Origin of the sequence: Caballeronia sp. LZ033, assembly GCF_031451265.1 — a bacterium.
Lineage (GTDB): Bacteria > Pseudomonadota > Gammaproteobacteria > Burkholderiales > Burkholderiaceae > Caballeronia.
In genome coordinates, this window is record NZ_JARUXQ010000003.1 from 1124604 (window position 1) to 1238404 (window position 113801).

Annotated in this window: 107 protein-coding genes (2 of these 107 cut by a window edge); 31 read left to right on the top strand and 76 right to left on the bottom strand. The window is 65.0% G+C overall.

The features are described 5' to 3' along the window. Nucleotides 1–461 carry the 5' portion of a carboxymuconolactone decarboxylase family protein gene (locus QCE62_RS26345; protein ID WP_409017915.1) on the bottom strand. The gene continues 322 nt to the left of window position 1, outside the view, so 461 of the gene's 783 nt are visible here — the first part of the coding sequence; the start codon lies at nt 459–461; its stop codon lies off the left edge, out of view. A gap of 150 nt (nt 462–611) precedes the next feature. On the opposite strand from QCE62_RS26345, the gene QCE62_RS26350 reads away from it, so the two are divergent. The 5 genes from QCE62_RS26350 (at nt 612) to QCE62_RS26370 (ending at nt 7734) form a co-directional block, all read left to right on the top strand. Next, nucleotides 612–1523: a LysR family transcriptional regulator gene (locus QCE62_RS26350; protein WP_309924948.1), complete on the top strand. Its 912-nt coding sequence runs from the start codon at nt 612–614 to the stop codon at nt 1521–1523. Nucleotides 1524–1698: 175 nt separating this feature from the next. Next, nucleotides 1699–2709, top strand: coding sequence for an aldo/keto reductase (locus tag QCE62_RS26355; protein WP_309924949.1), 1011 nt, complete (start codon nt 1699–1701; stop codon nt 2707–2709). Between the two features lie 124 nt (nt 2710–2833). Further along, complete coding sequence (locus QCE62_RS26360; protein WP_309924951.1) at nt 2834–3598, top strand: glucose 1-dehydrogenase; 765 nt, start codon at nt 2834–2836, stop codon at nt 3596–3598. A 50-nt stretch (nt 3599–3648) separates the two neighbouring features. After that, nucleotides 3649–4638, top strand: coding sequence for an aldo/keto reductase (locus QCE62_RS26365; protein WP_309924953.1), 990 nt, complete (start codon nt 3649–3651; stop codon nt 4636–4638). A 666-nt stretch (nt 4639–5304) separates the two neighbouring features. Further along, nucleotides 5305–7734, top strand: coding sequence for a hypothetical protein (locus tag QCE62_RS26370; protein WP_309924954.1), 2430 nt, complete (start codon nt 5305–5307; stop codon nt 7732–7734). Between the two features lie 14 nt (nt 7735–7748). On the opposite strand, the gene QCE62_RS26375 is transcribed toward QCE62_RS26370, so the two are convergent. From QCE62_RS26375 to QCE62_RS26425, 11 genes are all read right to left on the bottom strand, one after another. Next, complete coding sequence (locus QCE62_RS26375; protein WP_309924955.1) at nt 7749–8021, bottom strand: DUF4148 domain-containing protein; 273 nt, start codon at nt 8019–8021, stop codon at nt 7749–7751. Nucleotides 8022–8194: 173 nt separating this feature from the next. Then, a complete protein-coding gene (locus tag QCE62_RS26380; protein ID WP_309924956.1) occupies nt 8195–9334 on the bottom strand; it encodes a porin in 1140 nt (379 codons plus the stop codon). A gap of 213 nt (nt 9335–9547) precedes the next feature. Further along, nucleotides 9548–10600 (bottom strand): phage tail sheath C-terminal domain-containing protein, encoded by a 1053-nt coding sequence (locus tag QCE62_RS26385; RefSeq protein ID WP_309924958.1) that lies wholly within the window; start codon nt 10598–10600, stop codon nt 9548–9550. Between the two features lie 195 nt (nt 10601–10795). Next, the gene (locus tag QCE62_RS26390; protein WP_309924960.1) at nt 10796–11563 is read right to left on the bottom strand and encodes a glutaredoxin domain-containing protein; all 768 of its coding nucleotides are present in this window, start codon (nt 11561–11563) and stop codon (nt 10796–10798) included. Between the two features lie 63 nt (nt 11564–11626). Then, nucleotides 11627–12718: a TauD/TfdA family dioxygenase gene (locus QCE62_RS26395; protein WP_309924961.1), complete on the bottom strand. Its 1092-nt coding sequence runs from the start codon at nt 12716–12718 to the stop codon at nt 11627–11629. A gap of 33 nt (nt 12719–12751) precedes the next feature. After that, complete coding sequence (locus QCE62_RS26400; RefSeq protein WP_309924963.1) at nt 12752–13747, bottom strand: DUF6282 family protein; 996 nt, start codon at nt 13745–13747, stop codon at nt 12752–12754. Nucleotides 13748–13780: 33 nt separating this feature from the next. Continuing rightward, nucleotides 13781–14677, bottom strand: a complete 897-nt coding sequence (locus QCE62_RS26405) for an isocitrate lyase/phosphoenolpyruvate mutase family protein (protein ID WP_309924964.1) — start codon at nt 14675–14677, stop codon at nt 13781–13783. Further along, nucleotides 14674–15513 carry an ABC transporter permease gene (locus QCE62_RS26410; protein ID WP_309924966.1) on the bottom strand — a complete coding sequence of 280 codons (840 nt, stop codon included), beginning with the start codon at nt 15511–15513 and terminating at the stop codon, nt 14674–14676. Before QCE62_RS26410 ends, QCE62_RS26405 begins: the two co-directional genes overlap by 4 nt. Continuing rightward, entirely contained in the window at nt 15510–16310 is an 801-nt protein-coding gene (locus QCE62_RS26415) for an ABC transporter ATP-binding protein (protein WP_309817681.1), read from the bottom strand. The genes QCE62_RS26410 and QCE62_RS26415 overlap by 4 nt, the downstream gene beginning before the upstream one ends. 48 nt (nt 16311–16358) lie before the next feature. Further along, a complete protein-coding gene (locus tag QCE62_RS26420; protein ID WP_309924967.1) occupies nt 16359–17111 on the bottom strand; it encodes an ABC transporter permease in 753 nt (250 codons plus the stop codon). Continuing rightward, a complete protein-coding gene (locus tag QCE62_RS26425) occupies nt 17108–18067 on the bottom strand; it encodes an ABC transporter substrate-binding protein (protein ID WP_309924968.1) in 960 nt (319 codons plus the stop codon). Before QCE62_RS26425 ends, QCE62_RS26420 begins: the two co-directional genes overlap by 4 nt. Nucleotides 18068–18174: 107 nt before the next feature. Here QCE62_RS26425 and QCE62_RS26430 point away from each other — a divergent pair, with 107 nt between their 5' ends. The 4 genes from QCE62_RS26430 to QCE62_RS26445 all read left to right on the top strand — a co-directional run bounded on the left by QCE62_RS26430 (nt 18175) and on the right by QCE62_RS26445 (nt 21383). Next, nucleotides 18175–18903 carry a GntR family transcriptional regulator gene (locus QCE62_RS26430; protein WP_309924969.1) on the top strand — a complete coding sequence of 243 codons (729 nt, stop codon included), beginning with the start codon at nt 18175–18177 and terminating at the stop codon, nt 18901–18903. A gap of 68 nt (nt 18904–18971) precedes the next feature. Continuing rightward, entirely contained in the window at nt 18972–20366 is a 1395-nt protein-coding gene (gene leuC / locus QCE62_RS26435; RefSeq protein ID WP_309924970.1) for a 3-isopropylmalate dehydratase large subunit, read from the top strand. Then, the gene (gene leuD, locus QCE62_RS26440; RefSeq protein WP_309924971.1) at nt 20363–20974 is read left to right on the top strand and encodes a 3-isopropylmalate dehydratase small subunit; all 612 of its coding nucleotides are present in this window, start codon (nt 20363–20365) and stop codon (nt 20972–20974) included. Before leuC ends, leuD begins: the two co-directional genes overlap by 4 nt. A 22-nt stretch (nt 20975–20996) precedes the next feature. After that, a complete protein-coding gene (locus tag QCE62_RS26445) occupies nt 20997–21383 on the top strand; it encodes an ester cyclase (protein WP_309924972.1) in 387 nt (128 codons plus the stop codon). A gap of 3 nt (nt 21384–21386) precedes the next feature. On the opposite strand, the gene QCE62_RS26450 is transcribed toward QCE62_RS26445, so the two are convergent. The 8 genes from QCE62_RS26450 to QCE62_RS26485 all read right to left on the bottom strand — a co-directional run bounded on the left by QCE62_RS26450 (nt 21387) and on the right by QCE62_RS26485 (nt 29724). Beyond that, nucleotides 21387–22157 (bottom strand): ABC transporter ATP-binding protein, encoded by a 771-nt coding sequence (locus tag QCE62_RS26450; protein ID WP_309924973.1) that lies wholly within the window; start codon nt 22155–22157, stop codon nt 21387–21389. 11 nt (nt 22158–22168) lie between these two features. Next, on the bottom strand, nt 22169–22957 hold the full coding sequence (locus QCE62_RS26455; protein WP_309924974.1) for an ABC transporter permease: 789 nt from the start codon (nt 22955–22957) through the stop codon (nt 22169–22171). 10 nt (nt 22958–22967) lie between these two features. Then, nucleotides 22968–23792, bottom strand: coding sequence for an ABC transporter permease (locus QCE62_RS26460; RefSeq protein ID WP_309924975.1), 825 nt, complete (start codon nt 23790–23792; stop codon nt 22968–22970). Nucleotides 23793–23814: 22 nt separating this feature from the next. Continuing rightward, entirely contained in the window at nt 23815–24840 is a 1026-nt protein-coding gene (locus tag QCE62_RS26465; RefSeq protein WP_404987472.1) for an ABC transporter substrate-binding protein, read from the bottom strand. Between the two features lie 88 nt (nt 24841–24928). Beyond that, a complete protein-coding gene (locus QCE62_RS26470; protein WP_309924977.1) occupies nt 24929–25867 on the bottom strand; it encodes a TauD/TfdA family dioxygenase in 939 nt (312 codons plus the stop codon). Between the two features lie 116 nt (nt 25868–25983). Next, nucleotides 25984–27075, bottom strand: coding sequence for a nitronate monooxygenase (locus tag QCE62_RS26475; RefSeq protein ID WP_309924978.1), 1092 nt, complete (start codon nt 27073–27075; stop codon nt 25984–25986). A gap of 25 nt (nt 27076–27100) precedes the next feature. Further along, nucleotides 27101–28015, bottom strand: coding sequence for a LysR family transcriptional regulator (locus QCE62_RS26480; protein WP_309925322.1), 915 nt, complete (start codon nt 28013–28015; stop codon nt 27101–27103). Between the two features lie 197 nt (nt 28016–28212). Further along, nucleotides 28213–29724, bottom strand: coding sequence for a CoA-acylating methylmalonate-semialdehyde dehydrogenase (locus QCE62_RS26485; RefSeq protein WP_309817720.1), 1512 nt, complete (start codon nt 29722–29724; stop codon nt 28213–28215). A 111-nt stretch (nt 29725–29835) separates the two neighbouring features. Here QCE62_RS26485 and QCE62_RS26490 point away from each other — a divergent pair, with 111 nt between their 5' ends. Then, the gene (locus QCE62_RS26490; RefSeq protein WP_309924979.1) at nt 29836–30777 is read left to right on the top strand and encodes a LysR family transcriptional regulator; all 942 of its coding nucleotides are present in this window, start codon (nt 29836–29838) and stop codon (nt 30775–30777) included. A 67-nt stretch (nt 30778–30844) separates the two neighbouring features. Here the strand turns inward: QCE62_RS26490 and QCE62_RS26495 are convergent, their stop codons facing one another. Beyond that, nucleotides 30845–31147: a DUF4148 domain-containing protein gene (locus QCE62_RS26495; RefSeq protein WP_309924980.1), complete on the bottom strand. Its 303-nt coding sequence runs from the start codon at nt 31145–31147 to the stop codon at nt 30845–30847. Nucleotides 31148–31405: 258 nt separating this feature from the next. Between QCE62_RS26495 and QCE62_RS26500 the strand changes: the two genes are divergently transcribed. After that, complete coding sequence (locus QCE62_RS26500) at nt 31406–32638, top strand: FAD-dependent oxidoreductase (RefSeq protein WP_309924981.1); 1233 nt, start codon at nt 31406–31408, stop codon at nt 32636–32638. Nucleotides 32639–32668: 30 nt separating this feature from the next. Here QCE62_RS26500 and QCE62_RS26505 read toward each other — a convergent pair whose 3' ends face one another. Both QCE62_RS26505 and QCE62_RS26510 read right to left on the bottom strand, forming a co-directional pair. Then, the gene (locus QCE62_RS26505; protein WP_404987443.1) at nt 32669–33571 is read right to left on the bottom strand and encodes a fructose bisphosphate aldolase; all 903 of its coding nucleotides are present in this window, start codon (nt 33569–33571) and stop codon (nt 32669–32671) included. A gap of 203 nt (nt 33572–33774) precedes the next feature. Further along, nucleotides 33775–34188 (bottom strand): hypothetical protein, encoded by a 414-nt coding sequence (locus tag QCE62_RS26510; protein ID WP_309924983.1) that lies wholly within the window; start codon nt 34186–34188, stop codon nt 33775–33777. 290 nt (nt 34189–34478) lie between these two features. Between QCE62_RS26510 and QCE62_RS26515 the strand changes: the two genes are divergently transcribed. Together QCE62_RS26515 and QCE62_RS26520 are read left to right on the top strand one after the other, a co-directional pair. Continuing rightward, nucleotides 34479–35672: a GAF domain-containing sensor histidine kinase gene (locus tag QCE62_RS26515; RefSeq protein WP_309924984.1), complete on the top strand. Its 1194-nt coding sequence runs from the start codon at nt 34479–34481 to the stop codon at nt 35670–35672. A 158-nt stretch (nt 35673–35830) separates the two neighbouring features. Beyond that, the gene (locus tag QCE62_RS26520) at nt 35831–36199 is read left to right on the top strand and encodes a response regulator (RefSeq protein ID WP_309924985.1); all 369 of its coding nucleotides are present in this window, start codon (nt 35831–35833) and stop codon (nt 36197–36199) included. 6 nt (nt 36200–36205) lie between these two features. Here the strand turns inward: QCE62_RS26520 and QCE62_RS26525 are convergent, their stop codons facing one another. Further along, nucleotides 36206–37294, bottom strand: coding sequence for a catalase family protein (locus QCE62_RS26525; RefSeq protein WP_309924986.1), 1089 nt, complete (start codon nt 37292–37294; stop codon nt 36206–36208). 81 nt (nt 37295–37375) lie between these two features. Then, on the bottom strand, nt 37376–38260 hold the full coding sequence (locus tag QCE62_RS26530; protein ID WP_309924987.1) for an alpha/beta hydrolase: 885 nt from the start codon (nt 38258–38260) through the stop codon (nt 37376–37378). Nucleotides 38261–38362: 102 nt separating this feature from the next. Here QCE62_RS26530 and QCE62_RS26535 point away from each other — a divergent pair, with 102 nt between their 5' ends. Continuing rightward, nucleotides 38363–39214, top strand: a complete 852-nt coding sequence (locus QCE62_RS26535; protein WP_309817753.1) for a LysR family transcriptional regulator — start codon at nt 38363–38365, stop codon at nt 39212–39214. Here QCE62_RS26535 and QCE62_RS26540 read toward each other — a convergent pair. The 3 genes from QCE62_RS26540 to QCE62_RS26550 form a co-directional block, all read right to left on the bottom strand. Next, nucleotides 39192–40253, bottom strand: a complete 1062-nt coding sequence (locus QCE62_RS26540) for a phytoene/squalene synthase family protein (protein ID WP_309924988.1) — start codon at nt 40251–40253, stop codon at nt 39192–39194. The two genes, QCE62_RS26535 and QCE62_RS26540, sit on opposite strands and share 23 nt — an antisense overlap. A gap of 72 nt (nt 40254–40325) precedes the next feature. Next, the gene (galU, locus tag QCE62_RS26545; RefSeq protein WP_309924989.1) at nt 40326–41252 is read right to left on the bottom strand and encodes a UTP--glucose-1-phosphate uridylyltransferase GalU; all 927 of its coding nucleotides are present in this window, start codon (nt 41250–41252) and stop codon (nt 40326–40328) included. Between the two features lie 77 nt (nt 41253–41329). Then, on the bottom strand, nt 41330–41482 hold the full coding sequence (locus QCE62_RS26550) for a hypothetical protein (RefSeq protein WP_309817768.1): 153 nt from the start codon (nt 41480–41482) through the stop codon (nt 41330–41332). A 152-nt stretch (nt 41483–41634) separates the two neighbouring features. Here QCE62_RS26550 and QCE62_RS26555 point away from each other — a divergent pair, with 152 nt between their 5' ends. Further along, nucleotides 41635–42774 (top strand): acyltransferase, encoded by a 1140-nt coding sequence (locus QCE62_RS26555; protein ID WP_309924990.1) that lies wholly within the window; start codon nt 41635–41637, stop codon nt 42772–42774. A 1-nt stretch (nt 42775) separates the two neighbouring features. On the opposite strand, the gene QCE62_RS26560 is transcribed toward QCE62_RS26555, so the two are convergent. From QCE62_RS26560 to QCE62_RS26570, 3 genes are read right to left on the bottom strand one after another with little or no spacing between them, the layout of a single operon-like run. Then, nucleotides 42776–45235 carry a glycosyltransferase family 4 protein gene (locus tag QCE62_RS26560; protein WP_309924991.1) on the bottom strand — a complete coding sequence of 820 codons (2460 nt, stop codon included), beginning with the start codon at nt 45233–45235 and terminating at the stop codon, nt 42776–42778. Then, nucleotides 45232–46719, bottom strand: a complete 1488-nt coding sequence (locus tag QCE62_RS26565) for an oligosaccharide flippase family protein (RefSeq protein ID WP_409017926.1) — start codon at nt 46717–46719, stop codon at nt 45232–45234. Before QCE62_RS26565 ends, QCE62_RS26560 begins: the two co-directional genes overlap by 4 nt. Before the next feature lie 30 nt (nt 46720–46749). Next, a complete protein-coding gene (locus tag QCE62_RS26570; protein WP_409017916.1) occupies nt 46750–48972 on the bottom strand; it encodes a hypothetical protein in 2223 nt (740 codons plus the stop codon). Nucleotides 48973–49222: 250 nt separating this feature from the next. On the opposite strand from QCE62_RS26570, the gene gmd reads away from it, so the two are divergent. Both gmd and QCE62_RS26580 read left to right on the top strand, forming a co-directional pair. After that, entirely contained in the window at nt 49223–50266 is a 1044-nt protein-coding gene (gene gmd, locus QCE62_RS26575; protein WP_309817780.1) for a GDP-mannose 4,6-dehydratase, read from the top strand. 6 nt (nt 50267–50272) lie between these two features. Then, the gene (locus QCE62_RS26580) at nt 50273–51190 is read left to right on the top strand and encodes a GDP-mannose 4,6-dehydratase (protein WP_309924993.1); all 918 of its coding nucleotides are present in this window, start codon (nt 50273–50275) and stop codon (nt 51188–51190) included. A gap of 51 nt (nt 51191–51241) precedes the next feature. Here the strand turns inward: QCE62_RS26580 and QCE62_RS26585 are convergent, their stop codons facing one another. From QCE62_RS26585 to QCE62_RS26630, 10 genes are read right to left on the bottom strand one after another with little or no spacing between them, the layout of a single operon-like run. Next, nucleotides 51242–52408, bottom strand: coding sequence for a glycosyltransferase family 4 protein (locus tag QCE62_RS26585; RefSeq protein ID WP_309924994.1), 1167 nt, complete (start codon nt 52406–52408; stop codon nt 51242–51244). 24 nt (nt 52409–52432) lie between these two features. Next, on the bottom strand, nt 52433–53617 hold the full coding sequence (locus QCE62_RS26590; RefSeq protein ID WP_309924995.1) for a glycosyltransferase family 4 protein: 1185 nt from the start codon (nt 53615–53617) through the stop codon (nt 52433–52435). Continuing rightward, nucleotides 53580–55106, bottom strand: a complete 1527-nt coding sequence (locus QCE62_RS26595; protein WP_309924996.1) for a glucose-6-phosphate isomerase — start codon at nt 55104–55106, stop codon at nt 53580–53582. Before QCE62_RS26595 ends, QCE62_RS26590 begins: the two co-directional genes overlap by 38 nt. Continuing rightward, nucleotides 55103–56236 (bottom strand): glycosyltransferase, encoded by a 1134-nt coding sequence (locus QCE62_RS26600; protein ID WP_309924997.1) that lies wholly within the window; start codon nt 56234–56236, stop codon nt 55103–55105. Before QCE62_RS26600 ends, QCE62_RS26595 begins: the two co-directional genes overlap by 4 nt. Then, nucleotides 56233–57204 carry a glycosyltransferase family 2 protein gene (locus tag QCE62_RS26605; protein WP_309925324.1) on the bottom strand — a complete coding sequence of 324 codons (972 nt, stop codon included), beginning with the start codon at nt 57202–57204 and terminating at the stop codon, nt 56233–56235. The genes QCE62_RS26600 and QCE62_RS26605 overlap by 4 nt, the downstream gene beginning before the upstream one ends. A gap of 25 nt (nt 57205–57229) precedes the next feature. Then, on the bottom strand, nt 57230–59443 hold the full coding sequence (locus QCE62_RS26610) for a polysaccharide biosynthesis tyrosine autokinase (protein WP_309925326.1): 2214 nt from the start codon (nt 59441–59443) through the stop codon (nt 57230–57232). Nucleotides 59444–59475: 32 nt separating this feature from the next. Further along, the gene (locus QCE62_RS26615) at nt 59476–60645 is read right to left on the bottom strand and encodes a polysaccharide biosynthesis/export family protein (RefSeq protein WP_309924998.1); all 1170 of its coding nucleotides are present in this window, start codon (nt 60643–60645) and stop codon (nt 59476–59478) included. Beyond that, entirely contained in the window at nt 60639–61082 is a 444-nt protein-coding gene (locus QCE62_RS26620) for a low molecular weight protein-tyrosine-phosphatase (protein ID WP_309817800.1), read from the bottom strand. The genes QCE62_RS26615 and QCE62_RS26620 overlap by 7 nt, the downstream gene beginning before the upstream one ends. A gap of 7 nt (nt 61083–61089) precedes the next feature. After that, entirely contained in the window at nt 61090–62487 is a 1398-nt protein-coding gene (locus QCE62_RS26625; RefSeq protein ID WP_309924999.1) for a UDP-glucose/GDP-mannose dehydrogenase family protein, read from the bottom strand. Between the two features lie 47 nt (nt 62488–62534). Further along, nucleotides 62535–63920, bottom strand: a complete 1386-nt coding sequence (locus QCE62_RS26630; protein WP_309925000.1) for an undecaprenyl-phosphate glucose phosphotransferase — start codon at nt 63918–63920, stop codon at nt 62535–62537. 353 nt (nt 63921–64273) lie between these two features. Here QCE62_RS26630 and QCE62_RS26635 point away from each other — a divergent pair, with 353 nt between their 5' ends. After that, nucleotides 64274–65785, top strand: a complete 1512-nt coding sequence (locus QCE62_RS26635; RefSeq protein ID WP_309925001.1) for a mannose-1-phosphate guanylyltransferase/mannose-6-phosphate isomerase — start codon at nt 64274–64276, stop codon at nt 65783–65785. Between the two features lie 43 nt (nt 65786–65828). Here QCE62_RS26635 and QCE62_RS26640 read toward each other — a convergent pair whose 3' ends face one another. Continuing rightward, a complete protein-coding gene (locus QCE62_RS26640; RefSeq protein WP_309925002.1) occupies nt 65829–66662 on the bottom strand; it encodes a transposase in 834 nt (277 codons plus the stop codon). A gap of 333 nt (nt 66663–66995) precedes the next feature. Next, nucleotides 66996–68126 carry an acyltransferase gene (locus tag QCE62_RS26645; protein WP_309925003.1) on the bottom strand — a complete coding sequence of 377 codons (1131 nt, stop codon included), beginning with the start codon at nt 68124–68126 and terminating at the stop codon, nt 66996–66998. Between the two features lie 253 nt (nt 68127–68379). On the opposite strand from QCE62_RS26645, the gene QCE62_RS26650 reads away from it, so the two are divergent. Further along, nucleotides 68380–69501 (top strand): acyltransferase, encoded by a 1122-nt coding sequence (locus QCE62_RS26650; protein WP_309925004.1) that lies wholly within the window; start codon nt 68380–68382, stop codon nt 69499–69501. A 73-nt stretch (nt 69502–69574) separates the two neighbouring features. Here the strand turns inward: QCE62_RS26650 and QCE62_RS26655 are convergent, their stop codons facing one another. Both QCE62_RS26655 and QCE62_RS26660 read right to left on the bottom strand, forming a co-directional pair. Beyond that, entirely contained in the window at nt 69575–70291 is a 717-nt protein-coding gene (locus QCE62_RS26655; protein ID WP_309925328.1) for a DUF899 family protein, read from the bottom strand. Between the two features lie 30 nt (nt 70292–70321). After that, nucleotides 70322–70981 (bottom strand): glutathione S-transferase family protein, encoded by a 660-nt coding sequence (locus QCE62_RS26660; protein WP_309925330.1) that lies wholly within the window; start codon nt 70979–70981, stop codon nt 70322–70324. A 618-nt stretch (nt 70982–71599) separates the two neighbouring features. Between QCE62_RS26660 and QCE62_RS26665 the strand changes: the two genes are divergently transcribed. Further along, nucleotides 71600–71752, top strand: a complete 153-nt coding sequence (locus tag QCE62_RS26665) for a hypothetical protein (RefSeq protein ID WP_309925005.1) — start codon at nt 71600–71602, stop codon at nt 71750–71752. A gap of 70 nt (nt 71753–71822) precedes the next feature. After that, on the top strand, nt 71823–72530 hold the full coding sequence (locus QCE62_RS26670; protein WP_309817824.1) for an MgtC/SapB family protein: 708 nt from the start codon (nt 71823–71825) through the stop codon (nt 72528–72530). A gap of 4 nt (nt 72531–72534) precedes the next feature. On the opposite strand, the gene QCE62_RS26675 is transcribed toward QCE62_RS26670, so the two are convergent. Further along, a complete protein-coding gene (locus QCE62_RS26675; protein ID WP_309925332.1) occupies nt 72535–73239 on the bottom strand; it encodes a glutathione S-transferase C-terminal domain-containing protein in 705 nt (234 codons plus the stop codon). Nucleotides 73240–73416: 177 nt separating this feature from the next. On the opposite strand from QCE62_RS26675, the gene nudC reads away from it, so the two are divergent. Together nudC and QCE62_RS26685 are read left to right on the top strand one after the other, a co-directional pair. Further along, the gene (gene nudC / locus QCE62_RS26680) at nt 73417–74340 is read left to right on the top strand and encodes an NAD(+) diphosphatase (RefSeq protein ID WP_309925006.1); all 924 of its coding nucleotides are present in this window, start codon (nt 73417–73419) and stop codon (nt 74338–74340) included. Between the two features lie 112 nt (nt 74341–74452). Further along, complete coding sequence (locus tag QCE62_RS26685) at nt 74453–75037, top strand: histidine phosphatase family protein (RefSeq protein WP_309925007.1); 585 nt, start codon at nt 74453–74455, stop codon at nt 75035–75037. On the opposite strand, the gene QCE62_RS26690 is transcribed toward QCE62_RS26685, so the two are convergent. The 8 genes from QCE62_RS26690 to QCE62_RS26725 form a co-directional block, all read right to left on the bottom strand. Further along, nucleotides 75034–75765, bottom strand: coding sequence for a ribonuclease activity regulator RraA (locus QCE62_RS26690; protein ID WP_309925009.1), 732 nt, complete (start codon nt 75763–75765; stop codon nt 75034–75036). The genes QCE62_RS26685 and QCE62_RS26690 overlap by 4 nt on opposite strands. Nucleotides 75766–75772: 7 nt before the next feature. Then, entirely contained in the window at nt 75773–77506 is a 1734-nt protein-coding gene (gene araD, locus QCE62_RS26695) for an L-arabinonate dehydratase (protein ID WP_309925010.1), read from the bottom strand. A 33-nt stretch (nt 77507–77539) separates the two neighbouring features. Continuing rightward, nucleotides 77540–78211: a MarC family protein gene (locus tag QCE62_RS26700; protein WP_309925011.1), complete on the bottom strand. Its 672-nt coding sequence runs from the start codon at nt 78209–78211 to the stop codon at nt 77540–77542. A gap of 110 nt (nt 78212–78321) precedes the next feature. Then, nucleotides 78322–78783 carry a hypothetical protein gene (locus tag QCE62_RS26705; RefSeq protein WP_309925013.1) on the bottom strand — a complete coding sequence of 154 codons (462 nt, stop codon included), beginning with the start codon at nt 78781–78783 and terminating at the stop codon, nt 78322–78324. Nucleotides 78784–78796: 13 nt separating this feature from the next. After that, entirely contained in the window at nt 78797–79138 is a 342-nt protein-coding gene (locus QCE62_RS26710; protein WP_309925014.1) for a hypothetical protein, read from the bottom strand. A 107-nt stretch (nt 79139–79245) separates the two neighbouring features. Next, a complete protein-coding gene (locus QCE62_RS26715; protein WP_309925015.1) occupies nt 79246–80004 on the bottom strand; it encodes a flagellar regulator YcgR PilZN domain-containing protein in 759 nt (252 codons plus the stop codon). A gap of 212 nt (nt 80005–80216) precedes the next feature. After that, nucleotides 80217–81197, bottom strand: a complete 981-nt coding sequence (locus QCE62_RS26720; RefSeq protein ID WP_309925016.1) for a hypothetical protein — start codon at nt 81195–81197, stop codon at nt 80217–80219. A 226-nt stretch (nt 81198–81423) separates the two neighbouring features. After that, on the bottom strand, nt 81424–82509 hold the full coding sequence (locus QCE62_RS26725; protein WP_309925017.1) for an alpha/beta fold hydrolase: 1086 nt from the start codon (nt 82507–82509) through the stop codon (nt 81424–81426). A 189-nt stretch (nt 82510–82698) separates the two neighbouring features. Between QCE62_RS26725 and QCE62_RS26730 the strand changes: the two genes are divergently transcribed. Continuing rightward, nucleotides 82699–83136, top strand: coding sequence for a DUF2000 domain-containing protein (locus QCE62_RS26730; RefSeq protein ID WP_309925019.1), 438 nt, complete (start codon nt 82699–82701; stop codon nt 83134–83136). 2 nt (nt 83137–83138) lie between these two features. On the opposite strand, the gene QCE62_RS26735 is transcribed toward QCE62_RS26730, so the two are convergent. Together QCE62_RS26735 and QCE62_RS26740 are read right to left on the bottom strand one after the other, a co-directional pair. Continuing rightward, a complete protein-coding gene (locus QCE62_RS26735; RefSeq protein WP_309925021.1) occupies nt 83139–83966 on the bottom strand; it encodes an AraC family transcriptional regulator in 828 nt (275 codons plus the stop codon). Between the two features lie 7 nt (nt 83967–83973). Further along, nucleotides 83974–84606: a TetR/AcrR family transcriptional regulator gene (locus tag QCE62_RS26740; RefSeq protein ID WP_309925022.1), complete on the bottom strand. Its 633-nt coding sequence runs from the start codon at nt 84604–84606 to the stop codon at nt 83974–83976. 175 nt (nt 84607–84781) lie between these two features. Here QCE62_RS26740 and QCE62_RS26745 point away from each other — a divergent pair, with 175 nt between their 5' ends. Beyond that, nucleotides 84782–85054, top strand: coding sequence for a hypothetical protein (locus QCE62_RS26745; RefSeq protein ID WP_309925023.1), 273 nt, complete (start codon nt 84782–84784; stop codon nt 85052–85054). A gap of 35 nt (nt 85055–85089) precedes the next feature. Here QCE62_RS26745 and QCE62_RS26750 read toward each other — a convergent pair whose 3' ends face one another. Genes QCE62_RS26750 through QCE62_RS26785 form a run of 8 tightly spaced genes read right to left on the bottom strand, consistent with a single transcriptional unit; the run spans nt 85090 to nt 91921 of the window. Then, nucleotides 85090–86379, bottom strand: a complete 1290-nt coding sequence (locus tag QCE62_RS26750; RefSeq protein ID WP_309925025.1) for an MSMEG_0569 family flavin-dependent oxidoreductase — start codon at nt 86377–86379, stop codon at nt 85090–85092. 23 nt (nt 86380–86402) lie between these two features. Further along, nucleotides 86403–86687: an MSMEG_0570 family nitrogen starvation response protein gene (locus QCE62_RS26755; RefSeq protein WP_309925026.1), complete on the bottom strand. Its 285-nt coding sequence runs from the start codon at nt 86685–86687 to the stop codon at nt 86403–86405. Next, nucleotides 86666–87865 (bottom strand): MSMEG_0565 family glycosyltransferase, encoded by a 1200-nt coding sequence (locus QCE62_RS26760; RefSeq protein WP_309925028.1) that lies wholly within the window; start codon nt 87863–87865, stop codon nt 86666–86668. The genes QCE62_RS26755 and QCE62_RS26760 overlap by 22 nt, the downstream gene beginning before the upstream one ends. Next, complete coding sequence (locus QCE62_RS26765; RefSeq protein WP_309925030.1) at nt 87853–88803, bottom strand: sll0787 family AIR synthase-like protein; 951 nt, start codon at nt 88801–88803, stop codon at nt 87853–87855. Before QCE62_RS26765 ends, QCE62_RS26760 begins: the two co-directional genes overlap by 13 nt. Further along, nucleotides 88800–89360, bottom strand: a complete 561-nt coding sequence (locus QCE62_RS26770) for an MSMEG_0567/Sll0786 family nitrogen starvation N-acetyltransferase (RefSeq protein ID WP_309925032.1) — start codon at nt 89358–89360, stop codon at nt 88800–88802. Before QCE62_RS26770 ends, QCE62_RS26765 begins: the two co-directional genes overlap by 4 nt. 2 nt (nt 89361–89362) lie before the next feature. Next, nucleotides 89363–90433, bottom strand: a complete 1071-nt coding sequence (locus QCE62_RS26775; protein ID WP_309925334.1) for an MSMEG_0568 family radical SAM protein — start codon at nt 90431–90433, stop codon at nt 89363–89365. Then, nucleotides 90426–91433, bottom strand: coding sequence for a Nit6803 family nitrilase (locus tag QCE62_RS26780; protein WP_309925034.1), 1008 nt, complete (start codon nt 91431–91433; stop codon nt 90426–90428). Before QCE62_RS26780 ends, QCE62_RS26775 begins: the two co-directional genes overlap by 8 nt. 5 nt (nt 91434–91438) lie before the next feature. After that, entirely contained in the window at nt 91439–91921 is a 483-nt protein-coding gene (locus QCE62_RS26785) for an MSMEG_0572/Sll0783 family nitrogen starvation response protein (RefSeq protein ID WP_309817869.1), read from the bottom strand. A gap of 388 nt (nt 91922–92309) precedes the next feature. On the opposite strand from QCE62_RS26785, the gene QCE62_RS26790 reads away from it, so the two are divergent. After that, nucleotides 92310–93701 (top strand): PLP-dependent aminotransferase family protein, encoded by a 1392-nt coding sequence (locus tag QCE62_RS26790; RefSeq protein ID WP_309925036.1) that lies wholly within the window; start codon nt 92310–92312, stop codon nt 93699–93701. A gap of 12 nt (nt 93702–93713) precedes the next feature. Here QCE62_RS26790 and QCE62_RS26795 read toward each other — a convergent pair whose 3' ends face one another. The 9 genes from QCE62_RS26795 to QCE62_RS26835 form a co-directional block, all read right to left on the bottom strand. After that, on the bottom strand, nt 93714–94136 hold the full coding sequence (locus QCE62_RS26795; RefSeq protein WP_309925038.1) for a hypothetical protein: 423 nt from the start codon (nt 94134–94136) through the stop codon (nt 93714–93716). Between the two features lie 93 nt (nt 94137–94229). Beyond that, nucleotides 94230–95033: a HipA family kinase gene (locus tag QCE62_RS26800; protein ID WP_309925040.1), complete on the bottom strand. Its 804-nt coding sequence runs from the start codon at nt 95031–95033 to the stop codon at nt 94230–94232. Between the two features lie 161 nt (nt 95034–95194). Then, nucleotides 95195–96064 (bottom strand): hypothetical protein, encoded by an 870-nt coding sequence (locus QCE62_RS26805; RefSeq protein WP_409017917.1) that lies wholly within the window; start codon nt 96062–96064, stop codon nt 95195–95197. 26 nt (nt 96065–96090) lie between these two features. Further along, nucleotides 96091–98520, bottom strand: a complete 2430-nt coding sequence (locus QCE62_RS26810) for an NfrA family protein (protein ID WP_309925041.1) — start codon at nt 98518–98520, stop codon at nt 96091–96093. Then, complete coding sequence (locus QCE62_RS26815; protein WP_309925042.1) at nt 98517–100697, bottom strand: glycosyl transferase family protein; 2181 nt, start codon at nt 100695–100697, stop codon at nt 98517–98519. The genes QCE62_RS26810 and QCE62_RS26815 overlap by 4 nt, the downstream gene beginning before the upstream one ends. Further along, entirely contained in the window at nt 100694–102946 is a 2253-nt protein-coding gene (locus tag QCE62_RS26820; protein ID WP_309925043.1) for a cellulose biosynthesis cyclic di-GMP-binding regulatory protein BcsB, read from the bottom strand. The genes QCE62_RS26815 and QCE62_RS26820 overlap by 4 nt, the downstream gene beginning before the upstream one ends. Before the next feature lie 677 nt (nt 102947–103623). After that, entirely contained in the window at nt 103624–103935 is a 312-nt protein-coding gene (locus QCE62_RS26825) for a hypothetical protein (protein ID WP_309925045.1), read from the bottom strand. Next, nucleotides 103922–105277, bottom strand: coding sequence for an acyclic terpene utilization AtuA family protein (locus QCE62_RS26830; RefSeq protein WP_309925047.1), 1356 nt, complete (start codon nt 105275–105277; stop codon nt 103922–103924). The genes QCE62_RS26825 and QCE62_RS26830 overlap by 14 nt, the downstream gene beginning before the upstream one ends. An 18-nt stretch (nt 105278–105295) precedes the next feature. Beyond that, nucleotides 105296–106600 (bottom strand): citrate:proton symporter, encoded by a 1305-nt coding sequence (locus QCE62_RS26835; RefSeq protein WP_309925050.1) that lies wholly within the window; start codon nt 106598–106600, stop codon nt 105296–105298. Between the two features lie 100 nt (nt 106601–106700). Between QCE62_RS26835 and QCE62_RS26840 the strand changes: the two genes are divergently transcribed. Beyond that, a complete protein-coding gene (locus tag QCE62_RS26840) occupies nt 106701–107591 on the top strand; it encodes a LysR family transcriptional regulator (RefSeq protein WP_309925052.1) in 891 nt (296 codons plus the stop codon). A 54-nt stretch (nt 107592–107645) separates the two neighbouring features. On the opposite strand, the gene QCE62_RS26845 is transcribed toward QCE62_RS26840, so the two are convergent. Next, nucleotides 107646–108704 (bottom strand): NAD(P)-dependent alcohol dehydrogenase, encoded by a 1059-nt coding sequence (locus tag QCE62_RS26845; protein ID WP_309925053.1) that lies wholly within the window; start codon nt 108702–108704, stop codon nt 107646–107648. A 408-nt stretch (nt 108705–109112) separates the two neighbouring features. Between QCE62_RS26845 and QCE62_RS26850 the strand changes: the two genes are divergently transcribed. Further along, nucleotides 109113–109409: a hypothetical protein gene (locus QCE62_RS26850; protein ID WP_309925055.1), complete on the top strand. Its 297-nt coding sequence runs from the start codon at nt 109113–109115 to the stop codon at nt 109407–109409. Here QCE62_RS26850 and QCE62_RS26855 read toward each other — a convergent pair. Then, nucleotides 109401–109718, bottom strand: a complete 318-nt coding sequence (locus QCE62_RS26855; RefSeq protein WP_309925057.1) for an HNH endonuclease signature motif containing protein — start codon at nt 109716–109718, stop codon at nt 109401–109403. The genes QCE62_RS26850 and QCE62_RS26855 overlap by 9 nt on opposite strands. A 159-nt stretch (nt 109719–109877) precedes the next feature. Between QCE62_RS26855 and QCE62_RS26860 the strand changes: the two genes are divergently transcribed. Next, nucleotides 109878–110180, top strand: coding sequence for a hypothetical protein (locus QCE62_RS26860; protein WP_309817900.1), 303 nt, complete (start codon nt 109878–109880; stop codon nt 110178–110180). A gap of 4 nt (nt 110181–110184) precedes the next feature. Here QCE62_RS26860 and QCE62_RS26865 read toward each other — a convergent pair whose 3' ends face one another. Further along, nucleotides 110185–111396, bottom strand: a complete 1212-nt coding sequence (locus QCE62_RS26865; RefSeq protein WP_309925058.1) for a nitronate monooxygenase family protein — start codon at nt 111394–111396, stop codon at nt 110185–110187. A 337-nt stretch (nt 111397–111733) separates the two neighbouring features. Here QCE62_RS26865 and cyoA point away from each other — a divergent pair, with 337 nt between their 5' ends. Both cyoA and cyoB read left to right on the top strand, forming a co-directional pair. Next, complete coding sequence (gene cyoA, locus QCE62_RS26870) at nt 111734–112621, top strand: ubiquinol oxidase subunit II (RefSeq protein WP_309925060.1); 888 nt, start codon at nt 111734–111736, stop codon at nt 112619–112621. 3 nt (nt 112622–112624) lie between these two features. After that, nucleotides 112625–113801, top strand: partial view of a cytochrome o ubiquinol oxidase subunit I gene (gene cyoB / locus QCE62_RS26875; protein WP_309925062.1) — the 5' portion only. Its footprint extends 830 nt past the window's final position; only the first 1177 of its 2007 coding nucleotides appear in the window; its start codon is at nt 112625–112627; its stop codon lies off the right edge, out of view.

The window sequence follows — 113801 nt, forward strand, 5'->3', positions numbered from 1 at the left end:
GCCTCTGCGGCTTTGTCGAGAGGAAGAAGCTCGACGGTCGAGCTTGGCAACTGTGCCGCAGTGATTCCCCGTCTCTCGAATACGGTACTCGTCACTCTCGCAGCAGCGGTGGCGTTGGCCCAACCGGAATAAAACGCGAGGTGAGTGATGATCTCCGAGATTTCACTGGGTTTGAGTCCGCTGTCGAGCGCGAGATCGAGATAGAACGGCAACTCGGTGCTCTGATTTCGGACAGTCAGCACGGAGAGCGTCACGACGCTTCGGTCTCGTGCAGACAGTTGCGGACGCTTCCACAGATCGCCCAGCAGCACTTCGTTCGTGTATTGCTCGAGCGCAGGCGACACTTTGCTCATCGCGGCGAAGGCGGGGGTGGAGGTCGAGGTATCCCGACTGGACATATCAGGTTTCCTTTCGGGTTGCGAGCAGGCAGCAGTGCCCAGCGCCAGGGACAGTATTGCCATCGCACATATCCTCATTGACTGGATCTCCGGTAGCCTGGCCCGCATTGAAGTCATTCGATCAGCGCATCGCGCTTTGGCAGAAATCTATCGCGACCCGCTGTCTGCGACTAGAGGCTAGAATCGGCAAACACCTATGAAGTGAGTTCATCAATGCGACGCGAAAGCTACAACGACCTGCTTGCACTTATCGCCGTCGCGCGCGAGCGCAGCTTCACGCGTGCCGCCGCGCAGCTCGGTGTATCCCAATCCGCCCTGAGTCATACCATCCGGGCGCTCGAAGCGCGGCTCGGTATGCGGCTACTGACCCGCACGACGCGCAGCGTGGCACCAACTGAGGCTGGCGAGCGGCTCATCCGGACCGTCGCACCGTGTTTCGAAGAGATCGATTCAGAACTGGCGGCCGTGTCGGAGTTCCGCGACAAACCTGCGGGCACGATTCGCATTACCGCAACCGACCACGCGACAGAGACGATCCTGTGGCCCAGGCTGGCACCGGTCCTGCATGACTATCCGGACCTCAAGGTGGAAATCATCACCGACTATGGGCTCTCGGATATCGTGGCAGACCGCTTCGACATCGGGGTTCGACACGGCGATCAGGTCGCCAGGGACATGATCGCCGTTCGCCTCGCGCCGGCCATGCGCATGGCGATTGTCGGCACGCCGCAATACCTGAAGACGCGCGCGTCGCCCAAAAAGCCCCAAGACCTCACCGCACACAACTGCATCAATCTTCGCTTACCGACTTTAGGTAGCTTCTACTCGTGGGAGTTGAAGAAAGGCCGTCGCGAGGTGCAGGTTCGCGTCGACGGCCAGCTCGCTTTCAACGGCACCTACCAGATGCTGGCTGCGGCGTTGTCGGGCTATGGCCTCGCCTATGTTCCCGCGGACCTTGCCCAGCCGCACGTTGAAGCGGGGCGCCTCGTCAAAGTGCTGGATGACTGGTGTCCCACGTTCCCGGGCCTGCATGCGTGCTATGCAACCCGCCACGAGTTCTCGCGCGCGATGACCGTCGTGATCGACGCGATCCGCTATCGCAAGGGTGATCCTGACCACGGGTAACGAAATTTATTCATGAATTCACTTCATGAGGTTTTGCCGTTTTACATGCTTTATCGCTAGAAACCCCTGCCCTATCATTTTCATACGGACGGCGCGAAGCGCGCCAGTGAGCACGTCCCTTCACGATGTGCACGCAACGCTAACCGCAGGCACTGCCTGTATGGAGATGATGAGCATGAACTACCGACACCTAGGGCGAAGCGCCCTGAAAGTTTCGCCCCTGTGTCTGGGCACGATGATGTTCGGCGGCGAAACGGATGAAGCAGGCTCGCGCCGGATCATCGACAAGGCATACGATCAGGGAATCAATTTTCTGGACACTGCTGACGTCTATCACGTGGGTCGATCCGAGGAAATTGTTGGGCGCGCAATCGCGGAGCGGCGCAACGACTGGGTCGTGGCGACCAAGTTCGGGTATCCGGCTTCGGCGAACGCTCGCCCGAACGAGCAGGGGCAGTCGCGCAAATGGATCTGCCAGACGGTCGACGCCAGCCTGAAGCGCCTGGGCACCGACTACATCGATGTTCTCTATTTTCATCGCTCCCTGGTCGAGGCCCCGCTCGAAGAAGGGGTTCGTGCCATCGGCGATCTGATCCGCCAGGGCAAGGTGCGTTACTTCGGTCTCTCCAACTTCCGTGCGTGGCGTGTCGCGGAAATCGTGCGCCTGGCCGATCAGATGGGCATCGATCGACCCGTGGCGATCGAGCCGGTCTACAACCTGGTCGACCGTACCGCCGAGCTAGAACTGATGCCTGCAGCCGGCCATTACGGCATCGGCGTCGTGCCCTACAGCCCGCTCGCGCGAGGCGTACTGACCGGCAAATACTCGCCCGATGGCGCCCCCCCGGCCGATTCGCGCGTTGCGCGTGGCGACAAACGCATCCAGCAGACCGAGTGGCGTCCTGAGTCGCTCGCCATCGCGCAAAACGTCGCGGCGCACGCCGCCGCGCGCGGCACCCATGCGATTGCGTTCGCGATCGCATGGGTGCTCCGGAACCAGCTGGTCAGCTCGGCAATCGCCGGGCCGCGCACGGAAGCGCACTGGGATAGCTACATGGACGCTTTGACGCTGCAACTGGGACCGGACGACGAGAAGTTTGTCGACAGTCTGGTTCCTCCCGGCCATGCATCGACACCAGGTTATACGGATCCCAACTATCCGGTTGAAGGCCGCCGCGTCGGTTGACCCGTCCGCGCGTGAATCGTCGCGAACGCGGCGAATGCCCAACACGTGCAGGTGCGAGTCAGGGTCGGCAGCGACTCACATCATTGTTGAAGCCCCGTATCCGTAGAGGTCGGAGGAAAACATCTTGAACATCACTTTTGAAAACAAGGTTGCACTCGTCACGGGTGCGGGCTCCGGGCTCGGTCTCGCGACCGCAAAGGCGTTCGCCTTGTCGGGAGCCGCGGTCGTGCTGGCAGACCGGAACCGCGACGCAGTGCAGTCTGCCGTCGATGCATTGAAGGAGCTAGGGGCAAGGGCCCTCGCCGTGCAGTGCGATGTATCCGACGACGTCCAGGTGGAAGCCATGGTCGCGCAGACCGTGTCGACGTTCGGTCGGCTCGATGTCGCTTATAACAACGCCGGGGTACAGAACATTCTCGCTGAAACGGCCGACTCTCCGCGCGACGATTACGACCGCGTGATGTCGATCAATCTGCGCGGCGTATGGAGCTCCATGAAGTTCGAGTTGCAGCAGATGCGAAAACAGGGGAATGGTGCAATCGTAAACTGCTCGTCGCTCGGCGGTCTTGTCGGCGGTGCGGAGCGAGGCGCCTACCACGCGGCGAAACATGGCGTGCTTGGGCTCACAAAGAGCGCGGCGCTCGAATATGCGGCGCAGGGTATCCGGGTCAATGCCATTTGCCCCGGGTTGATCTGGACTCCCATGGCGGACCAGATGGTCGCGGGTGGCCAGGGGGCGGCACTCGAAGCGATGACAGCCACCATTCCGATGGGCCGTCACGGACGTCCGGAGGAAATCGCCGATGCCGTTTTGTGGTTGTGTAGCGAAGCATCGAGCTATGTGACAGGTCAGTCCATTTCCATCGACGGCGGCTTCATCATGCGATAAGAAGTTCTGCGCTGAGAAACCCACGCCAGTTGGGTTGAAGGAGAGAAGAGATGGAAAAACGCAAGCTGGGCCAAGGCCTGGAAGTGTCGGCGCTGTCACTGGGCTGTATGGGCTATGGCGTCGCCAGAGACATCCCGGACCGCACTGAAATGATTGCGGTCATCCGGACAGCAATCGAACGCGGTGTCGACTTTTTCGATACCGCGGAGGTCTACGGGCCCTTCACCAACGAGGAGATGGTCGGAGAAGCAATTGCACCGCTAAGGGACAGGGTGAAGATTGCAACCAAGTTTGGCTGGGATGTCGATGTTGATACCGGCGTTCATCACGGTGGCGTCAACAGTAGGCCTGCACACATCCGGGCTGCAGTCGATGGCAGCCTGAAACGGCTCAATGTGGATTACATCGATCTTCTCTATCAGCACCGGGTGGACCCTGCAGTCCCGATGGAAGAGGTCGCGGGCACGGTCAAGGATCTTATCCGCCAGGGGAAGGTGCGATATTTCGGCTTGTCCGAAGCGGGCGTGACGTCGATCCGGCGTGCCCACGCGGAGCAGCCCGTTGCAGCACTTCAGAGCGAGTATTCGCTGTGGACCCGGGAGCCGGAAGCCGAGATTATTCCCGTGCTCGAAGAGCTTGGCATAGGCCTGGTACCGTTCAGTCCCTTGGGTAAGGGGTTTCTCACAGGAAAGATCACGGAGGCAACGCATCTTGGCAGTGACGACTTTCGCAGCAAGATTCCGCGATTTGTACCTGAGGCCCGAAAGGCCAACGCAGTTCTGATTGGATTGCTACGCAGTGTCTCGCAACGGCACGAGGCGACACCGGCACAGATCGCCCTTGCATGGCTCCTGGCGCAGAAGCCTTGGATCGTGCCACTATTCGGCACGCGCAAGGTCGAGCGCCTCGACGAGAATCTCGGCGCGTTCAAGATAAAGCTGAGTGCGGCGGATCTGGACGAAATTCAATCTGTCGCGTCTGAAATCGAGGTTCAGGGCGCCCGATATCCCGAGGCGATGATGAGGCTGTCAGGTCTATAGCGCGCTGTTACCTGTTGGGAGTGTCGCCGCTGTCGCCGAGAGATGTCTGGTGTCTTTTGCACGCCGGAAAACAGCCGTTCACCTGCGGCAGTCGAATGTCGGATTGTGGCCGACTCTCGTCCGACACGCATGTAAAGTTCATACCGACTCTCCCGTCCAACTACAAGGAGGCCGACGCCCGTTTCGGTTGCTGGCAGTGTTCATGCCCCAGCTTGCGAGCGATTACAGTTCTCCCTAGGCATTCGCATCTGATACGGCGTAATCCACTCTGCTGCCCGCAGACCGAGCTACATTGGTGCCAAGATGCGACCGGGCATGACTCGGTCGACAGGCCAGATTCTGTTTGCAGATCCCGATTTCCTCATACACACAGCCAGTACAGATGTATTTGCATCGGGACGCACCGCGTTTGCGGACCAAAACCCATTAAATCAATTAGTTAGCCAAATCTCACAGAACAGTTTTGTTTTGCAACGAACCAGAATCGCTCGTCTGCACGAAAAATCCGCACGACCGGCCGTCAGACCCTGCAAGACACGGATGCCGCGCCATTTAAACGTCACATTGTTGACGCAACACCGACGCACCATGCTCACTGCACACCTCGCTCGATACGGCGCCATCCCTTGTTCCGAGCCCCGGCGTCATTGACCTGTGGAGACGACCATGAATGGCAAGCCGGCCCAGCCCCCGTTGCAAGGCGCCCCGCGGACCTTTCCGCCGCGGCGCGATTTCTCGTCGCTCTCCGTACTCGATCTCCTGGAAGCCCGGGAAGCCCAGCACGTGCAGTTGTCGAATCTCGACAACGTCGTGGCCACGGCGATCGGCCGGTATCTCATTCATGAAGACGACTGGTACGCCGTCCATTCGCCGGAAGAGCCCCGCCCCGCCGATGTCGCGAAAGCATCGACGCCGCGCACGCTGGATAACGGCGTCGTGCGCGCGTGGTCGTGGCCTTGCGTGCTTGTCTTCGTGCGCGAGTGGGTCGAGTCCGAGCGCCTGGGCGGCAATGTCGTTCCTCGCGCGCTGTATCTGAGCGACGGACGCGTCGTCCCGACATGCGTCGTCCTCGCTCCCGCCGATGAAGAGGCCGGACCGCCCTCCCCCGGCCCGTCCCAGGTGAGCCCGATGGTCGGCGGCGGTTATGCCTGCCTGCGAACCGATCAAGGCATCGAACGCATGGGCACGTTCGGATGCATCGTGAACAAGGACGGATCGTTCTACGCCTTGACGAGCCGGCATGTCGCCGGCGAGCCGGGACAGCCCGTGAGCGCTTACGTCGGCGATTCCACCCGGGAAGTCGGCGACGCCGTGAACCTCGGCCTCAGCAAACTCGCCTTTTCCGAAGCCTTCCCGGAGTTCCCGGTCCTGAAGGGCATGCTCAATTTCGATGTCGGCCTGGTTCGCATCAGCGATGTCTCGAACTGGACCTCGCAGGTCTTCGGCATCGGCGAAGTGGGCGAGAGCTATCAGGCGACGGCGGCGTCATTGACGCTCGACCTGATCGGCGCGCCGTTGCGCGCGTTCGGCGGCACGTCCGGCGTGATGGAGGGCGAGATCAAGGCGCTGTTCTTCCAGCCGCGCGGAACGGGAAGCATCGAGTATTCGACGGATGTGCTGATTGGTGCCCGCAAGCAAACCGGAACGCGGACGCGCCCTCAGGAACCGCCCTTCACCCGGCCTGGAGACTCGGGAACGTTGTGGTTCTACGATCCGCCCGGGACACCTCGCGAAACTCATCCCGATCAGCTCGTGCATGAGCAGGCGCCGGAACGCGGCGCCCTCGCACGGCGGCTGCGCCCGGTCGCGGTCCAATGGGGCGGGCAACGCTTCCGGCTCCCCGACGGCAAGGCCAGCGCCTTCGCGCTGGGCAGCTTCCTGTCCACCGTCTTGCGCGTGCTGGACCTGGAGCTCGAGCACGAATGGAGCACCGGTCACGACGAATACTGGGGCAAGCTCGGTCACTTCGCCATCGGCTGGAAGGCCTGCGAACTGCTGCAAGGCAAGCTCTCGACACTCATGCTGGCGAACCAGGCGCGGATCGGCTTCGATGACGCGACATTGGGACAAGGCAAGGCATTCAAGATGGGCAGCAATGCCTTCGTGCCGCTCGCCGATGTCCCCGACTACGTCTGGGTGCATGCTCGTCCAAACGAGCCGATACAGCATTTCGCGGACATCGACATCGTCGATATCGACGGCGGCAAGAGCATGCTGGACCGTTGTCATCAGGACAAGCGCAATTGTTCCGCGACGCAGTGGAAGGCGTATTTCGACGGCTTCGCCAAGGCAGGCACGGGGCCGGAAGAAGGTGCGCTGCCCTTTCGCGTGTGGCAGATCTGGGAGGCGATGGTGGCCTATCTCGAAGACGGCGACGTGCTGCGCTTCGTCGCCGCCGCCGGGATACTGGCGCACTACGTGGGCGATGCGTCCCAGCCGCTTCACTGCTCGTGGCTGCATCACGGCACACCGCCGCTCGTCGAACATGATGGCCGGCAATATCCCGTCCCGCGCAGCTCTGCCGCATTCAAGACCTTCTCCGGCAGCGCTGCCGCGAAGATTCACAGCATCTACGAGGAAGGCATGCTCGAAGTGGACCCGGTGGCGATGCTGGAAGGGGTCAACAAGGCCATTGCCGGCAGCGAGGCCGATGCAGGCGTGGCGGCCACCGGTCATGACGCCGCAAGCGCAACACTGGATCTGATGTACGCGGTCCACCAGCGCCTGAGCCCGCAACGCATCATCGATGCCGATGACCCGGCGCTCAATGTGCCGCAGCGGCAAAAGCGCCTGTGGGCAAACGATACGATCCGGAAAGCCACGATCGCGTCGCTCGCCGACAGCGTCAAACTGCTCGCTTCACTGTGGGCGTCGGCGTGGGCGGCGGGTTCCGGCGATGCATTGGCGAAGAACAAGTTGATCGCGTTCTCCGAGTCCGAGCTCGCCGACATCTACCGGCACGACGAGAGCCTGATCCCCAGCCTCTCGCTGGATGAGATGGCGTCCAGCGGCAAGTTCGAACCCCCGGCGGCCACCGAACCCCATGGCGACGGCGCGCTTCCTGTGAAAACGCCGGCAAGAATGAAGCGCGCCTGATGCTGCTCGCTCGCTCAACGGGCGATGGCACCCGCCTGCGACACACCGTTCCAGTCGGCTCCATACCCGCCGACGGCAGCCTGATGCGCCGCCTTGTGGAATTCCGCGGCCTGCATCTCGCCTTCGGGGAAATAGGCCCAGGCAGTCGGGCTATAGCCGGCTTTCTCGGCCTGGACCAGGTCGGCGCGCACTTGCGCGCGGGTGAGCGGCTGTGAATTTGCCTGCGCGAAGGTGATGGCCGGAGCGGCAACGGCCAGCGCAATGACGGCCCTGATGAGCGATTTCATGGCAAACCCCTGTGTTGCGGCGCGCTGCGCCCACGGTGTACTCGACTCGTGGGAAAAGCTTAGCAGCGCGCCGGGACAGGGTAAATGCCGGAGCGGTCAACCGCATCGGGAAGTCAGCGCGGCGTCATTCGATCGAACGTTCATGGACAGCTTCGTGACAGCATCGCGAGGCTTCAGAAGGTATGCCGGATACCCGCGATGATCGAGATCTGGCCGCCGCCGGCCGGCGGACTGGCCGTGGGCGACAAGGTGGTCGCCGCGAGTGCGAGGGTGCCCGAGTTGTTGATGTGCTCGCCGGTCAGATAGACCAGGGTCCGCTTGGACAACAGGTACTCGCCGCGCAGCACTTCGACGAGCGCCTTGTTGGGCGACTGATCGTATCTGAGCTGGGCCACCATGCCGTCGATATGAAAGAACGGATTCACCGGCACGGTGCCCGACACCCAGAACAGATTGCTTCGGGGCGTCGCGATGCCGTCATCGAGGCGCCGTATCCAGCCGACGCCCAGCTTGGTGCCGTGGAACTTGACGTAGCCGCCCAGCGTGATGCGGGCATCGGCCTTGTCGGGCGAGGTGAGACCGCCCCATGTCGCCGCCGTGCCGCCGTAGTTACGCTCGTAGGAGGTGGCCACGCCCCACGTGTGCGCGTCGTACTTGAGCAGCGCCGACCATTCCCGGCACTGGTTCGACGGCGTGGTCTGCCCGGGACAATTCGTGGCGACCGAACTGTTGCCCGCCACGGCGTCGCGGCCGAAGCTGTAGTTCACGCCGCCTTCGAAGTCGCCGAGGAAGTAGCGATAGCTCACCGAGTTGTCGGCCCGCGCGTTGGCAATGCCGTTGTCCAGCGTCGTGATGCCTTGCGCACCCGTGCCGAACGGGTTGATGAACGACACGCCATAGAAACGCATCGTGTACTGGCGGCCGAAGGTGAGCCGCCCGTATTTCCCGTCGATGCCCACATACGATTGACGCCCGAACAGGCGGCCGCCCTGCCGCGAGGCGCCGTTGGTCGGCTGAAAACCGCCTTGCAGGTCGAAGATGGCGCGAATGCCGCCACCGAGATCCTCGACCCCGCGAATGCCGAAGTAGGAGGTCGCGGTGCCGTCGCCGGTGCGCCAGCTGTTGGTGGTGGCGTTCTTGCCTTTCGCCACGTTGTTGACGAACTCCACGCCCTGATCGATCAGGCCATAGATGGTGACGGAGCTTCCGCCCAAGGGCAGCGGTGCGCCCGAAGTCGGGACTTCGGCATTCGCCCATGTGGGAGCGATGCTCATGCATGCTGCGCAGGCCCACGCTGCGGTCGGGTAATTCATGATCGACGCTGTCTCCTTGACGGGATCCGTGCTTGACCTCGCCGGCGCGACAGCAATCGCCTTCAGGTATGGATCACGTTCTTTTCATGTGTGTTTGTAACGCACTGAAATTCTGCCAGCGGGAGACGACGTCGAGATTGAATAAAACTGCGTGTCGATTGAAGGAATGGTTAAGGCGTGGGTCCGTCCGGAAGGCGCCGCTTCATGAGGCGTTCAAGCGGCTTCCACGGTCTGCGTGAATTGCAGGACGATGAACTCGGCAGGCCGCGTCGCCGCCAGACCGATCTTGACGATCATCTTGCCTTGAGCGATGTCGTCGGCCGACATGGTGATGTCCTTGCCGATCTGCACGAAGTACGCTTCGTCGTCGGATTGGCCGGCCAGCGCGCCCTGCTTCCACAACTGATGCAGATAGCTGTTGATGGCGGATCGCACCTTCTCCCACGTCAACGGCGTGTTCGGTTCGAAGACCATTTCCTTCATGGCGTTGTCGACATCGCGTTCGACGCTGTTGAACAGACGGCGTACCGGGATGTAGCGCCAGTTGTCGCTGTCCTCCAACGTACGAGCGCCCCAGACTACCGGAGCGTTATCGTTGAACGAGCGGATCATGTTGATCGCGCGGCCGCTGGTGTACTGCGCCTGGAGGTCGTCCGTCACTGTGTAAAGCGGTGTATAGCCAGCAGGCAAGGGCATGTTGGCCGGCGCCTTCCAGACCCCTCGCTGGCGATCGTTCCTGCAGTAGAGGCCGGCCATGACGGCGCTGGGAGGGATGTCCGCTGTACTCCAGTTCGTCTTGAGGAAAGGATAGTAAACCGCCCCGCAAGGATTCGATGGATAGCCGTCGGTGGCATTGGCGCCCGTTATTTCGTCCTTGGGTCCATCCAGAATCTTGAAAAGCGAAACCGGCAGGTGGTCGAGGTGGAATCGCATGTCCTCCATCTTTTCGCCATTCGCAACCACCAGCGTAACGACCGACTCAAGCGCCTTGGCTGCGGTGACCAAATCATAGTAGTTCACCGCATAACAAGGCCCGCCGCCTGATTCGAAATAGGCCCTCAGACCCGCGAACTTTGCATTATTCAGGTCGACGTTGTCGGACTGGTACAAGGTCACGTCAAGCCAGTTATTGAAGCGAATTGGCGCCTTCGAGAAATAGGCGCTCATGCATATCAACGGCACCGCCGTCGAGAGCGTGTTGACCGTTGCAGCAAATGAAGCGTTTTCCTGCACGTAGACACCGGGGTAACTCGTCACGACGGTCATGGGATCGATCTCCGCCTAAAGTGGTGACATTCATTATGCGAAGATCCGCGGACAACTCCTAACCAGCAGCACAAAATCACGCTTTTGCGCAGAGTCTTGATTCTCCTTCCGATTCCGAATCTTTCTCAAGACAATGCCGGAAGATTTCAACCAAAGCAGTGATGCTCTGCATGCCACTACTCAGGCAGCACGCCCTCACCCCCACACTTCCTCCGGCAGCGGCAACCCTTCGAGATCCCCCGCGCTCAACGGCCCATCCGGCGTCACGCCCTGCGTCTCCAGCATCAGCATGATCTGCCGCGTGTGCTGCGTGGCGTGCCATGCCGTGCGTTCCAGCACTTCGTGGAAGGGTCGCGTGCCGTAGTAGGTCTGCACCGCGTAGTTCACCCCGGGGTCCGCTTCAGCGGCCCACCATGCATCGAAGCGGCGATGCACGTCGTCGCCCCAGCGGCGGATGTCGTCGGCCGTCCAGGTCTCGGGCGGTATCTCGTCGAAACTTTCGAAGCGCAGCAACATGCCCTGCGACGCTTCCATGCCCATCTCGGCGATGCGATACACGTGATAGCACAACTGCGCCGGCGTGCGACGCCGGTCGCGAAACGGTTCGTGCAAATGCTCAGGCGCGAACTGGACCACGTAACGCGACACGGCGCTCATCACCGTGTCGAGCCGTGGCACCAGCATGCGCGGCGGCAAGGGCTCCGCGAGCGTCGTGCGCAGGTCGAGAAACTTCACCACGTCCTTGAGCGACTGCGCGAACGTATAGCGCGCGCCGATAGACACCACCGGCACGCTGCGCACGCCCAGCGCGAACAACTCGGCCTGCGCCTCGGGATCGTTATGCACGTCGCGCGATTCGAACTCGACGCCCTGCTGGGTCAGGAACTCCTTCGTGCGCAGGCACGACGAGCAGCCCGGCTGCCAGAAGACCTTGATGCGCGCACTCGTCGCGATATCGTTCATGAGTCTCCTCCGTTGCGTTGCAATGCATCGCGCGAGATCAGGCCACTCAACCACGCACCCGCGCTAGTCGTAAATGCGCATCGCCATCTCGTGATGCGCGGCGATGCGCGCCTCGAACGCGCGCGTCGCCTCCGTGATGTTCACGCCGCGAAAACCGCCGCGCACCGCCTTGCTCGCCACGTCCTTGTAGGTCGGCAGGAGGCCCGGAGCGAGCGGCTGCGCATCCGGGATCGCCAGCCATAGACGATACAGCAGACGGCGCCGCCCCGGTTCCGGCCAGTCTTCGTAGCTGGTGCGCGAATGCAGTTGCGTATGGTTGTTGAGGAACTGCATGTCGCCGGGCTCGAGATGCATCGAGAAGCGCACGTCCTCGCGCGCGAGGATTTCGTCGAAGAGATCGAGCGCCTCGATTTGTGCCTGCGTCAGGCGCGGCAAGTCGGGAAAGCCGTCCTGCGCGCCCTTGATATGGTTGCGCACATGACGGCACGCAAAGTGCCCTTCCGTCACCGAGAACACCGGCGACTCGTACCACAGCCCTTCCTCCGGCGCCTGCTCGCCCTGCCGGCTGAAGATGAACGGCTCGTACAGCACCGCGACGAGATCGGGACGTTCCTGAAGCATCACGTTATGGGCATGCACCGAACTCGCGATCAGGCTCTCGCCGCCGCGCTTCGCCGCGTTCACGCACATGAGCCCGACGATGTCCGCATTGTCCGCATGGAAGTCGAGCTTCGAGTTCGTGTTGTAGCCGCGGCCCGTGGTGCTGCGGTAGGTGCCGCCGGCATCGGTGACGTCGGACATGAACTGGCTCTGCTTGCCCTGCGGACGCGGCACGCCCATGTGCAGGCCGAGCCCCCAGAACAGCAGGCGCAGATGCGCCGGCTCATGACGCCCCACCGGAAAGCCGCGCAACACCATCACGCCGAGTCCCTGCTGGGTCTCGTCATGCACGACAGCGAGCGCGGCGCGGCCGGCGGCGCCGAGCGGAAAGTCTTCCACGCCCAGATCGAACAGATCCTTGCCCGATGCCACCGCCGTGCGCATCGCCGTTTCGAAATCGGCGATGGCGTCGTCCGACAAATGATGAAACCACGCCTCGGTCTGCGCGAGGTCCGGTCCTTTCCAGCCCGCGCGGCTTGCAACCTGCTGAATCATGAAGCTCGTCTCCTTTTATCGGTCTACGTTCGCTCAAAGCTCGATCTGTGCCGCACGGTACGCGTCCTGTTCGGCGTCGAGCTTCGCGAGCCGGTCCGCGTCCATGCCGAGCATGCGCGCCGGATTCTCGCGCACCATCTTGCGCACCGCCGTCTCGGACATGCCCAGTGCGAGGAACGTGCCGATCAGCATGCGCATGGTCTCCGGACCCGGCGGCGACCATTCGAAGAAGTAGTCCGTCGTCAGGATGACCTTGTCCTCGCCGATATCGCCCACCACATCGGCGAAGTCCTTCGGCTTCATGCGCATCAGCGGCGGCAGGCAGCCGAGCGCGCAGAACTCGCACACCGCGCCGAGCGCGCACATGTCGCGGATTTCCTGGCGGTTCGCGCCCACCGAGTTGCTGTCCGGATGCGAGAAGATCACTTCGTTGATGCCGTAGTCCTTCGCTTCCAAAGCGAGCGCGATCGACTCCGTCGGCGAAACGTGTCCCGTGCAGATGGTCATGCCGTACTGGCGCGCGCAGTCGAGACACTCGCGGGTTTCCTGCAGCAGCTTGCCGTTGGAACCCGTCAGGCGGATGCCCTTGCCCGGCCGCAACGTGCCTTCCGCGCGGTCGAGGAAATGCCGCAGATGCCGGCTCATGCCGCCGCGCTCGATGTCATGCTCGGCGCTCCAGGTCGGCATGAACACGACCTTGGCGCCCTGCTTCGCCGCGCTTTCGATCGCCAGCGGATTGAGCCCGCCCACCGCGTAATTCAGCGTGATGCTCGGGAAGATCTCGATGCCCGGCACCAGGTTGCTCAGGTGATACGCGCGGCCCACGGTCGGGAACATGTGCGACTTCAGCACGATGCCGAGCATGCCGGCATTGCGTGCGATCGACATCTCGTCGATGTCTTCCAGACGCGTCTTCGCCTCGAAGCTGATCTCCGGGAAGCCGTGATGATGCAGGTCGATGGCGCCCTTCAGGATGCGGTCAGTGGCGGTGGCGCCGCCCGGCGGATACGGATAGTAGTTCGATGTCATGCGTGGGGTCTCCAGTATCGTTCGCTACGTGCGTTACGCGAGACGCTTCTTCACGTCCGCGAGAATGTGGGCCTCGAACTCGCGCATCGTCTCGATGCCGAGCGCGCTGTTGGTCTGCGCGAGGCTCGCCATGCGATCGACCCATGCGCGCGAGTCGCCGCTATGCTTGAGATCGGCGAGAAAGTCCTCGACGATGCGCACGGTCAGGCGCACCGTGCTGCTCGGGAACAGCGCGATGGCAAAGCCAAGCTCCTGCAGTTCCGCCGCGGAAAGCAGCGGCGTCAGCCCTGATTCCGACATGTTCGCGACCAGCGGCCCGCCCGCCAGTTCGCGTCCGATGATCTCGAGTTCCTCGAGCGACTGCGGTCCGTCGACGAACACGACATCCGCGCCCGCATCGCGGAACATGCGGCAGCGTTCGAGCGCTTCGTCCAGCCCGTGCGGACCGCGTGCATCGGTGCGCGCGATGATCACGGTGCCGGGATCGTTGCGTGCTTCGAGCGCGGCGCGCAGCTTGCGCAACGCCACCTCGCGCGACTCGACGATCTTCGCGTCCATGTGGCCGCAGCGCTTCGGCCAGGCCTGATCCTCGATCTGGATCGCGGCCACGCCCAGGCGCTCCATGCCCTGCACGGTGCGGATCATGTTGGTGACGTCGCCGTAGCCGGTGTCGCAATCGACGATCAGCGGCACGTCGGCGACGCGCGTCGTGGCGAGCACGGCGTTCTCGATCTCGCCGTACGCAACCAGCCCGATGTCCGGCACGCCGTAGCGCGACGCCGCCGTGGCATAGCCGCTGAGATACGCGGCTTCGAAACCCGCGCGCGCGATCATGCGGATTTCCAGCGGCGAGCCGCCGCCCGGCACCACGACGATGTCCTTCCGTTGCAGGCGTTCGCGCAACACGCTGGCATGCGATGCAGATTTCATGACTTGTTTTCAGGTTGGGGATAGCGCCGCGACGCGATCCGTTGCAGGAAATTGACGAGCTGATCGAGGGCCACGGCGAGCACCAGCACGAGCAGCACGCCGAAATAGACGTTGGGGGTATTGAAGAGCGTGCGGTTCTGCGTGATGACGAAGCCGATGCCCGAGGTCGCGGCCATCATCTCCGCGACCACCACGCCGATGGCCGTCATCGCGCTGCCGAGACGCATGCCCGACAGCACCGAAGGCACCGCGGCGGGCAGCATCACGTGCCGCACCAGCTGCATGCGGCGCGCGCCCATGCTGCGCGCCGCCACGAGCAGTTGCCGGTCCACCGTGCGCACGCCGGCGGCGGTGGCGAGCAGCATCGGAAAGAAGCCGTAGACCGCGCCGAACACGATCTTCGATTCCATGCCGATGCCGATCCACGCCGTCAGCAGCGGATAGAGGATCACGAGCGGCACCGCATACAACGACGACGCCAGCGGCAACAGCGTGTCGCGCAGCGCGGCCACGCTGCCGAGCAAGAGCCCGCACGCGCCGCCCACCACGAACACGATGGCCAGCGCGGCCGCCATCTCGGCCACCGTGGACGCGAGGTTCATTGCGAACATCGGCCCGTTGTCGAAACCGGCCACGAGGGTCGACGACAGTGGCGCGAGCATCACTTCGGGCACCCAGCCGAGACGCGGCGCCAGTTCCCAGAAGGCGAGCAGCAACACGATGCAGACGAGCCGCAGCGCCGCTGCACTCAACGCGGGACGGCGCGGCGCGCGTTCGGCTGCTGCTTCTGCGGCGGCGGGCGCGTGCTTCGTGCGGACCAGGGGCTGCGAGATCATGCGTGCTCCACGGTACGGATCAGTTCCCAGATCTCGTCGCGCAGTTCGCCGAAACGCGCGGTCGCCATCGTCTTGAAGGTGCGCGGACGCGGCAGGTCGATCTGGATGCGCTTGATGACGCGCCCCGGACGCGCCGCCATGACCACGACTTCATCGCACAGATAGACCGCTTCCGTGAGGCTGTGCGTGACGAATACCACGGTCTTGCGATGCTGCTCCCAGATGGACAGCAGTTCGTCGCCGAGCGAGAGACGCGTCTGTTCATCGAGGGCGGCGAACGGTTCGTCCATCAGCAGCACGCGCGGGTTCTGACAGAAGCCGCGCGCAATCGCCACGCGCTGCTTCATGCCCCCGGACAGTTCGTGCGGACGGCGGTCGAGGAAGTCCTTCAGCCCGACGCGCGCCAGCATCTCGCGCGCGAGCGGCCGGCGCGTCGCCACGTCGATGCCGCGCAGTTCCAGCGGAAACTCCACGTTCTCCAGCGCGGTCTTCCACGGCAGCAGGCTCGACTCCTGGAACACGACGCCGATTTCCTCCGGCTCCGGCTGCGTGATGCGCCGCTCGCCCACGCGGATGCAGCCCGCGCTCGGCGCGAGCAGGCCGGCCATCATCATCAGCAGCGAGGACTTGCCGCAGCCGCTGGGACCGACCAGGCCGATGAACTTGCCGTTGTCAATGCTGAACGATACGTCGTCGAGCGCGTGGACCGGCCCGCTCTTCGATTGATAGGTTTGCGACACGCCGTCGATGTGCAGCGCGGCGGTCTCGTTGCGAGAGAGTGCGTTCGGTGTGCTCATGCGAATTGTGTGTGGTCGTGGGGTTGTGCGGATTTCCTGAGCCGCGCGTCAGCCGCGCCAGGCGCCGACCCGATGCTCGTACCAGCGCAGTGCTTCGTTCACCATGATCGACACGAGGCTCGCGAGGACGATGCCCGCCAGCAGGCTGACGATGTCGAAGTTCATGCCCCAGTTGGCGATCAGGTAGCCCAGCCCGGCGCGCGACACGTACATCTCCGCGAACAGCACGCCGGTGATGTTGAAGATCATGCCGAGGCGCAGGCCTTCGAGAATCACCGGGAGCATCGCGGGCAGATACACATGGCGATAGATCTGCGCACGCGTCGCGCCGAACGAACGGGCCGTGCGCACGTAGTCCACCGGCACGCTCTGCGCCGCCGCGATGGCCGCGACCACCAGCACGAAGATCGCCTGGAACATGCCGAACGCCACCTTCTGCGAGAAGCCCATGCCGAGCGCGAGAATGAAGACCGGCAGGAACACCGACTTCGGCACGCTCGACATGAAGTAGAACAGCGGCCGGAAGGCCGCGCCCCAGTACGCGTTCTCGCCGAGGAACAGACCCAGCGCGATGCCCACCGGCGTGACCAGCACCACCGCCAGCATCACCTCGCCGAGCGTCACGCCGAGGTGATGCAGCGATTGCGCATCGCCGAGCAGATGGATCATGCGCGCGAAGACTTCGGCGGGCCCGGGAAGCAGCATCGGATCGACGAAGCGGCCCGCCACCGTCAAATGCCACGCGAGCACGAAGCCCGCGATGATCGCCGCCTGCGTGAGACGTCGTGCCCAGGGGCTCATGGCGTCACCGTCTTCACCGGCACGAAGCGCGTGGTGAACAGGTCCTTCGCGGGCGGCGTGTCGTTCATGCCGGCGAGCTTCGCGAGCTTGAGCGATTCCTCGACCCATTCGGCCTTGATCGAACCGTCAGGCGAGAGGCCCTTGATGGTGTTGTCGTATTCGAGCTTGGCGATTTCCGGCGGCAGGCCGGTCTGCTTCTGGATGAACGCAATCGTCCACTCGGGGTGCGCCTGCATGTAGACCACCGCGCTGTACAGCGCGATCAGCGTCTTCTTCACGCCGTCGGGATTCTTCGCGAGGATGTCGTCGGAGGCCATCCACACGTCGGGCACGTTGGCCGGCATGGCCTTGCCGAAATCGACCAGACTGCGGCCCGTGCCCGCCTGCAACACCTTGTAGCTGAGCGGCGGATACGCGACGATCGCATCCACGTTGCCCGACAGCAGGTTCGGCACCATGCCCGGACCGCCCACCGGAATGCGGTTCACCGGCGCGCCCGCTTCGTTGGCCGCCCACAGTCCGAAGAAGTCGGTCGTCGAGCCGGTGGCCGAGATGCCCACCTTCTTGCCCGCGAGATCCTTGACGGTCTTGAGCGGCGAATCCTTCTTGACGATCACGTCCCAGCCGCGCGGCGTCAGCGAATCCGCACCGACGATGGTCGCCTTCACGCCGCGCTTCTTCGCCAGCGCGAGGCCCGGCGGAAAGAAATTGACGATATCCACTTCGTTGGCGGCCAGCGCCTCCATGCAGGCCGCGCCGCCGGGAAAGCCGGTGAACTGCGTCTGCACGCCGACCTTGTCGAACAGCTTGAGCTCCTGGGCGGCCATCACGGGCAGCACCGGCCCGTAATTGCTCGTCCCGCCGATACGCACCACGTCCGCCGCATACGCGCCCGCCGCGCACATCCACCCCGATACCGCCAGCGCCACCGCGCCCAAGCGCATCAAACCCTTCATGTTGTCTCCGAATTTGTAGTGTTGTGGATCAAAGTGTCGAACACTTTTGTTTGAATTAAATGTTAAAACGTATGGCGCGTCAACGGAAACTGTTGGACAATCCGCTCATGGACTTCCCTCATATCCCCCTTCCCGCCGCTGCCGAAGCCGACATCGAAAGTGCCGGCCGCTCGGGCGAAACCGTCGAGCGCATCGCGGCCGAACTGAAAAGCCGCATCCTCGAAGGCCGGCTCGTGCCGGGCCAGCGGCTGATTTCACGCGACATCGTCGAGCAGCTCGGCATCAGCCGTGGTTCGCTGCGTGAAGCGTTCCGCCGGCTGGAAGCGGACGGTCTGATCGATGTCGTGCCGAATCGCGGCGCGGTGGTGCGCAGTCTGTCGGCGGCGGAAGTAGCGCACGTCTATCAGATTCGCGAGGCGCTGGAAGGCTATGCGGCCCGCGTGGCGGCGCAGAACATCGATGTCGGCGACAACCGCGCGCGCTTGGTCGCGGTGCTGGAGCAGGGCCGCGTGCACAACGACCGGCCGGACTTCCAGCGTTTCATCGTCGACAACCGGGCGTTCCATCAGGAAATCGTGCACATGTGCGGCAATCCGCAACTGGGCGAACTGATCGACAAATATCAGCTGCCGGTTTTCATGATCCAGTTGCGCCAGCAGATCGGCAGCGCGCAGATGATGAAGAACGCGCTCGCGGAACATGAGGACATCGCCGAGGGCATCCTCGCGGGCAATGCGGACATGGCCTATCAGGCCATGAAGCGCCATCTCTGGCATTCCGCCGACCTGATCCTGCAACTGCCCGCGCTCGCGGGCCTGGGTGCGCCGCTGAGCTGAGATCGCAGTCTGAAGGAGGAGGAGACAACCATGACATCCCACATAACAACTCATCAGGATGGCGAAGAATGAGCGCGCAAACGATGTTCGACAAGGTCTGGAATGCGCACGTCGTCGAGGAATTGAGCGACGGCACCACGGTCCTGCATATCGATCGCCATCTGCTGCATGAACTGACCGCCGTCGAAGCGATCCGCGTACTGGAGCGGCGCGGGCTCGGCGTGCGCGACGCGAAGCTGACCTTCGCGACGCCGGATCACGTGATATCGAGCGCGCCGGGACGCCGTGCCGGCGACCAGCCGTGGGCCACCGAAATGGTCGAGGCGTTCCGCGAGCAGACACAGCGTCTGAAGATCGAGCGCTTCGATCTGGACGACGCGCGCCAGGGCATCGTCCACGTCATTGCGCCGGAACAAGGCTTGACGTTGCCCGGCACCACGCTCGTCTGCGGCGACAGCCATACCTGCACGCATGGCGCATTTGGTGCGATGGGCTGGGGCATCGGCTTGTCGGAACAGGTGCAGGTGCTGGCGAGCCAGACCTTGCGCCAGCGCAAGCCCGCACGCATGCGCGTCACGCTGCGCGGCAGGCCCGCGCGGCGCGCGACGGCCAAGGACGTCATCCTGCATGTGATCGGCAAGCTGGGCGTGGCGGGCGCGGTGGGTCACGCGCTCGAATTCGCCGGCGACGCAGTGCGCGGCTTCGACATGGAAGCGCGCATGACGCTCTGCAATCTCGCGATTGAAATGGGCGCGCGTCTCGGCATGATCGCGCCCGACGACGTCACCTTCGACTATCTGCGCGGCCGTCCCTTCGCGCCGCAGGGCGATGCATTCGACACCGCCGTCGCCACCTGGCGTCAACTGGCAACCGACGCCGACGCGATCTTCGACAAGGACGTGGACGTCGATATCGAAGGCATCGATGCGCAGATCACCTGGGGCACGACGCCCGAGCAGGTGGTGTGCATCGACGGCTATGTGCCCGATCCCGCCGCCGAACCGAACCCGCAACGGCGCGCGCAATCGGAAGCCGCGCTTGGCTACATGAAGCTCAAGCCCTTGCAGCGCATGGAGGGCACGCGTATCGACCGGGTGTTCATCGGCTCGTGTGCGAACAGCCGCATCTCCGATCTGCGCGCCGCCGCGCAAGTGGTGCGCGGTGCGCGCGTGGCGAAGCACGTGAACGCGTGGGTCGTGCCGGGCTCGCTGCCGGTGCGCCAACAGGCCGAACGCGAAGGACTCGACCAGATTTTCCGCGACGCGGGCTTCGAATGGCGCGAGCCGGGCTGCTCGATGTGCGTCGGCGCCAACGGCGATCTCGGCGCCAGCGGCGAACGCTGCGTGTCCACGTCGAACCGCAACTTCATCGGACGGCAGGGACCGGGCGTGATGACCCATCTCGCCAACCCGGCCACCGCCGCCGCTTCGGCGCTTGCAGGCGAAATCCAGGGAGCCGCATGAAAGCCTTCGACGTGTGCACGGGACATGCCGCGGTGATCGACCGCGATGATGTCGATACGGACCTGATCGTGCGGATCGAGCGCATCTCGCAACTGAAGCGCGGCGAGTTCCAGCCTTGGGCGTTCGAGACGCTGCGCTATCGGCCGGACGGCACCGAGAACCCGGATTTCGTGCTGAACCAGCCGCCGTTTCGCGAGGCGCGCATTGTCGTGACCGGCAAGAATTTCGGCTGCGGCAGTTCGCGCGAAATGGCCGTGTGGGCGCTCGACGAGTTCGGCATACGCTGCGTGATCGCGTCGAGCTACGGCGACATCTTCTACAACAACTGCTTCCAGAACGGCGTGCTGCCCGTGCGGCTCGCGCCCGAAGAGATTGCCACGATCATGCCGGTCGCGGCGCGCGGCGAGTTGCTGACGGTGGATCTGCAAGCCTGTCAGGTGCGTGTTCCGGGGCTCGAACCGTTTTCGTTCAGCCTGCCCGAATCGCAGCGCGTCGCGTTGCTGAACGGCCAGGACGATGTCGATCAGGCCGTGGCGCGGGAAACGCGCGTCGCCGAGTTTCAACGCGCCGACCGCGCGCGGCGTCCATGGGTTTATGCTTCGGCGTGATCCTCACGCACACACCGACACCATGACACCGGACGAACTCTCGGCACTCTATCGCGCGTATATCGACTGTCTGAATGCACAGGACTGGGACCATCTCGGCAACTTCGTCGATCAAACCGCACAACACAACGGCCGTGCGTTCGGCCTGGCGGGTTATCGGCGGATGCTGGAGCAGGACTTCCGCGATATTCCCGACCTGCGCTTCAACATCGAGTTGCTGGTGGCGGAACCGCCGCGCATCGCCAGCCGTCTGCGCTTCGACTGTTCGCCGCGAGCGGACTTCATGGGCCTGAAGTTCGACGGCCGCCGCGTGACGTTCTGCGAGAACGTCTTCTATACGTTCCGCGACGGCAAGATTGCCGAGGTCTGGTCGGTGATCGACAAGGCCGCGATCGAAGCGCAGCTTTAGGCTCTAGACGCCATCCGTGAAGAACCGGCCGACGATCTCGTCGCGCAGCCTGCCGACGCCCTGATCGCCCGGCTTGCGCGGCCTCGGCAGCGTGACATCGATCACGTCGCCGATGCGTCCCGGCCGCGCCTCCATCACGACGATACGGTCCGACAGCAGCACGGCTTCTTCGACATCGTGCGTCACCAGAACCATCGTGATACGTTCACGCGCCCAGATGCGCTGCAATTCGGCTTGCAGACGCGAACGCGTGAGCGCGTCGAGCGCGCCGAAGGGTTCGTCGAGCAACAGCAAGCGCGGCCGGTTGACGAGCCCGCGCGCAATCGCCACACGCTGCGCCATGCCGCCCGACAACTGATGCGGATAGTGCCGCTCAAATCCTTCGAGTCCGACGAGCGCGACATGCTCCGCAACCGCACGCGCCTTCTCCACCCGTGTAAGGGGTGCATTGCGCAGCGCTACCGCCACGTTCTGCGCGACATTCAGCCAGGGAAACAGCCGATGATCCTGGAACACGATGCCGCGTGACAGATCCGTCGTGACGACGCGTTCTCCGTCAAACTCGATTTCGCCGTCATGCGCGGGATCGAGCCCGGCGATGAGGCGCAGCAGCGTCGACTTTCCGCAGCCGCTGGCGCCGACGATGCTCACGAACTCGCCGCTCGCAATCGACAGCTCGATGCGATCCAGCACCGGCGGCGCGGTGTCGTCGTTGAAGCGCTTGCTCACGTGCCGCAGCGTCAGGCCGCTTTCCTGTTCGATCAGGCTTGCCATGTTCATTCTCCTCAAACCGCACGCGCCGCGCCGAACCAGCGGCGCTGCACGCCGCGCGCAAGGGCGTTCAACGCCCATCCCGTGATCCCCACCACGATCACGCCGAACACGACGAGATCCATGCGGAACTGTTCGCTGCCGTCCACGAGCAGATTGCCGATGCCGCTGCCCGCCACGAGCAGATATTCCGCGCCGAGCGTCGCGAGCCACGAATAGATGAGCGCGAGATAGACGCCCGTGAAAATGGACGGCAAGGCGGCGGGCAGCACGACGAACGCCAGCGTCTGCAATCGGTTATAGCGATAGGCGCGCGCCACGTCGAGATACATTGGAGACACGGCGCGAATGCCGTCGCTGGTGTGCACGACGACCGGCACCAGCGCCGCCAGCGAGAGGAACACGACCTTCGCGACATCGCCGAGTCCGAACCATACGGAGATCAACGGAATCCACGCGAACAGCGAGACCTGCTTGAACGTGTTGAAGCTCGGCGCGATGGCGCGATTCGCCAGCTTCGACACACCGAGCAGCGCGCCGAGCACGAGTCCGAGCGTCGCGCCGATGGCGAAGCCCGTCAGTTCGCGCGCCAGCGAGGCCGAGAGCGCACGCATCAATGCCCCGCTGCGGGTTTGCTCGACGGCCGTCTGCCACACGCGCGCCGGCGAGACCAGGATGCCGTGATCGGCCTGGGCGTGACGCGCGAGCCACCACCACAGCGCGAGTCCCGCGACCGGCAGCACGGCGCCGCGCCATGAGCCCTTGACCGCACTCGGTTCCTGTTCCAGTTCCAGCGTGGACATGTTCTTCTCCTCAGTGGGCGCGGCCGCGCTGGAGCCTGCGCTCGAACGCAGTGAGCAGCCGGTCCGCCACATAGCCGATCGCGCCGACGATCAGCACCGAAGCCAGCACGAGATCGAGCTGAAACAGTTGCCGTCCATAGACGATCAGATAGCCGAGCCCTTCCGACGACGCGACGAGTTCCACCACCACCAGCGTCAGCCATGCCTTCGTGAACGCGAGCCGCACGCCGGTGCCGATCACCGGAATCGCGGCGGGCAGCGTGACGCGCGCAATCACTTGCCAGCGCGTATAGCGATACGCCGCGGCCACTTCTCGCAAGCCGCGCGGCGTGTTGCGAAAGCCTTGCAGCGTGGAGAGCGTGACCGGCACGAGCGCCGCGTGGCCGATCAACAGATACTTCAACGGCTCGCCGATGCCGACGACGATCATCAGGAACGGCAGCCAGCCGAGCACCGGCACCTGCACGATGGCGTTGAAGCTCGGCAGCACCCACGCTTCGAGCGTGCGCGACAGACCGAGCGCGCCGCCCAGCAGCACGCCGAGCACGACGCCGCCGCCGAAGCCGACTGCCGCGCGCGTCATGCTCGCGGACAGATGCATCCACAACTCGCCGCTCTTCACCAGCGCGGCCAGCGTGTCGAAGACGAGCGCGGGCGGCGGCAGCACTTGCGCCGAGATCCATCCGTAGTGCGACCCGAGCACCCACAGCAGCGCGCAACTCGCGGGCAGAAGCCAGGGCAACGCGGTCCAGCCGGCGGCACGCAGCGCGTCGATCGAAAGCGTCCGGTGCGCGCGCAGAGCGGGCAGCGCGACACGGGTCAGGGTACGGGCCATATTGACTGGTCTCCTCGAAGCATCAAGCGGTGGGTTTGCCTGCCGCATCGAAACGCGGCCAGTACCCTTCGAGCTTCAGCGACTTCAACGCCTGGTCGAGATACTTCGGCTCGAACCAGCCATTCACGCTCACGGGCTGACGGATCAGGTTGAGGCGCAGCGCATCGTCGGCGACGGACTGGTAGCGCGCGACCAGGAACGGATCGATCAGCGGCGACATGCGGTCCTTCAACGGCTGCTTCGCGTACTCCGCCTGCCATGATTCGGTCGGCACGCCGCTCTTCGCCCACAGCGTGAAGAGCGCATCGCGGTTGGCCTCGTCGGATGACCATTGCGCCGCCTGCACGACCGCCGTCACCACTTTCTGCACGATCTCGGGGTGCTTCTGCTCGTAGTCGTCGAGTACCAGCAAGTGCGCCTGCCGCGTGAGCTGCACGCCGTCATCGCGCGATGCGTAGACGATCTTCGCCAGCCCTTGGCGCTGCAGCTTGAACAGCGAGTAGTCGAGAAACACCGCATCGACGCCCTTCGACGCCAGCGCCGCCTGTGCGGCAGCCGTGTCGAGATTGATGACGCGCAGATCGCGTTCGCTCAGGCCGTTTTCCTTGAGGACGTTGTCGGCCACGAGTTGCAGATTGGTCCCGCGAAACAGGCCGACGCGCTTGCCTTTCAGGTCCTTCACGCTCTTGATGCCGGAATCCGGCGGCACGGCCAGATACACGCCCGTGCGCACGTTCGACGCCAGCAGCAGATGCGTCTTCAAGCCGTTCGCGCGGCCCAGCACTGAAGGCAGATCGCCTTGATAAGCGAAGTCGATCTGCTGGTTCGCGAGCGCCTCGTTGACGGCCGGCCCCGCGCCCTTGAAGAACAGCCATTGAACCTTGGCCTGCCCGGACAACGCATCTTCCACGCGATGCTGCAACTGCGCGGTCGCGGCCGGTGAACCGCCGAACGTGGGTGGATCGCCGCTGCCCTGTTGCGCCACGCCGATGCGGACCACGGCGGGATCGGCGGCTTGCGCAGAACCGTTGAACACGGCGAACAGCATCGCCGTGAAGGCGACAAACTTGAATCGTGAGGTCATCTTGCTCAGGCTGAAGAAGGGTTGACGCGGCGATGGCGCGAGGCGAAGCGCGTCAGGCGGCGCGCGTTTCCTGCTTGACGATGCGGCTGCGGCGTCCGTCGATGCCCACGGGCACGTCGCCATGAACCGTCGCGCGGCGCACGACGCGATGCGCGTCGCCATAGTCCGCCACCGCGTAATGTTGGGTCGCGCGGTTGTCCCAGATCGCGACATCGCCTTGCGTCCAGCGCCAGCGGACGGTGTTCTCCAGACGCGTGACGTGATCGTGAAAGAGTTCGGCCAGCCGGTCCGAATCGCGCTGCGACAAGCCGATGAAGCGCTGCACGAAGTGACCCAGCACAAGCGTGCGTTCGCCTGTCTCCGGATGCACGCGCACGACCGGATGCTCGGTCTCATAGAGCGTCGAGGTGAACTGCCTGCGATACGCGCGCTCGGAATCGGTGTCGGGCACGTTGCGTGTCGCGGCGTAGTCATAGGCGTTGGAATGCAGCGCCCATAATGCGTCGGCGAGCGCGCGCAGCGGTGGCGGCAGGTTGTCGTAGGCGGCCGCCGTGTTGGCCCAGACCGTGTCGCCGCCGGCGGGCGGAATCACCACGCCGCGCAGGATGGAGATCTTCGGATAGGCATCGACGAAGGTCACGTCGGTATGCCAGGAGTTCGCGCGCGTCCCGTGTTTCGAATCGAGCTCGAGCAAGCGGCTGCTGCCCGCGCGCGAAGGCACCGTCGGATGCGCCACCGTCTCGCCGAAGCGCGCGGCGAAGGCTTCCTGCGCGGCGTCGTCGAGATGCGACTGGCCGCGGAAGAACAGCACCTTGTATCGTAGCAGCGCCTGGTTGATGGCGCCGATGGCGGCATCGTCGAGGTCGGCGGACAGCGTCACGCCGCGCACTTCAGCACCGATGCGTCCGCCTATGGGACGCACCTGGAACGGTTCATTCGACGTGACGGGTTCGCGCGCGGCCTCGGCGGCGAGTGTGGGGCTCGTGGACATCGGGACACTCCGTTGGGTTGCGTTTGTCGGATGCAGCCGCGTTCAGCGCGACGGAATCATTGAAGCATCGACAGCACATTCGACCAACGAAGCGTTTCGACTAAGCTTTACAGCGATCAGCGCGATTCATATTGACGCAGGCCCGCGATGCTTTCCTGCAACTCCTCTTCAAGCCGCGCCATCAGTTCGGCTGCCGGCAGTTCGCGCACCAGCGCGGCCGCCTGTCCCGCCCATTGCGCGCCATAGCCGAACTCGCCCTGCGCCTTCGCGGCCGCATGCAGCGCCTTGCCGGCGTCGTAGGTGACCGGATAGTCGGGAATCGCGGGCGCCTGCGCGCTGCGGCCGAGTTCGGTGAAGCGGTTGACGAGGCTGCGCGCCTCGCGTCCCGAGATCGCGGTGGTGAAGGTCGTGCGGCGCGCCGCATCGCTCAGCAGGGCGCGCCGGTAGCCCGCATCGATCGACGTCTCCCTGCACGGCACGAAGGCCGTGCCGAGTTGCGCCGCCTGCGCGCCCAGCGCCAGCGCCGCCGCGATGCCCGCGCCGTCCATGATGCCGCCTGCGGCGATCACGGGAAGGTCGAAAGCGCGCACGAGGAGACGCGTGAGCGCCAGCACGCCGAGCTTGTCGTCTTCTCCGGCGGGATCGAAGAGGCCGCGATGCCCGCCTGCCTCGATCCCCTGCGCCACGATGGCGTCCACGCCCGCCTTCGCCACCTGTTCGGCTTCCCGCAAACTGGTTGCGGATGCAATCAGTTTGATGCCCGCGCCGCGCAAGGCGTCGATCGCACGCTGCGACGGCAGCCCGAAATGGAAACTCGCCACTGCCGGCTTCTCTTCGACGAAAACCTGGAGCATCGCTTCATCGACGACAAAGCTCGTGTAGATCTCGCTCAGCGTGGCGGGCGGCGTCGCGCCGTATTGCGCGAACACCGGCGCGAGCCAGTCGGTCCATGCCTTCTCCACCGCCACGTTGGCGGTGGACGGCGCGTGACAAAAGACATTGACGTTGAAGGGCCTGGCGGTCAGTGCACGGGTCTCGCGAATGACCTTGCGTGCGCCTTCCGCGTTCATCGCGCCGACGCCGAGCGAGCCCAGCCCGCCGGCTTCCGATACCGCCGCGGCCAGCGCGGGCGTACTGACGCCGGCCATCGGCGCCTGGATGATCGGCGTCCGGATGCCGAGTAGCGATGTCAATGGGTTCGTGCTCATGTTGATCGTCCCTTGAAGGTTGCATTCAGCGCGTGCCGAGCTTCTCGACGACGAAGTCGACGAACGCCCGCACGCGCGACGACAGATGCCTGCCGTGCGGATAAAGCAGGATGAATGGCCGGCTGCTTCCGCCGGCCTCGCGCAGCACTTCGACGAGCGTGCCCGCGCGCAGTTCCTCGGCCACCGCGAAGCGGTAGGTCTGGAACAATCCCGCGCCGTGCAGCGCGAGCGGAATGCCCGCGAGCGCGTCGCCGGACGTACCATAGACGGCTTCCACCACCATCTCCACGGCCTCGCCGTTCTGCATGAAGCGCCACGGCACGGACCGGCCGGTGCTCGGCATCTCGAACTGGATGCAGTCGTGATGACGCAGATCCTCGATGGTATGCGGCACACCCGCCCGCTTCAGATAAGCGGGCGAAGCGACGATCACGAGTTCCGCGTCCTCGAGCTTGCGCGCGATCAGGTTGGAGTCGCGCGGTGCGCGGCCACGGATCGCGAGATCGAAGCCTTCCTCGGCGAAGTCGATATTGCGGTTGCTCAGATGCGCTTCCACCGTGACATCGGGATAACGCGCGCGGAATTCCGCAAGGATGGGCAGCATGCGGAAGTGCCCGTAAGGCGTCGGCATGCTGATGCGCAACACGCCCTTGGGCGTGGTCTGCTGGCCGGTGGCTTCGCGCTCGGCTTCGGCCAGACGATTCAGCGCGTCGCGGCATTGCTCGAAGTAACGGCGGCCGGCATCGGTCAGGCGGATCTGGCGCGTCGTGCGCACGAACAGCCGCACGTCGAGGCGCTTTTCCAGCCGCGCGACGGCACGGCTCACGGCAGCAGGCGTGACGCTCGCAGCCGTCGCGGCCAGCGTGAAACTGCCGAGTTCAGCCGCGAGGCAGAACAGCTCGATGCTGCCAAGAAGAAGGTCGTCGAATTGCCGCTGCATGTCGGTGGACACTATGTCCCGGTTCACTGTGCTGCATCTTCGCCATGCGCGGCCCGCGAGTCAATCGACGCGCATGCATTTGACTTGTGACTGCGCGGAACAGATGCGCCGGTTCAAGCCGAAAAAAAGCCCGCTTGTCCGGTCAGGAGAAAGCGGGCGTTGCTTGCAAGCGTGCCATCGGAATGGCAGGCGATGCCTTACTTCGCGGTCGGCATCGCGAATTCGGCGCCCTTCTCGGTGCTTTCGGGCCAGCGCTGCATGATCGACTTCTGCTTCGTGTAGAAACGCACGCCTTCCTCGCCGTACGCGTGCATGTCGCCGAAGAGACTGCGCTTCCAGCCGCCGAAACCATGCCATGCCATCGGCACCGGAATCGGCACGTTGATGCCCACCATGCCCACCTCGATGCGGCGTCCGAACTCGCGCGCAATGTGACCATCGCGCGTGTAGCAGGCCACGCCATTGCCGAACTCGTGCTCGTTGACCAGATCCACGGCTTCGCTGAAGTCCTTCACGCGCACGCAGGCGAGCACCGGTCCGAAGATCTCTTCCTTGTAGATGCGCATTTCCGGCGTCACGTGGTCGAACAGCGTGCCGCCCGTGAAGAAGCCGTCCTCATGGCCGGGAACCTTGAAACCCCGGCCATCGACGACCAGCTTCGCGCCTTCGTCCACGCCCATCGCGATATAGCCTTCGATGCGCTCCAGCGCCTGACGCGTGACGATCGGGCCCATTTCGGCATCGTCTTCCATGCCGTTCTTGATCTTGAGCTGCTGCGCGCGCTCGGCGAGGCGCGGCACGATCTTGTCCGCGACATCGCCCACCAGCACCGCCACCGAAATGGCCATGCAGCGCTCGCCCGCCGAGCCGTAGCCCGCGCCGATCAACGCATCGACAGCCTGGTCGAGATCCGCATCCGGCATCACGACCATGTGATTCTTCGCGCCGCCGAGCGCCTGCACGCGCTTGCCGTGCTTCGCGCCCGTTTCGTAGATGTAGTTGGCGATCGGCGTCGAACCGACGAAGCTGATCGCCTTCACTTGCGGGTGCGTGAGCAGCGCATCGACGACGACCTTGTCCCCCTGCACGACGTTGAAGATGCCGTCCGGCAAGCCGGCTTGCTTGAGCAGCTCGGCCATGAACAGCGACGCCGACGGATCGCGCTCGCTTGGCTTCAGGATGAACGCATTGCCTGCCGCGATGGCGACCGGGAACATCCAGCACGGCACCATGCACGGGAAGTTGAACGGCGTAATGCCCGCGACGATGCCGAGCGGCTGGCGCGTGGTCCAGTTGTCGATGCCGGTGGACACCTGTTCGGTGTAGTCGCCCTTCAGCAGTTGCGGAATGCCGCAGGCGAATTCGATCACGTCGATACCGCGCGACACCTCGCCCTGCGCATCCGAGAACACCTTGCCGTGCTCGGCGGTGATGATGGCCGCGAGTTCGTCGCGATGCTTGTTCATCAGCTCCAGGAACTTGAGCATGACGCGCGCGCGGCGGATGGGCGGCATGTCGCGCCAGGCCGGGAACGCCTGCTTCGCGCTGGCGACCGCAGCGTCCACGTCGGCGGCTTCGCCGAGCACGAGCTTGCGCGGACGTTCGCCCGTTGCGGGGTTGAAGACCGGCTGCGTGCGCGTGGCCGAGCCGTTCGTCCGTTGACCGTGGATGTAATGGACCACGTCGGCGGTATCGTTGAACGCTTGCATCTCGTCTCCTTCACTGAATGTTTGGGCAATGGTCACAGTGTAGGAAGCATCGGGCTCCGCGCAAAGACGCTATGATTGAACTCATTGTTTATTCTGGCAAACAATGAGCAGATGGAAGAGCAAAAGATCGAGGCTCTCTGGACCCATTTGCACTGGCTCACGGTGCTCGCGGAACAGGGCAGCTACACGGCGGCGGCCGCCCGCCTGAATGTCTCGAAGGCGGCCATGAGCCAGCGCATCGCGGAACTGGAGCGCGCGGCGGGCGTGCCGCTCGTCACCCGCACCACGCGCAGCGTGCGCTTCACCGAGGCGGGCCGCCGGCTCGTCGACGACACGCGCGAGCAGTATCAGCACATCGCGTCGAGCTTTCTGAGCGTAAGGGAGATGGCGGGCGTCGCGCGCGGGCTGATCCGGATGACCGCGCCCATGGCGTTTTCACGCCAGCAACTCGTGCCGAAGATGTCGGGGTTCCTGCATGCGCATCCCGAAGTGCGCGTGCAGCTGGAAGCCGCCGACCGGCTCAGTTCCATCGCCACCGAGGGTTTCGATCTCGCGGTGCGTCATAGCGCGCAGGTCCCCGACACGCACGTGGCCTGGAAACTGTGCGATACCTATTCGGTGATCGTTGCCACCCGCGCCTATCTCAAGCGGCGCGGCACGCCGCAGACGCCGAACGATCTCGCCACGCACGACTGTCTCGTCTATCCGCGCGCGCAGTCTGCGAGTATCTGGTCGTTTCAGCGCAAGGGCGGCCGCAAGAGTTCGGCGGGGCCGCACACGCTGGCCGTCAGCGGACCGTTCGAAGCCAATAACAGCGAGGTGTTGCGCGACGCCGCGCTCGATGACCTGGGCATCGCGTTGCTGCCGGACTTCACTGCGCAGGCGGCGGTGCAGACGGGCAAGCTGGTGGTGCTGCTGCCGGAATGGCGTCCGGTCGGCGCGTTCGCGGATCAGCTTTTCGTGGTGCGGCCTTATTCGCCGCATGTGCCGCGGGCCGTCGCGTTGTTCATCGGGTATTTGCGCGAGACCTTTTCGGGCGGGTTTCCGCTTTGATTTACGAACGCCTGAATGCAAACGCGCCCGCATGGTTGCGGGCGCGTTGCTTGATGAGGCTGCTTGCTTAGTGATGCGCGAACGTCGACGTCACGTCGTTTTGAATCGCAGTGACACGTGCGCCCGATTGCGAGCCGCCGTCCGCCACACCGCCGTAGGCGCTTTGCGCTGCGACACGCGCTTCGGCTGCCTGGATGTCGGCGGGATACGTGGTGTCGTTGACGACGCCCGGGTTGTAGCCTGCCTTTTCCAGTTGAACGATCTGTGCGCGGACTTCAGCGCGCGTCACGGGTTGGTTCGATTGCGCGAAAGATGCGACCGGAGCGGCGAAAGCGAGAGCGACCGCTGCAATACCGATGAGCTTGTTCATGATTCATTCCTCCGTACCTTGAGTTTTTGGGTTGTCGCTCACGCTGCCTTTGCCTGACTTGCTGCTTCGTTTGCGACCGTTGAGGCAAGTTTAGGGATCCCTCCATCTAGGGTAAATACCTAATCTGCGAAATCACTTTTGGCAAAAAGCCGACTAATCCGGGCACATGCGAAGCCGGACGACGGCGCTCCATATCGGCTATAAAGAAAAACGAAGATGGCCTTTGGTGCGAACGATCGTTTAGACAGGAGAATCGCCTTGAAGCGCATCCTGGTAATCGGCGCGGGTTTCGCGGGTCTGTGGAGCGCGCTGTCCGCCGCGCGCAAGCTCGATGAAATGGGCCCCGTCGCCGGCGAGACCGAAGTGGCCATCGTCAATCCGGCGCCCTTCCACAGCGTGCGGGTGCGCAACTACGAGCAGCCGCTCGATCCCACGCTCGTCCCGCTCGATACCGTGCTCGGTCCGGCGGGCGTGCGCCTGATCCAGGCGAAGGTGACGGACATCGACAGCCCGAACCGGCGCGTAACCGTCGCGCATGACGGCGCGTCCGAGACGCTCGACTACGACCGGCTGATCCTGGCCGCGGGCAGCGTGCTGGTGCGCCCGCCGATTCCCGGTCTCGACCACCATTCCTTCGATGTCGATACCTACGCCGGCGCGTGCCGTCTGCAGGCGCATCTGCTGACGCTGCCCGCGCTGCCCGATACGCCCGGCCGCTACACGGCGGTGGTGATCGGCGCGGGTCTGACGGGCATCGAACTCGCGGCGGAACTGCCTGCGCGGCTGCGCGAGATCGTCACGGAAGGCGAACGCGGCCGCGTACGCGTGGTGCTCGCGGATCGTTCGACGCGAATCGCCCAGGCGATGGGCGGCGCGCAGCCGGTCATCGAAAACGCGTTGAACACGCTGGAAGTCGAGTTGCGGCCGGGTGTGTCGCTGGAATCAGTCGATGAACGGGGCGTCACGCTCACGCAAGCTGGCTCGCGCGAAACCATCGAGGCCGCGACGGTCATCTGGTGCGGCGGCATGCATGCGAATGCGCTGGCGGCGCAGCTACCGGTGACGCTCGATCCGCTCGGCCGCGTGCCCGTCGATACCTTCCTGCGCGCGGAAGGCGTGCCCGGCGTGTTCGCGGCGGGCGACTGCGCGCGCGTGCTGATCGACGGCACACGGCCTTCGGTCATGTCGTGCCAGCATGGCCGGCCGATGGGACGCTATGCCGGGCACAACGCCGTGTGCGATCTGTTCGGTATCGAGATGTTGCCGCTGTCGATCGACTGGTACACGACCATCTGCGATCTCGGGCCGTGGGGCGCGGTCTATACGGAGGGATGGGACAGGCAGCTCGTCTCGCAAGGCGAGGCGGCCAAGCAGACGAAGCGCACGATCAACGGCGAGCGCATTTATCCGCCGAGGAACGGCACGCGCGAGGCGCTGTTTCAGGCGGCGGCGCCCGTGGTGCAGACGCCGCCGCCGACGCATCGCAGCTGACTCGCTGCGATGCGGTGAAGCTGGGAAGCGTCAGACCTTCTGCACGGACGCGTCGTAGATCTCGTTGATCGACTCTTCGAGCGTCTTGTCGAACTCGCTGTCGCTCATCGACTTCTTCAGCTCGTTGATGAGCGCGCGCGAGAAACTCGCGATCATGCCGTGGTTCTCCGCGAGCTTCTTGCAGGCGTCGGTACGCGTATAGCCGCCCGACAGCGCCACCACACGCACGACACGCGGATGCTCGATCAGCGGACGATAGAAGTCCGCTTCGTCCGGGATGGTCAGCTTGATCATCACCTGGCTGGATTCAGGCAGTGCGTCGAGACCCTTGAGCAGTTCGTCGCGCAGGATCTTTTCCGCGCCCTTCTTGTCCGGGCTCTTGATCGAGACTTCGGGTTCGAGGATCGGCACGAGACCATGCTTGATGATTTGTGCGCCAACTTCGAACTGCTGTTTCGACACAGCGGCGATGCCCTTTGCGTCGGCCTGATGGATCACCGAGCGCATCTTCGTGCCGAACACACCCAGCTTCGCCGCGCGCGCGAGCAGTTCATCGAGACCGGGGATCGGCTTCATCACCTGCACGCCGTCCGCTTCCGCCTCCAGACCCTTGTCGACCTTCAGGAACGGCACGATGCCGCGGTCTTCCCACAGGAACGTCGGCACCGGCTTGCCGCCGGCTTCGCCGTCCATCGTGCGCTCGAACAGAATGGCGCCGATCACTTTCTGGCCCGTGAACGAAGGCGCCGTCATGATGCGCACCCGCATTTCGTGCATCAGCTTGAACATTTCGGCGTCGCCGTCATAGGCGTCTTCCGGAATGCCATATTGCTTGAGCGCGCCCGGCGTCGAACCGCCGCTCTGATCCAGAGCGGCGATGAAACCATTCTTCTCAGCCATTTGCGCGAGCATCTTTTCGTTAGCCACGAACATTTCCTCCTCGAAGTTCAAACACCGGGTTCGGCGCATTCGAATTCACGCCTTTACCCGGGCTTATGGTTCAACTTCCTCAAGTGTAATGGTTTTGACGGATGGAAAAGGCGCGCGAAGCCGCCTTTCGTGAGCAAAGCGGCCGCGAAAGGGCCGCTATCGTGCGTTAGCGCACTTGCTTCAGTGATTTTGTCGCGCGATGAGGCTCAGGAGGCGGCCGATTCGAGATCGCTTGCCACGACGGGCTTGACGCCTGTGCGCCAGAATCGCATGGCTCGACGCAGGACCGAAGGCGCGTGCGCGAAATCAGCTGCTTGCGGGAGTTCCGCATGATCGTTCGACGTGACGCTGAGCGTTTCGCTCGATGGCGCCGGTGCCGTCACTTCAGGCTCGGGAACCGGCGCGAGTCTTTCCCTGGCGTCGCCGCAACGCGCGTTGAGCTGGCGGCGTATCTCGGAGTCGTCGATCAAGGCCTGCGCACTCGACATGCCGCGCTCGAATTGCAGCGCATAAGCGATGTCGGTGAAGTTTTCATAGCGGCCGGTATCGGCCAGTTCGAACGCCAGTTCCGCGGTGCGGCGGCGCTTCCATGTTTCGAGATCGTCTTGGCCCGTGCTCACGAATGTCCTCTTATGAGCGATGAGGTGCCGACGATGTTAGCCCGCCGCCAAACGTTTTACCGTTGTCGCGTCACAACAAGCAGACGAAAGACGCTCAACAAATCGCACAAAAAACGCTTGCCTTGCGCATGGGATTCGCTTAGCCCGCGCACAACGTGCGCTTGATGACCGTGTTTCCGCTGCCGGCATGTTGTATTGCTTGCAATTGCGCCAGCCGGAGCGGCATCATCCGGGCACCTCATCAGTTCGCTGCTGTCTTGCGAGCCTTACCCACAGCAACCATCAAGCGAATGGAACACGAGTCGAGAGAATTGATCCTGCGGGATCTTGGCGCGGTGGCCCGCATCAATGCGGTGCCTTCGATGCTCGAGATGATCTGCAGTGAATCCGGCATGGGCTTCGCCGCCGTTGCGCGAGTCAGCGACCTGACCTGGACCGCTTGTGCGGTGAAGGACAACATCAGTTTCGGCTTGCAGCCCGGCGGCCAGCTCGACCTTCACACGACGCTGTGTCATGAGTCCCGTGAGGCTCGTGTCCCGATCATCGTCGACGATTTCGACACCGATACCCGCTATGGCGGGCATCACACGCCGACCCTCTACAAGCTGCGCAGCTATATCTCCGTGCCCATCGTGCTGCCGGACGGCGAGTACTTCGGCAATCTCTGTGCAATCGACAGCCGGCCCATGCACGTGACCGATCCGCGCGTGGTCCGCATGTTCGAAGTCTTCGCCAATCTCATCGCGTTGCAACTGGACAGCGACAAGCGGCAGTGGTCCACCGAGAATCTGCTTTCCAGCGAGCGCGAAAGTTCGAAGCTCCGCGAGCAATTCATCGCGGTGCTCGGTCATGACTTGCGCAGTCCGCTGGCGGCGATCAGCGCGAGCGCGGAATACCTGCAACTCAAGGCGGAGTCGCCCGACATGACCGCGGTGGCAAAGCGCCTGAGGTCGAGCGCTTCCCGCATGTCGAAGCTCATCGACGACATCATGGACTTCGCGCGCGGCCGGCTGGGCAACGGCATTCCCGCGCGTATCGAACGGGTGGAGAATCTCGGCCCGTACCTGCAGACGGTCGTCAACGAGATCACGCAGGCCAACGAAGACCGGAAGATCTTCGCGACACTGGCCATCGAGCGTCCCGTCGATTGCGATCCGGCGCGTCTGCAGCAACTCCTCGCGAATCTGCTCGCCAACGCCGTGACCCACGGCAGCTCCGATGCGCCCGTGCGCGTGTCGGCCATCACGGATGCGACCCATCTGGTCATCGAGGTAGCGAATCAAGGCGATTCCATCGCGGAGGAGTCGCTCGCGAAAGTGTTCGAACCGTATTGGCGCGCGGCGAACAAGACGCCCGGCGAAGGTCTGGGTCTCGGGCTGTATATCTGTCAGCAGGTCGTCAACGCACACAAGGGAACGATCGAGGCGTGTTCGTCGCAGGCGAACGGCACGTGTTTCACCGCACGCATCCCGCTGGTTGCATGATGACGGGATCAGGTCCGAACCATGCGCTCATGGACGATAGATTGTTTTTCCAGCCCGACAGTACGATGAGGACGCCACGCAGCATGAACGGCCAGGCAGCAAACCCACAATGCGTCATCTGGACGCGCCGGATAAAAGATGCGCTCGATGCCCCGCGCGTGCTCGTTGTCGACGACTTCACGGATACCGCGGACGCGATCAGCATGGTGCTGGCCATCGGCGGATTCGATTCGAATGCCGTCTACAGCGGACGCCGTGCGATCGACACCATCGGTCAATGGCGCCCGCAGATCGTGCTGCTGGACATCTGGATGCCGGATATGTCGGGACTGGAAGTCGCCGCGCAACTGCGGGCCAACGCGAGCACGTCGGATACCGTATTGATCGCGCACTCGGCGGCGTCATCGGCGTCCGACCTCGAACGCGCGAAGCACGCGGGCTTCGACGCTTTCTGCGCAAAACCAACGGACTCCGCGATCCTTGCGCCGCTGTTACGGCATTTCGTTCCGGACGCTTCGGCGAGTTAGCGAAAGCTACAAATCGACGCGTTCGCGCGGTTCCCGCATCGGACAGCCGTTACGCTCGCCGCGAAAGTCCGACGACACCTCGTACGACATCCGCCGCGCGCGCATCACGCCACCCAGCGGCCGATGCTCCGCCACGCCATGCCACGGACTGAAGGCCATGCCGTCGTCGATGCCGCGCTCGCGCTGCGGGTTCCAAGTGCTCTGCGGCGCCACGCGAATGCGCGCCACCGTCACATAGGGACTCTCGTCTTCCGGCCATTGCACCGAGGCATCCTCGATGGGCATCTTCTCGATGTCGGTCGCCAGTTGCACGCGCACTTCCCATTCGGCGCCGTTCGCCATGAAGAACTCGCTGACGGCTTCGCGCAGGCCATCGGGACGGTCCTTCAGATCGACGGGGGCGTCCGTCAGCGCCGTCAGTTCCGCCGATACGGGCGCGACGCTCAGCTTGCCAAAGTACCGGCCATGGAGAAGCGGCACGGCTGTATAGAAGGTCTCGCCCAGAATGTGCGTCTCGGGATGACCGCCCAGGCTCTTGATCATGCCGCTCTCGCCGCCCAGCTTTTCGATCAGCGCTTCCGTGCCGCGCAGCATCGCCGACAGCGCCTTCTTGCCGCCCGGCATCTTGTCGGTGGTTTTTGCGAGCAGCTTGAGATTCGAGAGGAACTTCTTCGGCGTCGCGGCCGTGAAGGCCGGGGCGTTGATCATCACCAGATCCTGCGTGCGATCGCCTTCGCTGCCCGGCAAGCGCTCGCCCTCGACGCCGATGATCTTCACGGCAAGTCCGCGCGGGGTGGAGACGTTGTCGTCGAGCACGTCGCCGGGATTCGTCGACAGACGCAGCACCACGGGAAAGCTCGCAGGCTGCGCGAAGATGCCTTGCGCGAGTTCAGGCGGCAGGCCGGCATTCACCTGCATTTCGCCGGTCAGCAGGCCGTGGCTTTTCGCATGCACGCTGCGGATCGCATGTCCCGAGTCGGCGTAGGTCTTCTCGGTGATGCTGCGCATCGTTTCCGCGAGTTCCCTCGTGGTCTCGGCTTCGTCGTCGGGGATCTGTTCGAACGCGGGATCAAACGGCAGCGCGGGATTGGGCATGGAAGCTCCGGTCTGTGGGTGTTTTGAACAACACCCAGCAACCCCTGTGCCGTCGCGCGTGGACCGGTCAGATTGCGCCGCTCACCACGCTTCGGCAAACGCCAGCACCGCGCGATTGAACGCGCCAGGGCTGGCGACATTCATCCCATGCGACGCCCGCGCGATCGTCTGGCGCTCGGCGAACGCGATCCACTCCGTCAGCTTCTCGACGTTGTTGCGGAACATGCGCGGGCTCTTCTCGCCGTCGATCAGCAGCGTGCGGCACTTGATGTCGCGCGCCAGGTCCCGCGTGTAGGCGGGCAGCGGATCGCGGAATTGCTTCGGCAGCGTCAGCGCGTTGTCGAGCGCCATGCGGCGGAAGCTCTCCGTGCTCTTCTTCCAGAAGCCAGGCATGCTCACCGAATCGACGAACATCTCCAGGCCACGGTCGAATTCGCCCTGTTCGATCAACTCGGCCACGCGCGCGCGCAGCGCATTCGTGGCGGGCGGCAGTGCGGCAGGTGCAGCAGGTGCCGAACGCGACTTCGTTTCCAGTTCGAGCGGACCGCCCGGATCGGCCAGCGTGAGCGTCTTCACGAGGCGCGGATACTCGCGCGCCAGATGAAACGCAATCGCGCCGCCGCGCGAATGCCCGACGAGATGAACGGGTGCCAGTTCCAGCGTCTCGATGAACGCCGCCATTTCCGCCACGTGCGCTTCCCAGCCGAACTCCCCCTGCACGAAGGCATCGACGGCCGGCCAGTAATGCGACAGGCTCGGCACGATCACGCGGAATTGCTTCGCGAGCGGCAGGACTTGCGCCTCCCAGTACCGGTAATCGCACAGCGATCCGTGGATGAGTACCATCGGCTCACCCTCTCCGCACGCGATATACGGCACGGAAATCCCGGACGCGTTCGTGGCGAACGACGGCTCAGGCAGGCCTTGCACGGCGGTGAGGACGGAAAGATCGGTACGGGCGTTCATGGATAGGCTCCTTGACTGCATCATGCGCCCCGCTCAGGTAAAAGAAAAACGCATAATCTTGATAGAATCGTTCAGATTTTCTGATACCGAGCCTGTCCGACCATGAAAGCACTCGACCTCGATGTCCTTGCGATGATCGTCGCCGTGGCCGATACCGGCAACATCAGCCGGGCGGCGGAACTCGTGCATCGTTCGCAATCGGCGGTGAGCATGCAGATCAAGACGCTGGAAACCGCGCTCGGCAAGCCGCTGTTCGTGCGCAAGCCGCGCAGCGTCGTGCCCACGCAGGACGGCGAGGTGCTGCTCACCTACGCGCGCCGCATGATCGCGCTGCGCGACGAGGCGTGGGCGGCCGTCGTGCGGCCAGACGTGACGGGGCGCGTGGTGATCGGCGTGCCGGACGATTACGCGTCGTCGCTTTTCCCGCCCATTCTGAAGAAATTTTCCGCCACCTATCCGAAGGTCGAGATCCAGGTGGTCGGCCTGCCGAGCGTCGCCCTTGCGCCGATGGTGAAGGACGGTTCGGTGGATCTCGTCTGCGCGACGCGGGTCAAGGGACTGTCCGGCGACTTCGTGCGTCACGAGCCGATGGTCTGGGCCGCCGCGCCCGGCGCCACGGATATCTGGAAGGAACGCCCGCTGCCCATCGCGGTGTTCCTGCCGGGCAGCGTCGCGCGGGAGAACGCGATCCGCAGCCTGGAGCACGCGCGCATCGGCTATCGCACGTCGTATGAGAGTCCGAGCCTGCTCGGTCTGCTGACGATGGCCGAAGCCGGCCTCGCCGTGACGCCGCTCGCGAAATGCGCGGTGCCCGCCCACTTCACGCTGCTCGGGCCGCCGCAAGGTTTGCCGGATATCGGCACGCTGGAAGTGGTGCTGGCGAGAAGCGCGGCGTCGAGACGACCGCCGTGCGACTTTCTCGCCGAACGCATCATGGCCGACTTGCGGCGCTGATGCGCGCTTCTATCGCTTGCATGCGCTTCGTGCTCCAGTTGCGCAGCGCCGCGTCCGATACCACCATTGGCAGCGAAGCCGCGATGATGCGATAGACATCGTTGCGGCGCACCTTCGAGATGCGCGCGGGATCGAGCCATGCGCGGTTCTCCGCGAGCAGCACCAGCGTATCGAGGCCGATCATGATCGGCCACAGGCAGGCCAGCCGCACACGCACGGCGCCCGGCGCAATGGCCAGCGTGTAATCGACGGCGTCCTGGTACAACGCCAGCGAAGTGCGCAACAGCTCGAACAGCACGGGCCGTGCGCGCACCGACGCCTGCGGGTCCAGCAGATCATGCGGCGCGAGGCCATGACGCGCGAGCATCGTTGCAGGCAGATAGCAGCGTCCGATGCGCAGGTCGCGCGCGCAATCGCGCAGCACGTTGGTCATCTGCAAGGCCTTGCCGAAGCGCACGCCGAGCGCCAGCATGGTGTCGAGCGGCGCCTGAAGCTTGCCCGGCTGATGCGCCGCCGTCATGCGCGTCCAGAATTCACCCACGCACCCCGCTACCAGATACGTATAGCGGTCCAGTTCGTCGAACTCCTTCAGCGCGGCGATCTGCCCGGACGTCTCGTCGGGAAACGTGCGCAGGTCGAATTCCATGCCGGTGCTGAGCGTCGTCACGATGTCGCGCACCGCCGCGCCGTCCCGCGCATCCAGTTGCGGCAGGATCGCCAGCGCCGCGCCGAGCGCTTCGAGCAACGCCCGCTCGTCCGGCTGCGCCTGCTGCCGCGCCACTTCGCCGGCAATCCCCGCGAGCGCGCCGTCATCGGCAGCGCCGTTCACCTGTGCGCGCAACGACAGCAAGAGTTCGAGGCGGCGTTGCGGCGAGATCAGCGAGGTATCGGCGATGGTGTCCGCCGCGCGCGCCAGCAGATACGCGAGCCCGATGGGATCGCGCATGCCGGCGGGCAGGATGCGCAGCGTCAGGTAGAACGAGCGCGACACACTCTTGAGTAGCGGACCGAGCAGGACGGTCCGGGATGAACGGTTCATGAGGCAATGGACGGAAAGACCCGCCGCATTGTATCCGTCCCGACCGGATCGTGAGTCGGTACGCCCCTCACCTCATGTCGACAAAGCCTCCGGCTCGCTGCTTTCCTCCCCGATCAACTCCGGCATCAACGCCCATACTTCCGCGCGCAGATACTGCTCGAAGTCCTTGCGCACTTCGGGATGCTGCAACGCGAACTGGATCGTCGCCTTGAGATAGCCGAGCTTGCTGCCGCAGTCGAAACGCGTGCCGAAATAGCGATACGCGAGCACCTGTTCCTCGCCGAGCAGCGCGCCGATGGCGTCGGTCAGCTGAATCTCGCCGCCCGCATTGGGCCGTGTCTCGCGCAGATGCCGGAAGATGCTCGGCATCAGCACATAGCGTCCGACCACGCCGAGATTCGACGGCGCGAGCGCCGGCTGCGGCTTCTCGACGATGCTCGACATCTTGATGACATCCTCTTCCCATTCGCGCCCTTCGATCACGCCATACGAAGCGCTGTCCTCGCGCGCGATGCGTTCCACGCCGATCACCGAGCTGTGATAGTGATCGAAGACGTCGACGAGCTGCTTCATCACCGGCTGCGGCGCGTGCAGCAGGTCATCGGCGAGCATCACGGCGAAGGGCTGCTGGCCGACGAGCCGTTCCGCGCACAACACCGCGTGACCGAGACCGAGCGCGGACGGCTGGCGCACATAGAAGCAATCGACGTTCGCCGGCTTGATGCTGCGCACGGCGTCGAGCAGGGCTTCCTTGTTGCGTGCCTCGAGTTCGGCTTCGAGTTCATAGGACTTGTCGAAGTGATCTTCGATGGCGCGCTTGCCGCGGCCGGTGACGAAAATCATCTCCGTGATCCCGGCGGCGACGGCCTCTTCCACCGCGTATTGAATCAGCGGCTTGTCGACCACCGGCAGCATTTCCTTGGGACTGGCCTTGGTCGCGGGCAAGAAGCGTGTGCCGAGACCCGCGACAGGAAATACGGCCTTGGTCACCTTGAGCATGAGTCTTTCCTCCAGATCGAAACCCGTGATTGAGATGTCCCCGGACCCGGTGGTCCGCTGCAGCGTTCGGGCGGCGCTTATTCCGCGTCGTCCATCTGAGGCGCCGGGACGCGATTCGAGCCGCGCTTGCGCAACGGGCTCAGGGGGTCGTTGCGCAGTGCGTCCCGATAGGCCGAGGCGGCCACCAGCACGAGCAGCACCGCCACGCCGGCAATCGCATGCATATCCATGATCCGCATCCATTCGACGTTAGACAGGCATCGACCGTAACAGAAAAAAATCGATAAAAAATGAGCGCCCGTGCCGCGAATTATTTCGTTATTCGTGCCATTTCTGCTGCCCTAAGATCGACGCATTCTTTTCTCGCGCGACCTTCCACTCCATGAGCGATTCTTCTCTCTTCACGCCCGCTGCCGCGCGTCATGAAGGCCTCCTGTCGGACAGCCAGGATGTCGCCATCGACGCATGGCGCGGCGCGGCGGCCTTGCTCGTTGCGTACTTTCATTGCCGGCAGGTAACGTGGATCGGCATGCAGCAATTTCATCGCAGCCTGCATGGCCTCGACGCGAATGCACTCATCAGCTATCTGACCTTCCCGATTGCCTGGGGCTCGGCGGGCGTGCCGGTGTTCTTCGTCATCAGCGGCTATTGCATCCATCGCGCGATGGCCCGCAAGCTGATCGCCGACCCGCTCGCTCCCTTCGATAGCGGCAACTTCCTGCTGCGTCGTTTCGTCCGCATCTATCCGGTGCTGATCGCCGCGCTGCTGCTGACGCTCGCGCTCGATTCGCTGAGCAGCACGTTCCTGCCTGTCAGCCACAAGATCAATCCCTTCGACCTGAGCGCGTTTCTCGTCAATCTGTTTTCGTTGCAGGGCATCGCGGGGAAGACCTTCGGGTCGAACGGCGCGCTCTGGACGCTTTCAGTGGAGGTGCAGTTCTATCTCGTGTATCCGATGCTGATCGCGCTGCGGCGGCGCATCGGCATGGGCGGCGTGATGGCGGGCGTCGGCGTCATCAACGTGCTGTCGGCGCTGGTTTTCGAGCCGCGCGGCATCGTCGTGTTCACGTCCTACTGGTTCGCGTGGATGCTCGGCGCATGGATCGCGGAAGCGAAAGCGCGGGGAATCGAAGCGCGGCCGCGCATGGGAATGCTGGCCGGCGTGCTCACACTGGCCGGATGCGGCGCATTCAGCCTCGCGCAATATGCGGCGTTCCAGTTGTGGGCATTCGCCTTCGCCGTCTACCTGCACGGCGCGCTGGATACGCCGATGCGCGCTTCGCCCGTGGTCCGCTTCCTGTCCTGGCTGGGCACGTTCAGCTTCTCGCTGTATGTCGTGCATCTGCCCATTTTCGTGCTGCTGGGATCGGTGCTGTTCAGGTCCGCGCTACAGACCGACATCTGGGCTTCGTTCGGCTTCACTGCCGTTGCGGTGTGCGTGGCGCTGGTCTTCCATGCCGCCGTGGAGAAGCCCGCGATGGCGTGGTCAGCGGCGCTGCGGCGCACGCGCCGCAGGCGCTGACTCAACCGCGTTTGCGCGAACGCTCCGCGACATCGACGAGAATCTTCTCCACGCTCTCGACATAGCGCTCGGTGCCGAAGCGGCTCGTCGCATTCTCATAACCTTGCTCGACAAGTCGCTCGCGCAACGGCTGATTCTTTCTCAGACGGTCGAGAATGCGCGCCAGCTCGGCGGCGTCGCCGGGTGAACAGAGAATGCCGTTCTCGCCGTCCTCGACGATATCCATCACGCCGCCTGCTCGCGTCGCCACGACGGGCCGCTTCGACAGCATCCCTTCGATGATCACGCGCCCGAACGGCTCCGCCATGATCGAGGTATGCGTGACCACGTCCACCGCTTTCATGCAGGCGGCGATATCGTCCTGGAAGCCGAGGAAATGCACGCGGTCCTGCAAGCCATGCTCGTCCACATAGGCGCGCAATTCGGTTTCATAGGCGTCTTCACCGAACAAGGCCGCGCCGACCAGCACCGCATGCATGTCCGGCGACTCCAGCAGCGCCTCCAGCAGCACATGCTGACCCTTCCAGCGCGCGAGCCGGCTGAAGCAGCCGACCAGGAACGCATCGCGCGGCAAGCCGAAACGCGCGCGCAGTTCGTGTTGCGCGACGGCTTCGATATCCGTGAACGGTTCGGCCGAGATGCCGTTGAACACGACATCGAGCCGTTCCTCGCGCAACCGCGTCAGTGCCGTGACGGCGGCGGCCGATGCGGTCGAATTGGCGATCACGTGTTCCAGCATCAGCTTGGTGCACCACTTGATGACCGCTAGTTGCGTGCGGCCGAAGTGTTCCTCGCTGACGATGTCGCGCAGATGCCAGACCACCGGTCTGCGCGAGATCAGTCCCGCAATCGCGCCGATGACCATCGCGCGCTGCGTGTTCACGTAGATCACGTCGGCGTTGCGCGAGCGTTCCAGCGTGCCGCGCAACAGCTTCAGCATGCCGCCCAGCATGTTCATCCCAGGCCGCGCCTTGCCGTCCTTGCGCATGCCGTCGAGCGACTTGCCGTCGAGCACGTCCACTTTCACGCCGACCGCTTCCAGCGCGATGCGGAACGGGCCATCGTCGAACAGGACGGTCTGCACGTCGCCGCGCATGTTCTTCACGACTTCGAGCATCGACAACTCCGCGCCGCCCAGCGCCCCGCTCTGGTCGACGGCGAGCACTTTCAAGCCCGCTTGCTGCATCTCGTCGATGGCAGGCGGCTCGGGCGCCTCCTCCACCGGCAGCGGCGGCAGCACGAACTGCGGCGCGATCCGCGAGATATGCGCATGCAATGCCTCGCGGAAGCGACTGTTCGAAAAACGCTCGGCGTTCGCGCGGCAATCGGCGGGATTGAAGGTGAGCGCGCCGCTGTCGAAGGCATCGATGGCGTCGATGATCGCCTGCGGCGTCTGGCTGTTGAAGAACAGTCCGGTGGGCCGTTCGTGCGAGGCATCGAGCACCGTTTCCAGCGCGCCGCCCTTGCCGTACGCGATCACCGGCGTGCCGCACGCCTGCGCTTCCACGACCGAAATCCCGAAGTCCTCTTCGGCTGCGAACACGAAGGCTTTCGCGCGGCGCATCCGGTCATGCAGCACGGCGAACGGCTGATAGCCCATGATCTTCACATTGGGCGTCGCCTTGGCGCGGATCTTCGCCATGTCCGGGCCTTCGCCGATCACGACCAGCTTGCGCCCCGGCATGCGCGCGAACGCTTCCACGATGAGATCGATTTTCTTGTACGGCACCATGCGCGAGGCGGTCAGATAGAAATCTTCCTTCTGCTCGCACACTTCGAACGAGGCCACATCCACGGGCGGAAAGATGACCTTGGACGTACGCCGATACACCTTGTGAATCCGCCGCGCAATGAAATCCGAATTGGCGATGAAGTGATTCACCGAATTCGACGTGCGGATATCCCAGTTGCGCATGTAGTGCAGGATCAACCGCGCGAACAGCGACTTCGCGCCCGCCGTCAGATTGGATTGCTTGAGGTATTGGTGTTGCAGGTCCCACGCATAGCGGATCGGCGAATGCACGTAGCTCACATGCACCTGGTCGGGTCCGGTCAGCACGCCTTTCGCCACGGCGTGGCTGCTGGAAATGACGAGGTCGTATCCGGAGAGGTCGAGCTGTTCGATCGCGAGCGGCATCAGCGGGAGATAGGCGCGATAGCGCGTCCGGGCGAACGGCAGCTTCTGGATGAACGACGTCGCCGCCTGCTTGCCGCGCAGGAAAGAGCGGTCTTCGAGAAAGTCCACGACGCTGAAGATGTCCGCTTCCGGAAAGCACGCGATGATCTGTTCCAGCACGCGTTCCGCTCCGGCATACGTGACGAGCCAGTCATGCACGATCGCCACGCGCGGCATGCCGGGCTGGCGTGTCACGGCGCGCGGTTGCGGCGCGGGACCGTCATCGCGCAGGAAGTGACGTGTCTTTGCGCGTCCGACAAACGCGTCTTCGAATTCAGTGCTCATGCGTCACGCCTCGCTTTCAGAGGTGAAGGGGTCCTGCCGATGAACTTGCCCGCCAGGGTCAGTGCCAGCGCACGCAACGAAGGACGTGTCGCCACGGACCATGCTGCGTTGACGAAGGTGAAGAGCGCCGCTGCCGTGACGGCCTGGAGGGGATGCGCCATTGCATCGATTGCGCTGCCGACGGCAAGCGCGGCGAGCAGAAACGCGAGATGCGCAAGCATGTCGAGCGCGATGGGCCGCGCGCGAATCCGCGACATCCAGAGCAGGACCGCATAGTCCGCGAGCGCGCGCACTGCGACCACGCTTGCTGCGCCCACCGGCCCGTAGCGTTCGATGCCGAACCAGAGCATGCCGACGAAAAACGGCAATTGCGCCAGTCCCGCACGCGCGGCCTTGGCGGGATCGACCTGTGACTGAATCAGGATGCGCGTCACGCCCGCCTGTCCGACGAGCCACACGGCGATCACGAGAATGCGGCCCACCGGCGCGCTCTCCACGGCGAGGTCCGCGCCGATCCACAGATGCAGGAACGGTTCGAGCACGAGCATCGCGAACAGCGCGAGCGGTGTGAACACGCCGTTCAGGAAGGTGAGCGACGTCGCGGCCATGCCGTTCGCGTCGCTTCGATCGATGGCCGAAAGACGCGGGAACAGCGTGCGCACCATCGCGTTGGGCAGCATGTTCAGGCGCGTGACGAGGTTTTGCGGCACCGTGTAATACGTGACGAAACGCGCGCCGAGATGCGCGCCGAGCAGCACGCGGTCGAGCGAATCGGTGAGCATCGTGGTGATCGACGACACGAGCATCCAGCCGCCGAAGCGGAACAGGCCGCCCGCGACCTGGCGCGTCGGCCATTCGATGCGGCGGATATCGAGCAGTCTGAAACTCGCGCGGGCGAGCAGCAGCGCCGCAAGCAGACGCGCGACGACCGCGGCCGCGATCACGGTCTGCAGGTTCGGCGCGATCCACCACGCCGCGCCCAGCGGCAAGAGCTGAAACAGGAAGGTGCCGAAAGTCTGGTTCGCGTTATAGACGCCGAAGCGTTCCATCGCGTTGATGGCGCCCGCAAAAACCCAGGAGACGTTCGCAAGCGGTATCGCGAGTGCAAGCCACGGCAACGCGCGATACACCTCCTGCTGCAACGCCGGCGCGGAGTGCGCGACATAGGCCGTATAGGCGAAGGCGCCGGTGTAGATCGCCACGCCGCCGAGTACGCCGGTCGCGAAGTTGAGCCATACAGCGCTCCAGAACACGCGCGTGCGCTGCGCGACATCGCCGGCCGCCTGCGCCTTCGCGATCTGATGTTGCGCGGCCATGCTCATGCCGAGATCGAGAATGCTGAAATAGCCGATCAGCGTCCATACGAGACTGATGACGCCATAACGCTCGACGCCCACGAGCCGGATATACGCGGGCACCGTCGCGAGCGACACGAAGGTCGGCAGGATCAACCCGATGAAGTTGATTCCCACGTTCCGCACCATGCTTCTTTCCATTCATCGTTCCTCGCGCGTTCAGCTTGACGGGGTCCAGCGGTACATCGTCACCTTGCCGCGCGCATCCTCTTCGACGAACACGAGGTATTCGCCGTTGCCGCGCCGGTGTGCGCTGATGCCGTTGGGCACGTCCACCCAGCCGGATGCCCGGCCCACTTCCGGCCCGGGCCGGATGACGCCTGCTTCCTTGCCGGAGTCCTTGTCGTACACGTGCACCTCGCCGACCGGTTCCACCGCGAACACGTATTGCCCCTCCACGGTCACGCCGATGACCGTCGCCAGCGGTTTCGCCTGCGTGTCCCACGGCAGGTCGATCGCATAGCGCAGGCGCGCGCCATTCGACCAGTTGTCGTAGCGCACCAGACGACGGCCCACTTCCTTCCAGTAACGGCGGTCGAAGGGCGCGTCGGCCGTGTAGCCGGTGATGTACATGGTGTCGGTCGCGGCGTCGTATACGGCACGGCGCAATTCGGTGAACGGCGCCGGCACCGGATAGGTCTGCATGCGCGCGTAGTCATAGATGGGATTGCCGTGCGCATCGAGGCCGCCGAAGCGGATGCGGTGAATGCCCTTCACCTCGCTGGCGCGCCAGATGTCGCCCTTCGTATCGACCCACCAGCCCCATCCGCCGGTAATGCGCGCGGTGCCCGGATTGCGCTGGAATTCGCCGGCCTCGAAGCGGCCATCGCCATCGAGATCGCGCCAGATCCATTCGCCGCCTTCCGGCCGGTTCGGCACGTTCTGCACCGGACGCGGCCGCCCCGCGATGAAGCCCGAAGGAATCGCCAGTTCGCCGTCGCGTTTCGCGTCGAAGCGATAGATCTTCAGGTGATCCGCGTACATGTCCGTCAGGTACAGGAAGGTGCTGCCTTCGAGCCGGCGCGCGATCGGCAGGCCGGGCCATTGATCGACGTGGAACACCGGATCGTCGGGATATTTGAAGCGGCCCGACAGGAAGCCCGCGTAGCGCCATTCCTGTCCCGGCGGCTTCGACAGGTCCAGCTCGAAGCGCTTGTTGCCCGTGTACACGCTGTCGGGCCGGGCGGGATCGATCCACGCGCCATCGACGAACAGCAGACCTTGCATCTGCCAGCGCAATGCACCGGCCGGGGAATAGCTTTCGAGCGTCGCGCCGAGACCCGCGCCGATGCTGCCGTCGCGCGCACCGATGCCGTTGCCCGACACATAGACGTTGCCCGACGCATCCACGCCCACGCCCGTCAGGCCGTTGAAGCGCTGCGGTCCCGGCTTGCCGGGCACGCCTGAAAAAATGCCGCCGCGTTCGCCCAGCGTGCCGGTTTCGCGATACGCGCCGCCCTGCTTCGAGAACAACAGCACTTGCTGACGCGGGCCGTTGTCGGCGACGAGCAGACGGCCTTGACGGTCGAGCGCGATATCGACGGCGATCGTCTCGTCGGCGAGGTGCGGTGCGTCGTCCAGCAATGCACCCGAAGCACTGAAATGCGCGATCCGCGGCTGCACGCCGAGACTCTCGACGATGCCCCACAGCGAGCCATCCTGCGCCAGCGCGATGCGTCCCGGCTGCGGCGCGCTCCATTGCGACTTCGGTTGCATGGAGCGCGCGTCGTAGCGCTCAATACGATCCCGCGCCGTATTGGCCACATACAAGAGCGCATCGTTCGCCGCCAGTCCGCCGATGTCGCCACGCGCGGCATCGTCCGTGGTGTCGGCGATCTTCAGGAAGCTGCGCGCGAGCGTCGCGGCCGGGTCCTTGCTGCTCACGAGCGCTTTGTCCGCATCGGGCCCGCCATCGAAGGGCATGGCGCGTTTCGGATCGTCGATGTCACGCCGCGACACGCCAATCCAGTGCCGGCCCGCAGGTGGCCACACACCCGACCTGACGAGCCGACCTTTTTCGTTACCTACGCCCACCGCGACGAACACGCTGTGCGCATTCACCGCCACCGCGTTGCCGCCGGATGCGCCCCAGCCATGCGTGCCGCCCGCATACGAGAGCATCTTGCCGTCGCGATACACGCTTGCTTCGGCACCGCTTTCGTCCCACGGCGAATTGGTGAACACGCGGCCGTCGGGCGCGACGGCAATCGCGGTGATATTGATCTGCGTCCAGGTGCCGTCGCCGAAGCCGGAGGTATTGCCGATCCACGACGTCCTGGCGTCGAGCACGCGCGGCGCCGCGGCCGCCGCATGCGATCCCGCCAATGCCGACGCGACGCAGAGGACCGTGCAGATCAGTTTCGACGACACAATGCGCGGCAATCTTCCCTCCCCTGAGCACGGTCTGGACGACCCGTTTGGACGACTGGAGGTTAGAGGCCAAATAAAGCTAAAAAAACGAAAATATTGTCTGCACGGTGAGGCCTTCTTTAATCGCTCCCGCGTCGTGCCACGTTCAAAAAAGATCTCGCGCATTAAAAAAAGCGCGCATGCCGGAAATGAAAATCCCGCGGATATTTTTTCGATTTCTTTTCCTTAGAATCGGCTCATGACATCTTCAGGAGCGGAACTCATGGCCTCGCAGCTCAAAGCGATCATCACCGGCGTGTCAGGACAGGACGGCGCGTATCTCGCCAAGCTTCTGCTCGACAAGGGATACGAAGTGGTCGGCACGTATCGCCGCACGAGTTCGGTGAACTTCTGGCGCATCGCCGAACTCGGTATCGACCGTCATCCGAAACTGAGCCTCGTCGAACACGACCTGACCGATCTCGGCTCCAACCTGCGGCTGCTCGAAACGGCCGAAGCCAGCGAGTTGTATAACCTCGCCGCGCAGAGCTTCGTCGGCGTGTCCTTCGATCAGCCGTCGACGACAGCGGGCGTCACCGGTCTCGGCGCGCTCAATCTGCTGGAAGCGATTCGCGTGATCGATCCGAAGATCCGCTATTACCAGGCCTCCACGTCGGAAATGTTCGGCAAGGTGCAGGCCATTCCCCAATGCGAGGAAACACCGTTCTATCCGCGCAGCCCGTACGGCGTCGCCAAGCTGTTTGCGCACTGGACCACCATCAATTACCGCGAGTCGTATGGCATCTTTGGTTGCAGCGGCATTCTGTTCAATCATGAGTCGCCGTTGCGCGGCCGTGAGTTCGTGACCCGCAAGATCACCGATACCGTCGCGAAGATCCGCCTCGGCAAGGAAGAACTGCTCGAACTCGGCAATCTCGATGCGAAGCGCGACTGGGGCTTCGCGGCCGAATATGTCGAGGGCATGTGGCGCATGTTGCAGGCCAGCGACCCCGATACCTATGTGCTCGCGACCAACCGCACCGAGACCGTGCGCGACTTCGTGCGCATGGCGTTCGGCGCGGCGGGCTATCAGCTGGAGTGGGCGGGCAAGGGCGAACGCGAGCGCGGCATCGATGTCGCCACCGGCCGCACGCTGGTGCGGGTGAATCCGAAGTTCTATCGCCCGGCTGAAGTGGATCTGCTGATCGGCAGCGCGGACAAGGCGCGGGAGAAGCTCGGCTGGCAGCCGAAGACCACGCTGGAGGAACTGTGCAGGATGATGACCGAGGCGGATCTGAAGCGCAACGAAACCCAGCCCGGCTTCTGACGCGCCATGGCAAGACGCGCACTCATCACCGGCCTCAACGGCTTCACCGGCCGGCACATGGCCGCCGTTCTGACGCAGTCGGGCCATGACGTCTGGGGCACGGTCACGTCCTCTCCTGAGGACGACGTGCCGAACGCTGTCGGCATATCCGTCGATCTGCTCGACATGGAGGCGCTCAAGTCCTTCGTCGCCGATGCCCGTCCGGATGTGGTCGTGCATCTGGCCGCCGCCGCCCATGTCACGGCCAATGCGCCGGGCAAGACGTATATGGTGAACATCGTCGGCACGCGCAATCTGCTTGCCGCGCTCAGCACGCTCGACAAGAAACCGCGCGCCGTGTTGCTCGCGAGCACCGCGAACGTGTACGGCAATGCGGCCGTCGAGACCATCGACGAAGAAGTGCCCATCCAGCCCGCCAACGACTACGCCGTCAGCAAGCTGGCGATGGAGCACGCGGCCCGGCTCTGGCTCGACCGCCTGCCGCTGGTCTTCGTCAGGCCGTTCAACTACACGGGCGTCGGGCAGAGCGAGGACTATGTGCTGCCGAAGATCGTCGGGCATCATGCGCGGCGGGAGGCGCGCATCTCGCTCGGCAATCTCCACGTGAGCCGCGATTTCTCGGATGTGCGGGATGTCGTCGCGACTTACGCGAAGCTGCTCGACGCCGCTCCGGCAGGCCAGACCTTCAACGTCTGCTCCGGCCGCAGCCATTCGCTCGGCGAGATGTTGCAGATGCTCGCGCGCATCGCGGGCTATGAGATCGACGTGTTCGTCGATCCGCGCTTCATGCGGCGCAATGAGATTGCGCGGCTGGTCGGTTCGAATCGCAGGCTGCGGCAGGTGATCGGCCAGGTGCCGCATACGCCCATTCATGAGACGCTCGAATGGATGTACGACTCGATGAGCGCACAAGTCGCGGCTTAGTGGGTGCTTCAGACTTCAGGCCGGCCTTTCCCAAGGCCGGCCTGAAGCACGTCAGTGCATCGGTCCTTCCGCAATCGCTTCCTCATAAACCGCTGCCACGCGCTTCGCGATCACCGAGCGGTCGAAGTGCTCCCACGCATAGCGCCGGCAAGCCGCTTCGTCCGGCAGGTCGAGCGTGCCGTCGAAGGCCGCGATCAGGCCGTCCGCAATCGCATCGACGCCCGTCGACGCCAGCACCAGATCCTCCGACAGCCCGCGCACCGCTTCCGGCAGACCGCCCACCGGCGTCACCAGCACCGGCGTTCCCGATGCCAGCGACTCCACCGTAATCAGCCCGAAGCCTTCGAGCGCGACCGTCGGCACGATACTGAGGTCCGCCGCGCGATACAGCGAAGCCAGCTGCTCGTCGGGAACGAAGCCGAGCAGGCGGACGTTGTCGTCGAGACCGGCGGCATCGATACGGGCCTGCAACTCTTCCGCAAGCCGCCCCTTGCCCGCGATCAACAGCAGCACATCGGGCACCTTCTGCTTGACGCGCGTGATGGCGTCGATCAGCGATTCGAGCCCCATGCGCCGCACCAGCCGCCGCACCGCAAGCACGATCGGCCGCCCCGCCGGCAACTGCAATTTCCGGCGCGCTTCCGAGCGGCTCAGCTTCTGGTCGAACTGCGCGACATCGACACAACCCGGCACCACGCGGATGCGTTCTTCCGGCACGCCGTAACGCGCGCTCAGGATCTGCCCGAACGCTTCCGAGAGCACGATCAGCCGCGACGAACGCGCATACACGCGCCGCTCCAGCATCAGCTTCGCGCGCTGACCGAGCGTGTCCGCGCCTTCGACATGACTCTCGTCGGCCCACGGCCCCTGGAAGTGCGAGACCTGCGCGATGCCGCGCGTCACATCGAGTCCGGGAAACGTGTACAGCGCGAAGTGCGACGAGACGACGTCGGGCCGCTCCATATCGAGGCTGGCGCGCAAGGCGCTGCGTGCGTTCATCAGGCGGCGCGGCAGCGACTGCGCGGCCGGACCGAAACCACGGATGGCGCCGCCCGAATCGACCGCCACGCGCGGCGAACCGGCAACCACACCGCGCACCTCGACGCCCGCCGCCGGCAGCGCGCCGACCAGCGTGTAGTACATGCGGTCGAGGCCGCCCGCGCGCTCCGGAAACCAGTGCATGCCGATTTGCAGGGACTTGATGGATGGGGTGCTCATGGCTGTTTCCTGTTCGGGTTGATGTCAGACGCGCGATTGCGCGGATGCCGCCTTCAGTGTCGTCACGTTGTCGCTGCGCTCATGCCGCGCGAAGCTGCGATAAAGATCGAGATAACGCCGCGCCATGCGCGCCCAGTTGAAGTCCGCCGCGAGCGTGCGTGCCGCCGCGCCCATGCGCACGCAGCGTTCGCGCGACGCCGCCAGTTCGCCGATGGCGCCCGCCAGCGCGACGGCGTCGTCGGGATCGGCGAGCACGATGCCGCAGTCCTCGCCGATGATCTCCGCGCCGCCCGCCGTGCGCGCCGTGATGACCGGCAGGCCGGCGGCGAGCGCTTCCAGCAGCGAAAGGCTCATCGCTTCATAGCGCGACGGGAACACGAAGGCATCGACGGAATGCATCAGCGTCGGCATGTTCTTGACGAGCCCGAGAAAATGCACGCGGTCCGCAATGCCGAGCGCGCGCGCCTGCTCCGGATAAGGACTGCCCGCCAGATACCCCGCGACGACGAGCTGCACATGCGGCGGCAGCGATACCAGTGCGTGCAGCACGGTTTGCAGGTTCTTGCGCGGCGTGCGCAGGTCGCCGACGAACAGCAGCAGGAACGCATCGTCCTTCAGGTTGAACGCCGCGCGTTCGGCAGAGGCCGCCGCGAAGGCTTGCGTATCCACGCCGTTGTAGACGACCTGCACGCGCTGGCTCTCGATGCCGCCCGCGCGGATCTCGTCCGCCACCTTCTCCGATACCGCCGCGATCACCCGCGAACGCCGGTACGCCCAGCCTTCGAGCCAGGCATTCAGGCGGCTGTAGATGACCTGATACGCCGACCACGCGCCGCCGCGCAGCCGGAACGGGTAATACGGGCTGCGGGTCCAGCCGCCATGCACGAAATGCGCGGTGTTGACCTCGGCGCGCGCCCAGGTGATGAAGCCGTTCACGTGCAGGACGTCGTAGGCATCGCGATGCGCGCGCAGCCACAGTGCGCTCTTGATCGCGAAGACCTGTTGCTTGACGAGGCGCGTCGGCCAGAAGCGGCCGGCGATCACCGGCACCCAGCGCAGCCGCGCGTGAGCGAGCAACTCGGGCGCGACGTGCGATGCCACGAGAATTACCTCGTGCCCCTCGGCCAGCGCCGCGCGCGCGATTTCGTAGTTGACGCGGCCCTGGCCGTCGTTATGCCGCACCACGTGGGTGACGATCGCGATTCTCATTGGCTAGCCTTTGATGTTGAAAGAAGAGAGATTCGCGGCGGCGCACGAGCTTCGCATGATGGCGCGCGGCGATGATCGCAAACAGGCTCGTGAACAACAGCGATCCGCCGGTGCTGACGAAGGTGTTGGCGAACAGCAGGATGCCGATCATCGAAAAGGCCAGGCTCAGCGCGGCCTGCGCGAACTTGTCGTCGCGCAGCGAGAACGACGCGCGCCACGCCCGCACCAGCAACAGCGCGACGCCCGCCATGTAGAGCAGGCCGCCCGGCCAGCCCAGCACGAAGGGCACGTTCATCACGCCGCTGTCGAAGCTGCCGTACTTGCCGAGATCGCCGTTCGCGCTCGCCAGTTTCGTCGAGGTGCCGGTGGCGCCGAAGCCCTCGCCCGTGACATCGGTGAAGGCGGTCACCATGAAGTTCGTGTAGAACTCGTTGCGCGCGGCATAGCTGCTGTCGTTGCTCAGGTTGGTCATGGTCTGGAGGCGTGTGCCGAGCTTGTCCGCCACCGGCCCGATGGTCAGCAGCGGCACCGACAGCCCGACGAGCACCACCGCGCCGAGCACGATGCGCAGCCGCACGCGGTTGCTCGCCTTGAGCAGTTGAAGCAGCATCGCGATGATCCAGCCGCCCCACGCCGAACGCACCATCGACAAGGCGAAGGAGACGAAGCCGAGCGCGCCCGCCAGCCAGCGCGCGCGCTGCGTGCCGGCCATCACCAAGGTCAGCCCCGCCATCACGACGAGCGCGAACGGGCCGGACGAGTTCATCGTGCTGAAGACGCGCACGCCGAGCGGCACCGGCTCGCCTTGCGAAGCCATTTGCGAGCCGATCATCCACAGGGCGTCCCAGGCCGGCATGATGAAGAACTGCACGATGCCATAGGCGCCCATCAGCAGCAGGCCGTAGACGAAGGTATCCAGCAGTACCTTGCGGTACTTCGGATACTCGTGTGCGTTCACCATGATGTGAAAGCCGATGAGCACCGGATACAGCCAGTTCGCAAGGTCGTAGGTCGCCGCCATCGGGCCGCTGGACGCCACGCCGATCAGGTAGGCATACGCGATGCCGAGCAGCATCAGCAGCATCGGCAGGCCGCGCCGCTGGGCCAGCACCCTGTACTGGCGCAACAGGGTGAGGCCGCAGATCATCGTGACGACGAGCGGTGCGATCTGGATCAGGCTCGTCGGCGTGAACGCGCCGCGGCTCCAGTCCGCGAGACGCCGCACTTCCGGGCTCAGGAACCAGACCCACCACATGAAGCCGATGTACCGCGCCGGGCTGCGGAAGTAGAGGTAGAGCGCCGCGCACGTCGCCAGCAGCGGAAAGGCCAGCGTGAGCACCGTCCCTTGGCGCGCCAGCACCAGCAGCGCGGTCAGCCCCCAGACGACCGCCTGCGCGGTCCATTCCGGCGGACCCTTGCGCGCCCGGCGCACGGTCTTGACCCGGCCGGCGAGGTCGCGTGACATGGGAGGCAGCGGCGCGGCGTTCATCTCGTCAGCTCGCGCGGCGCGAATACCGCCTGCCCGTTTGGCGCGGCATCGTTCGCGCCCTGCGCGTGTTCCAGCGCGGCGCGCGTCAGCCGCACATGCTGGAGCGCGAACTCGCGTGTCGTGTAGTCGCGGGCGATGAAATGGCGCATGGCGGCCTGCGCCCGCGCCAATGCGAGCGCGGGATTGACGCGCAGTTCATCGAGCGCGCGGCGCAGCGCCGGCGCATCGTGCGCGGGCACGTAGGACACGTGTCCGGTGCCGAAGTAATCGCGCAGACCGCCCACATCCGTGACGATCACCGGTTTGCCGAGCGCGACGGCTTCGAGCAGCACCGTGAGTCCCGAAGCATGCGTGTTCGCGCGCAAGGGCACGACGATCACATCGGCCCAGTCGTACAGTTCGCGCGCCGCGTTCAGCCCGATGGCCGGTGCGATGCACACGTTGTCCGCGTGCAGCGAGGCCGGCACGCGACGGCGCGTCGCGATGCGCACGTCGTAGCGTGCATCGTCGCGCAGCGCCGTGGCGAGCGTACGCCAGTCGCGGTCGCGGTCATTGCCGATCGCCCCGACGCGCAGCGGTGTATGCGGCGTCCATGCGCGCGGCTCGGCGAGCGCGAAGTCCTGCAGGTTCAGGCCGTAGAAGACCTGCTCCGCCTCGCGGCCGAAGTACTCGCGCACCAGCGCGGCATTCACGCTGGAATGCGTGGTGAGGATATCCGCGCGCGCAATCAGCTTGCGATAGATCCAGCGGCGCACCGCGCCATAGCCGGGCCATTTGTCGAGCAGCCAGATCGACTGCGCAAGCAGCAGCGGCCTGCCCTGCGCGCAGCCCTTGAGCAGCAGCAACAGCGCGGCGGACAGATACTCCTGCTCCGTGTGCGTCCATACGGCGTCGCAGGCGAGTATGGCCTCGCGATTGCGCCACGTATGAATCAAATCGAAGCCAAGCGCGGCCTTCAACGCGCGGCGCAGGAAGCGCATCGGCTTGCGTTCGTCGGCATCGCGCGAGTAGGTCAGCGTGAATTCCGCCGACTCCGCATGGTGATAGCCATACAGGCAGCCGATGTTGTCGCCCTGCCGATACCGCGCCGGATCGGCGCCATGGAAGAGATGCACATGCACGTTCGTCATAGTGTCCTCGCAGCGGGAAGCGCAGGCGTGTCCGACGTGCGCGCGCGGCGGGCCTCAGAGCGCGCCTCGCGGGCGCCGCTGCGCACCGCGCGCCAGCGCCGCCATGCATGGGCCACGCCGCCGCGCGTCGCGAGCAGCGCCTGCGTCAGGCCCGGATAGACCTTCGTGCCGATCAGCGCATACCACCACCACGCCAGTTCGCGATGACCCGGATCGAGCTGCTCGCTCAGGATCAGATGGAAGTTGTAGGCGGCATCGCTCAGTGCGCCGAAGGTCTGGGCGTCGCGCCGGTCGTCGTCGAAACGCTCGGCCGGAAAGTGATCCACCGCGACCAGCGGGTCATAGCGCACCGTCCAGCCCGCGCGCCGCACGTTCATGCTGAACGCCATGTCGTTGTGAACCTGGGCGCCCGCGCCACGCAATCGCGTATCGAAACGCAGCGCGCCCACCGCCGCGCGCCGGTAGCTCATGTTCGCGCCCTTCAGCATGCGTACGTCCCGCGCCGGTCCCACGCCGAGGTGATGGTTGCCCACGATCCGGCCCGTGCGGCGCACCACGCCCACTTCGTGGCGCGCGCCGTCCAGCACGCGGCCCTTCTCGTGGACCCAGTCGCGCCCGCCGAGCGCACCGAGGCGTTCATCCTCTTCGAACGCGCCGGCGATACGCGCAATCCAGTCGGGATGGGGCGCGGCGTCGTCGTCGGTGATCGCGACGATCTCGCCTTGCGCCGCCTCCAGCCCGCGATTGAGCGCCGCCACCTGACCGCCCGCGCCGGTCTCGATCACGCGCAACATGAAGCCTTGCGCGCCCTTCAGTTCGATCGCCAGACGCCGCGCCGTTGCTTCGTCCTCGGGACGCGCGATCACCAGCACTTCCTCTGGCAGGCGCGTCTGCGCCCGCAGCGCCGCCAGGCAGCGCTTCAGGTCCGCCGGCCTGCGATAGGTCGGCACCACCACCGAGACGCTCAAGCTCATGGTCATGGTCTGTTCTCCCTCAGTGGCCCGCATACTCTTCCACCGCTGCGTAATGGGCGCGCCCGTAGCCGCGCGCGCGTTGTGGCGTACCGTTCAGGATCGCGCCCTGCACGACGATGCCCGCCGTACGCAGGCGCCGCGTCGCTTCGCTGATTTCGCCTTCGTTGTGCGCACCGGAGCGCAGCACGAGGAAGTTCGTGCCCGCCATCTTGCCGACGATCAGCGCGTCCGTGACCGCGAGCACCGGCGGCGTGTCGATCAGCACGGCGTCGTATTTGCGGGCGAGCGCCTCGAGCGTGGGCTGGAGTCGCGGCGACATCAGCAGTTCCGACTGATTGCCCGGACGCTTGCCCGCCGCGATGAAATCGAGCGATGGAATCCGGGTCGTGCGGATTGCCTTCTCCAGGCCGATCGTTCCCGCCAGCAGTTCCGCGAGGCCCGGCTCGCGCCCGGCGCTCAACGCGCGTTCGAGCTTGCCGCGCCGCATGTCCGCGTCGATCAGCAGCACGCGCTTGCCGGTAGCCGCGAGCAGCACCGCGAGGTTGGCCGCGAGAAAGCTCTTGCCGACGCCCGACGCCGGCCCGGTCAGCATCACCACGCGATTGCGCGCTTCCATCAGCGAGAACTGGATCGACGTGCGCAGGCTGCGCATGATCTCGACGCAGACGTCGTTGGGACGCAGCATCGCGAGAATGGGCGCTTCGAGGTCGTCGTGACGGCGGCGCTTCACGTCGGTATCGAAACGGGTTTGCTCGGCGCTGTGCGGCACGAGCGCGAAGATCGGCAGCGAGGAGACGCGTTCGAGGCGCTCCGGATCGTCGATGCCCTTGAAGATCGCGCGGCGCGCGAACACGAAGCCCGTGCCGAGGATCAGCCCGAGAATCACCGCCGCCGACATGATGAGCACCTTCTTAGGCTTGACCGGATCGCCGGGTCGCAGCGCGGCATCGACGATATGCACGTTGCCGCCCGTACCGGCCCGCTGCACCGAAAGCTCCTGCACGCGGTTCAGCAGCAGCACGTAGATGTCTTCCGCCACCTTCGCGTCACGCTGCAACGCCACCGCCTTCACTTCCGATTGCGGCAGATCGCGGAAGCGCGACGCATAGCGCTCGCGTTGCGCTTCGAGTTGCGCGAGTTGCTCGCGCGCCGTCGTCAGCGCCGGATGCAGATTGCCGTAGCGCTGTTCGAGCGTCGTGATCTGCAGGCGCAGCGCGGAAATCTGCGCCTCATAGCCGATGCTGCCTTCGAGATAGACCTTGGCTTCGTCGCTTGCGTTGATGACGCCCGCCTGGCGCTGATACTCGGTCAGCGCAGCTTCCGCGTTGTGCAGGTCCGCCTTGAGCCGCGGCTCCTCGGTGCGCAGGAAGTCGAGCATCTTGCCGGCGTCGGCCTGCTTGGTCTCGATATGCTGGCGCAGATACGACTGCGCGAGCGCATTCGCGATCTCGGCGGCCTTGTCCGGATTCTGGTTTTCGAGCGAGATCTGGATCACGCCGGTCTGCTTGCCCTGCTCGGTCACCGTGATGCCCGACTGGAAGCTTGCAATCGCCGAGAGATCGTTGGCGCGTATCACCTTGAAACGCGTGCCGGGCCGGGCCACGAGCTGCTTCACGAGCAGCGTGACGCCCTGGCCGCTCGCCTCCGCGCCTGCCTGTCCCTGAAGCAGCGCGTGTCCCTGCGGGTCGGCCAGCGCATAGCGCCCGTCGCCGAGCGCGGTGAGCATCAGTTCCTTGCCTTCCCACTGCGGCTCGACCTCGATCGAATCCAGCTGGATGATCTCGCCGCCCCACGCATACGACGCCATGCCGAACCACGGCTTAGCCGGCACGCCGGGCGTCGCGAAGCGTGCCGCGAGACTGCCGAGCAGCGGCAGCGTCACCGGCGCAACCGAGAAGTTGAGCTTGCATTGCGCCACCACCGGCGCCACCACGCCGCGGCTCTTGATGATCTCGATTTCCGCGTCGGTGGGCAGCGCGCTCGATCCCGAGTTGATCGCCTGGCCGGTTTGCGTCTGCGTGAGCGCCTGCGACGTGTTGTCGTTGGTTTCGACGCGCACGTGAGCATCGGCGGAATACACCGGCCTCGCGAGATAGCAATACACGGCCGCGCACAGCACCACGAAGGCGAAGACGCCGATCAGCCAGCCGATGTCGTCGATCACGGCCTGGATCAGATTGCCGAGCACGACGTCTTCCTCGTCGGGCTTCTGCATGAAGGGATGCACTTGCATGTTCACGATTCGACTCCCTTGTTCGATGCCCGCTAGCGCGTCAGCTGCTTCAGATAGAAGAGCGTCTGCAAGGTCGGCAACACCTGGTTGATCAGGCGGTTGAACTGCACCGCGCCCGCCGTGCCCACGTAGACCACGTCCTGCGGACGCAGCTGGAATTGCGTCGAGAGCAGCAGCGAGTCCGGCTGCGACATGTCGAGCCGGAAGATGTCGGGCCGCGCCGGATTGCTGCGCGCGCCGCGCACCACATAGATCTGGCGCACGTTGGCGTCGGTGTCGAGTACGCCGCCGGCAAGCGTCAGCGCATCGGCGATCGACGCGCGGCCGCGCACCATGTTCACCGGCATCGGCGTCTTGACTTCGCCCATCACGAAGATGCGGCTGTCGTAGCGGTCCGGAATGTTGATGATGTCGCCCGACTGCAGCATCACGTTCTGCGAGATGTCGCCGCGATCCAGCACGCTGTTGGCGTCGAGCACATACAGCTTGCCGCCGCGCGTCAGCCGCACGCGCTGGAGATCCGCCTCGGACGTGGTGCCGCCCGAGCGCGTGATGGCGTCCACGAGCGTCAGCGGCACGTCGCTCACGGCGAGCGGGCCGGGCTGCTTCACTTCGCCCGTCATCGCGATCTTCTGGCTGCGATACGCCAGCACGCGCACGTCGAGTTGCGGGTTCTTGATGTACGGCGCCAGCGCGGCGGCCAGCTGGTCGCGGATCTCGCCGGTCGTCTTGCCCGCCACGCGCACGCGGCCGATGAACGGGAAGAAGATCATGCCGTCCGGCGACACGGTCTGGCCGTACGGGTCCGCCTGTCCCGGCAGCGCCTGCGTGTAGGGCTGCCGGAGCGCGCCCGCGACCGTCTGCGTGGTGTTGCCGCCGGTGGAGAGCGTGCTGCCCTGCGGCGTCGTCAGTTCCGGGTGATCCCACAGCGTCACGCCGAGAATGTCCTGCGGTTCGATGCGATACACGTACTGCGCTTCATCGGCGAAACGCGCGGGCGGCAGCGGCTGCGGGGCATCCGGCGCCGCCTGCTCCTGGGCGATCACGTCCGCCGTGATGAGATGCACCGGATAGGTCGCGGTGGGCGTCGGATCCTTGTCTTCGAGCCGCGAGGTATTGAGGAAATTGCCTGGCGCCGTGCTGCACGCCGACAACAACGCCGACATGAAAGACGTCAGCAAAAGAACACGGGGTATCAGCATATTTTGTCGAGCCATCCAAGCACCAGCCGTTCGATCAATCCAAAGCTCTCGCGATAGACCGCGTCATGCGCGCCGTACGGGTCGGCGACTTCAGCGTCTTCCCACTTGCCGAGCAGATGCACCTTGCCGCGCGTGGTTGGCGCGAGCTGCGTGACCGCGCGCATCTGGCTGCGCTCCGGGACGAGGATCAGGTCCGCGCCGCGCGCCATGCCGCGGTCGAAACGCCGGGCGCGATGCTGTGACGAATCGAGCCCCTGCTCCGCCAGCAGCCGCTGCATGGCCGGGTCGATGTCCTCGCCTTCGTGGGCGTAGAGTCCGGCCGAACGAAACTCCATCGGCCGGACGCCGCGCCTCGCCAGATGCGCGCGGAACAGCACCTCCGCAGTCGGACTGCGGCAGATGTTCGCGTGACAGACGATCAGGACGCTCCCGAACATCGGCGCGTTACGCCACGCCTGCTGGCACGGCAACGTGGCTCACGCGCGTGCCGCGTCCGATCGCGTGATACTCGATGCCCATCTCGCTCAGCGTCTCCGGCTCATAGAGATTGCGGCCGTCGAAGATGACCGGATGCCGCAGGCGACGCTTGATCGCATCGAAATCCGGGCTCTTGAACACCTTCCATTCGGTGACGATCACGAGCGCATCCGCGCCGTCGAGCGCGTCCTTGTGATTCGCCGCATAGGAGAGCCGCGCGCGCGCTTCGGGCAGGCCCTGAAGGTCGAGTGCGAAGACGCGGCGCGCTTCGTCGGCGGCCACCGGGTCGTACGCGACCACTTTCGCGCCGCGCGCCAGCAACGCCGCCGCGAGCACGCGGCTGGGGGCGTCGCGCATGTCGTCGGTATTCGGCTTGAACGCGAGGCCCCACAGCGCGAAGGTGCGGCCTGTGAGGTCGTCGCCGAAGCGCCGCACGATCTTGTGCGTGAGCGTGTCCTTCTGCGCCTCGTTGACGTCCGACACCGCTCTCAGGATGCTCATGTCATGGCCGAACAGCGACGCCGTCTGGATCAGCGAGCGCACGTCCTTCGGAAAGCACGAGCCGCCGTAGCCGCAGCCCGCATAGAGAAAGTCATAGCCGATGCGCGGGTCCGAGCCGATGCCGCGCCGCACCGCTTCGATATCCGCGCCGACGCGGTCCGCGAAATTCGCCAGCTCGTTCATGAAGGAAATGCGCGTCGCGAGCATGGCGTTGGCGGCGTACTTGGTGAACTCGGCGGACTGCACGTCCATATACAGCGTGCGCTCGTGATTGCGGTTGAACGGCGCATACAGGCGCTTCATGCGTTCGCGCGCGCGTTCGCCGGGCACGTCCTCGTCGCAGCCGATCACGATGCGGTCCGGCCGCGTGAAATCCTCGATCGCCGCGCCTTCCTTCAGGAACTCCGGATTCGATACCACCGAGAACATGTGGTCCACGCCGCGCGCGTCGAGCTCGTACTGGATCGCGGCCTTGACGCGCCGCGCGGTGCCGACGGGCACGGTCGACTTGTCGACGATGGTCTTGAAGCCGTTCATGTAGCGGCCAATGTCGCGCGCCGCCGCGAGCACGTATTGCAGGTCGGCGGAACCGTCTTCATCCGAAGGCGTGCCCACTGCGATGAACAGCATCTCGCCGTGCTCCACGGCCTGCTGCACGTTCGACGTGAACGCGAGACGGCCCGCCTCGCGATTGCGGTCGATCACGTCTTGCAGGCCCGGTTCGTGAATCGGCATGCCGCCGCCGTTGAGAATGGCGATCTTGCGCTGGTCGAGGTCGAGACACAGCACGTCGTTGCCGATGTCCGCGAGACACGCGCCCGTCACGAGCCCCACGTAGCCGCTGCCGATGATCGTCAGTTTCATGATCCAACTCCAGGTGTTGATGATTTGGCCGGTTGCATGGACCGGACTCAGTAGGCGTTCGCGCCCGCGAAGCCCTTCCACAGCGTCATCGCGACAATCTTCATGTCGAGACCGAAGGTCCAGTGCTGCATGTAGTAGAGATCGAGCTTCACGCGGCCCGACATCTTCTCGATGCGGTCCGTCTCGCCGCGAAAGCCGTTGACCTGCGCCCAGCCCGTGATGCCCGGCTTGATGCGGTAACGGTGCATGTAACCCTTGACGAGGTCCTTGTAGATGTCGTCGTGCTCCAGCGCGTGCGGGCGCGGACCCACCACCGACATCTCGCCCTTCAGGACGTTGATGAATTGCGGCAGCTCGTCGAGACTCGTGCGGCGCAGGAACGCGCCGATCTTCGTCACGCGCCGGTCGCCGCGTTGCGCCTGCGTGATCTGGCCGGCGGCTTCGTGATGAACCCGCATCGAGCGAAACTTGTAGATCCTGAATTCACGGCCATCGATGCCCTTGCGCCGCTGGCGGAAGAACACCGGTCCCGGCGAAGACAGCTTCACGCCGATGGCGATCGCCGCCAGCAGCGGCGCCAGCGCGACCAGCACGCAGGCGGCGAAAACGCGGTCGAACACGCGCTTGGGCAGGACCTTGACGTCGGTAATGGGCGAGGCGGCGAGGTTGATCGCGGGCACGCCCAGCAGATCGACCACCGCATGACCGAAGAACGACAGGCTGCGTACATCGGGGATGAAGCGCACGTTGACGAAGTCGTCGCGGAACTCGGTCACGATGCGGTGTATCGTCGGCTCCTGCGAGATGGGCAACGCGAGCCACAGTTCGCGGACGGCGCGCTCGCGCACGTGTTCCGCGAGCAGCCCGAAATCGCGTTCGATGCGCACGCCCAAGAGCGCGTCGCCTTCCATCGCGGCATGCGAGGCGGCCGGATCGAACACGCAGACGGGACTGAAGCCCGCATCCGGACGGCCGCGCATCTGCTCGATCAAGAACGTCGCATAAGGCGCCGAGCCGATGATCGCGACCGTCTTCTGGTTGAAGCCTTCGCGCCGCAGCAGCTTGAGCGTGGTATGCACGAGCGCCTTCGAGACGATCAGCAGGCCCACCGTGCAGGCGGCCCAGTACGCGAGCCAGCCGCGCGACAACGAGTCCGCGCGATGAATGCTGAAGGTGAGCAGCACGCCCGCGCTTTCCACCAGCAGCCACGCGAAGGTCGCGCGCAACAGCAGGTCGTAGACGGGCTTGCCGCGCCACGACTGATAGATCCCGAGCGCCGGAAACGTCATGATGGTCAGGACGCAGGAGAAGCCGAGCAGGGTGCGTTCGACGTCGCCGAGCCAGACGAACTCGCCCGCTGCGAGCGCGGCGGCAAGCAGCGCGCCCAGCACCGCCATGGCCAGATCGGCGACTCTCGATATCACACTCAGCATTGCATTCCCCTCGGAACGAAGCACACGTTTATCTGTTGTGAGCGTCATGCCAGTTCGCATGACGCAGTGCATGGGTGGTATGGAACTGGAATAAATATGGCGCTGCAACACCGAAAATATGCGGCTTCAATCGAGCGGATTTATTTGCGGATTTTTTATCGGCGAGCGCCTTTGTTCGTGCGGGTCCGGGTGGTATCGGGATGGGAGAGAAATAAATCGCACCTGAGTCGAGGGGCTTGTATGAAGCAGAAACCGCGCGGATTTTTTGATGCGTTTTTTCCTTTTATCACGCGGTTTTCTCCATGCTAAATATGACGGGTCCGCTTTTGCGATCACGCGCCAGGAGGCACACCATGAATGCACCAGACACCGCGCTTGCGAGCGCATCCACGATCGACGCCGGCACCGGCGTACGCCTCAGCATTCAGCCCGTGATTCTCGCGGGCGGTTCCGGCACCCGGCTATGGCCGATGTCGCGCGAACACTTTCCGAAGCAGCTCATCGGGCTGATCGGCGAGCAGTCGCTCTTGCAGGCCACCGTCAGCAGGCTCGACGGTCTCTCCGCCGCCGGACTGCGCGTGGCCGATGCGGTTGTCGTCTGCAACGAGGAACATCGCTTCACCACCGCCGAGCAGTTGCTTGGCCAGGGCCGCCGCGCGCGGCTCGTGCTGGAACCAGTGCCGCGCAATACCGCGCCCGCGCTCACCGTCGCCGCGATGCACGCGCTTCGTGGCGGCGAAGACGCCGTGCTCGTGGTGATGCCGGCGGATCACGTGGTCGCCGATCAGGACGCGTTTCATCGCGCGATCCGTGAAGGCGCGCGCTGTGCGGAAGCCGGCGCGATCGTCACGCTGAGCGTCGTGCCGACCCATGCCGAAACCGGCTACGGCTACATCAGGATGGGCGCCGCGTTGCCCGGCCACGGTGCGTGCAGCCTCGACCGCTTCGTGGAAAAGCCGCATCTCGAACTCGCGCAGCACTATCTGGCTTCGGGCGAATACGGCTGGAACGCGGGCATTTTCATCGTGCGCGCGTCGACCTGGATCTCGGCCATCGAGCACTATCAGCCGGCCATGTATGCGGCCTGCGTCGCGGCGTTCGAACACGGCGACGACGACGGCGAATGCCTGCGTCTCGAACGCACGGCGTTTGCGTCGTCGCCGTCGGATTCGATCGACTATGCCGTGATGGAACAGATTGCCGGCGAACGTGGCGACGACCACTTCACCGGCGCGGTCGTGCCGCTGGATGCAGGCTGGTCGGATGTGGGCTCGTGGGACGCGATCTGGAACATCCTGCCGAAGGACGATGCATCGAACGTGGCGCGCGGCCGCGTGATGTTCGAAGGCGCGACGTCCACCTACGCGCATTCGGAAGGGCGTCTGATCGCCTGCGTGGGCACGCGCGATCTGGTGGTCGTGGAAACGGCGGACGCCATTCTCGTCGCCGACAAGTCCTGCGCGCAGGACGTCAAGGCCATCGTGGGACGCATCAAGTCGGAACAGGGCCGCGAGGCCGCCGATCATCGCAAGGTGCACCGGCCGTGGGGACATTACGATTCGGTGGATCAGGGCGACCGGTTCCAGGTCAAGCGCATCGTCGTGAAGCCGGGCGCGCGCCTGTCATTGCAGATGCATCATCATCGCGCGGAGCACTGGATTGTCGTGCGCGGCACCGCGCTCGTCACGCGGGGCGGCGAGACCTTCATCCTCGCGGAGAACGAGTCCACCTATATTCCGATCGGCGTGCAGCACCGGCTGGAGAACCCGGGCAAGATGCCGCTCGAAATCATCGAGGTGCAGTCCGGAACGTATCTCGGCGAAGACGATATCGTGCGCTTCGAGGATACGTACGGGCGTCAGTGAAGTGACTTGCTGAAGACGCGCGGGGCGCGCCGGGCAAAGTGGGTCAATGCCCGCTTTCGGCCGCCACGCGCTCTTCGCCGACATAAGCTTCGCGCGCCGCCCGCGCCACGTCCGCGCGCGTGGCTTGCGCGGCAATCCAGCGCCGCGCCCACTCCAGCGCATAGCTTCTTGCCTCTTCCATCGACTTGAAGCGCGGCCCGATGAGCCCCGAACGCTCGACCCGGCGACCGTCCTTCACGATCTCCGCCCAGCCGCGATACATGCCGCCGGACACGTCGCGCGCGATCGGGTAGATGCTGTAGCCGCGCGGGTCGCCGACCGGCGCGCAGGCCGGCTCGAACGGCGCCGGCGTTTCATACGGCCGCGCGGGGCGCGGCGCACGCACGCGCGGCACGATGACCGGCGACGCACTGGCCTGGGCGACGTCGCGCGCTTCGGGCAGACGGCGCGGCACCGCCGCGCCCCGCCCGGGCGGCAGGACATCGCGCGACTGCCACGATTCAGGGTTCTGCCAGAACACGCCTCGCAGACGGTCGCAGTCGTAAGACGGCGGGACCGGGCGCGGCGCGGTCTCCGCCACGGGCTGACGCGGCACGTAGGCGAAGGAGCGCCCGGCATTGGCCAGCACCTTGACGATCTCGATCAGCGTGCCGTTCATCTGCCAGTCGACAAAGCGGCGCCGGCACGTGGGCACGGTCGGATAGTGGCTGGGCAGCTTCGACCAGGTTTCGCCTGTTGTGAGGATCCACAACACCGCATTGACGATGGTTCGCGGATGCGCCCGGGGCCGGCCGCGACGGTGCTCGCGCACCTCGCTCTCGCCGATCAGAGCCGAGACCATCGCCCATTCGTCATTGCTGAGTTCATTGAAAAACATTGCGTTGCTCCATGCAGTCGGACTTCGCTGCGGATATCGGACGTCGCGCTGATCAAATCAAAGGAAGGCCGGCGCACGTCCGGCTCCCTGCACACTCTGCCCAAGGATCTCGAGGTACTCGCAAACGTTTGCTCAAACAACAAAAACGGTGCATCCGGTGAATTGCCAATCTCTCATGGTGCATGAGTTGACTCAATTCGGCGCACGATGCCTGGTCTCGCTCGTGTATGAAGATATAGTGCAGGAAGCATACCATTACTAAGGTTTGCCCGAATATGACAAACCCCTAGGTTCCAGGCGAAGTTAATGATTTTTTGCGCCAAGCAATATTCTTTAGCGAATAAGCGATCCCGGACGGGACTCGGGCGGTCTGTTTTCTTGTGCCGGACGACGATTCTTGAGCCGCAGAACGGGCTCTTCGATGAAACGCCAGGACAATCCGGCAAGCATCAGCGTTAGCAGAAACGAAGCGGCGAAGCTTGCCGCATGCGCCCATGCCGGCATGCCGGACGGACCAAACATCGCGGCCACCCGGGCGTTGCGGGTGAGGTCCGGCATGAAGCCGTGATAAAGATAGAAGCCATAGCTGATCTTCCCCAACGCCGCCAGCGGCTTCCATTCGAGACATGCCAGCAGCATGGCGCTCCGGCTGCACGCGACGGCGCACACCAGGGCCGCGATGCATGCGCCATAGGTCACATAGAGCGCGGTGAAGCGCAGCGGGTCCGTCATGCGCTCCCACGCCGGCTCGACGCCGCACATCAGCGCAATGCCTCCGGCCAGCGCCAGCGCCACCGGCAGCGAGCCCAGGCAGCGCCCGAGCGTGCCGTTACGGCGCACCCATGCCCCGCCGATGCCGCCAAGCGCGAACAGCCAGAAGTTCGCGAGCGGATGCGTGTAGATCACGATGCCCGGCGTCTGCGTCGCCTTCATCCATAACAGCGTGGCGACGCCCGCGACGAAGATCGCCCCGCAGATCCGCGAGTGCCATTTCGCGCCGATGGCCAGCAGCAGCGGCGCGAAGAACAGATAGAACTGCTCTTCGACCGACAGGCTCCACAGATGCGAATAGCGTCCGGGCCAGTAGTGCAGAACATCGGCGATCCAGAAATTGGACAGATAAGCGAAATGAAACGGCATGCCGCCCGCCAGTTCGGGACCGGCAAGGCCGACCGTCATCAGGAGCGTCAGCGTGACGAGCAGCAGGTAGTAGACGGGGAAGATCCGCAGCGTGCGCCGGAAGAGGAAGCGCTTGAGTTCGGCGATGAACGAACTTGCGCCGGCATCGATGCGCCCCCGTTGCTTCGTCAGGATATCCGCGATCAAAAAGCCACTGAGCGCGAAAAAAATCCACACACCGAGGTGTCCAAGGCCGCTGTCTGCCGCCATGGCCTTGTGGTGGATGAAGACCAGCAGGACGGCAAGCGCGCGCAGGCCGTCGAAGCCGCGAATTCTTTCGTTCATGAGTGCGCCCGGTCGATGATGTCAGACGCGGCCGTCAAGGCCGCTTCGCGAGCGCCCTATGCTAATTCGTGCAAAACGGGAAAAAAATCCTTGGCGAATTTCTTTAGCTCGCAAGGCAAGCGTCTTAGCGCCCGCCTTGAAATATTTTTTAACGCCTTGAGTGATTTTCTTTGCAAAGTTTTTAACGGAGACTCGATCCCCTCAAGCCGGCACGCGCAGGACGCCCGCCATACACTCATTGAAAGGTTTTTTGATGAAAAATCATGTTCAGGAGCTGACCGGATTGCGCTGTGTCGCGGTAATGATGGTGGTCATGGGTCATGCGCAGCACATGATTCCGGGCGGCTATCGCGGCGCGCTCGCGCCTTTGCGCCTTTTCTCGGACGGGCGTCTCGGCGTGATGATTTTTTTCGTGCTCAGCGGCTATCTGATTACCGGCATCCTGAAGGCCGAATGGCAGGCCAGCGGCACCTTGCGCCTGGTGCCGTTCTATATGAAACGCGCGCTGCGCATCTGGCCGGCGTTCTATACCTACCTTGCCGTCATTGCGCTGCTGTCGTTCGCCGGGATCGTTGATGTCGATCCCAGCCAGTTCGCGGTCGCCGCGCTGCATGTCTGGAATTTCTCCGGCGTCGCCGGCATGAGTTCGATCAACGCGCTTCACCCCGACGGCGCCTGGTATCTCGGCCACTTCTGGACCCTCGCGCTCGAAGAGCAGTTCTACTGGTTCTGGCCGCCCTTGCTCCTTTTCATTCTCGGACGCGGCAGCCAGCGTGCGCTGATCGCCCTGCTCGTGCTCGTGCCGCTCGTCAGGATCGGCACGTACTTCGCGTGGCCGGCCCTGCGCGGGCAGTTGAGCATGATGCTGCACACCGGTATCGATCCGATCCTGATCGGCTGCTTCGTCGCCCTGAATCGCGACGCGCTGAAAGCGCGCGTCGCGGCGCTGCCGTGGGGCGCGCTGCTTCCGTCCGCCGCGGTCCTGCTGCTGCTCTTCGGCATGCCCTTGCTGCATGAGCGGCTCGGCGGGCTCTGGAGCGCAACCTACGGCGCAACGGTGGAAGCGGCGCTGGTCGGCTTCGTGATCGTCGTGCTGATATCGCGCAAGGCGTTCTGGTTCTCGCGCCTGCTGCGCAGCGCACCGTTCTTCTATATCGGCACGATCTCGTTCAGCCTGTATCTGTGGCAGCAATTGTTCAGCGACATCCACTCGCCGGTGGCGTACCGCTTTCCGCTGGGCATCGTCGGCGCGCTGGTTGCGGCGAGCCTCAGTCATGTGCTGATCGAAACACCCTTCCTGCGCCTCAAGGATCGCCTGACGATGCGCAAGCGCGTCGACGTGTATCCGTCCGCGCAGGCCGAGGGATCGAAATGAGTGCTGCGCTCCGACGCCGGCAGGACGTTTCGTGCACAGCCGCTGCCGGCGCCGCTCATGGTCACGATTGCGCTTATTCGCGCGGCCCGTAATCCAGCTTCGGATACCAGTCCTTGCCGCGTCCTTCGGGCGTCATGTCGAGCACGTTCCACAGCGGCATCAGATCCGGCGCGCCGCGCGGATCCTCACCGGGATCGACGGTAGCGAAATCCATCTCGCCGCTCCAGAACTGGCGAATCACGCCTTCGCGCCGGGTGAACACATGGAGCGCGGGTTCATCGCCGCCTTCCTTCGACACCGCGAAATAATCCCGGCTGAACGCGCCGTTCAGGTCCGAGAAGAGACGCAGGTCGCGCCAGCCGCGCTCCTGCGCGAACGCGGCGAGCCGCGCATACGGCGAACGCGCGATCACCGCGAGCGCGATCCGCTGGCCCATGTCGCGCGCCTCGCCCTCCCACGCGGACAGCAGCGACGTGCACATCGGACAGGGCCGTTCGCGTTGCGGCCCGAACATCCAGCTATAGGTGACGAGCGTGTCCTTGTCGCCGAACAGCGCGGCGAAATCCACGGCGCCTTGCGCGCCTTCGAAGCGATAGTCGCCCTTCACTTCGCCGCCCGGCGGCAATGCCCGGCGTAGCTGCGCGACACGCTCGATCTGCCGCCGCAGCTCGATCTCCTCAGCCAGCAGCGCGGTGCGCGCCCGCCGATACTCGGCGCTTTCGTTGGGAATCCGCATGGTGGCGCGCTGCGCGAGTTCAGCCGCGGGAACGAGTGTGCTTGCCGTGCTCATGTCGCTCATATCGATCTCCTTGTCAGTGAATCAGTCGCGATCCGGCGCGCCGAGCGGGAACAATCCCCGATACGGCCGCGCTTCCTCTACCGCGCGCGCAAACGAAGGCCGCGCCAGCAGCCGCTTGCGATACGCAATGACGTTCGCAAACGCAGCATCGATGCGATGCACCCAGTCTGCGTAGAACAGGAACGGCGCGGCGCCGCAATCGGCGAGAGTGAAAGCATCACCCGCCGCCCATTCGCGCGATGCCATCAGGCGGTCGAGATACGCATACGACGTGTCGAGCATCGCGCGGGCATCGGCGACGCCGCGCGCATCGTGCTCGTCCGCGGCCCGCATGGCGTCGAAGACGATCTTCTGCTGCGGCGTCGCCACGTAGTTGTCGAAGAAACGGTCCAGCCAGCGCACCTCCAGCGCGGCGCGTGGATCGGCGGGAAGCAGCCGCACCGGCCCAGGATGAAAGCATCCCAGATATTCGATGATCACCGTCGCTTCCATGACCGGCCGGCCGTCGTCGACGAGCAGCGGGAAGCGCTTCATCGGCCAGAATTCGACGAGCTCGCGCATGGACTGCGGACGCTCCGGCGTCAACGCGCAATAGTCGAAGGCCGTGCCGTTCTCGTACAGCGCGGTCAGTGCCTTCTGGCAATAAGAAGAGAAAGGATGGGCATACAGTTGCAGGGTCATCGGCTGTGTCTCCAGGCAGTTGGGCATGCTTACTCCTACGACGAGCATGCCGCGCCGCAATCGACATCGTTTTGGAATATTTTGTGATGCAGCGCAGCGCTGAAGCTTGCGTTTCGCCGCGTCCGCCATGCTGCTCAACGCACATAGCCATTCATGCGTGGCAGCGATCCGGGTTGACCGACGTCATGAGCCGCGACTAGAATCGCCCAACTTCAAAAAGCCCAAGGTGATCCTTTGGATACCTGCAGTAGTCGATCATCGATCTGTTTCGCCGCCTGACCGCAGGACGCCGCTCCCCGCTTTTCTTCAAGCTCAGCCGCCGTCTTGCCATCAGGCAGACGGTGCGCGTCGCAGTTTTTCTCCTCGTGCACCCATTCGTCAGCGCCACCGGGCGTGATATCGCGACTCGCGCATAGCGCGCGTCGCCGTATCGCTTCGCGTGCGCTTGCGTGCGCCGCTCCTGCGTCCGTCGCGGGACTGAGCGCGCGCGTAGTCATCCTTCACGGATTGCCGTGCCCCAATGCGGGCCGGCATCCGCGAGGCCGCTCGTCGCGAGCGTTTGCCCTGGCGATCCCTCGGACCGCCGCTACGCGCCAGCCATGGCGCCCGGAGAAAACCATGAACCTGCTGCTGCTTTCGGACCTGCCGCGCGTCGAGGAATCCCGTCCGCATTACGACGCCATGCTCAACCTCGAACCCCGGGAAACGCGCTACCGGAAGCTGGCGCGGTTCTTCCGGCGCCTTACATCGCGCCTGTTCCGGCGCGCCTAGTCACGCCACCGACACGCACGCGTGCGATGCTTGCCGGTTTGTTCCCGGAAAGCACCCGGCCTTCTGACCGATGCATCTCGATTTCACCCTGCGCCTGCTGGCCGCGTTCGCCTGTGGCGTCGCCATCGGACTCGAACGGCAGCTGCGCCAGCGCACCGCCGGCCTGCGCACGATCACGCTCGTCGCCAGCGGCGCCTGCCTGTTCGTCACGCTCGGCGTGCTGACGGGCAACGGCGTCGCGGGCGTCACGCAGATCGCCGCGTATGTGGTGTCGGGCGTCGGCTTTCTCGGCGGCGGCGTCATCATGCGCGAGAAAGGCTCGGTGCAGGGCATCAACACGGCGGCGACGCTATGGTGTTCGGCGGCCGTCGGCGTGTTGTGCGGGTCGGGGCACTACGGGCCAGCCATCGAAGGCACGGGCATCGTGCTCATCACCAACACCGTGCTGCGCGAAGTCAGCCGCATGATCAACGCGACGCCGGTCTCAAGCGCCGACCTCGTGCGTGAATATGTGCTGACGGTCATCGGACGGCAGGAAGACGAAATTCATATCCGCACCCAGCTGTCGAATGCCATGGACGCGCAGCCGCTCTCCTTCCTGAGCCTGACGAGCGAAGACATCGAAGACGCGCCGCCGCGCGTGCGCGTGACGGCGACCGTGCGCATGCATCCGAAGGATCAGGCCCGGCTCGAACGCATGGCGAGCCGCATGAGCATGGAGCGCGGCGTGTCGAGCATCAGCTGGTCGGGCAAGAGCGTGGAGACGGCGCCAGAATGATCGATTATGGCGAGCGGCTCTGTCCCATGCGTTCGCGCATCGCGTGACAGTGTTCGACGAGCCGCGCCTGCGCAACGACGAAACGCTTGAGCGGCGTATCGATGTCATAGAACAGGATGTTCGCGACAAAGCCGTACACGGCGGCGTCGATGCTGGCGGGCGTGGCGCCGAACATGAAGGGTCCGTCCGCCAGCAGGTTCGTCACCGCCTGCAAGTCGCCGATGCCACGCGCATACGCATCATCCGGCTCATAGCGGCCGATCCCCTGATACCGATAGCGCTCGAAATTGTATTGCCGCGCGTGCTCCAGCACGTCGGGATCGGCGTCCGGCAGCGCCGCCAGCAGCGCGGCGCGGAACAGCGGCCAGTAACGGTCGTCGCGCCAGCGCGAATAGGACATCACCCAGTAGAGATCGTCGAGCGTGCGGCGGACCAGCAGGTCGAGATCGTGTTGCAGGGGCGTCAGCGGGTCGTCGAGCGTCAGCGCGTAGCGGCGCTTCAGATGCGCGACGATGCTGTCGCTGTCGCCGATGGTTGCGTCGTCGTCAACGAGATACGGCAACTGGCCGCGCGGCGCAACGCTCGTATCGATCACATGACGATGCTCGAAGGGCAGGCCTGAAAGCTTCAGGAACGCGAACACCTTCAGTCCGAACGGGTTGTTGTCTTCCAGGCCGAACAGCCCGGGATACGAATAAAGCGTGATCATCGGCGTCTCCGCATACGGCTCGGGCAGGTGGACGGGCCGCCAGGCGACGCCCTGCACGGACGCGCCAAGTCCGCTACGATGCCTGACTGGCCTTGCCGCTTCCCGTCCCATGGACGCACGGCTCGCGGCATGCTCCGCTCCCCGCGCGCACTACGCACAACACGCTCGAAAAATACTATGCCCACGCCGCCTCATGCCATCGGTTTTACACTCGATCCGCTCGACCGCGTGTCGGAGAAGCGTGACGATGACGCCTTCGTCGCCACCCTGCGCGACGATCCCGCCACGCGCTTCCTGCTGTTCGTGAACAACGTGCCGCTCTTCAAGCGCGCGAACGGCCACGATCCCTTGTTCGATGCCCGCGAAGCCGCGCGGCTGGGCACGCCGCTGCAAAGCGTGTTTCTCGGCCGTGAAGCTGACCGGCGTTCGCTGTTCGCGCTGTCGTTCGAAGAAGGCGCGGCGGGTCTGGCGGGCGACGGCGTCGAAGCGGTCGAACTGCGTCCGGTCGCCATGCAGGGCCTCGTCCCGCCGCCAATGATCAGCGCCCTCGGCGAAGCGCGTTCGATGCTTGACTGGCATCGCCGCCACGGCTTCTGCGCCAACTGCGGCCAGCCGACCGATTCCGCCGGCGCCGGCTGGCGGCGCATCTGCGGCCATTGCCATGCGCAGCATTTTCCGCGCGTCGATCCTGTCGTCATCATGCTCGTGACGGACGGCGAACGCTGCCTGCTCGGGCGTCAGCCGCAGTTCCTGCCCGGCATGTATTCGGCGCTGGCGGGTTTTATCGAACCGGGCGAGACCTTCGAGCACGCGGTCTATCGCGAAGTGCTCGAAGAAGCGGGCATCCGCTGCACGGACGTGCGCTATTACGCGTCGCAGCCCTGGCCGTTTCCGTCGTCGCTGATGATCGGCTGCTTCGCGCGCGCGACTGAAACGGAGATCGTCGTCGATCAGAAGGAACTCGAGGACGCGCGCTGGTTCACGCGCGCCGAAGTGGCCGGCATGCTCGACGGCACGCATCCGCAAGGGCTTTCGGCGCCCAAGCCGTTCGCCATCGCGCATCACTTGCTGAAGGCTTTCGCCGCCGGCGAGCTGGACTGAGCGGCGGGCAGGTTCGCGGCGCGCGCCGGGCGTTCGGTGCAGAATGCGCGAGGCTGCGGCGCGCCTGTCAGAGGCGTGCGCGACGATATTAATCAGACACCGGGTGAACGACATGAACGTGAAAGACGGCGTCCAGATCTGGCTGATCAGGCATGGCGAAACAGAATGGAGCAAGTCGGGCCAGCACACCGGCACCACCGATATCGCGCTGACCGACGAAGGCCGCAAACAGGCGGCGGCGCTGGCGCCGGTCCTGGCGTCGCAGCCTTTCGATCTCGTGCTGACCAGTCCGATGAGCCGCGCCATCGAAACCTGCAAGCTTGCCGGGCTCGGCGAGCACGCGCAGGTCGAACCGGAGTTGCACGAGTGGAACTACGGCGTCTACGAAGGCCGCAAGACGCCGGATATCCGCCAGGAGATTCCGGACTGGTCGGTGTGGACCTCGCCCATTCCGCAAGGCGAGAATCTCGCCGATGTCGGCCGGCGCGCGCAGACGCTCATCGACAAGCTGCTCGGCACCGGCGCGCGCCACATCGCGCTGTTCTCGCATGCGCATTTCTCGCGCGTCTTCGGCGCGCAATGGGCGACCGGTTCGCCGTCACTGGGCGCACATCTGACCATGGACACCGCCGCAATGAGCGTGCTCGGCTTCGAGCGCGACGTGCGCGCCATCGTCAAGTGGAATCTGCTGCCCTAGCCGCGCTGTTCACGCCATTCGCGATACGCGGCGAGTGTCAGCTCGTCGGGCGGATAGGTGCCGCGTAGCACCGCGCCGTCCGCCACGCGCGCCGCGAGGAATTCTTCCAGACGTTCCTGCTCGGCCGCATCCCGCGCGACCTCCTCGGCCATGTGACGCGGCACGATCACGACGCCGTCCACATCGCCGACGACGATATCGCCCGGATACACCGCCACGCCGCCGCAGGCCACCGGCACGTTCATGTCCACGGCGTGATGCTTCGCGAGATTGAGCGGCGCGCTCGCGCCCGCGCAGAACAGCGGCAGGCCGATATCGCCGATCGTGCCGCTGTCGCGTACGCAGCCGTCCGACACCATGCCGGCGACGCCGCGCACCTTGAGACGCATCGTGAGGATCGATCCCGTCGACGCAACCGCGCGCTCGCCGCGGCAATCCTGCACCAGCACGCTGCCGGGCGGCGCGCTTTCGACCGCCTTGCGCTGCGGATGATCCGGGTCCTGGAACACGCCGACGTGATCCAGATCCTCGCGCGCCGGAATATTGCGCAGCGTGAACGCCGGGCCGACCATGTTCGGCGCGCCGATCGCGGGTTTCACCAGCGGCGCGACGCCTTGCAGGAAGACATTGCGCAGGCCGCGCTTGAAGAGCTGGGTCGTGAGCGTCGCAGTGCTGACATGGCGCAGCAGGTCGAGCGTTTCGTCTGAAATGGCGATGGTCTGGGTCATGGCGGGATCAGTGAATTTCGGGTTCGTCGGGGGTGGCGGGCTGGGATTCGAGGAAGTCGAAGTCGCAGCCCTTGTCGGCCTGGGTCACGTGCAGTTGATGCATCACGCCGAAACCGCGCTCGAACGGCCGCTTCGGCGGCTGCCACGCGGCCCGGCGCGCGGCCAGTTCGTCGTCGCTTACCGCGAGATGCAGGCGCCGCGCCGGCACGTCCAGTTCGATCACGTCGCCGTCGCGCACCAGCGCCAGCGGCCCGCCGACAAACGATTCCGGCGCCACATGCAGCACGCAGGCGCCATAGCTCGTGCCGCTCATGCGCGCATCGGAGATGCGGACCATGTCGCGCACGCCCTGCTTCAACAATTTTTGCGGGATCGGCAGCTGGCCCCACTCCGGCATGCCCGGCGCGCCCACCGGCCCCGCGTGCTGCAGCACGATCACCGAATCGGCGCCGATGTCGAGCGTTTCCTCGTCGATGCGCGCGGCCATGTCGGCGTAATCCGCGAACACCACCGCCGGGCCGCGATGCCTGAGCAGGCGCGCTTCCATCGCCGCCGGCTTGATGACCGCGCCATCCGGCGCGAGGTTGCCCGTCAGCACCGCAAGGCCGTCGCGCGGCACGAGCGGGTTGTCGCGGCGGCGGATCACGTCGTCGTTGAAGATCTCCGCATCCGCGATGTTCTCGCCCAGCGTGCGGCCATTCACCGTGCGCTGCGTGCCGTCGATCAGCGGGCCCAGCTCCGCCAGCAAGGCCCGCAAACCGCCCGCGTAGAAGAAGTCTTCCATCAGGTACGCGCCCGCCGGCCGGATGTTGCCGAGCACCGGCGTCACGCGCGCCAGTTCGTCGAAACGGGCGGTCGTGAGCGGCACGCCCGCGCGCCGCGCCATCGCCACCAGATGCACGATCGCATTGGTCGAGCCGGACAGCGCCAGCACCGTCGTCACTGCGTTGTCGAATGACTTCGGGGTGAGCAGGTCGGACGGCTTCAGGTCGCTCCACACCATCTCGACAATGCGCTGCCCCGTCAGCGACGCGTGCTGCGCATGGCGCGAATCCACCGCCGGTATCGACGCGAAACCCGGCAAGGTCAGGCCGAGCGCTTCGGCGGCGCTGGTCATCGTCGAGGCGGTGCCCATCGTCATGCAATGTCCCGGCGAGCGCGCAATGCCGCTCTCGACGCCCTTCCATTCGTCCTCGCTGATCTTGCCCGCACGCAGTTCGGCCCAGTACTTCCACGTGTCCGAGCCGCTGCCGAGCGTGCGGCCCTGCCAGTCACCACGCAGCATCGGGCCCGCTGGCAGAAAGATGGCCGGCAGGTTCATGCTGATCGCGCCCATCAGCAGGCCGGGCGTGGTCTTGTCGCAGCCGCCCATCAGCACGCAGCCGTCGAACGGATAGGAGCGCAGGACTTCCTCCGCTTCCATCGCCAGGAAGTTGCGGTACAGCATGGTGGTGGGCTTCTGGAACGGTTCGGCGAGCGTCATCACCGGCATTTCGACCGGAAAGCCGCCCGCCTGCCATATGCCGCGCTTCACTTCCTCCACGCGCTGCCGGAAGTGCGTATGGCACGAGTTGATCTCGCTCCACGTATTGAGCACGCCGATGACCGGCTTGCCCAGATAGTCCGACGGGTGATAACCCATCTGCGCGGTGCGCGAGCGATGGCCGAACGACCGCAGATCGTTCACGCCATACCAGCGATGGCTGCGCAGTTCCTCCGGCTTCTTGCGATGCGTGGTCAAGCGCTGTCTCCTTTTGTTGCGGCGAACCTGCGTCTAGTGAAGTTTGAGCGGCACGGAGGCGAGCAGTTCGGAGAGTCCGAGCCAGAGAATCTGCACGCCGATGCAGAAGATCACGAAGGCGAACAGCCGCACGGCCACCTGCGTGCCGACCGTGCCGAGCAGCCGTTCCAGATGCCCGGCGAAGCGCACGCACACGTAGATGCTCGCGCACAGGATCAGCAAGCCGATGCCAACGCCCGCCAGATGCACCGGTTGCAGGCCCTGGCGCGGCGAGCCGGTGCCCAGCGCAATCGCGACGGCGATCGCGCCCGGTCCAACGGTAATCGGCAAGGTCAGCGGATAGAACGCCTTGGCGCGCAGGGACGCGCCGCTGCGCGGCTTGGGTGCGGTGTCGGCGGGATCGTCGGGGTCGGCGTCGGGGGCCTGGAGCAGCGTCCAGCCCGCCATCGCGACGACCAGCCCGCCCGCCACGCGCAGCACCGGTATCGAGATGCCGAAGAACGACAGCACATAAGCGCCGATCGACAGCGAAGCCAGCAGGATCGCAAAGCTGTTGATGGAAATGCGCCGGGCGAGTTCGGCGCGGTCGGCGTCGCCGATGTGCGGCAGCATGCTCAGCACGACGAGCGCGGTCGCCGGCGGGTTGATGATCGGGAACAGCCCGGCGACGATCACGAGAACCGTCTTGGCGAATTCGTTGAGCATGGGCGTCGTGGTCCGCGTGTGTGTTCGTTGTGAATCACGCTCGTGCAAGCCGGGACATTGTGCACGTCGAACCACGCGCTGCGCCAGACAAACGTCCGCCGCCGGAATACTCAGTCGAGATTGAAGGCGGTGATTTTCACGTCGGACTGCTTGCACGCCTTGTCGCGGCAGACGCCGCTGAACCAGATCTCGCCATTGCCGATCATCGCGCCCTGGTCGCGCACGAAGAGCGCCGCGTACTTTTGCTGCGCGACGATGTCGACGAGTTTCGGCGTGAAGATGGACGCATAGTGCGCGATGAACTCGCGCCGGGTGCGCAGCGTCATTTCCGTGCCCGCGCGATGCACCGCGACCGGATACGACACCAGCGCCGCGACGGCTTTGCTGTCGTTGGCCGCGACCGCGCGCTGCAAGCGGTCGAAGAACGCCCGATACGGCTCGTGCGCGCCGAACAGCGCGTCCATGCGGGCATCGACATCGGTTTCGGTCTGTGCGTCTTGCGCGAAGGTGGCGACGGGAAGCGCCAGCGCCGCCGCGAGCCCGATTCCGGCGAGAAGCCTGGTCCAGTTCATCGTGTCTCCGTGGTCAAGCGAACGGCGCCATGAGGACCAGCGCGCATTCGGTGAAAAACGAGCCGAGCCCCACGCCGATCAGCACGCGCGCGATGATCGTCCAGATGCGATTGTTCACGTTGCCGGCACAGCGCCACGCGAGCACGCACCACAGGAGATACAGCGCGGAACAGGCCGCGAACAGGCCCAGCATGCCGGGCCAGAACCAGACTGTGAGCAGCAGGAAGGATTCGGGAGAGAGACCGCCGGCCCAGAGGTCGAGATAGACGAACCACCACGCGAGGTGAATGGGCACGCCCAGCAACCACCAGATTTTCCAGAAGCGCTCTTCTCCGCGCCAGGCTCGACGAAGCATGCGTCGCGTGAGAGTGTAGGAGGCACGCATTTTACCAATGGATGCGTGCGGCGCCCGAAGCGGGACCCGAATGGTCGGATCAATCAGTCGACCAGTCAACCAGTCAATCAGGCCGACAGGCTGCGGCGCCGGGCTTCCATGCGCGTGATGAGCCGCTGCAAGACGCTTTCCGCCGCGCCCGAAAGCCGCGTGAAGCGAAAGCCGACGACATAACGCACATCGCCGCGCGGCGTGTTCACACTGCGCGGCGAGACGAGCTCGATGTCGATCGACAGGATGGTGCCCGGTCCCAGATGCAGCACGACGTCCTGGAACACGGTGCCGACCCCGGTTTCCGCGAGACGCGGCGCGTCCATGCGCAACGCGATGCCGCCCAGCGACAGGTCGTGCACTTCGTAGCGGAACGCTTCGCCATCGGCGAACGCGCCTTTGGCGTAGTAGGGATCGAGAATCGGCGTCGGCACGCGGAAGTATTCGCGGCGCTGGAAGTGATAGAGCTTCTCGGGAAACGAGACCTCGAAGGCCTGACGCCCTTCGTAATCGGCGGCGCGCGCCGCCTGCGTCGTGAACTCCACCCGCACGCCTTCGGGCGCGGCCTTGAAATACAGTTGCTTTGCTTCGAGCAGCGCGCGGTTGTCGGATTCGACGCCGCCCCAGTCGAACACGATGCGCGCCTCACGCGCGTCCACTTCGAGCAATTGAGTGACGATCTGCCCGTGTCCGCTGGTGACGGTGAGCATGTCGCGGCGCAACACGAGATTGCGCAGGACCACGGATATTTCGGCGGGGATGTGTCGCGCGAAGCGTTCGTGATCTTCGGCGAATTTCTCGATGTCGGATGTATGCGGCAATGACTCGGCGAGCATGATGATCCAATCTAGTTATCGGTGTTGAGACAGCGGACTGCATGCTACTGTGAAACCCTCATACGGCATATGGTGCACTAAAAAAAACGCGGCCAGAAGGCCGGTAACAAGTAGATTTCCACGCCAATTCAGCGTTTTGCGGCTGGCCAAGTTAGTTTCTTACTATTTGCTTTCCATTAAAAATAGGCCGGGCACCGTGCCCGGCCTTGGCTTCACATCAGCTTGTCGACTTCGCTGGTCAGCGCGCGGCGCCGCAACGGCGCGAGCGCCGCGCCAAGCCGTTCACCATGCGCTTCGGTGATGACGCGCCCGAGGATTTCGCCGAAACGCGGTTCATCGACGCCCGATATGATGTACTGCCAGCGATACGCGTCGAGCAGACCCGCATGCACGCGCGCTTCTTCATCGGACGACAGCGCGCGATCCAGTTGCGCGATGAAGTATTCCGCGTCGGCGGCGGCCTGCGCCTGCAACATGCCGTCGATCGCGCCAACCAGATCGATCAGGTCGCCAATGGCGGCGTCGCGTTCCGCCGCGCCGATGCGCGCGTCCTCGCGCATCCATTCCAGTTCGTCGATGATCGCGTGCTGCGATTCCTCCTTCCAGTGGAACAGGAAGATGTCCTTGAAAAGCGGCGACAGGCTGCTGTCGCTCTCCATGCTCTGCCGGTAATGCACCTGCGTAACGATCTCGATGCAGCACGTCAGCGCCAGGATCGACCAGGTGGACTTGCCGAGCACGAAGCGCGCGACATCGTCGGCATCCGGGACGAAGCGATAGCCGGGCGGCAGCGCCTCGGCCGCGAGCGCCTCCACGCGGCGGAACAGTTCCTGATGCTTCAGTTCCTCGTCGGTGAAGCGGACGATTGCTTCGAGCGCCGTCTGATCCGACAGCGCATGCTCGCGGCCGACTTCCAGCATCTTCGCGCCGATGAAGCGCTCGATCATGCCGAACATGTTCGCGTAGGTACGGCCCTGCACCTGCGACATCAGCCGGCGTTCGGACGCGCTCAGGAACGGCAGCCGGTACACCTCGCTGAGGCCGTGCGGCATGAAGGTATGGGCGGGATCGAAATGACGGCCGCGCAGCACGTCCTGATCGATATCCCAGCGGATGCGGCGGGACACTTCGATGCACTTCGCATAGCGCTGTTGCGTAGCGGGGTGCATTGCTTGCGGGGACATTTCTTTCATGACGGCGTTCATGTATGCGGACTCCGGATGATTCAGCGTCGATCAGGACAGGCGCGCGGCCTGGGGGAATGAACAGATCGGCTGATGGAATCGTCAATCGTCGCGTCTCCGTTCTGTGGAGCATTCTCGGCAGATGGACGCGGTCGCACATGAGGCGCAAGTCCCGGACGACGACCGGGAAAGGCTGCACCAGAGGCGGAAACCCGGGACCGGTGTCCCGGAACGGTCAGGCGGAGGGTGCGTCGAAGCCCGCGCGGCGCGCCAGCACGATGGCCTGCGCACGATTCTCGACCTCGAGCTTTGCGAAGATGCTGGTGATGTGATTGCGCACGGTCTTCTCGCTCAGCGTCAGACGCGCGGCAATCTGCGCGTTGTCGCGTCCGCCCGCCAGCAGTTCGACGATATCGCGCTCGCGCGGCGTCAGCGTCGCGAATGCGGGATCAGCCGGTGGCGTTGACGGCAGGAACGCCCGCACTTCGTCGCGCCAGCGTCGCCAGGCGGCATCGGTTTCCAGCACGAGATGGTTCTCGCTCTCCAGCGGCACGAAGCGCGCGCCGGGAATCTGGCCGGCGAGCAGGCGGCTTTCGTCGAAGGGCACGCGCGCGTCGCCGCTCGCATGCAGCACGAGCGTCGGACACTGCACTTGCGGCAGCAGGTCCACCACGTCGATCTCGTTGAAGACGCGCATGATGCGCGCCGCATTGCGCGGCGTGGTCGTGAGCCGTTCGAGTTCGTTGAACCAGTGATGCTGTTCCGGCGTGCCGCCCGGGATGAATTGCGTCGTGAAGAACTGGCGAAACGCGGGATTCTGCTTGCCCCAGCCCAGTTCCGCGAGCTTCACGAGCATTTCGGCTTCCTCTTGCTGCGCCGGATCGCGGGTGCGCTTGAGGCGTCCGCGCGCGTAACCGCCGTGCAGCACCAGATGCGTGACGCGCTCCGGATGCGCCACCGCGTAGGCAATCGCGATGGACGCGCCCTGCGAGATGCCCAGCAGCGGAAAGCGTTCGAGGCCGCTCGCGTCGACCACCGTTTCCAGGTCGCGCAGCCACGCATTGAAGGAGATTTCGCCGACGTCGCGGTCCGACAGGCCGCAGCCGCGCTGGTCGTAGCGGATCAGCGTATGACGGCCGCACAGTTCGACCATCAGATGGCTCCAGACCGGACTCGCAAAATCCAGTTCCAGATGACTGAGCCAGTTCGCGGCCTTGACGATCGGCGGACCCGAACCGCACATCGCGTAGGCGATGTGCACGCCGTCGCTCGCAGTGCAAAGGCGGATGTGCTGGCGGGGCGTGGGCGGGCGCGTCACCATCGTTCGAAAGTGTAAGTAGGGACACCATACAAGCACGAACGCCGCGCCGGACGCGCGACTGTTCATGCTTGCGCGTAATGGAATGGAAAGTCAAGAACGTAAGGCAGCGGACGGCGTGCAACAGGATTCAAGACCTGGCCGCATGCGGCGGGTCATGATCCGGGCTTTATCGATGAAAGAGGACTGTTCGTGACGGAAGCCAATCATTCGGATCAGCCGGTGCGCCCGCAGCGTTGCGTGATCGTGGTCGACCAGGACCTGCCCGCGGGCAAGGCGGCCAATGCAGCGGCCGTGCTGGCGCTGACGGTCGGGCAGCGCCATCCGGCGCTGGTCGGCGAAGCGCTCGTCGATGCCTCGGGCTGCGCGCATCCCGGTCTTATTCCAATCGGCATTGCGGTGCTCGGGGCGGATCAGGACACGTTGTCGGCGATCCGCGACAAGGCGATCGCCGCCGCGTGCGACGTCGTCACCTTCCCGGTGCAGGGACAGCAAACCACCGACTACGGCGCGTTTCGCGATGCCGTCGCCGGTGTCGTCACCGAGGAGCTTCGCTATGTCGGACTCGCGTTGATCGGCGATCGCAAGCCGGTCAGCAAGGCGGTCGCGAATCTCGGCTTGCTCAAATAGCGTCAGGTGCGCGTGGCCGTCTTGTATGCGCCCGGCGTCACGCCGAGCATGCGGCGGAAGGTGCGCGTGAGATGCGCCTGATCCGCAAAACCGGTGGTGGCGGCGATATCCGAGAGCGCGCCGCCGTGACGGATCATCTGCATCGCGCGGCGCACGCGGGCCTGGCGCTGGTATTCGTGCGGCGTCATGCCGGTTTCGCGGCTGAACGCGCGGAACAGCCGGAACGGCGGCAGTCCCGACGCCGCCGCGATCTCCTCCAGATGCAGTTGCTCGCCGATACGCTCGTCCAGGAAACGGCGCGCCGCCGCCACCGCGCGCGGTTCGCGCGGCGTGGCGGCGATTCCCGCGCCTTCTTTCAGATGCCGTCCAACGAGCCGCGCCGCGAACGCCAGATAGCGTTCGTCGCGTTGCAGCGACGGCCCGTGCACCTCGGACGAGCGATGCACGTCGAAGAGCGCCGCGCACAGCGCCGGATCGCGGATGATCGGCCCGACGACGCCGCCTGGACGTCCCGCCGCGCGCGCGTCGCCGGTGAGCGCGCGGAGATGCGCGACATCCACGTACAGCGTGCGCTGCGTCCAGCCGGCGTCGTCGACTGGCCAGCCCGCGTGCGGTTCGTCGGCGTCGATGGCGTACAGGTCGCCGCGCCGCGCGACGAACTCCGTGCCGCGCATGCGGATGCGGATCGCGCCGCCCGTCAGCAGCGCGAAGCAGGCGGTGTCGTGCGCGTGGACGTCGTAGGAAAAGTCAGCAAAACGCCCGCGCAACAGCTCCGCGCCGAGTTCGGGCGCGCGCCAGATTTGCGTGTCGGCTTTGGGCGTCGGCTTCATGAGGGGTTCAGCGCTTCGTGCGCAGCGGCAGCGTTGCAATGAATTGATCGATCGCGGCGAACAGCGCCGGCTTGCGCACGCCGTCCTGCGCCTGAATCGACAAACCGGCGAACAGCGTCATGCACAGCGCGGCGAGCGCCGGGACATCGGTGCGGGCGTCGAGTTCGCCGGATTCGACCGCGTGCGCGAGCCGCGCCGCGACCGTGCTCGCGACCTTGCGCCGGAGCTTCTGCAATTCGGCGCGCAACTGCGCGTGTTCCGCGCCCACCGACATCGCGCCGAGAAAAATCATGCAGCCACGAGGATGCGATGTGCCGGTGAACAATTCGGTGCTGGTGCGGAACATGGCCCGCAGGCCGTCGCGTACGGATTCATGCGCCTGCAGATTCCGCAGCGCCGCGCCGCCCTCTGAGGCGACATAGAGTTCGACGGCCTCGCGATACAGATCTTCCTTGCTGCCGAACGCTGCGTAGAGACTGGGGGAATTGATGCCCATGGCGTCCACGAGATCGGCCATGGAACAGGTGTCATAGCCCTTCGACCAGAACACTTCCATCGCGCTTCTGAGCGCCGTTTCACGGTCGAAGCTGCGCGGACGGCCGCGCGTCTTGAGTTGCGTTTGATTAGCCAGTGACGACATGTCTCGCTCCGCCGTATCAACCGGACTGCGCCGCGCGTCATTCCTGCGCACAGCGCAATTCTGAATTATGTGTCGATCATAACAAAATAACTGGACGTCGTCTCGTCCGGATGGTCAAATATCTGTGTCGATCGTTACATAATCAGCCGGTTTGAATTCTCAGGAGTGTGTCGTCATGAAAAAGTCCTTGTCCACGCTTGCCGTCGCGTTGCTGGTTGCAAGCCCGTTCGTTGCTGCGCCCGCTTTTGCCGAGAACAACGGCACGCCCGCGCCTTATTCCGTCTTCGTCGATCAACCGACCGGCTATACCTTCGTCAAGCTGCCCGGCGGATGGAAGTTCGTCGGCGCGGTGTCGCAGGAAGAAGCGCAGCATGTGCCTTCGAACGTGTTGACGTCGGTGCTGCCGGCCGAGTCCGTCCGGTCGATCAATACCGCTTCCTCGAAGTAAACCGCGTCGGGTTTGACGCGTCTTTCACGCGTCCTTCACGCGGCCACAATCGAGACGCTCTCCGGCACGGACGCCCGCTCGGCACTGATCGCATCGACGACATGCTGAGCATCGCGCGCGACGCCCGAGAAGCGTCCCGATCCCCACGTATGCAGCCACGGCAAGCCAACGAAGTAAAGCCCCGGCACCGCCGTCACCCCGCGCGTGTGCGACGGATAACCGCGGCCGTTGAACACCGGCGCGTCCAGCCAGCCGAAATCCGGCGTAAAGCCGATGCACCAGACAATCGACGTGATGCCGCTTGCCTGAAGGTCGAGTTCCGCGCGCTCTTCATGCGGTTGCCAGAGCGGCACGTACGGCGCTGCAAGCGGCGCCGCGATGCCATGCTTCGCGATGAAGCCGTCGATGCTCGCGTTGATGCGGTTATAGGTATCGTCCGCTTCGTCGAGGTTCTTGCGCAGGTTGGTCGCGAAGCGCAGCGTGCCGTCGCGGAAATCCTCCAGCCGCCCGAACAGTTCCATGCCTTCGAGCGCGAAGCGGCGCAAGTCGATATCGCGACCGCCATCGCGGCCCGTGACGTAGTGATTGGTGTTGTCGCGCACGCCTTCGCGCAGCGGATGATCGGTCACGGGCATGTCGTAATAGCGCATGTCCGCGAGCCAGTCCACCACGTCGCGGCCGCGATGGAAGCGCGCACAGCGCGGCGCTTCTCCCACGGCGAGATGCACCTTGCGGCCCGACAGATGCAGATCCTCGGCGATCTGCGCTCCGGACTGCCCCGAGCCGACGACCAGCACCGCGCCCGGCGGCAAGGCATCCGCATGCCGGTATTCCGACGACTGCACCTGCGCGATGCCTGGCGGCAAGCGCTCGGCCATGCGTGGCACGATCGGCGTGTGATAGCCGCCGGACGCCACCACCAGTTGATCGGCGGCGAAGTCGCCGCGCGTGCTTTTCACGTGATAGCGTCCGCCTGCATCGCGCGTCACGCGCGTGACTGCCGCGCCTTCCAGCACCGGCGCATTGACCTTCGCGATGAAGCCGTCGAGATAGGCGATGATCTCGTCCTTCTTCATGAAGCCGTGCGGATCCGCGCCCTCATACGGATGTCCCGGCAGCGCGCACTGCCAGTTGGGGGTCACGAGGCAGAACGTGTCCCAGCGCTGCGTGCGCCAGGTATGGGTGACGCTGTGCTTTTCCAGCACGAGATGATCGATCTTCGCCTGTTGCAGGAAGTGGCTGACCGACAGCCCGGCCTGCCCGCCGCCGACGACGATCACACTGACATGCTTCGGCGCAGCGCCGCCGGATTCGATGCTGGACATGGTGCATCCCCTGAACGAACAAGTTAATCGAGCGCGAGTACGGTGACCTGTGCTTCGTGCGCATCGTGGAAACGTCGTGCATCTGCTTCGATGCGTGCAAGCTGATCAAGCGCGGCGGAGCATGCGAATCCGTATTTCTCGCGCACGCGTTCGGAGCCGATGTGCAAGGCTTCGCGGGAACGGGCGACGAAGTCATCGACGGCATAGCGCTCGCCCGCCGTGAAGAACTCGCCGACGACGGTCGAAGGCGAATAGCAGTTGGCTTCCACGCCATCGGGCCAGCGGATCAGAAAATGCATGACGGGCATGGAGTGGCTCCGTTTGAAGGTTGATCGGTTTCGAGCCACGCGCGATAGAGGTCGAGATGACGCGCGGCACTCGCTTGCCACGTGAAGCGCCGCAACAGCGCGGGCACGGCTTGCACGAAGTCGATGCCGCTACTGCCCTCGAGCGCGGCGGCAATCGATGACGCGTCGTGTGGATCGGCGAACGTGCAGGTGCGCTCGTCGAGATACCCGGTGAAGGGCGCGATGCGTGAGACCACGACTGGCCGTCCGCTCGCCAGCGCTTCGAGCACCACCAGACCGAAGCCTTCGCGAAGCGAGATCATCGACACGACATCAGCGAGACGGAACAGCGCGGGCATCTCAGCGTCCGGCAGCGCGCCCGTGACGATCACCGGCGTGCCGCGCGCGCCGACCTCGAGTTCCAGCGCCGCCGCTCGCGCAAAAAAGCGGCGCGTGTAGTCATCGTGGTCGAGCAGACTGGCGCCGCCCGCCAGCACCAGTTGCGCGCCGGGCCAACGTGCGCGCAGCAAGGCGAACGCTTCGAGCAGCATCGACGTGTTCTTGCGTTCCTCGATTCCGCCCACCGCCAGCACAACCGGTCCTCCGCTCATGCCAAAGCGGTCGCGCAACGTATGCGTGTCAGAGTCGGCACAAACGCCGTAGCGCGTTCCGTCGATGCCGTTCGACACCGTGTGCGCCGTCACGCCATAGGTCGAGCGCATGATTTGCGTCCATGCGTCGCTGACGCAGAACACGGCATCCGCGTCCTGCCACGCGCGGCGTTGCCAACGGTCGAGTTGCGGGTCGTCGAAGTGGTCGAGGTGGTGCACCGTGCGCACGAAGCCACGAATCGTTCGCTCGTCCTTCAGTTCCGCCAGCGCATTCCCGCCGATGCTGTCCTGCGCATGCAGCACGTCGAAGCCGTCCGGATTGAGGTCTTCAAGCGCGAGCTTCAACGCGCGAAAGCGTTGCGCGACCATGCCGGTCAGCCCCTTCGCCTCGCCTTCGATGCGCGCCAACACGATCCGGCACGGCGACGCGCGAAACATCGACTCGCCCGGCCGTGCGGGTGCGAAAACCGTGACTTCGTGCCCGGCGTCGTGCAGCGCGCGCGCCAGTTCGAGCGTATGCACGACGCCGCCGCGCGGATTCACCGAATGCGTCAGCAGTCCAATTCGCAGTGCGTTCAGCGCGCGCATATGAACGGCTCCTCGCGGAGGTTCCACAGCAAGGCCGCTTCGTCGCCGCGCGTCACGACCACTTCGCGCGATGGGTCCACCTCGCCGATCACCGCGCTTGCGATATCACGCGATGCAAAGCGCGCGCGCACGTCGCCTACATGCTCCTTATGTACTGAAAGCACAAAGCCGAAGCTCGGAAACGCCGTGAGCCAGCGCTCGAAATCCACCTCCGGAGGACGCGGCACCGCATCGAGATCGATACGCGCGCCGGCATTCGAGCATTCGAGCAGCATCAGCGCCGTGCCGAGCGCGCCCGCCATGCTGATGTCCTTCGCCGCAATGCACAGCCCGTCTTCGGCCAACAATGGCAGCAGTTCGAAATCGCCCCTCGCGCGGCCTTCCGGCGCGCCCACCGATGCATTCCAGAACGGATACGGTTCCTCGAAACGCCCGCGCAGATCGACAGCCATGACGAGCGCATCGCCGGGACGGGCGTCGAAGCTGGTCAAGAGCCTGCGCGCACGCCCGACGATCGCCACCGCCAACTGCGCGCCTTCGCTGCGCACGTTGCTGTGTCCGCCGACGATGGGCACGCCATATACGCGCGATGCCGCCGTCATGCCCGCGAGCACGTCGCCCGCGGCCTGCGCGCTGCCGCTCCACAGCGCATCGACGACGGCGAGCGGGCGGCCGCCCATCGCGTAGATGTCGCTGACGTTCACCATGACGCCGCTGTAGCCGGCGAACCATGGCATCGTCTGGACGAAGTCGCTTACCAGACCTTCGATCGCGAACAGCAGGACGCCGTCGCCGTCGGGAATGGCGGCGCAATCGTCGCCGATGGCCACATCGCGCGCGCCTGCCGGCAAGTGCGCGAGCACGCGCGAGATATCGCTCTTGTGCTGAAAGCCCCGGCTTTCTCTTAACCGCTCGACCAATCCCGCCAGAGGCTTCACGGCAGCCTCCGCGCGAGCGCGACAAAACCGCTCTGCGGCGTGACGCACGGCGGATAGGCATCGAGTTGCGCGCGCATCAGATGATGAGCGCGGCCGAACAGCGTTTCCTCCTGCTGCGTGTCCCAGTGCAGCCGCCGGAACAGCGGCACGTTCTGCTCCTGGACATGCGCGAGGAACGTCTCGCAGCCGAGCGCATGCGCGCTCGACACGGCCAGCCGGATGAGCGTCGAGCCGATCTTGCCGTGCGAGCGGAATGCCGCATGCACCGCGAGCCGCGAACCGAGCCACACGCCCGGCTCGCGCTCGTGAATGCGCACCGTGCCGACGACCTGATCCGGCATGCCCGCGACACAGCTCAGCGCGACCAGCAACTGCGCACGCGTGTCGATCTCGTCGCGATCGTCGCCGACGAACACGCCCTGCTCGATGCAGAACACCGCGCGCCGCAGCTTGTACGCTTCCTCCGCTTCCCAGGGCAGCGTCGCCCATTTGACGCGGAATTCGACCGGCGTGTAGTCGAGATCGAGTGCATCGCCTTCAATGGCTTCGACGAACATGGTCAGGCCTCGTACGATGACAGCGATGAACACGCGCCGCATTTGCCGCAGCCAGCCTTGATGTCGGCGGAACGCATGCCGGCTTCGCCAAGCATCGCGCCGATGGGCGCCAGCACCGCACGCATGAACTCGGGCGCGGGCGCGGGATGATCTTCGAGCGGTGTGCCGCTGATCGGCACGAAGGGCACGACGAACGGATACACGCCGAGCGCGATCAGCTCGCGCGCCATCCCGACGATGTCCTCCGCGCTGTCGCCCAGTCCCGCCAGGATGTAGGTGCTCACCTGGCCGCGGCCGAACACCGCGACCGCCGCTTCGAACGCTTCCATGTAGCGCGTCACCGGCACCGTCGCCTTGCCCGGCATGATGCGCTCGCGCACGGCCGGCGTGACGGCTTCCAGATGCATGCCGAGCGTATCGATGCCGCTCGCCTTCATGCGCTCGAACCAGCGGTCGTCGTCGGGCGGCTCGCATTGCGCCTGGATCGGCAGATTCACGGCGGCCTTGATCGCGAACGCGCTCTCGCACAGCACCCGCGCGCCGCGATCGGGCGTCGGCGGTGTGCCGGTCGTCAGCACCATGTGCCTGACGCCGTCCAGCAACACCGCCGCGCGCGCCACTTCGGCAAGCTGCTCCGGCGTCTTGTGCGCAATCGTGCGGCCCGCCGCCAGCGACTGGCCGATCGCGCAGAACTTGCACGACTTGCGGCGGCTCTCATAACGGATGCAGGTTTGCAGCACGGTGGTGGCGAGCACATCGGCGCTGTGCAGCGTCGCGATATGCGAGTACGGCACGCCGTCGAGCGTCTGCATCGCGTAGAAACGCGGCGCTTGCGGAAAGCTGATGCTGGCGATCGGAATGGCGTTGCGCGTCAGCGCGCTGATGCCGTGCGCATCCGGCTGACCCGCGACGAACGGCGAATCCCATGCGCTGCTCGTATGCACGGGAACCATGATGGTCACGCCGTCCACCGTCACGGCCTTGTGGTCCGATGGCCCCGCGCCGCCGCGCCGGCTCGACACGCCCGCGCGCGGATCGACCAGCCGCAGGCCGGCCGACTGCAGTTCAGTCATCAGTTGCCGGCTCGATGCCGGCAGTTTCTCGCGGGCGTTCATCGTCGTGGATGTCCTTGAAAGAAGTGACGGGCGATGCCGGGCGATCGTTGATCGCGAGGCTCAGCAACTCGGGCCGCGCATAGTGGCCGACCGAATCCATCATGCGTTTGCGCTTCGTGATGAGCGCCATGTCGAGATCGGCGATCACCATGCCTTCGCCCTCGCGCAGCGGCTCGGCGAGATGCTGGCCTTCCGGCGACACGATCGCCGTGTTGCAGCCGCCGCGCAGCGCGCGTTGCAGGTTGGGATCGGGCGTGATGGCTTCGATCTGCGCGTCGGTCAGCCAGCCGGTCGCGTTGACGACGAAGCAGCCCGATTCCAGCGCGTGGTGGCGGATCGTCACTTCGATCTGTTCCGCGAAGATCGGCCCCACCAGCGAGCCGGGGAACTGGCTGCAATGGATCTCTTCGTGCTGCGTCATCAGCGCGTAGCGCGCGAGCGGGTTGTAGTGTTCCCAGCACGCCAGCGCGCCGACGCGTCCCACGCCGGTGTTCACCACTTTCAGGCCCGCCGCGTCGCCCTGGCCCCAGATCATGCGTTCGTGGAAGGTCGGCGTGATCTTGCGGCGCCTGAGGCGCAGCGTGCCGTCGGTATCGAAGATGAGTTGGGTGTTGTACAGGCTGCCGTGGTCGCGTTCGTTCACGCCCAGCACGACGACCATGTTGCACAGCCGCGCGTGCTCGGACACGGCCTGCGTGACCGGGCCGGGCACCACCACGGCCTGCTCGTACAGCTTCATGTGATCCGCGCCCGATGCCACCGGCGCGCGCACGAACGAGAAGTACGGGTAGTACGGCACGAAGGTCTCGGGGAAGACGATCAGCTGCACGCCCTGCGCCGCAGCTTCGTCGATGGCCGTGCAGACGCGGTCGAGCGTGCCGTTCGGGCGCTCGAAGTCCGGTGTGATCTGCACGGCCGCCGCGCGCACGATACGCGGTGTCGAAAGGGCATCGGGCATGATCGTCACACGGTCCAGGTATGGATGATCAGCGCGTTCTCCTTGCGATGGAGCAGCTGGATGTCCAGCACGTCGAGCGGATTGATCGGGCGGATGCCTTCGATGAGCGACGCCTCGCCGTGTCCATACAGCGCCTGCAAAGCGAAGCGGCAGGCGTAGACCTTGCCGCCTTCGGCCATGAACTTCTGCAGTTGCTTGTTGAAGTTGAGATGACCGGGGAAGGCTTCATCGCCGAGCGTCGGAAAGCCGCGCTGCAGACCGAGCGTGACGCCGGGGCCGTACAGCAGCACGGAGGTATCGAAGCCCTTGCGTTGCAGACGCGTGGCCTGCAACAGGTTCACGAAGCCGATCGACCCTTCGAACGCGACCGTGTGAAACGTGACGAGCGCTTTCTCACCAGGCTCGGCCTTCACGTCCTCGAAGACTTTCTCTTCGTAGTCGACCAGATAATCGCCGTTCTTGTGAAGCGGTTGATTGACTGCGGGCATGGCTTTCTCCGATGAGTGTGAGGTTCGATGCCGGTGCGCTCGTCCATGCAGCGCGTCGACGGGTCTTCAAACGCAACGGGTATGCCAATGATTGGCCCGCGAAATGCAATCACTTTGCAATCAAGCAAAACAAACTTGCTCGACGGAACCGAAAAATTTTTGCCTGAGCCTTGCTGGAAGGGCTTTATCGACGCAAGTGGGAGAAGGTGCGTGGATGGCGTTCGCACGATTTCAGCGCAAACGGGCGTGAGCATGGTGCGTCGTACACCGAAGACGTGCATCGATGCGATCAATGCAATCAAGTCCAATCTGCCGATGCGATCTTTTTCCCTTCGATAGTTTTGACATGCCAGGATCGAGCGAACCTGTTGCGAGGATCATCGCGGACATGAATCAGCCGGCACATCACTGGATCAGGAAGCTCGAAGAAAGCAGGAAGCCCGCTTACCTGACGATTCCCGATCTGATCGAGGAAGATCTCGCGAGCGGCCGTCTGCGGCCACGCGACCGGCTGCCCGGCCTGCGCGATCTCGCCGGCCTGCTGAGTCTCAACTACACGACCGTCGCGCGCGCCTATGCGGAAGCACGCAAGCGCGGCCTGCTCGACGCCCGCGCGGGCAGCGGCACCTTCGTGCGCGGCAGGACGCAGACCTTGCCGCTGGCGGGTGGCGGGAGCGTCGAGATGTCGATGAACATGCCGCCGGAGCCGCCCGCGCTCGCCGCGCGGCTGCGGGCTTCGGCGGCGCGGCTGATGGAACGCGCCGATCCGTTCCAGCTGCTGCGCTATCAGGATTTCGGCGGCTTGCCGGTTGATCGGGCGGCGGGACGCGACTGGCTGCGGCCGCGCGTGCCCGCCTGCGACACCGATACGGTGCTCGTGTGCCCGGGCATCCACGGGGCGCTGGTCGCGCTGGTGTCGCAACTGGCGCGGCCGGGCGAGATGATCTGTCTGGACTCGCTCGCCTATCCGGGCATCAAGGCGATTGCCTCGCAATTGGGCGTGCGTCTGCAAGCGCTGCCGCGCGACGACGAAGGGCCGCTGCCGCATGCGTTCGAGGCGCTGTGCAGGACTGAGAAGCCGGGCGGCTTCTATTGCAATCCGACCTTGCAGAATCCGAGCACGCTGACGTTGACACGCAGGCGGCGTGAGGCCATCGCCGACGTGGCGCTGCGCTACAACGTGCCGATCATCGAGGACGAGCCTTACGGCATGTTGCCGCCCGATGCGCCGCCGACACTGGCCGAACTCGCGCCCGAACTGACCTATCACGTGACCGGCTTGTCGAAGACGCTGGGCGCGGGCTTGCGCGTGGCTTACCTGAGCGCGCCGACGCCGCGCCAGACGCAGCGGATTGCAGGCGCCTTGCGCGCGACCTCGGTGATGCCGAGTCCGTTCACCGTGCTGCTCGCGACGCACTGGGTCAATGACGGCACCGCCGCCGACGTGCTGAACGCGATCCGTGAGGAAGCGGCCGCACGGCAGGCGATTGCATTGGCGGAACTGCACGAATTCGCCTTCGATGCCAATCCGTACGGTTTCCATCTTTGGCTGCCGGTGCCATCGGTATGCGACTGGAGCGCGCCGGAACTGGCGCTGCAGTTACGCAATCAGGGCATCGGAGCGGTGGCGGGCGCGGCGTTTTCGACCGACGGTAATCCGCCAAATGCGTTGCGTTTGTGTCTTGGTGGCCCGCAGGATCGCGAGGATTGCAGGGAAGCGTTGCGACGCGTGGCGGATATGCTCGGTGATCCGCATCACTTGCATGTGCCGATGTTGTGATGCGGGACGGCGTTATTGGAGCGACGGCAGCGCCCACTCATAGATTTCCTGAGCCAATTCGGTTTCGGACGGCAGGCTGACGACGCGGAAGCCGTCGCGCTTCAGTTTCCACGCCTGTTCCTCGATGACGTCGAGAATGCTCTTGTACTCACGTGCTTCGAGTTGCTGCTTGTCAGGCAGCAGCAGGAAAAGCCCCGTGTCCTTCAAGTTTCGAATCCGCGAATACGTGGTCAGGTCGCGGCTGGATTTGAGCACGTTGAATTCGACGGTACTGGCGTTCTTGTGGACAGCCGACACGACGCTTCCGCACGCTGTGCCGGTTTTCAGGTTGAAGTCGAGGAAGTGCTGCACGCCCCGGTCGTCCACGAACTCACCCGAACCGCTCTCCGTGCCAAGCACGAACTTCTCGTAGTCGAGATGGGCAATTCGCTTCAACTCCTCGTTCACGAAAAGATGGCTTGACGGTTGCCGTGGCCAGACGAGCCAGATGCTCGGGGTTCCCGAGGTCGCGGAAGAGGGATGAAAGATTCATGCGATCACCCCCAGCTTCTGCGCAAGCCAGCCCGGATTGGCACGGTAGGTCAGATAACCCATGATGCCCTGCGCCAGTTCGGGCGCGGCGCCAGGCGAAAGCACGTTGATGAACGTGCTCAATGAAGCCTGCACCGATGACAGCGCGCGTTGGTGCGTGTCCGCGGAAACGGCCATGGCGCTATGGAACGCCTTCAGCTCTTCCGAGGAAAGATGCTGCTGCGCTTCGTCGAGCAGACTACGAGAGGTATAGGAGACGCCCATGGATAGCCAGAGTATGTCGTGAAGCAAAGTCTCGTGGTCGATTGCAACGTAACTGCCGTTCGAGCTCCGGATGAGATTGCCGAAGTTGCGGTCACGGTTGTCCGTCCAGACGTCGAAGGCCGCCATGGAGCGGACGTCCTGGCTCCGCAGACAGCCTTTGCGCGAAAGCCAGAAGGCCCACTTGTGCACCTGCTTGACGGACTTCCCCGCAACAATCTCACAGCACCACGCGGCGCACATGTTCAGCCCGTTGGTCCAGTTGGGTAACGCCATGTTCTTTCGCAGTTGCTCGACAGGAACGAGCACGACTGCGCCGAATCCCGGCACCGGCACCCCCACCGATGCCGTCAGCACCCATCCCACCGCCTCGCACAAGAGCGCTGGCGTATTGGGCTTGAGAAGTTTCACGAAACAACTGCGCAACTGTCCGGACGCGTCGCGGATAGTGGTGAAATGGATCGTGTGGTTGGCCCCGTCACAGGCGGGAATGCCGCGAAATTCACACCACGCGGAGGCGTCGAGAAGAGGAACTGGCATTGCGGACCAACTCAGACATCCTGAAGGCCAAGGACTGACGTTTAAGGCATGGCATGCGCCATCGGGCTTTTAGAGCGTTCAATCTAGCATGTCGAGTTCAGCCGTCATCAACCATCCGCAACAACTTGAAGAATTCAGACTTTTCGCGTCACAACCCGTTATCACCGCTTCCCGTACGCATCCAGCAACTGCTGCACGAGCGTGTTCGACACATAATGCGGACCGTCGAAGAGATAAATCCGATAGCCCCGATACGCATCGATCTGCGGCTTCAGCTCCGCCACCGTAGCCGCGCGAAAACCCCCTCCCACCTGTGGCCGAAACGCCTCCGCGATGATCCTGACCCGCCCGCGCCCCAGCTTCGCCGCCAGTTGATCCGCATACTCCCGCGCCACGCGCGGCTCGCGCGCGTACACGCCACAACCATCCTGCAGCAGCACGCCGACATCGCGCGGCAGCCATTCATCGAGCCACGCGGCCAGCGCCGTGCCGCCCACATTGGCGCGGTCGTAGACGCTGATCCACAACGGCCGGGGCAGCGCATCCAGCGTCGCGCGCAACGCACCCGCGTTCTGCCAGGTCGGATCGATCTCGACAGGAAAGTAGTAGCCCGTGACATGCACCGGCGGACGCGCATCCACGAGCTGCATCGATTCGTTGAACAGCTGTGCCGTGTTCGCGCGCGCGGCAGCTTCGTCGAAACGGCCTGCCAGCCCGATGATGACGTCGCGCGCCCACGGCTCCTGCCCGATGCGCTCCCAGTCCGGCAGCCGTGCCGCCATGCGCAACCCGGTTCCCGGCAGGAAGGAGAGACCGTCCACCGCCGTCCACTGCACGATGAGTTCGTGCGCACCCAGCTTGTCCCAGTCGCCGTGCGGGTCCGCATGGGCGTTGTCGGGTTGCCAGACCATGCCGTGCACCAGCCGTGGCGGCGCGGTATCGGCGCAAGCAACGGAGAAGGCGCAGCACGCGGCCGCCAGCACGGCGCAGCGCGCGGCCATCAGCGGATGAAAATGCAGAAACGGGAACATGGCGCGGCAAGCGGAAGACAGTGGCGTCAGTACGAGAATACCGCACCGAAGAACACGCCTTTCGCGCGGTCGTCGCCCGCGACCCGGAAGCGGTATTGCACCGATACATCGACGAACGAGCGCGGCGCGTCATACCTGCCGCCGCGGAACGCATAACGCGCCGACACGCCCGCGCCGACGCCCACCGGCACGCTGTGATCGATCGCCGAGTCGTAGTCCATGCCGACCACCGCATGCGGAAACACGGTCAGGCGCGGACTGAGCGCATCCACGCGATAGCTGCGGCCGAGACGCGCGTTGGCCGTCGCGTAGCTCGAATGATTCGCGATGTAATGCCCCGCTTCGCCGTAGACCGTGCCGGTCCACCAGCTCGGCACATCGAGCCGGCGGGCGTCGCCGAAACCGTTCGAGTAGGCGGCGCGCGCCAGCCAGTCCGAGCGCACGTCCGAGCCGAGCGGCACGATCTTCTCGATGGCGAAGGTCGCATTGGCCGACGCAAACGGCTTCACCCGCGCGCCAAACGCCGCCTGCAAGGTCGAGGTTCCCGACGGGCCGCCGCCCTTCACGCCGAAGTTCTCGTAGCTGCGCGCATAGACTTCGAACATGCGGTCGCCGAGACTGCCGAACGGACGCCAGTACGCTTCCACGCCCGCCTGCCAGTTGTTCGACACGCCCGGCACCGGCGAGAACGCCACGCCCTGCTGCGCGCCATTGCCACGATAGTTCACCGCCGCGCTGAAGCCCCAGTTGCGCGTGGCTTCGGCGTGCGCGGCGCGGGCATCGTTCAGCGCCTGCGCGGAGAGCGCTTCGTCGGCGGGACCGTCCGCGCTGCGGTCGATGGCATGCTCCAGATAGCGCGCGCCCTCGCCCGCACGATGCATCCCGAGCGCCGCGTAACCCGCATCGGCTTGCGCGGATGCAGGCAACGTCCCGTCGCGGTCCGCACGCGCGAAGTAATCCAGCGCGAGCGCATTAGCCCCGGCGCGTTGTGCGACGAACGCCGCCTGCACGTCGGTCAGCGCATCGAGCAGCTGTGCGTCGATAACGCCGCGCGCCGCTTCCGACGCCTCACGCGTACGACCCAACGCCACGAGGTCGTCGATCAGCGCGATACGCGGTTGCGGATCGTCCGGCACGGCGGCAATCGCCGTGCGCCATTCGTCCGCCGCAGCACCGCGCTCGCCGCGCTGCTCCGCCAGACGCGCCGCGCGGGTCGCGGCCAGCGCCGGATCGTGCGCGTAGACATCGCACGATGCGCCGAATTCATCGGCGCGGCATTCGAAGGTCGGACCCGCCAGCGGATCGACTTGCACGGCTTGCGTCACGCCGCGCCGCGCCAGCGACTGCGCACGATGGCGGCGCAAGGCGATGGCGGCATCGGTGTCGTCCGCGGCCTTCGAGCGTGGCGGAGGCAGCGCATCGAGCGCGCCTTGCGCATCGCCCTGGGCCAGTCGCACGTCTGCGACGATGGTCCGCGCCACGCGGGCGTCGCGTTCCTGCCGTTCATCATCCGATGCAACCGACGCCGACAGCACCCGCGCGAAGTCGCCATCCGCGCCGCGCGCCGCACGCGCACAGCCGCGCAGCGCCCACGCAAGCGCATCGTCGGGATTCCGCGCGACGGCATCGCCGGCTACCGCTTCCACGCCCGCCAGATCATCGCGCGCGAACATCGTCTCGATCAGCTGCATGCGGTAATCCGCGCGCCACGGGGCATAGTCCAGCGCCTGCTGCGCGCGCCGCTGCGCTTCATCGAGATCGCCCTTCTCGCGCGCCGCATACGCCGCCCGCGATTCGGCCGGCGCGAGCCGGTCGCCAATGAAACGCCGCCGCGCACGCAAACCGTCGCTGTCGCCGAAACGCGCCGTCGCATCGACGGCGGCGGTCCACGCGGCGGCATCGTCGCCACTCGCCGCAAGGGAATCGATCAGCAGATCGCGCAGGCGCTCCACGTGTGGCGCGAGCCGCACCGCCTCGCGGCCCGCGCTTGCCGCGACTGCGTAGTCCTTCCGTCCATAAGCCCGATACGCAGCGCGCGCCGCCTCGAGCGCTGGCGCCGGCAGATCGCCCGGCACGCCGCCGATGCCGCCCGACGCAATCAGGATCCCGATCTGCCGGCGCCGCGCCGTCACCGCAGGCGTCGGCCCGAACTGTGCGACTGCGTCATCCAGCACGCGCCGCGCCTCTTTCAGACGCCCGCGCGCCGCCAGCGCATTCGCCAGCAGCAGACGCAGTTCGGGCACGTCGGGCCGCTGGCGGATCGCTTCGCGCGCGCCGGCGACGGCAGCGGCGTAACGGTGTTCGTCGTAGGCCGCGAAAGCCTCGCGCGCCACGCGATACGACGCGCCGCTCAAGGGCAGCGGCAAGTTCGCATCGGCTCGGGAAGCGTTCGGCGCGCACAGCGTCGCGGCGGCCCAGGCCGCGACGCCCAAGCGGCGAGAAAGACGCGCCGTCACGACTTAGCGGTCCGCGTGCGATGGCGGCGGCGCTGCTCGCCAATTGCGACGGTCAACGCCTCGTGCGTGATCACCCCTTCCGCCACCAGATAATCGCCGATCCGCCCATGCCGCTCCGGCCGATACTGCTGCAACGCCGTCTCGAACGCGCCGCGCGTGACGAGCCCCATCTCGATCATGAGGTCGCCGAGCAGCGGTACGCCGTCCGCGACGGGTTCATCGCCGGGTTCGGACAAGCGCTCGTCATCCGCCGCGTCCGGATGAACCAGCCGCCCGACCGCGCGCATCATCCGCAGGCCCGCCGTGATCTCGCTTTCGCGCACCACCTGCAAGCTCACCGCGCGCCCCGCCGCCGCGCTCAGTTCGGCGAGCGCGGCATCGTCGAGCAGGCTCGCGCAGACGAACAGCGCGTGACCGTTCGTATCGAAGCCCTGCGGCAGCGCGCGCAACCGCACGAGTGCATCCGGCCGCGCCACCTGGGTGAGGTCCATGCGCAGCGGATCGAAGCGGCCGCGCGGCAAGTCCGCCTGGAACGCGATCGCCTCCGCGAGCGTCTCTTCGTCGAGCCAGCCGCGCGTGATGAGCACGCGCCCGATCGGCGCCTCGCGCGCATGTTCGGTGCGGCGCGCCTCTTCGAGCCGCTCGGGATCGATCGCCTGCCAGGAGACGAGCAGTTCGCCCAGTTCCTGACGCGTGTCGCGCAGGCCTTCGTTGCTCGGGAAATCGTGCATGGTCTTGTCCCATGCGAGCCTGCGCCCCGTCAACGCATGCACGATGAACAGCCGCCACGCGCGCGACACCGCCATGAAGTTGATGACATTGCCGATCACCATGCGCGGCACCGAAAGCACGCCGTGCTCCCAGCCGTACAGGCGCGTCGTGAAGATGATGCGTTGCGTGACGCGCAGCACGAGCGCAATCGAATTCGCGATCAGCAGCGCCTGAAGCCATCCCGAATCGATGAACGGCGACGGAAAGAAGCGCGTGGCAATGCGAAAGTACGACGCCGCGGCGAACAGCATGAACTGCCCCGCGAGCAGATAGGCAAGCATGCCGACGAAGGCCGTCACGACGCCCTTGCGGTCGCGCAGCAGCAGATAGCGGTTCGCCAGCGAGCCGCTCCAGCCCGTCAGCGCCCAGCCTTGCAGGCCGATGCCGAGCGTCCAGCGCGCGCGTTGCCGGTAGGCGGTGCGAAAGGTATCGGGGAAGAACTCGCGCACGCACAGCGGCATGGTCATGCGGATCTCGCGCTCGGGCCCGAGGCCGAACCAGCCCTTGCGACGCGTCGTGAATTCGACCGGAAACAGCGGAAAGATGGACTGCATGCCGAGATTGAGAATGCGCGCGCCGATGTCGTAGTCCTCGGTCAGGCTCTCGGTATTGAACGGCTGCTGTTCCGTCTGCTCAACCAGCGCGCGCATGGCGCGACGCGAGAAGCACGTGCCCACGCCCGCCGAAGGCACCGCGCCCGCCAGACTCTCGCGCACCACGAGATCCTTCCCATGCCATTCGGCGAACTCGTCCATGTAGGTGCCCGCGACGAGTTCGAACCAGTGGCGTTCCAGCGACGCCACCGGCAACTGGATCATGTCCTTGCGCGGCAGAAGGTAATTGAAGAACTTCAGCTCGACGGGATGCAGCACGTCTTCGCTGTCATGCATGACGATGCCCGCGAACTCGATGCCCGCCTCGAACTCGTAATGCATGATGGCCTGCACGAGCCAGTTGAGGCAGTCGGCCTTGCAGGTCGGGCCGTCGTGCGGCACTTCCACGCGGTGCAGATGCTTGTAGCGATGCCGCATGCGCTCCACTTCGGCAATCGTCGCGGCATCGTTCTGATAAGTGCCGACGAACACCGTGTACGCGCGGTAATCCAGCACCCGCACGAGGTCCTCGATCATCGCGGCGATCACGTCCTGCTCGTGCCACGCGGGCACCATGATCGCGATGGGCTGTTCATCGCGCGCATAGAGCTGCTCGACCGTGAGCGGCGCGTAACGCCGCTCCACCGTCACGCGCCGCCAGAGCTTGCGCGTCCAGTACCAGACGTCGATGAAGAGATCATCCACGCTCGACAGCAGGATGATGGCCGCAACCGTCGCGGCCATGTACTCCAGTCCCTGGTAGTAATCGGCGAGCAGGATGCCGCCGTACCACCTGAGCGTCTCCAGCATCACGCGCGGTCCTCGTCCTGCGCGCGGCGCTGTTCGGCCTGATGTCTGCGCCGCGCCCGTCCCGCCAGCACGATCAGCGCGAGCAGCAGCACCACCAGCACGCCCGGAATGCCCCAGCGCGCCCAGTGATGCGTGACCCAGTCGGTGCTGCTTGCGGGTTCGTCGGAGAGTTCGTCGGGGTTGACGGTGTTGAACTGCTTGAGCACGCCGCTGCCGTCCACCACGGCGATATTGCCGCGCGAAAGCTGGAGCTTGTCGGTGAGCACGGGCGCCGCGCCTGCCGAGCGATAGACGATGCCGCTCTGCCCGCCCGCGCTCGCCACGCTCACCACCCCGACGCGCGAGAGACCCGACATGTCGAGCAGCGTGTCGCCGGAAGGCGAACTCAGCGACAGACGCTGCGCCGAATACAACGCGGGGTTCTTCTCGCCGTCGAAGCTCACGTCCGCGGCGAGGAACGGGCCGTCCGGCTGTGTGGCGGCCTGCGTGGACGCCACCGCGAATTTCGCGGTGGCCGGCGCGATGCCCGCCGCGCCGGTCAGCACGGCCAGGCGCGGCACGCTGGCGAGCGCGTCGTCGAGATAGGCGCGCGGCACATACACCGTCGCCGACGACGCATAGCGCGCCGCCATCCCCGCGAAGCTGTCCTCGGGCGTGGCCTTCGCGAGCCGCAGATGGCTGGTCGGCAGGACCGCGACCGGATACGCCTGACGCGCCTGGCATCCGGCATCCGGCTGACGGCGGAACGACACGCGCAACTCGTTGGTGCGCGCAAGCGCGTAGCGCGGGATCGACGCCACCAGCCGCTGGCGCGCGCCATCGACATTGATGAGACGCGCGCCGATCATCACGTCGTTGAAGTAGACCGTGGCGGTCGCGCCGCCGTTGGAGAGCGTCGGCGACGCCGCCAGATCCAGCACCACCTGCGCCGGCAGGCGTCCGTTGCCCGAGGCCGCGGCGAGGTCGAAGCGCGCGACCCACGAAGCGTCGGTCTGCACGTCGATGCTGCGCGGATCGCCGCCGAGATCGGCCAGCGGAATGTCGTCGCCGCGCGCCTGCTGCTCCACGTCGATGCGATGCACGATCACCCGGTCGGATACGTCGATGGGCCGCCAGCCATGCGCCAGCGCGCCGATGCCGCGCGTGTCGCCCACCACGATCAGCGCCCGTCCGCCCACGTGCGCGATGCGCACCTCGCCCGGCGCGAGCGGCGCCGTCAGTTGCGAAGCCGTGCGCTTGCGCCAGGTATCGAACGCGGCGAGCGCGTCGGCGGATGTGCCGGTCACTTGCAGCCGCAACGCATCGAGCGCCGCGCCGAGCGTGCGCCGCAGGGGTTCATCGGCGACCACCACGTCGGGACCGAACGCCGTGCGCGGACCCAGCGCCACCAGCGCGCCCAGTTCCGCCTGGTTCGCGAGCACATGCTTGCCGCCGCCGGCCAGCGCGGCGAATGCGGGGATCGCGCGCAGCGGCGCGGGAACGTCGAGCTCGCCCAGATCCACCGTATCGCCCGGCGCTGGCAGCGCCTGCATCACGGGCCGCTTGCCGTCGCGCTGCAAGAGCGCGTCGGTGCGCCATGCGGCATCGTAGGCGCTGCTCGACAGCTTGCGCCCCGACACCGCCAGCACCGGCGCATACGGCAACGCGCTCCATGCGGTGCGCAGGTCCTGCACGTCGGCCGGATCGAAGCGGAAGGTGAGACGCGTGCCCGGGTCCACGCGCAAGACATTGCCGATGGCCGTCTGGTCCGTGCAGTCGTTCTGATTGATCACCGACGCAAAGCCCAGTCCGAGCCGCACGAAACCGGCGTTGCGCGGCGCGCCGTCCACGCCCAGATTCAGCGACACGCCGCCTGCGTCCTGCGTGAAGGCGCGCGCCAGCACCGGCGAGCCGTCGAGCGAGAGCAGCATGGTCACGCGGCCGCCGTCGCCGCGCACATAGCCGCCGTCGAACTGTAGCGCGGCGTCCTTGAGCGGCACGCCCGCGGGCACGGGCAGGAAGAATTCGCGGCGCGTATCGGGCGCATTGAGCGCGACGCTTTCCAGCAAGCCGAGTTGCCTGAGCGTGACGGTGCGCGTTTCCTGCACATCGGCGGCGAGGTGAGAGAAAGCGTCCGCGAGGCTCGGGTCCGCTGGCGTCGCGGCGGACGCCAGGCGCGGCACGACGCTCGCAAACAAAACGCACGCGGCGATCAAGGTCCTGAAGGTACGTAAGGCGCCTCGTTGATGCCGCTTGAAGTTGTCGTAGATCAATTACTTGACTCGCATTTGACGCGATGCGGCGCAGTGGCGAAGTCAATGCGTCACCGGCGCCCGGTAGATACCGGTTGCCGCCGAGCGTGAATTGACATCGCGAACGCCGCGATAGCGTGAGACCCGAATTCTGGCGGGAATGACTCAGTGCTGGATGTTGCTCGACAGAAGCGTCGTGAAAAGCCGCGACGCGCTTCGATCAATACGTGAGGGAACGGCGCCCCCGTTGTTCCGGGAAGGCCAGCCGCAGTCGCGCGCACGGACAATCCGCAACGGCCCTGCGTGTCAACGAGATGGACGCCCGGATGGATTTCGGGCGATGACGGCTGGCCGCGCATGCCACGGAACGAATTGCCGACTGCTCGTTCCGCGCCCTCGTGCGCGACTTTGCCTCGACAGCATCGGGCGCTGACCCGAAGCCGGAAAACTGCGTTGTTGGCTTCGTTCTCATTGTCCAGACGACGACACAATCTTTTGACAAAACGGATTGTATTCAGACGTTTAAGGACAGCCAGACAACAAAAATGTAAAAAAGTCTAACGACAGCATCAGGGCGAGTATTGGCTATTTTTTGTCTATCTTCAGACAGAGCTTTTTACCTGTTTTGGCCGGGAAAGTTAGTTAGTCCCACGATCTGAAGATGCAATTCGCATGCGTATTCACTATTCATCCGCCCCTCACGCGGGCGCATCGATTTCAATGTCGAGTAACGCGGCGCTCACCGACTTGCCATGTGCATCGAGCGCGAGGGAACGCGTGACGCCGCCGCCGAGCGCGTGACTCAGCACGAAGTTGAACGCATGCAAATTCGGCATTTCATGGCGCACGACGGCGCCTTTCACGACGTCCGCGAGATGCGCCTTGACACGTTCCGGCGTGACTTGCTCGCGTACATGCGCGTAGTGTTGCGGGTCGTAGCAGATCACCGAGACATTGAGCGTGTTGCCCTTGTCGCCGGTTCGGCCGTGGGCCAGTTCACGCAGTTTCATCGTTTGTCTCCACGAATTCGAAAGCCGGGTTCACCTGTTCGCACGGCAACAGCACCGACTGCACGGCGATGACTTCACGCGTCGCCTTCGTCACGCCGCCGCCGCCTGCCGGACCGTTGGTATAGAGCGTCTCGACCTCGTTGCCGATGCGCGCCGCTTCGCGCGCGTTCGCCGCGCGTCCCGCCACGCGCACGCGGACTTCGTACGGTTCCGCGTGACCGGCGGCCAGCGTCTCGCCATACAGCGCGTTCACGCCGATCAGGTCGAAGCGCAGTTCGGACGTCTCGACGCCCGTGAGCGCGAGCCGTTCCCGCACGATATCGAGCGCCAGTCGCGCACGTGCCAGCGCGCCCGGTCCGCCATAGGAAATCTGTCCTTCGCCGATGAAGCCGTCCACATACGCCACCGATACCTTGAGCGTCCCGGTGCGTTCATGACCGCGCCCGCCCGTCACGCGCACACGGTCCGGCGCTTCCTGCGCGACGCGGACCTGGGTGAAATCGGCGACGACGTCCGGCTGGAGGTAACGCGCGGGATCGTGGATTTCGTAGAGCAGTTGTTCCTTGCAGGTCGCTTCCGTCACGCTGCCGCCCGCGTGCGGCACCTTGGTCACGACCACCGATCCGTCCGCGCTCACTTCGCCAATCGGAAAGCCCAGACGGGCAAGCCCGTTCACGTCCTTGCAACCGGGATCGGCGAAATAGCCGCCTGTCACCTGGCCCGCGCATTCGAGCAGATGACCCACGACCGTCGCCTGGCCGAGCGTATTCCAGTCGTCCATGCGCCAGCCGAATGCGTGGATCAGCGGCGCGGCGAACAGCGACGGGTCGGCCACTCGCCCGGTCAGAACGATGTCCGCGCCCGCAGCCAGGGCATCGACGATCGGCGCCGCGCCGAGATACGCGTTCGCCGAGACGATACGTTCGGCATAGCCGCCGACCTCGTCGTCCGATTCCTCGAAACGCAGCGGCGCGCTCAGCACGACGTCGAGCACGTCGTCGCCGGTCACGGCCGCGACCTTCAGCGACAAGCCCAGTTCGCGCGCGATCTCCGCTGTCCGACGTGCCGCCGCGCGCGGATGGGCTGCGCCCATGTTCGAGATGATGCGCACGCCGTTCTTCGCCGCGATGGGCAGCACGGCGCGCATGCGCGCTTCGAGCAAGGGGTCGTAGCCGGACGCCGGATCGTGGCGGCGCGACTGTTGCGCCAGCGCGATGGTGCGCTCGGCGAGACACTCGAACACGAGATAGTCGAGCGCGCCGTGCTCCGCGAGTTCGACGGCCGGTTCGATGCGGTCGCCCGAATAGCCCGCCCCTGCGCCAATTCTGATGATGTCCTTCATGACTTCGTCCAGTCCGGATTAAAGCGGAAACACGCCCAGCAGCACGCACGCAAGCGTCATGACGAGCGACGCGCCGAACAGCAGCGGGAAGGTGAATTTCTGATGGTCCGCGAGATCGATGCCGCACAGGCCGACAACGAGAAAGGTCGCGGGCGTGAGCGGACTCACGGGAAAGCCGGTCGTCATCTGTCCGAGCAGCGCCGCCTGGCCGACGTGCACCGGCGCGACGCCCAGTTGCGACGCCACTTCGGCAATCACCGGCAGCACGCCGAAATAGAACGAATCGGGATCGAACAGCATGGAGAGCGGCATCGACAGCACGCCGAGCACGACGGGAATGTGCCCCGCCATCGCAGGCGGCACGAAGCCGACGGCCGCCTGCGCCATCGCCTTGAGCATGCCGCTGCCCTGCATGACGCCGGTGAACACGCCCGCCGCGAGCAGGATGCCGGCCATCATCAGCGCGGCGCGAGCGTGCGCGTCGATGCGTTTGCGCTGCATCTCGACGTTCGGGTAGTTCACCATCAGCGCGATGCACAGGCCCACCATGAACATGATCGCGGGCGGGATCTTCTCGCCCATCACGACCATCGTGCCGAGCACGATGACCGTCAGCACGATGTTGAACCAGAAATTCTTCGGCCGGCGCAGCGCCTGTTCCTCGGGCGTCAGTTCGCGCTTCGGCAGCGGCACGGCACCGCTCGCGCCCGAGTAGCCGAGGCGCTTTTCCTCGCGTCGTCCGAGCCACCACGCCATGCCGAACACGAACACGAGACCCACGGCCTGCACCGGAATCAGCGGATTGAACAGCGCCGAGATGGGCAGGTGCAGCGAGGCTGACGCGCGGATCATCGGCCCGGTCCAGGGCAGGAAGTTGATGCCCGCCGCCATGGAGACCGCCGCCGCCAGCACGCGCTTGTCCATCTTGAGGCGTTCGTAGAGCGGCAGCATCGCCGGGATCGTGACGAGGAAGCAGACCGCGCCGGAGCCGTCCAGATGGATCAAGAGCGCGAGCAGCGTCGTGCCCATGACGATGCGCGTCGGCTTCGTGCCGACCGCGCGCAGGATGCGGTCGATGATCGGATCGAGCGTGCCGGCGTCGGTAATCGTGCCGAAATACAGGATCGCGAACACGAACATGCCGACGACCGGCGCGAGACTCTTCAGGCCATCGATGACGAACTTGCTGGTCTGCAGGCCGAAGCCGCCGAGCAGCGACGCGGCAATCGGCACGATGATCAGCGCGACGAGCGGCGACATGCGTTTTGAGAGGATCGCCCCGAGCAGGACGACGATGGTGGCCAGGCCGAGCAACGGCAGCATGAACATGTCTCCGAATCTTGTTTTTTGATGCCGTTCAGCGTAAGTTCGCTGCAGCGATAACACAATTGAAATGATTTGATCGCAGCCATCACATCTCATAATGGATCTGAATCTTCGCGACATCCGGGCGCTGGTCGCGGTGGCGGACACCGGCAGTTTCACGCGCGCGGCGCAGCGGCTCAATCTGTCGCAACCGGCGCTGACCGTGCAGATTCGCCGGCTGGAAGAGGCGGTCGGCGCGCGGCTGTTCGATCGCAATAGCCGCAACGTCGCGCTGACGCCCACCGGGCGCGAACTGCTGCCGCTGCTGCGCAAGTCGCTGAACGACATGGAGAACGTGCTGCGCGACGCCCGCGCGCTCGGCGAAGGCGGCAGCGGCACCATTCGCCTGGCGTGCCTGCCCACGTTCGCGGCAAGCATGCTGCCGGAGCTGATCATCGGCATGAAGCGCGAGGTGCCGCGCGTCGCCTTTCAGATCCGCGATGTCGTGGCGAGCGCCGTCAACGCGCTCGTGCGCAGCGAGGAAGCGGATATCGGGCTGACAGGCGGCGAGGTCGCGGACCCGTTGCTGGAGGTGCTGCACGCGGGCGTCGACCGGCTCGTGGCGGTGTGTCCGCGCGGCCATGCGCTGGCGCGGAAGCGGCGCATCGGTCCGGAAGATCTCGCCCGCGAGCCGCTCGTGCTCACCGCGCCGGGCACCAGCGTGCGCGCGGTCGTCGATGCCGCGCTCGGCGCCACGGGCGAAACGCTGGAGATTGCCTGCGAGCCGACTTACATGATGACCGCCGTCGCGATGGTGCGCGGCGGCCTCGGCGTGACGATCCTGCCCGAGACGGCGCGCGAGGTGCGCGCGGAGCCGGGGCTCGTCGTGAAAGCCATCGATCACCCGGCCTTCGTGCGGCCGGTCGCGCTCATCCGGAAGAAAGGCCGGACCTTGCCGGCGGTGACGGAGCGCTTCGTCGAAAGACTGCGCGCGGCCATCGCGCAGTGATTCATGCTCGTGCAGGCGCGGCAGCCTCCGCCGCGCCTGCCATGGCAACGCTGCTTAGCTCGGCATTGTCGACATGTCGATCACGAAGCGATACTTCACGTCGCTCTTCAGCATGCGCTCGTACGCGTGATTGATTTCGTCCATGCGGATCATCTCGATGTCGGAGGTGATGCCGTGCTTGCCGCAGAAGTCGAGCATCTCCTGCGTCTCCGCGATGCCGCCGATCAGCGACCCGGCCAGCGCGCGCCGCTTGAAGATCATGTTGAACACCGCCGGCGACGGATGCGGATGCTCCGGCACGCCCACCAGCGTCATGGTGCCGTTGCGCTTGAGCAGCACCATGAACGGATCCAGGTCGTGCGACGCGGCCACCGTGTTCAGGATGAAGTCGAAGCTGTTGGCGTGCGCGGCCATCTGGTCCGGGTCCTTCGAGATCACGACTTCATGCGCGCCCAGGCGCTTCGCGTCCTCGATCTTGCCCGGCGACGTCGTGAACAGCACCACGTGCGCGCCCATCGCGGCGGCGATCTTGACGCCCATGTGTCCAAGGCCGCCCAGTCCGACGATGCCGACCTTCTGCCCTTTCTGCACGTTCCAGTGACGCAGCGGCGAGTAAGTCGTGATGCCTGCGCACAGCAACGGTGCGACAGCCGCGAGTTCGAGATTTTCCGGCACGCTCAGCACGTAGGCTTCATCGACGACCATGCTCGTCGAATAGCCGCCGAAGGTCACGCCGCCGGACTGGCGGTCGGGCGAGTTGTAGGTCTGGATGAAGCTGTCCGGACCGTCGCAGAACTGTTCGAGGCCTTCCTTGCAGGCGTCGCAGACGCGGCAGGAATCGACCATGCAGCCGACGCCCGCGAGTTGCCCCACCTTGAACTTCGACACGTCCGCACCGACCTCGACCACCCGGCCGACGATCTCATGCCCCGGCACGATCGGATAGTTCGACGCGCCCCATTCGTTCCTGGCCATGTGCAGGTCCGAGTGGCAGACGCCGCAGAACAGGATGTCGATACGAACGTCGTTCGCCCCGACCTCGCGCCGCTTGATTTCGAGCGGACCGAGCGGTTTGTCGGCTGCGGCGGCGGCATAGGAATACGCTTTGTACATGGTCTGGTTCCCTCCGGTATTTGCATCTTTTGCGAACGAACGAGCATCTTTCCACGACGGAAAAACGTGACCGCTGCAAGGTGACAGGGTGATGTTATGTGCGACAGCGAACGTTCGCCATGACGCTGCGTGCTTCTGGCGAACGCCGTGCGGATCGCGCCGATGTTTCGGCGGCCATCCGCAACGCCAGTACTGTATGCCTATAGGGGAATTTCTGCCGGGACGGTTGGACATTCGCGGCGCCGCTGGAGAATCCGGCAATCGCGCCCCCGGGTCCGATCCCTGCTAAGGCGGGACTGGCCGTTTTCGCACGTTGTGGTTCAGAGTGGTCAGCAACGCGAAAGAAGGCGCGCCGGGCAATGACAAAGCAACGCGACAAAGCAACGCACAGAGAGAGACCAAGAGACCATGAAAGCGAAGGCCATCACGGCGAGCATCGACATGCCGGGCGGCGCGGTGAGCGCCGAATTCCACATCGATACCGGGCGGCTCAGGATTTTCGAGCGCGGCCTTTTGCGTGTCGAACTGTTTCAGCCGCACTCGTGGTTCGCGGTGGCGTCGGTGGCGGGCAACAGCCGCTGGGGCACGCGTCCTTGCGAAGCGGATCTGAAGCTGGTCGTCGAGAGCTTCATCCTGCAACGCTTCGGCATGGCGGCTTACCGGCGCGAGACGCCGTGCGTGCGCGAGGTGCCGGTGTCAGCGTGAACGTGAACGCCGCGTGCGCTGATAGAAGCTGTCCGGCTTGGTCTTCACCCACTCGACAAACCCGCGCACCGCTTCGTGCGCGAGCAGCGCCTCGACGGTCGAATAACGCTGCGCCAGTTCCTTCTCCGTGAAGAGCGCATGCAATTGTCGATGACAGATGCGATGCAGGACGGCGGTCTGCCTGCCGCCTTGCGACTTCGGCACGAGATGATGCAGGTCGCGTTCGGCGGGCGGCACCAAGCGCCCGCACAGCGCGCAGACTTCTTCCTCTGGCGGGCGATACCACGGTTCAGGCAAGCGTCTGGCCATGACGTGACACCCAGCGATCGGTTTGCATGGATCGAGTCTACGCTTCGATGCCTGTTCCTGCGTCCGGCCGTTTTAATTTGCGCGCGCCCGTGGCACCATGAAGACGCTGTGCATTGTTCACTGTTCACCGTCCACGCAGTGCCTGAGCCGGGAGAAGCCATGGAAGTGACCATCAGCGAATTGACGGGCATGCTCGCAGAACTCGAACGCGAAGATCCGGTCGACTACGGCGATCTTCCCTTTGCAGAACCCGAACTGCGCAGCCTCGTGATGACCGCGCTCGTGGACAAGCATCGGAAGCTCCAGTCCAGCGGACTCAATCCCGGCGACGTCAATCTCACCTACATGCTCACCACCGCGCTGCTCGTGCTGGAAAACCTCGTGCTGCATACGCGGTTGTTGCTGCTTCAGGGACAGCGCATCGACGTGAATGCGCTGTTGCGCAAGTATTCGGGCGGCTGACGGCTCAGCAGCCTGCGGGCGTGGCCTGGGTCGCGCCGTGGGTCGCGCCCGTCAGCAGCACCTCGATCAGATCGCGCACGCTGCGAATCGCCGCGCCGAACGGCAGCCGTTCCCTGCCGCGAAAGAACAGCCCGTTGCCCACGTCGCCGCGCAGCGCCGCAGCCAGACGCGTATCGATGCAGAAGTGCCCGAATTTCTCGATGCCGTCGCGCAGGCCGCACGCGCTCAGGCAGTCGAGCGCCGTCGGACAGGCTTGCGGGCGCGTGCCGATCTTCGCCCGGATGCGCTCTTCGTTGCGCAGATAGCGCATGAGCCACGGCGTCTTCACGGCCCGCGCGGGCAGCCCGGTGACGCTGACGAATTCGACGATATCCTCCGGCCGCGCCTCCGCCAGCACGCGCTTGAAGGCCGGATGCGCATCGCCTTCCTCGGTGACCGCGAACGGCGTGCCGAGCTGCACCCCGTTCGCGCCCGCGCCGAGCCATTGACGCACGGCTTCGTGTCCGTCGATACCGCCCGCGACGATCACCGGCACGTCCGCACGCGCCAGCCCGAGCGCGGCGAACGATGCATCCAGTTCCGCCAGCACGCGCTCGAAGCCGAAGCGTTCGTCGTGCATGTCGTCGAGCGCCGCCACGCCCAGATGTCCGCCCGCGTGCGCCGGATGCTCGATCACGACGGCATCGGGCAGCCTGCCCTTCTTCATCCACTTCCGAAGCACGAGCGTAACGCCACGGCTATCGGAAAGAATGGGGATCAGCGCGATGTCATGACCTTGCGTGAGATCGGGCAAGTCGAGCGGCAGACCCGCGCCCATCACGATGGCGTCCGCGCCGTGCTCGCAGGCAGTACGCACATAGTCGGCATGGGCGCTGACGGCCTTCATCACGTTCACCGCGAGCATGCCGCGCCCTTCCGACACGACGCGCGCCGCCTCGATCTCGCGTCCCAGCGCGATCAGGTTGGCGCGTTCCAGCGTGGCGCGCGACGGGTCCGCGCGGCACATCGCGAGCAGGTCTTCATGGTGATGACGCAAGTCGATGCTCGCGATCGTGCCCATTGCGCCCTCGCGCGCCACGCTGCCCGCGAGCCGATGCGCCGAGATGCCGACGCCCATGCCGCCCTGCACGATCGGCAGCAGCCTGCGGCCGCGTATCACGAGCGGGGCGAACGAATGAACATGAGAGGTCGAGGCGGAGTCGGGATGCAGGTTCATGACGAGGCAATGGCGGCAAGATGCTGCGGATCGTAGCCGCGCGGTCTTCGTCACGACAAGCCCGCGCCGGACACATCTCTTGACGTTCATCAGAGGCACGGCGCCTCGGCCAAATATTTTTATTACACCTGCGCGCATCGCGACGCGTTGTAGACTCGCCGCTGTTTCGCGAAACGCCTTGAAGATCCGCGACACCCTGTCGCATCCCATTGATCTGAAACAAAATTTCAACCATTCGCGTCATCACGGGCGACCGTCGGTGGCATGATCCTGACGCGGCGCAATGCCGTTCAACGGCGTTCCTCCAACGCCTCGATCATCGAAACAAGCGAATGCAATGAATGACACTACTCAACGTTCCGCTGTACCCGCGCTGACGGCGTTGATGCTCGCCGCCGGCCTCTCGGGATGCAAGCTGGAAGTCCTCGATTCCAAAGGCGCAATCGGCGTGGCCGAGTCCTCGCTGATCGCCACCGCGACCTACGCGATGCTGCTCGTCGTGATCCCGGTGATCCTGCTCACGCTGTTCGTCGCCTGGCGTTATCGCGCGTCGAACACGAAGGCCACGTATGCGCCGAAGTGGGCGCACTCCACGGCCATCGAAGTGGTCGTGTGGGCCATTCCCGCGCTCATCATCCTGTATCTCGGCATCCTCACGTGGAAGACCACGCACGAGCTCGACCCGTACAAGCCGTTGAACTCGCAGGTCAAGCCGATCAACGTCGAAGTGGTCGCGCTCGACTGGAAATGGCTCTTCATCTATCCGGACCTGGGCGTGGCCTCGGTGAACCAGCTGGCGTTTCCGGTGGGCACGCCGGTGAACTTCCGCATCACGTCGGATTCGGTGATGAACTCGTTCTTCATCCCGCAACTGGGCAGCCAGATCTACGCGATGGCCGGCATGCAGACGCGCCTGCATTTGCAAGCCGACCACGCCGGCGACTACGCAGGCATCTCGGCCAACTACAGCGGCGCGGGCTTCTCCGACATGAAGTTCCGCGCACTCGCCCTGTCTCCCGCCGACTTCGACGCGTGGCTGAACAAGGTCAAAACCGCGCCCGAGACGCTCAGCATGGATGTCTATGCAGGCGTCGCGCGTCCGAGCGAGAAGGTGGCGGTGCGTTACTTCTCCACCGTCGATCCGCGGCTCTTCAACAACATCGTCGCCAAGTACAACGACGGCCGTTTCGACGTGAACGGCAACTACTGCGTAACCAAGGGGTAAGCCATGTTCGGCAAATTAACGCTCGAGGCGGTTCCGTACCACGAGCCCATCATCATGGGGGCGACCGTCTTCATGGCGATCGCGGCGCTCGGCACGGCCGGCCTCATCACCCGGCTCGGCAAGTGGGGCTGGCTGTGGCGCGAGTATCTGACTTCGGTCGATCACAAGCGCATCGGCGTCATGTATCTGGTCGTGGCCGGGCTGATGCTCGTGCGCGGCTTCGCGGACGCCGTCATGATGCGCATCCAGCAGGCCATCGCGCTCGATTCGCCGGGCTACCTGCCACCGCATCATTACGACCAGATCTTCACCGCGCACGGCACCATCATGATCTTCTTCATGGCCATGGCGCTGCTGGTCGCGTTCTTCAACCTGATCGTGCCCTTGCAGATCGGCGCGCGCGACGTGGCCTTTCCGTTCATCAACTCGCTGTCGTTCTGGATGACGGCCGTGGCGGCCATCCTGATCAACCTGTCGCTGTTCGTCGGCGAGTTCTCGGCCACTGGCTGGCTCGCCTATCCGCCCTTGTCGGAGACGCAGTTCAGTCCGGGCGTCGGCGTGGATTACTACATCTGGGCGTTGCAGCTGTCGGGCGTCGGCACGCTGCTGACCGGCGTGAACTTCTTCGTGACCATCGTGAAGATGCGCGCGCCCGGCCTGACGTGGATGAAGCTGCCCGTCTTCACGTGGACCGCGTTCTGCGCGAACGTGCTGATCATGGCGACGTTCCCGATCCTGACCGTCGCGCTCGCGCTGCTCGGCCTCGACCGCTATGCAGGCATGCACTTCTTCACGAACGACGGCGGCGGCAACCCGATGGTCTACCTGAACCTGATCTGGGCCTGGGGGCATCCGGAGGTCTACATCCTGGTTCTGCCGGCGTTCGGGATCTATTCGGAAGTGGTCGCGACGTTCTCGAAGAAGCCCTTGTTCGGCTATCGCATGATGGTGTACGCCACCTGCTGCATCATGGTGCTGTCGTTCCTCGTGTGGCTGCATCACTTCTTCACGATGGGCTCGGGCGCGAACGTCAATGCCTTCTTTGGCATCATGACCATGATCATCTCCATTCCCACCGGCGTGAAGATCTTCAACTGGATCTTCACGATGTACCGCGGCCGCGTGCAGATGACCTCGCAGATCATGTGGACCATCGGCTTCATCGTGACCTTCACGCTGG

Excerpts from the sequence above, each read along its gene's own strand:
- QCE62_RS26555 (WP_309924990.1), top strand. The coding sequence starts at position 41,635 with ATGAGCGATTCTTCTCTCTTCACGCCCGCTGCCGCGCGTCATGAAGGC.
- QCE62_RS26845 (WP_309925053.1), bottom strand. The coding sequence starts at position 108,704 with ATGTACAAAGCGTATTCCTATGCCGCCGCCGCAGCCGACAAACCGCTC.
- QCE62_RS26675 (WP_309925332.1), bottom strand. The coding sequence starts at position 73,239 with ATGATCACGCTTTATTCGTATCCCGGGCTGTTCGGCCTGGAAGACAAC.
- QCE62_RS26835 (WP_309925050.1), bottom strand. The coding sequence starts at position 106,600 with ATGCTGCCGTTGCTCGGCCTGGCCACCATCGTCGTCCTGCTCGGGGCG.
- QCE62_RS26460 (WP_309924975.1), bottom strand. The coding sequence starts at position 23,792 with ATGGCCCGTACCCTGACCCGTGTCGCGCTGCCCGCTCTGCGCGCGCAC.
- QCE62_RS26400 (WP_309924963.1), bottom strand. The coding sequence starts at position 13,747 with ATGACATCGAACTACTATCCGTATCCGCCGGGCGGCGCCACCGCCACT.
- QCE62_RS26530 (WP_309924987.1), bottom strand. The coding sequence starts at position 38,260 with ATGAACGCCCGTACCGATCTTTCCGTCCTCACCGCCGTGCAAGGCCTG.
- QCE62_RS26585 (WP_309924994.1), bottom strand. The coding sequence starts at position 52,408 with ATGAGCACCCCATCCATCAAGTCCCTGCAAATCGGCATGCACTGGTTT.
- QCE62_RS26425 (WP_309924968.1), bottom strand. The coding sequence starts at position 18,067 with ATGAAGGGTTTGATGCGCTTGGGCGCGGTGGCGCTGGCGGTATCGGGG.
- QCE62_RS26790 (WP_309925036.1), top strand. The coding sequence starts at position 92,310 with ATGAATCAGCCGGCACATCACTGGATCAGGAAGCTCGAAGAAAGCAGG.
- QCE62_RS26720 (WP_309925016.1), bottom strand. The coding sequence starts at position 81,197 with ATGAAAGAAATGTCCCCGCAAGCAATGCACCCCGCTACGCAACAGCGC.
- QCE62_RS26655 (WP_309925328.1), bottom strand. The coding sequence starts at position 70,291 with ATGAGCACGGCAAGCACACTCGTTCCCGCGGCTGAACTCGCGCAGCGC.
- QCE62_RS26850 (WP_309925055.1), top strand. The coding sequence starts at position 109,113 with ATGAAAGCGAAGGCCATCACGGCGAGCATCGACATGCCGGGCGGCGCG.
- QCE62_RS26355 (WP_309924949.1), top strand. The coding sequence starts at position 1,699 with ATGAACTACCGACACCTAGGGCGAAGCGCCCTGAAAGTTTCGCCCCTG.
- QCE62_RS26685 (WP_309925007.1), top strand. The coding sequence starts at position 74,453 with ATGAACGTGAAAGACGGCGTCCAGATCTGGCTGATCAGGCATGGCGAA.
- QCE62_RS26735 (WP_309925021.1), bottom strand. The coding sequence starts at position 83,966 with ATGAAGCCGACGCCCAAAGCCGACACGCAAATCTGGCGCGCGCCCGAA.
- QCE62_RS26465 (WP_404987472.1), bottom strand. The coding sequence starts at position 24,840 with ATGCTGTTCGCCGTGTTCAACGGTTCTGCGCAAGCCGCCGATCCCGCC.
- QCE62_RS26610 (WP_309925326.1), bottom strand. The coding sequence starts at position 59,443 with ATGCAAGTGCATCCCTTCATGCAGAAGCCCGACGAGGAAGACGTCGTG.
- QCE62_RS26705 (WP_309925013.1), bottom strand. The coding sequence starts at position 78,783 with ATGAACTGGACCAGGCTTCTCGCCGGAATCGGGCTCGCGGCGGCGCTG.
- QCE62_RS26455 (WP_309924974.1), bottom strand. The coding sequence starts at position 22,957 with ATGTCCACGCTGGAACTGGAACAGGAACCGAGTGCGGTCAAGGGCTCA.
- QCE62_RS26800 (WP_309925040.1), bottom strand. The coding sequence starts at position 95,033 with ATGCCAGTTCCTCTTCTCGACGCCTCCGCGTGGTGTGAATTTCGCGGC.
- QCE62_RS26710 (WP_309925014.1), bottom strand. The coding sequence starts at position 79,138 with ATGCTTCGTCGAGCCTGGCGCGGAGAAGAGCGCTTCTGGAAAATCTGG.
- leuD (WP_309924971.1), top strand. The coding sequence starts at position 20,363 with ATGAAAGCCTTCGACGTGTGCACGGGACATGCCGCGGTGATCGACCGC.
- gmd (WP_309817780.1), top strand. The coding sequence starts at position 49,223 with ATGGCCTCGCAGCTCAAAGCGATCATCACCGGCGTGTCAGGACAGGAC.
- QCE62_RS26535 (WP_309817753.1), top strand. The coding sequence starts at position 38,363 with ATGAAAGCACTCGACCTCGATGTCCTTGCGATGATCGTCGCCGTGGCC.
- nudC (WP_309925006.1), top strand. The coding sequence starts at position 73,417 with ATGCCCACGCCGCCTCATGCCATCGGTTTTACACTCGATCCGCTCGAC.
- QCE62_RS26490 (WP_309924979.1), top strand. The coding sequence starts at position 29,836 with ATGGAAGAGCAAAAGATCGAGGCTCTCTGGACCCATTTGCACTGGCTC.
- QCE62_RS26505 (WP_404987443.1), bottom strand. The coding sequence starts at position 33,571 with ATGTTCGTGGCTAACGAAAAGATGCTCGCGCAAATGGCTGAGAAGAAT.
- QCE62_RS26560 (WP_309924991.1), bottom strand. The coding sequence starts at position 45,235 with ATGAGCACTGAATTCGAAGACGCGTTTGTCGGACGCGCAAAGACACGT.
- QCE62_RS26550 (WP_309817768.1), bottom strand. The coding sequence starts at position 41,482 with ATGGATATGCATGCGATTGCCGGCGTGGCGGTGCTGCTCGTGCTGGTG.
- QCE62_RS26430 (WP_309924969.1), top strand. The coding sequence starts at position 18,175 with ATGGACTTCCCTCATATCCCCCTTCCCGCCGCTGCCGAAGCCGACATC.
- QCE62_RS26380 (WP_309924956.1), bottom strand. The coding sequence starts at position 9,334 with ATGAATTACCCGACCGCAGCGTGGGCCTGCGCAGCATGCATGAGCATC.
- QCE62_RS26470 (WP_309924977.1), bottom strand. The coding sequence starts at position 25,867 with ATGTCCACGAGCCCCACACTCGCCGCCGAGGCCGCGCGCGAACCCGTC.
- QCE62_RS26565 (WP_409017926.1), bottom strand. The coding sequence starts at position 46,719 with ATGGTGCGGAACGTGGGAATCAACTTCATCGGGTTGATCCTGCCGACC.
- QCE62_RS26540 (WP_309924988.1), bottom strand. The coding sequence starts at position 40,253 with ATGAACCGTTCATCCCGGACCGTCCTGCTCGGTCCGCTACTCAAGAGT.
- QCE62_RS26635 (WP_309925001.1), top strand. The coding sequence starts at position 64,274 with ATGAATGCACCAGACACCGCGCTTGCGAGCGCATCCACGATCGACGCC.
- QCE62_RS26390 (WP_309924960.1), bottom strand. The coding sequence starts at position 11,563 with ATGAACGATATCGCGACGAGTGCGCGCATCAAGGTCTTCTGGCAGCCG.
- QCE62_RS26715 (WP_309925015.1), bottom strand. The coding sequence starts at position 80,004 with ATGCTCGCCGAGTCATTGCCGCATACATCCGACATCGAGAAATTCGCC.
- QCE62_RS26525 (WP_309924986.1), bottom strand. The coding sequence starts at position 37,294 with ATGCCCAATCCCGCGCTGCCGTTTGATCCCGCGTTCGAACAGATCCCC.
- QCE62_RS26855 (WP_309925057.1), bottom strand. The coding sequence starts at position 109,718 with ATGGCCAGACGCTTGCCTGAACCGTGGTATCGCCCGCCAGAGGAAGAA.
- QCE62_RS26690 (WP_309925009.1), bottom strand. The coding sequence starts at position 75,765 with ATGACCCAGACCATCGCCATTTCAGACGAAACGCTCGACCTGCTGCGC.
- QCE62_RS26725 (WP_309925017.1), bottom strand. The coding sequence starts at position 82,509 with ATGGTGACGCGCCCGCCCACGCCCCGCCAGCACATCCGCCTTTGCACT.
- QCE62_RS26740 (WP_309925022.1), bottom strand. The coding sequence starts at position 84,606 with ATGTCGTCACTGGCTAATCAAACGCAACTCAAGACGCGCGGCCGTCCG.
- QCE62_RS26485 (WP_309817720.1), bottom strand. The coding sequence starts at position 29,724 with ATGCAAGCGTTCAACGATACCGCCGACGTGGTCCATTACATCCACGGT.
- QCE62_RS26745 (WP_309925023.1), top strand. The coding sequence starts at position 84,782 with ATGAAAAAGTCCTTGTCCACGCTTGCCGTCGCGTTGCTGGTTGCAAGC.
- QCE62_RS26480 (WP_309925322.1), bottom strand. The coding sequence starts at position 28,015 with ATGCAGCGGCAATTCGACGACCTTCTTCTTGGCAGCATCGAGCTGTTC.
- QCE62_RS26645 (WP_309925003.1), bottom strand. The coding sequence starts at position 68,126 with ATGAACGAAAGAATTCGCGGCTTCGACGGCCTGCGCGCGCTTGCCGTC.
- cyoA (WP_309925060.1), top strand. The coding sequence starts at position 111,734 with ATGAATGACACTACTCAACGTTCCGCTGTACCCGCGCTGACGGCGTTG.
- QCE62_RS26780 (WP_309925034.1), bottom strand. The coding sequence starts at position 91,433 with ATGCCCGATGCCCTTTCGACACCGCGTATCGTGCGCGCGGCGGCCGTG.
- QCE62_RS26475 (WP_309924978.1), bottom strand. The coding sequence starts at position 27,075 with ATGAGCACGAACCCATTGACATCGCTACTCGGCATCCGGACGCCGATC.
- QCE62_RS26865 (WP_309925058.1), bottom strand. The coding sequence starts at position 111,396 with ATGAACCTGCATCCCGACTCCGCCTCGACCTCTCATGTTCATTCGTTC.
- QCE62_RS26365 (WP_309924953.1), top strand. The coding sequence starts at position 3,649 with ATGGAAAAACGCAAGCTGGGCCAAGGCCTGGAAGTGTCGGCGCTGTCA.
- QCE62_RS26760 (WP_309925028.1), bottom strand. The coding sequence starts at position 87,865 with ATGCGCGCGCTGAACGCACTGCGAATTGGACTGCTGACGCATTCGGTG.
- QCE62_RS26660 (WP_309925330.1), bottom strand. The coding sequence starts at position 70,981 with ATGACCCTGCAACTGTATGCCCATCCTTTCTCTTCTTATTGCCAGAAG.
- QCE62_RS26670 (WP_309817824.1), top strand. The coding sequence starts at position 71,823 with ATGCATCTCGATTTCACCCTGCGCCTGCTGGCCGCGTTCGCCTGTGGC.
- QCE62_RS26615 (WP_309924998.1), bottom strand. The coding sequence starts at position 60,645 with ATGCTGATACCCCGTGTTCTTTTGCTGACGTCTTTCATGTCGGCGTTG.
- QCE62_RS26590 (WP_309924995.1), bottom strand. The coding sequence starts at position 53,617 with ATGAGAATCGCGATCGTCACCCACGTGGTGCGGCATAACGACGGCCAG.
- QCE62_RS26385 (WP_309924958.1), bottom strand. The coding sequence starts at position 10,600 with ATGACCGTCGTGACGAGTTACCCCGGTGTCTACGTGCAGGAAAACGCT.
- galU (WP_309924989.1), bottom strand. The coding sequence starts at position 41,252 with ATGCTCAAGGTGACCAAGGCCGTATTTCCTGTCGCGGGTCTCGGCACA.
- QCE62_RS26650 (WP_309925004.1), top strand. The coding sequence starts at position 68,380 with ATGAAAAATCATGTTCAGGAGCTGACCGGATTGCGCTGTGTCGCGGTA.
- QCE62_RS26840 (WP_309925052.1), top strand. The coding sequence starts at position 106,701 with ATGGATCTGAATCTTCGCGACATCCGGGCGCTGGTCGCGGTGGCGGAC.
- QCE62_RS26620 (WP_309817800.1), bottom strand. The coding sequence starts at position 61,082 with ATGTTCGGGAGCGTCCTGATCGTCTGTCACGCGAACATCTGCCGCAGT.
- QCE62_RS26825 (WP_309925045.1), bottom strand. The coding sequence starts at position 103,935 with ATGAAACTGCGTGAACTGGCCCACGGCCGAACCGGCGACAAGGGCAAC.
- QCE62_RS26750 (WP_309925025.1), bottom strand. The coding sequence starts at position 86,379 with ATGTCCAGCATCGAATCCGGCGGCGCTGCGCCGAAGCATGTCAGTGTG.
- QCE62_RS26805 (WP_409017917.1), bottom strand. The coding sequence starts at position 96,064 with ATGTTCCCGTTTCTGCATTTTCATCCGCTGATGGCCGCGCGCTGCGCC.
- QCE62_RS26445 (WP_309924972.1), top strand. The coding sequence starts at position 20,997 with ATGACACCGGACGAACTCTCGGCACTCTATCGCGCGTATATCGACTGT.
- QCE62_RS26595 (WP_309924996.1), bottom strand. The coding sequence starts at position 55,106 with ATGAACGCCGCGCCGCTGCCTCCCATGTCACGCGACCTCGCCGGCCGG.
- leuC (WP_309924970.1), top strand. The coding sequence starts at position 18,972 with ATGAGCGCGCAAACGATGTTCGACAAGGTCTGGAATGCGCACGTCGTC.
- QCE62_RS26775 (WP_309925334.1), bottom strand. The coding sequence starts at position 90,433 with ATGACTGAACTGCAGTCGGCCGGCCTGCGGCTGGTCGATCCGCGCGCG.
- QCE62_RS26395 (WP_309924961.1), bottom strand. The coding sequence starts at position 12,718 with ATGATTCAGCAGGTTGCAAGCCGCGCGGGCTGGAAAGGACCGGACCTC.
- QCE62_RS26755 (WP_309925026.1), bottom strand. The coding sequence starts at position 86,687 with ATGCCCGTCATGCATTTTCTGATCCGCTGGCCCGATGGCGTGGAAGCC.
- QCE62_RS26770 (WP_309925032.1), bottom strand. The coding sequence starts at position 89,360 with ATGTTCGTCGAAGCCATTGAAGGCGATGCACTCGATCTCGACTACACG.
- QCE62_RS26625 (WP_309924999.1), bottom strand. The coding sequence starts at position 62,487 with ATGAAACTGACGATCATCGGCAGCGGCTACGTGGGGCTCGTGACGGGC.
- QCE62_RS26420 (WP_309924967.1), bottom strand. The coding sequence starts at position 17,111 with ATGAGCCCCTGGGCACGACGTCTCACGCAGGCGGCGATCATCGCGGGC.
- QCE62_RS26370 (WP_309924954.1), top strand. The coding sequence starts at position 5,305 with ATGAATGGCAAGCCGGCCCAGCCCCCGTTGCAAGGCGCCCCGCGGACC.
- QCE62_RS26830 (WP_309925047.1), bottom strand. The coding sequence starts at position 105,277 with ATGAAGGACATCATCAGAATTGGCGCAGGGGCGGGCTATTCGGGCGAC.
- QCE62_RS26515 (WP_309924984.1), top strand. The coding sequence starts at position 34,479 with ATGGAACACGAGTCGAGAGAATTGATCCTGCGGGATCTTGGCGCGGTG.
- QCE62_RS26415 (WP_309817681.1), bottom strand. The coding sequence starts at position 16,310 with ATGAGCACACCGAACGCACTCTCTCGCAACGAGACCGCCGCGCTGCAC.
- QCE62_RS26450 (WP_309924973.1), bottom strand. The coding sequence starts at position 22,157 with ATGGCAAGCCTGATCGAACAGGAAAGCGGCCTGACGCTGCGGCACGTG.
- QCE62_RS26600 (WP_309924997.1), bottom strand. The coding sequence starts at position 56,236 with ATGACGAACGTGCATGTGCATCTCTTCCATGGCGCCGATCCGGCGCGG.
- QCE62_RS26630 (WP_309925000.1), bottom strand. The coding sequence starts at position 63,920 with ATGCTGAGTGTGATATCGAGAGTCGCCGATCTGGCCATGGCGGTGCTG.
- QCE62_RS26350 (WP_309924948.1), top strand. The coding sequence starts at position 612 with ATGCGACGCGAAAGCTACAACGACCTGCTTGCACTTATCGCCGTCGCG.
- QCE62_RS26640 (WP_309925002.1), bottom strand. The coding sequence starts at position 66,662 with ATGTTTTTCAATGAACTCAGCAATGACGAATGGGCGATGGTCTCGGCT.
- QCE62_RS26495 (WP_309924980.1), bottom strand. The coding sequence starts at position 31,147 with ATGAACAAGCTCATCGGTATTGCAGCGGTCGCTCTCGCTTTCGCCGCT.
- QCE62_RS26375 (WP_309924955.1), bottom strand. The coding sequence starts at position 8,021 with ATGAAATCGCTCATCAGGGCCGTCATTGCGCTGGCCGTTGCCGCTCCG.
- QCE62_RS26785 (WP_309817869.1), bottom strand. The coding sequence starts at position 91,921 with ATGCCCGCAGTCAATCAACCGCTTCACAAGAACGGCGATTATCTGGTC.
- QCE62_RS26580 (WP_309924993.1), top strand. The coding sequence starts at position 50,273 with ATGGCAAGACGCGCACTCATCACCGGCCTCAACGGCTTCACCGGCCGG.
- QCE62_RS26700 (WP_309925011.1), bottom strand. The coding sequence starts at position 78,211 with ATGCTCAACGAATTCGCCAAGACGGTTCTCGTGATCGTCGCCGGGCTG.
- QCE62_RS26665 (WP_309925005.1), top strand. The coding sequence starts at position 71,600 with ATGAACCTGCTGCTGCTTTCGGACCTGCCGCGCGTCGAGGAATCCCGT.
- QCE62_RS26410 (WP_309924966.1), bottom strand. The coding sequence starts at position 15,513 with ATGATCTCGCAGCCCCTGGTCCGCACGAAGCACGCGCCCGCCGCCGCA.
- QCE62_RS26405 (WP_309924964.1), bottom strand. The coding sequence starts at position 14,677 with ATGAAATCTGCATCGCATGCCAGCGTGTTGCGCGAACGCCTGCAACGG.
- QCE62_RS26860 (WP_309817900.1), top strand. The coding sequence starts at position 109,878 with ATGGAAGTGACCATCAGCGAATTGACGGGCATGCTCGCAGAACTCGAA.